This window comes from Brevundimonas sp. Leaf168, from assembly GCF_001423685.1.
Lineage (GTDB): Bacteria > Pseudomonadota > Alphaproteobacteria > Caulobacterales > Caulobacteraceae > Brevundimonas > Brevundimonas vesicularis_C.
Map to the genome: position 1 here is coordinate 1 of NZ_LMOY01000012.1, position 111,399 is coordinate 111,399.

Annotated in this window: 110 protein-coding genes and 4 tRNA genes (1 of these 114 only partly in view); 74 read left to right on the top strand and 40 right to left on the bottom strand. The window is 65.5% G+C overall.

The genetic code is table 11. The features are described from left to right. Positions 1–780, bottom strand: a 780-nt coding sequence (locus ASF81_RS12420) for a tryptophan halogenase family protein (protein ID WP_156363259.1), incomplete at its 3' end; no start/stop codon positions are given. A gap of 413 nt (positions 781–1,193) precedes the next feature. On the opposite strand from ASF81_RS12420, the gene ASF81_RS12425 reads away from it, so the two are divergent. Next, positions 1,194–1,523: a hypothetical protein gene (locus ASF81_RS12425; protein WP_055809025.1), complete on the top strand. Its 330-nt coding sequence runs from the start codon at positions 1,194–1,196 to the stop codon at positions 1,521–1,523. Here ASF81_RS12425 and ASF81_RS12430 read toward each other — a convergent pair. The 7 genes from ASF81_RS12430 to ASF81_RS15100 all read right to left on the bottom strand — a co-directional run bounded on the left by ASF81_RS12430 (position 1,520) and on the right by ASF81_RS15100 (position 5,902). Further along, complete coding sequence (locus ASF81_RS12430; protein WP_156363261.1) at positions 1,520–1,750, bottom strand: hypothetical protein; 231 nt, start codon at positions 1,748–1,750, stop codon at positions 1,520–1,522. The genes ASF81_RS12425 and ASF81_RS12430 overlap by 4 nt on opposite strands. Positions 1,751–1,754: 4 nt before the next feature. After that, positions 1,755–2,231 carry a hypothetical protein gene (locus tag ASF81_RS12435; RefSeq protein ID WP_055809029.1) on the bottom strand — a complete coding sequence of 159 codons (477 nt, stop codon included), beginning with the start codon at positions 2,229–2,231 and terminating at the stop codon, positions 1,755–1,757. A gap of 1 nt (position 2,232) precedes the next feature. Further along, complete coding sequence (locus ASF81_RS12440; RefSeq protein ID WP_055809030.1) at positions 2,233–2,592, bottom strand: Gp49 family protein; 360 nt, start codon at positions 2,590–2,592, stop codon at positions 2,233–2,235. A 60-nt stretch (positions 2,593–2,652) separates the two neighbouring features. Continuing rightward, a complete protein-coding gene (locus ASF81_RS15295; protein ID WP_055809033.1) occupies positions 2,653–3,036 on the bottom strand; it encodes a M15 family metallopeptidase in 384 nt (127 codons plus the stop codon). Further along, positions 3,033–3,407 (bottom strand): hypothetical protein, encoded by a 375-nt coding sequence (locus ASF81_RS15300; protein WP_055809035.1) that lies wholly within the window; start codon positions 3,405–3,407, stop codon positions 3,033–3,035. The genes ASF81_RS15295 and ASF81_RS15300 overlap by 4 nt, the downstream gene beginning before the upstream one ends. A 266-nt stretch (positions 3,408–3,673) precedes the next feature. Continuing rightward, positions 3,674–5,245, bottom strand: a complete 1,572-nt coding sequence (locus tag ASF81_RS12455) for a hypothetical protein (RefSeq protein ID WP_055809037.1) — start codon at positions 5,243–5,245, stop codon at positions 3,674–3,676. 276 nt (positions 5,246–5,521) lie between these two features. Then, the gene (locus ASF81_RS15100; RefSeq protein ID WP_156363263.1) at positions 5,522–5,902 is read right to left on the bottom strand and encodes a hypothetical protein; all 381 of its coding nucleotides are present in this window, start codon (positions 5,900–5,902) and stop codon (positions 5,522–5,524) included. On the opposite strand from ASF81_RS15100, the gene ASF81_RS12470 reads away from it, so the two are divergent. Together ASF81_RS12470 and ASF81_RS12475 are read left to right on the top strand one after the other, a co-directional pair. Further along, entirely contained in the window at positions 5,901–6,125 is a 225-nt protein-coding gene (locus ASF81_RS12470; protein WP_055809045.1) for a hypothetical protein, read from the top strand. The genes ASF81_RS15100 and ASF81_RS12470 overlap by 2 nt on opposite strands. Positions 6,126–6,199: 74 nt before the next feature. After that, positions 6,200–7,606, top strand: coding sequence for a hypothetical protein (locus ASF81_RS12475; protein ID WP_055809048.1), 1,407 nt, complete (start codon positions 6,200–6,202; stop codon positions 7,604–7,606). 179 nt (positions 7,607–7,785) lie between these two features. Here the strand turns inward: ASF81_RS12475 and ASF81_RS12480 are convergent. Further along, positions 7,786–7,861, bottom strand: a tRNA-Lys gene (locus ASF81_RS12480). A gap of 154 nt (positions 7,862–8,015) precedes the next feature. On the opposite strand from ASF81_RS12480, the gene ASF81_RS12485 reads away from it, so the two are divergent. Both ASF81_RS12485 and ASF81_RS12490 read left to right on the top strand, forming a co-directional pair. Next, complete coding sequence (locus ASF81_RS12485) at positions 8,016–9,428, top strand: amino acid permease (RefSeq protein ID WP_055809050.1); 1,413 nt, start codon at positions 8,016–8,018, stop codon at positions 9,426–9,428. Beyond that, a complete protein-coding gene (locus ASF81_RS12490) occupies positions 9,428–9,781 on the top strand; it encodes an Hpt domain-containing protein (protein WP_055809052.1) in 354 nt (117 codons plus the stop codon). Before ASF81_RS12485 ends, ASF81_RS12490 begins: the two co-directional genes overlap by 1 nt. 214 nt (positions 9,782–9,995) lie before the next feature. Here ASF81_RS12490 and ASF81_RS12495 read toward each other — a convergent pair whose 3' ends face one another. Then, entirely contained in the window at positions 9,996–10,328 is a 333-nt protein-coding gene (locus tag ASF81_RS12495) for a chorismate mutase (protein ID WP_055809054.1), read from the bottom strand. A 41-nt stretch (positions 10,329–10,369) separates the two neighbouring features. Then, positions 10,370–11,185 (bottom strand): ferredoxin--NADP reductase, encoded by an 816-nt coding sequence (locus ASF81_RS12500; RefSeq protein ID WP_055809056.1) that lies wholly within the window; start codon positions 11,183–11,185, stop codon positions 10,370–10,372. Between the two features lie 108 nt (positions 11,186–11,293). On the opposite strand from ASF81_RS12500, the gene ASF81_RS12505 reads away from it, so the two are divergent. From ASF81_RS12505 to egtB, 6 genes are all read left to right on the top strand, one after another. Further along, on the top strand, positions 11,294–13,543 hold the full coding sequence (locus tag ASF81_RS12505; RefSeq protein ID WP_055809058.1) for a S9 family peptidase: 2,250 nt from the start codon (positions 11,294–11,296) through the stop codon (positions 13,541–13,543). Continuing rightward, positions 13,477–14,964: an amidase gene (locus ASF81_RS12510; RefSeq protein WP_200932966.1), complete on the top strand. Its 1,488-nt coding sequence runs from the start codon at positions 13,477–13,479 to the stop codon at positions 14,962–14,964. The genes ASF81_RS12505 and ASF81_RS12510 overlap by 67 nt, the downstream gene beginning before the upstream one ends. A 78-nt stretch (positions 14,965–15,042) precedes the next feature. Further along, positions 15,043–15,321 carry a SemiSWEET family sugar transporter gene (locus tag ASF81_RS12515; protein WP_017506193.1) on the top strand — a complete coding sequence of 93 codons (279 nt, stop codon included), beginning with the start codon at positions 15,043–15,045 and terminating at the stop codon, positions 15,319–15,321. Positions 15,322–15,583: 262 nt separating this feature from the next. Further along, the gene (locus tag ASF81_RS12520) at positions 15,584–15,889 is read left to right on the top strand and encodes an SCP2 sterol-binding domain-containing protein (protein ID WP_017506191.1); all 306 of its coding nucleotides are present in this window, start codon (positions 15,584–15,586) and stop codon (positions 15,887–15,889) included. Positions 15,890–15,994: 105 nt separating this feature from the next. Further along, positions 15,995–17,206, top strand: coding sequence for an acyl-CoA dehydrogenase family protein (locus ASF81_RS12525; protein WP_017506190.1), 1,212 nt, complete (start codon positions 15,995–15,997; stop codon positions 17,204–17,206). 102 nt (positions 17,207–17,308) lie between these two features. Then, entirely contained in the window at positions 17,309–19,468 is a 2,160-nt protein-coding gene (gene egtB, locus ASF81_RS12530; RefSeq protein WP_055809293.1) for an ergothioneine biosynthesis protein EgtB, read from the top strand. An 85-nt stretch (positions 19,469–19,553) separates the two neighbouring features. Here egtB and ASF81_RS12535 read toward each other — a convergent pair whose 3' ends face one another. Further along, complete coding sequence (locus ASF81_RS12535) at positions 19,554–19,775, bottom strand: general stress protein (RefSeq protein WP_039243609.1); 222 nt, start codon at positions 19,773–19,775, stop codon at positions 19,554–19,556. Positions 19,776–19,891: 116 nt separating this feature from the next. Beyond that, entirely contained in the window at positions 19,892–20,053 is a 162-nt protein-coding gene (locus tag ASF81_RS15305) for a hypothetical protein (protein ID WP_017506186.1), read from the bottom strand. Between the two features lie 103 nt (positions 20,054–20,156). On the opposite strand from ASF81_RS15305, the gene ASF81_RS12540 reads away from it, so the two are divergent. Continuing rightward, entirely contained in the window at positions 20,157–20,450 is a 294-nt protein-coding gene (locus ASF81_RS12540; RefSeq protein WP_052689558.1) for a hypothetical protein, read from the top strand. 18 nt (positions 20,451–20,468) lie between these two features. Here the strand turns inward: ASF81_RS12540 and ASF81_RS12545 are convergent, their stop codons facing one another. Then, positions 20,469–21,170, bottom strand: a complete 702-nt coding sequence (locus tag ASF81_RS12545; RefSeq protein ID WP_055809061.1) for an MBL fold metallo-hydrolase — start codon at positions 21,168–21,170, stop codon at positions 20,469–20,471. A gap of 190 nt (positions 21,171–21,360) precedes the next feature. Here ASF81_RS12545 and tig point away from each other — a divergent pair, with 190 nt between their 5' ends. The 4 genes from tig to ASF81_RS12565 all read left to right on the top strand — a co-directional run bounded on the left by tig (position 21,361) and on the right by ASF81_RS12565 (position 24,852). Further along, positions 21,361–22,707, top strand: coding sequence for a trigger factor (tig, locus tag ASF81_RS12550; protein ID WP_082503575.1), 1,347 nt, complete (start codon positions 21,361–21,363; stop codon positions 22,705–22,707). 104 nt (positions 22,708–22,811) lie between these two features. Next, positions 22,812–23,717, top strand: coding sequence for a hypothetical protein (locus ASF81_RS12555; RefSeq protein WP_055809066.1), 906 nt, complete (start codon positions 22,812–22,814; stop codon positions 23,715–23,717). Positions 23,718–23,810: 93 nt separating this feature from the next. Further along, entirely contained in the window at positions 23,811–24,458 is a 648-nt protein-coding gene (locus ASF81_RS12560; protein ID WP_017506180.1) for an ATP-dependent Clp protease proteolytic subunit, read from the top strand. Positions 24,459–24,531: 73 nt separating this feature from the next. After that, positions 24,532–24,852, top strand: coding sequence for a hypothetical protein (locus ASF81_RS12565; protein ID WP_055755230.1), 321 nt, complete (start codon positions 24,532–24,534; stop codon positions 24,850–24,852). A gap of 3 nt (positions 24,853–24,855) precedes the next feature. Here the strand turns inward: ASF81_RS12565 and ASF81_RS12570 are convergent, their stop codons facing one another. Next, positions 24,856–25,503 (bottom strand): HAD-IB family hydrolase, encoded by a 648-nt coding sequence (locus ASF81_RS12570; RefSeq protein WP_055755231.1) that lies wholly within the window; start codon positions 25,501–25,503, stop codon positions 24,856–24,858. Positions 25,504–25,697: 194 nt separating this feature from the next. Between ASF81_RS12570 and clpX the strand changes: the two genes are divergently transcribed. Then, the gene (gene clpX / locus ASF81_RS12575; RefSeq protein ID WP_055755232.1) at positions 25,698–26,966 is read left to right on the top strand and encodes an ATP-dependent Clp protease ATP-binding subunit ClpX; all 1,269 of its coding nucleotides are present in this window, start codon (positions 25,698–25,700) and stop codon (positions 26,964–26,966) included. A 331-nt stretch (positions 26,967–27,297) separates the two neighbouring features. On the opposite strand, the gene ASF81_RS15105 is transcribed toward clpX, so the two are convergent. Both ASF81_RS15105 and ASF81_RS15565 read right to left on the bottom strand, forming a co-directional pair. Next, the gene (locus ASF81_RS15105) at positions 27,298–27,438 is read right to left on the bottom strand and encodes a hypothetical protein (RefSeq protein ID WP_156363265.1); all 141 of its coding nucleotides are present in this window, start codon (positions 27,436–27,438) and stop codon (positions 27,298–27,300) included. After that, the gene (locus tag ASF81_RS15565) at positions 27,435–27,563 is read right to left on the bottom strand and encodes a hypothetical protein (protein ID WP_255353885.1); all 129 of its coding nucleotides are present in this window, start codon (positions 27,561–27,563) and stop codon (positions 27,435–27,437) included. The genes ASF81_RS15105 and ASF81_RS15565 overlap by 4 nt, the downstream gene beginning before the upstream one ends. 280 nt (positions 27,564–27,843) lie before the next feature. On the opposite strand from ASF81_RS15565, the gene lon reads away from it, so the two are divergent. The 3 genes from lon to ASF81_RS12595 all read left to right on the top strand — a co-directional run bounded on the left by lon (position 27,844) and on the right by ASF81_RS12595 (position 30,732). After that, the gene (gene lon, locus ASF81_RS12585; RefSeq protein WP_055809071.1) at positions 27,844–30,240 is read left to right on the top strand and encodes an endopeptidase La; all 2,397 of its coding nucleotides are present in this window, start codon (positions 27,844–27,846) and stop codon (positions 30,238–30,240) included. 105 nt (positions 30,241–30,345) lie between these two features. After that, a complete protein-coding gene (locus ASF81_RS12590) occupies positions 30,346–30,621 on the top strand; it encodes an HU family DNA-binding protein (protein ID WP_055809073.1) in 276 nt (91 codons plus the stop codon). Positions 30,622–30,655: 34 nt separating this feature from the next. Then, positions 30,656–30,732 (top strand) — tRNA-Val (locus tag ASF81_RS12595). 58 nt (positions 30,733–30,790) lie between these two features. Here the strand turns inward: ASF81_RS12595 and ASF81_RS12600 are convergent. Further along, complete coding sequence (locus ASF81_RS12600; protein ID WP_055809076.1) at positions 30,791–34,084, bottom strand: autotransporter outer membrane beta-barrel domain-containing protein; 3,294 nt, start codon at positions 34,082–34,084, stop codon at positions 30,791–30,793. Between the two features lie 311 nt (positions 34,085–34,395). Between ASF81_RS12600 and ASF81_RS12605 the strand changes: the two genes are divergently transcribed. Then, positions 34,396–35,646: a glycosyltransferase gene (locus tag ASF81_RS12605; protein ID WP_082503564.1), complete on the top strand. Its 1,251-nt coding sequence runs from the start codon at positions 34,396–34,398 to the stop codon at positions 35,644–35,646. An 84-nt stretch (positions 35,647–35,730) separates the two neighbouring features. Here ASF81_RS12605 and ASF81_RS12610 read toward each other — a convergent pair. The 3 genes from ASF81_RS12610 to ASF81_RS12620 all read right to left on the bottom strand — a co-directional run bounded on the left by ASF81_RS12610 (position 35,731) and on the right by ASF81_RS12620 (position 37,692). Continuing rightward, positions 35,731–35,807, bottom strand: a tRNA-Asp gene (locus ASF81_RS12610). An 80-nt stretch (positions 35,808–35,887) separates the two neighbouring features. Beyond that, positions 35,888–35,964: transfer RNA gene (locus ASF81_RS12615), tRNA-Asp, on the bottom strand. A gap of 96 nt (positions 35,965–36,060) precedes the next feature. Beyond that, the gene (locus tag ASF81_RS12620; RefSeq protein WP_055809078.1) at positions 36,061–37,692 is read right to left on the bottom strand and encodes an AbgT family transporter; all 1,632 of its coding nucleotides are present in this window, start codon (positions 37,690–37,692) and stop codon (positions 36,061–36,063) included. 205 nt (positions 37,693–37,897) lie between these two features. On the opposite strand from ASF81_RS12620, the gene ASF81_RS12625 reads away from it, so the two are divergent. The 26 genes from ASF81_RS12625 (at position 37,898) to ASF81_RS12750 (ending at position 61,436) form a co-directional block, all read left to right on the top strand. Continuing rightward, positions 37,898–38,275, top strand: a complete 378-nt coding sequence (locus tag ASF81_RS12625) for an NADH-quinone oxidoreductase subunit A (RefSeq protein WP_017503999.1) — start codon at positions 37,898–37,900, stop codon at positions 38,273–38,275. After that, positions 38,245–38,874: an NADH-quinone oxidoreductase subunit B family protein gene (locus ASF81_RS12630; protein ID WP_156363267.1), complete on the top strand. Its 630-nt coding sequence runs from the start codon at positions 38,245–38,247 to the stop codon at positions 38,872–38,874. The genes ASF81_RS12625 and ASF81_RS12630 overlap by 31 nt, the downstream gene beginning before the upstream one ends. Next, a complete protein-coding gene (locus ASF81_RS12635) occupies positions 38,871–39,500 on the top strand; it encodes an NADH-quinone oxidoreductase subunit C (RefSeq protein WP_055809080.1) in 630 nt (209 codons plus the stop codon). The genes ASF81_RS12630 and ASF81_RS12635 overlap by 4 nt, the downstream gene beginning before the upstream one ends. Positions 39,501–39,586: 86 nt before the next feature. Beyond that, entirely contained in the window at positions 39,587–40,765 is a 1,179-nt protein-coding gene (locus ASF81_RS12640; RefSeq protein WP_088582886.1) for an NADH-quinone oxidoreductase subunit D, read from the top strand. Next, positions 40,762–41,439, top strand: coding sequence for an NADH-quinone oxidoreductase subunit NuoE (gene nuoE, locus ASF81_RS12645; protein WP_055809081.1), 678 nt, complete (start codon positions 40,762–40,764; stop codon positions 41,437–41,439). Before ASF81_RS12640 ends, nuoE begins: the two co-directional genes overlap by 4 nt. Beyond that, on the top strand, positions 41,439–41,702 hold the full coding sequence (locus ASF81_RS12650) for a hypothetical protein (protein WP_017503994.1): 264 nt from the start codon (positions 41,439–41,441) through the stop codon (positions 41,700–41,702). The genes nuoE and ASF81_RS12650 overlap by 1 nt, the downstream gene beginning before the upstream one ends. 5 nt (positions 41,703–41,707) lie before the next feature. Further along, on the top strand, positions 41,708–43,021 hold the full coding sequence (gene nuoF, locus ASF81_RS12655; protein WP_055809082.1) for an NADH-quinone oxidoreductase subunit NuoF: 1,314 nt from the start codon (positions 41,708–41,710) through the stop codon (positions 43,019–43,021). A 2-nt stretch (positions 43,022–43,023) separates the two neighbouring features. After that, positions 43,024–43,410, top strand: coding sequence for a hypothetical protein (locus ASF81_RS12660; protein ID WP_055809083.1), 387 nt, complete (start codon positions 43,024–43,026; stop codon positions 43,408–43,410). Beyond that, positions 43,410–45,455 carry an NADH-quinone oxidoreductase subunit NuoG gene (gene nuoG / locus ASF81_RS12665; RefSeq protein WP_055809086.1) on the top strand — a complete coding sequence of 682 codons (2,046 nt, stop codon included), beginning with the start codon at positions 43,410–43,412 and terminating at the stop codon, positions 45,453–45,455. The genes ASF81_RS12660 and nuoG overlap by 1 nt, the downstream gene beginning before the upstream one ends. Before the next feature lie 3 nt (positions 45,456–45,458). Then, complete coding sequence (gene nuoH / locus ASF81_RS12670) at positions 45,459–46,532, top strand: NADH-quinone oxidoreductase subunit NuoH (RefSeq protein ID WP_039247406.1); 1,074 nt, start codon at positions 45,459–45,461, stop codon at positions 46,530–46,532. After that, positions 46,532–46,711: a hypothetical protein gene (locus tag ASF81_RS12675; RefSeq protein ID WP_045811223.1), complete on the top strand. Its 180-nt coding sequence runs from the start codon at positions 46,532–46,534 to the stop codon at positions 46,709–46,711. Before nuoH ends, ASF81_RS12675 begins: the two co-directional genes overlap by 1 nt. Next, positions 46,711–47,202 carry an NADH-quinone oxidoreductase subunit NuoI gene (gene nuoI, locus ASF81_RS12680; protein ID WP_017503987.1) on the top strand — a complete coding sequence of 164 codons (492 nt, stop codon included), beginning with the start codon at positions 46,711–46,713 and terminating at the stop codon, positions 47,200–47,202. The genes ASF81_RS12675 and nuoI overlap by 1 nt, the downstream gene beginning before the upstream one ends. A 73-nt stretch (positions 47,203–47,275) precedes the next feature. Further along, positions 47,276–47,902: an NADH-quinone oxidoreductase subunit J gene (locus tag ASF81_RS12685; protein WP_017503986.1), complete on the top strand. Its 627-nt coding sequence runs from the start codon at positions 47,276–47,278 to the stop codon at positions 47,900–47,902. Then, positions 47,902–48,207 carry an NADH-quinone oxidoreductase subunit NuoK gene (gene nuoK, locus ASF81_RS12690; RefSeq protein ID WP_039247409.1) on the top strand — a complete coding sequence of 102 codons (306 nt, stop codon included), beginning with the start codon at positions 47,902–47,904 and terminating at the stop codon, positions 48,205–48,207. Before ASF81_RS12685 ends, nuoK begins: the two co-directional genes overlap by 1 nt. Positions 48,208–48,209: 2 nt before the next feature. Beyond that, positions 48,210–50,297 (top strand): NADH-quinone oxidoreductase subunit L, encoded by a 2,088-nt coding sequence (nuoL, locus tag ASF81_RS12695; RefSeq protein WP_039247410.1) that lies wholly within the window; start codon positions 48,210–48,212, stop codon positions 50,295–50,297. 4 nt (positions 50,298–50,301) lie between these two features. Then, a complete protein-coding gene (locus ASF81_RS12700) occupies positions 50,302–51,786 on the top strand; it encodes an NADH-quinone oxidoreductase subunit M (protein WP_055809088.1) in 1,485 nt (494 codons plus the stop codon). 9 nt (positions 51,787–51,795) lie between these two features. Beyond that, positions 51,796–53,238 carry an NADH-quinone oxidoreductase subunit NuoN gene (gene nuoN, locus ASF81_RS12705; protein ID WP_055809090.1) on the top strand — a complete coding sequence of 481 codons (1,443 nt, stop codon included), beginning with the start codon at positions 51,796–51,798 and terminating at the stop codon, positions 53,236–53,238. A 4-nt stretch (positions 53,239–53,242) separates the two neighbouring features. Next, a complete protein-coding gene (locus ASF81_RS12710) occupies positions 53,243–53,992 on the top strand; it encodes a biotin--[acetyl-CoA-carboxylase] ligase (RefSeq protein WP_082503565.1) in 750 nt (249 codons plus the stop codon). Next, positions 53,989–54,768, top strand: coding sequence for a type III pantothenate kinase (locus ASF81_RS12715; RefSeq protein WP_055809093.1), 780 nt, complete (start codon positions 53,989–53,991; stop codon positions 54,766–54,768). Before ASF81_RS12710 ends, ASF81_RS12715 begins: the two co-directional genes overlap by 4 nt. After that, the gene (locus ASF81_RS12720) at positions 54,769–56,442 is read left to right on the top strand and encodes a ribonuclease J (RefSeq protein ID WP_055753498.1); all 1,674 of its coding nucleotides are present in this window, start codon (positions 54,769–54,771) and stop codon (positions 56,440–56,442) included. A gap of 56 nt (positions 56,443–56,498) precedes the next feature. After that, positions 56,499–57,407 carry a hypothetical protein gene (locus ASF81_RS12725; RefSeq protein WP_055809094.1) on the top strand — a complete coding sequence of 303 codons (909 nt, stop codon included), beginning with the start codon at positions 56,499–56,501 and terminating at the stop codon, positions 57,405–57,407. A gap of 40 nt (positions 57,408–57,447) precedes the next feature. Then, a complete protein-coding gene (locus ASF81_RS12730) occupies positions 57,448–57,786 on the top strand; it encodes a DUF3088 family protein (RefSeq protein WP_055809302.1) in 339 nt (112 codons plus the stop codon). A gap of 9 nt (positions 57,787–57,795) precedes the next feature. Then, positions 57,796–58,062 (top strand): DUF1467 family protein, encoded by a 267-nt coding sequence (locus tag ASF81_RS12735; protein ID WP_055753501.1) that lies wholly within the window; start codon positions 57,796–57,798, stop codon positions 58,060–58,062. 77 nt (positions 58,063–58,139) lie between these two features. Continuing rightward, positions 58,140–59,456 (top strand): proline--tRNA ligase, encoded by a 1,317-nt coding sequence (gene proS, locus ASF81_RS12740; protein ID WP_055809095.1) that lies wholly within the window; start codon positions 58,140–58,142, stop codon positions 59,454–59,456. Next, positions 59,453–60,739: a lipoprotein-releasing ABC transporter permease subunit gene (locus ASF81_RS12745; protein WP_082465008.1), complete on the top strand. Its 1,287-nt coding sequence runs from the start codon at positions 59,453–59,455 to the stop codon at positions 60,737–60,739. Before proS ends, ASF81_RS12745 begins: the two co-directional genes overlap by 4 nt. Continuing rightward, positions 60,732–61,436: an ABC transporter ATP-binding protein gene (locus ASF81_RS12750; RefSeq protein ID WP_055809096.1), complete on the top strand. Its 705-nt coding sequence runs from the start codon at positions 60,732–60,734 to the stop codon at positions 61,434–61,436. Before ASF81_RS12745 ends, ASF81_RS12750 begins: the two co-directional genes overlap by 8 nt. A gap of 14 nt (positions 61,437–61,450) precedes the next feature. Here the strand turns inward: ASF81_RS12750 and msrA are convergent, their stop codons facing one another. After that, a complete protein-coding gene (gene msrA / locus ASF81_RS12755; RefSeq protein ID WP_055809098.1) occupies positions 61,451–62,074 on the bottom strand; it encodes a peptide-methionine (S)-S-oxide reductase MsrA in 624 nt (207 codons plus the stop codon). 386 nt (positions 62,075–62,460) lie between these two features. Here msrA and dnaE point away from each other — a divergent pair, with 386 nt between their 5' ends. The 18 genes from dnaE (at position 62,461) to ASF81_RS12845 (ending at position 82,698) form a co-directional block, all read left to right on the top strand. Further along, on the top strand, positions 62,461–65,925 hold the full coding sequence (gene dnaE, locus ASF81_RS12760) for a DNA polymerase III subunit alpha (protein ID WP_082503566.1): 3,465 nt from the start codon (positions 62,461–62,463) through the stop codon (positions 65,923–65,925). 87 nt (positions 65,926–66,012) lie between these two features. Beyond that, positions 66,013–66,609, top strand: a complete 597-nt coding sequence (locus tag ASF81_RS12765) for a DUF4142 domain-containing protein (RefSeq protein ID WP_055809100.1) — start codon at positions 66,013–66,015, stop codon at positions 66,607–66,609. 226 nt (positions 66,610–66,835) lie between these two features. Beyond that, the gene (rpsB, locus tag ASF81_RS12770; RefSeq protein ID WP_055809103.1) at positions 66,836–67,699 is read left to right on the top strand and encodes a 30S ribosomal protein S2; all 864 of its coding nucleotides are present in this window, start codon (positions 66,836–66,838) and stop codon (positions 67,697–67,699) included. 110 nt (positions 67,700–67,809) lie between these two features. Continuing rightward, positions 67,810–68,751 carry a translation elongation factor Ts gene (gene tsf, locus ASF81_RS12775; protein ID WP_055753506.1) on the top strand — a complete coding sequence of 314 codons (942 nt, stop codon included), beginning with the start codon at positions 67,810–67,812 and terminating at the stop codon, positions 68,749–68,751. Between the two features lie 127 nt (positions 68,752–68,878). Continuing rightward, positions 68,879–69,613: a UMP kinase gene (gene pyrH, locus ASF81_RS12780; protein ID WP_045811327.1), complete on the top strand. Its 735-nt coding sequence runs from the start codon at positions 68,879–68,881 to the stop codon at positions 69,611–69,613. 39 nt (positions 69,614–69,652) lie between these two features. Next, positions 69,653–70,210: a ribosome recycling factor gene (gene frr / locus ASF81_RS12785; RefSeq protein WP_055809105.1), complete on the top strand. Its 558-nt coding sequence runs from the start codon at positions 69,653–69,655 to the stop codon at positions 70,208–70,210. A gap of 37 nt (positions 70,211–70,247) precedes the next feature. After that, on the top strand, positions 70,248–71,021 hold the full coding sequence (uppS, locus tag ASF81_RS12790) for a polyprenyl diphosphate synthase (protein ID WP_055809106.1): 774 nt from the start codon (positions 70,248–70,250) through the stop codon (positions 71,019–71,021). Further along, complete coding sequence (locus ASF81_RS12795) at positions 71,021–71,839, top strand: phosphatidate cytidylyltransferase (protein ID WP_055809107.1); 819 nt, start codon at positions 71,021–71,023, stop codon at positions 71,837–71,839. Before uppS ends, ASF81_RS12795 begins: the two co-directional genes overlap by 1 nt. Continuing rightward, a complete protein-coding gene (dxr, locus tag ASF81_RS12800) occupies positions 71,836–73,032 on the top strand; it encodes a 1-deoxy-D-xylulose-5-phosphate reductoisomerase (protein WP_055809109.1) in 1,197 nt (398 codons plus the stop codon). Before ASF81_RS12795 ends, dxr begins: the two co-directional genes overlap by 4 nt. 27 nt (positions 73,033–73,059) lie before the next feature. Continuing rightward, positions 73,060–74,277 (top strand): RIP metalloprotease, encoded by a 1,218-nt coding sequence (locus ASF81_RS12805; protein WP_055809111.1) that lies wholly within the window; start codon positions 73,060–73,062, stop codon positions 74,275–74,277. A 29-nt stretch (positions 74,278–74,306) separates the two neighbouring features. Further along, entirely contained in the window at positions 74,307–76,763 is a 2,457-nt protein-coding gene (bamA, locus tag ASF81_RS12810) for an outer membrane protein assembly factor BamA (protein WP_082503567.1), read from the top strand. Positions 76,764–76,795: 32 nt separating this feature from the next. Next, positions 76,796–77,401: an OmpH family outer membrane protein gene (locus tag ASF81_RS12815; RefSeq protein WP_055809114.1), complete on the top strand. Its 606-nt coding sequence runs from the start codon at positions 76,796–76,798 to the stop codon at positions 77,399–77,401. Positions 77,402–77,408: 7 nt separating this feature from the next. After that, a complete protein-coding gene (gene lpxD / locus ASF81_RS12820; protein WP_055809116.1) occupies positions 77,409–78,422 on the top strand; it encodes a UDP-3-O-(3-hydroxymyristoyl)glucosamine N-acyltransferase in 1,014 nt (337 codons plus the stop codon). Next, positions 78,419–78,913 (top strand): 3-hydroxyacyl-ACP dehydratase FabZ, encoded by a 495-nt coding sequence (gene fabZ / locus ASF81_RS12825; protein WP_055809118.1) that lies wholly within the window; start codon positions 78,419–78,421, stop codon positions 78,911–78,913. The genes lpxD and fabZ overlap by 4 nt, the downstream gene beginning before the upstream one ends. Further along, positions 78,913–79,701: an acyl-ACP--UDP-N-acetylglucosamine O-acyltransferase gene (lpxA, locus tag ASF81_RS12830; RefSeq protein ID WP_055809120.1), complete on the top strand. Its 789-nt coding sequence runs from the start codon at positions 78,913–78,915 to the stop codon at positions 79,699–79,701. The genes fabZ and lpxA overlap by 1 nt, the downstream gene beginning before the upstream one ends. Then, a complete protein-coding gene (locus ASF81_RS12835) occupies positions 79,698–80,537 on the top strand; it encodes an LpxI family protein (protein ID WP_055809312.1) in 840 nt (279 codons plus the stop codon). Before lpxA ends, ASF81_RS12835 begins: the two co-directional genes overlap by 4 nt. Beyond that, positions 80,534–81,703: a lipid-A-disaccharide synthase gene (lpxB, locus tag ASF81_RS12840; protein ID WP_055809122.1), complete on the top strand. Its 1,170-nt coding sequence runs from the start codon at positions 80,534–80,536 to the stop codon at positions 81,701–81,703. The genes ASF81_RS12835 and lpxB overlap by 4 nt, the downstream gene beginning before the upstream one ends. Positions 81,704–81,705: 2 nt before the next feature. After that, on the top strand, positions 81,706–82,698 hold the full coding sequence (locus ASF81_RS12845; protein ID WP_055809124.1) for an FUSC family protein: 993 nt from the start codon (positions 81,706–81,708) through the stop codon (positions 82,696–82,698). A 56-nt stretch (positions 82,699–82,754) separates the two neighbouring features. Here ASF81_RS12845 and gltA read toward each other — a convergent pair whose 3' ends face one another. Beyond that, the gene (gene gltA, locus ASF81_RS12850) at positions 82,755–84,056 is read right to left on the bottom strand and encodes a citrate synthase (protein WP_045811199.1); all 1,302 of its coding nucleotides are present in this window, start codon (positions 84,054–84,056) and stop codon (positions 82,755–82,757) included. Positions 84,057–84,122: 66 nt separating this feature from the next. Beyond that, positions 84,123–85,538 carry a glutamate--tRNA ligase gene (gene gltX, locus ASF81_RS12855; RefSeq protein ID WP_055809126.1) on the bottom strand — a complete coding sequence of 472 codons (1,416 nt, stop codon included), beginning with the start codon at positions 85,536–85,538 and terminating at the stop codon, positions 84,123–84,125. A gap of 67 nt (positions 85,539–85,605) precedes the next feature. Here gltX and ASF81_RS12860 point away from each other — a divergent pair, with 67 nt between their 5' ends. Next, the gene (locus tag ASF81_RS12860; RefSeq protein ID WP_082503569.1) at positions 85,606–87,723 is read left to right on the top strand and encodes a ComEC/Rec2 family competence protein; all 2,118 of its coding nucleotides are present in this window, start codon (positions 85,606–85,608) and stop codon (positions 87,721–87,723) included. Here ASF81_RS12860 and lexA read toward each other — a convergent pair. The 4 genes from lexA to ASF81_RS12880 all read right to left on the bottom strand — a co-directional run bounded on the left by lexA (position 87,704) and on the right by ASF81_RS12880 (position 90,942). Then, positions 87,704–88,402 carry a transcriptional repressor LexA gene (gene lexA, locus ASF81_RS12865; RefSeq protein ID WP_039247444.1) on the bottom strand — a complete coding sequence of 233 codons (699 nt, stop codon included), beginning with the start codon at positions 88,400–88,402 and terminating at the stop codon, positions 87,704–87,706. The two genes, ASF81_RS12860 and lexA, sit on opposite strands and share 20 nt — an antisense overlap. Positions 88,403–88,520: 118 nt before the next feature. Next, positions 88,521–89,315: an indole-3-glycerol phosphate synthase TrpC gene (trpC, locus tag ASF81_RS12870; protein ID WP_055809131.1), complete on the bottom strand. Its 795-nt coding sequence runs from the start codon at positions 89,313–89,315 to the stop codon at positions 88,521–88,523. Beyond that, positions 89,312–90,349: an anthranilate phosphoribosyltransferase gene (trpD, locus tag ASF81_RS12875; RefSeq protein WP_055809133.1), complete on the bottom strand. Its 1,038-nt coding sequence runs from the start codon at positions 90,347–90,349 to the stop codon at positions 89,312–89,314. The genes trpC and trpD overlap by 4 nt, the downstream gene beginning before the upstream one ends. Before the next feature lie 2 nt (positions 90,350–90,351). Further along, positions 90,352–90,942, bottom strand: coding sequence for an aminodeoxychorismate/anthranilate synthase component II (locus ASF81_RS12880; RefSeq protein ID WP_055809135.1), 591 nt, complete (start codon positions 90,940–90,942; stop codon positions 90,352–90,354). A gap of 88 nt (positions 90,943–91,030) precedes the next feature. Between ASF81_RS12880 and ASF81_RS12885 the strand changes: the two genes are divergently transcribed. Then, a complete protein-coding gene (locus tag ASF81_RS12885) occupies positions 91,031–91,234 on the top strand; it encodes a hypothetical protein (RefSeq protein WP_055809137.1) in 204 nt (67 codons plus the stop codon). Here the strand turns inward: ASF81_RS12885 and trpE are convergent. Together trpE and ASF81_RS12895 are read right to left on the bottom strand one after the other, a co-directional pair. Further along, positions 91,231–92,748: an anthranilate synthase component I gene (gene trpE / locus ASF81_RS12890; RefSeq protein WP_055809139.1), complete on the bottom strand. Its 1,518-nt coding sequence runs from the start codon at positions 92,746–92,748 to the stop codon at positions 91,231–91,233. The genes ASF81_RS12885 and trpE overlap by 4 nt on opposite strands. Then, positions 92,745–94,652: a peptidylprolyl isomerase gene (locus ASF81_RS12895; protein WP_055809141.1), complete on the bottom strand. Its 1,908-nt coding sequence runs from the start codon at positions 94,650–94,652 to the stop codon at positions 92,745–92,747. Before ASF81_RS12895 ends, trpE begins: the two co-directional genes overlap by 4 nt. Before the next feature lie 140 nt (positions 94,653–94,792). Between ASF81_RS12895 and tpiA the strand changes: the two genes are divergently transcribed. From tpiA to ASF81_RS15310, 4 genes are all read left to right on the top strand, one after another. After that, positions 94,793–95,545, top strand: a complete 753-nt coding sequence (gene tpiA, locus ASF81_RS12900; RefSeq protein WP_055809143.1) for a triose-phosphate isomerase — start codon at positions 94,793–94,795, stop codon at positions 95,543–95,545. Between the two features lie 64 nt (positions 95,546–95,609). Then, positions 95,610–96,041, top strand: coding sequence for a preprotein translocase subunit SecG (gene secG / locus ASF81_RS12905; protein ID WP_055809145.1), 432 nt, complete (start codon positions 95,610–95,612; stop codon positions 96,039–96,041). A gap of 122 nt (positions 96,042–96,163) precedes the next feature. Further along, on the top strand, positions 96,164–97,816 hold the full coding sequence (locus ASF81_RS12910; RefSeq protein ID WP_055809148.1) for a CTP synthase: 1,653 nt from the start codon (positions 96,164–96,166) through the stop codon (positions 97,814–97,816). A gap of 98 nt (positions 97,817–97,914) precedes the next feature. After that, the gene (locus tag ASF81_RS15310) at positions 97,915–98,079 is read left to right on the top strand and encodes a hypothetical protein (RefSeq protein ID WP_200932967.1); all 165 of its coding nucleotides are present in this window, start codon (positions 97,915–97,917) and stop codon (positions 98,077–98,079) included. 1 nt (position 98,080) lies between these two features. Here the strand turns inward: ASF81_RS15310 and ASF81_RS12915 are convergent, their stop codons facing one another. The 5 genes from ASF81_RS12915 to ASF81_RS12935 form a co-directional block, all read right to left on the bottom strand. Next, positions 98,081–99,433, bottom strand: a complete 1,353-nt coding sequence (locus tag ASF81_RS12915; RefSeq protein ID WP_055809150.1) for a hypothetical protein — start codon at positions 99,431–99,433, stop codon at positions 98,081–98,083. Positions 99,434–99,490: 57 nt separating this feature from the next. Next, positions 99,491–99,817, bottom strand: a complete 327-nt coding sequence (locus ASF81_RS12920; protein ID WP_055809153.1) for a hypothetical protein — start codon at positions 99,815–99,817, stop codon at positions 99,491–99,493. A 39-nt stretch (positions 99,818–99,856) separates the two neighbouring features. Continuing rightward, complete coding sequence (locus tag ASF81_RS12925) at positions 99,857–100,411, bottom strand: GNAT family N-acetyltransferase (RefSeq protein WP_055809314.1); 555 nt, start codon at positions 100,409–100,411, stop codon at positions 99,857–99,859. Positions 100,412–100,419: 8 nt separating this feature from the next. Continuing rightward, positions 100,420–102,639, bottom strand: a complete 2,220-nt coding sequence (locus tag ASF81_RS12930; RefSeq protein ID WP_055809158.1) for a S9 family peptidase — start codon at positions 102,637–102,639, stop codon at positions 100,420–100,422. 79 nt (positions 102,640–102,718) lie between these two features. Continuing rightward, positions 102,719–104,503, bottom strand: a complete 1,785-nt coding sequence (locus tag ASF81_RS12935) for an acyl-CoA dehydrogenase (protein WP_055809159.1) — start codon at positions 104,501–104,503, stop codon at positions 102,719–102,721. 134 nt (positions 104,504–104,637) lie between these two features. Here ASF81_RS12935 and ASF81_RS12940 point away from each other — a divergent pair, with 134 nt between their 5' ends. Both ASF81_RS12940 and ASF81_RS12945 read left to right on the top strand, forming a co-directional pair. Next, positions 104,638–105,189 (top strand): cytochrome b, encoded by a 552-nt coding sequence (locus tag ASF81_RS12940; RefSeq protein WP_055809163.1) that lies wholly within the window; start codon positions 104,638–104,640, stop codon positions 105,187–105,189. Then, the gene (locus tag ASF81_RS12945; RefSeq protein WP_055809165.1) at positions 105,186–106,103 is read left to right on the top strand and encodes an L-threonylcarbamoyladenylate synthase; all 918 of its coding nucleotides are present in this window, start codon (positions 105,186–105,188) and stop codon (positions 106,101–106,103) included. The genes ASF81_RS12940 and ASF81_RS12945 overlap by 4 nt, the downstream gene beginning before the upstream one ends. Here ASF81_RS12945 and ASF81_RS12950 read toward each other — a convergent pair. The 5 genes from ASF81_RS12950 to ASF81_RS12970 all read right to left on the bottom strand — a co-directional run bounded on the left by ASF81_RS12950 (position 106,100) and on the right by ASF81_RS12970 (position 110,670). Next, positions 106,100–107,167, bottom strand: coding sequence for a patatin-like phospholipase family protein (locus ASF81_RS12950; RefSeq protein WP_082503570.1), 1,068 nt, complete (start codon positions 107,165–107,167; stop codon positions 106,100–106,102). The two genes, ASF81_RS12945 and ASF81_RS12950, sit on opposite strands and share 4 nt — an antisense overlap. Before the next feature lie 18 nt (positions 107,168–107,185). Beyond that, on the bottom strand, positions 107,186–108,028 hold the full coding sequence (locus tag ASF81_RS12955; protein ID WP_055809168.1) for a 3-hydroxybutyrate dehydrogenase: 843 nt from the start codon (positions 108,026–108,028) through the stop codon (positions 107,186–107,188). Between the two features lie 53 nt (positions 108,029–108,081). Continuing rightward, positions 108,082–108,852 (bottom strand): peroxide stress protein YaaA, encoded by a 771-nt coding sequence (yaaA, locus tag ASF81_RS12960; protein ID WP_055809171.1) that lies wholly within the window; start codon positions 108,850–108,852, stop codon positions 108,082–108,084. Between the two features lie 75 nt (positions 108,853–108,927). Beyond that, complete coding sequence (locus ASF81_RS12965) at positions 108,928–109,665, bottom strand: arginyltransferase (protein ID WP_055809174.1); 738 nt, start codon at positions 109,663–109,665, stop codon at positions 108,928–108,930. Positions 109,666–109,779: 114 nt separating this feature from the next. Then, positions 109,780–110,670 carry a flagellar motor protein MotB gene (locus tag ASF81_RS12970; protein WP_055753623.1) on the bottom strand — a complete coding sequence of 297 codons (891 nt, stop codon included), beginning with the start codon at positions 110,668–110,670 and terminating at the stop codon, positions 109,780–109,782. Positions 110,671–110,786: 116 nt separating this feature from the next. Here ASF81_RS12970 and ASF81_RS12975 point away from each other — a divergent pair, with 116 nt between their 5' ends. Continuing rightward, a protein-coding gene (locus tag ASF81_RS12975) for an NAD(P)-dependent oxidoreductase (protein ID WP_055809177.1) crosses the window boundary here: on the top strand, positions 110,787–111,399 show its 5' portion. The gene runs 248 nt beyond the window's last position; 613 of the gene's 861 nt are visible here — the first part of the coding sequence; its start codon is at positions 110,787–110,789; its stop codon lies off the right edge, out of view.

A 111,399-nucleotide genomic window follows, 5' to 3' on the forward strand; every position in this document is an offset into this window, starting at 1 on the left:
GGTATAGGGCGTCGGATCGCCGACCCGGGTGCAGGGCATGGCCACCGCACGGTCGGCCGGCAGCCAGTGGGTCCAGTCCTCGTAACCTGTCTTCAGCGCCCCTTCGATCAGCAGGCCGCGGAAGCCCGAACAGTCGATGAAGAAGTCCGCCCCAAGTTCGCGTCCGTCATCCAGTCGCACCGACTGGATAAAGCCGTCGCCGTCGCGCAGGCGCACGTCGGCGATCTTGCCCTCATGCCGCACCACGCCATTCGCCTCGGCGCGCTGACGCAGGAACCTGGCGTACAGGCCGGCGTCGAAATGGAAGGCGTAGGTCATCTGCGAGGCGGCGCCGCGCGGGTCGGCGTCAGGCCGGGTGAACCGGCCCATGCGCGCCGCCATGGTCGTGACGGAATAGGCGTCCAGGTCGTCGTCCAGCCCCGCCTTGTTCAGCCTCAGCCAATATTGGTGGAAGGAGGCGGCGTCGATGCGCGTGCCATAGGTTCCGAACGGGTGGAAATAGCTCCGGCCCTTCTGGAACCAGTCGTTGAACTGGATGCCCAGCTTGTAGGTGGCTTGAGTGGCGCGGACGAATTCGTTCTCGTCGATGCCCAGCAACTGGTTGAACAGCAGGATCGGCGGAATGGTCGCCTCGCCGACGCCAACCGTGCCGATAACCTCCGACTCGACCAACTCGACCTTCACAGTGCCGCGCGTGACATGCGCCAGTGCGGCGGCCGCCATCCAGCCGGCCGTGCCGCCCCCAACGATCAGAATACGCTTCAGCGGAGCAGGAGTCATCGGGCGTAACCGGTGAAGAGGGGAATGCTTGAGCAGATCGGCGGCTGCCTTTGTGATCAGTCGCGCGAACTGCAGGGCTTGTCGATCCTGGTTCTCTGACGGTGCGATACAAACCGGCGAAAAACGCGATCTAGCCTCGCAGTAAAGCCAGCCAGCCGTGTATCCATACATTCTGGAGAAAGACGATGGTGGGTGATGTAGGGTTCGAACCTACGACCCGCTGATTGAGAGAACCCGGCGCTTTTTGTCCTCGCCCCTGTCTGCAAGGCTTTCGCCGCAAAACGCCATGGGCGCGTGAGGGCTGTTGCGGGCGCTTTCGGTCGATCAAGTCACACGACGAATGTTCCCCTTGCGTTCACGTCCGCCCCGGCGCTACACCGCGCGCCGTCGGTGGCGCGATCAAGGGCCGGATCATGGGCAGGGACAACTGGACGCCGGAGCGCCTGACGCCGCGCGACGTGGTGGTGGATCGTCAGATCGTGGTCGCGGCCCGATGCTCGGGCTGTCTCTATACGGTGGAGCTGAACGTCTGGACCGTCGGCGCGCGCCTGGCGGACGATCCGTTTCAGATCATGCGCTTTCGCTGCCGCCGCTGCGGCGCCTACGCCACGTCGCTGGAGGTCGGCCGGCGCAACAACGTCCAGGGCGAAAAGCTGTTCACCATCCTGCTCAGGCCCCGCTTCTGGGACCAGGGCCATGACGAGAACCAGCAGGCGGCGCTCACGCGCCTGGCGCGGCGCTAGTCGCCAGCAGGGCAGGCCGCCCCATGGAAGGTGGCCAGTCGGTCCAGCTGGTCGGCGTTGGCGCCGAAGGCGGTCAGAATGCGGATGGCGGCGGCCCGCGCCTCGGGCGTCATGGTCCCCAGCACGGCGGCGGGAAATCCGGCCGGCCGGCGCGCGCACCGGACCAGCTCGGACGGCGGCTTGGGCGCCGGCGCCGTCACCACGCTGACGACCGGCGCGGGCGGCACGGCGTCAGCAGCCGTCCCCAGGCAACCCGCCAAGGTCGTTGAGAGCGCAAGCGAAGCCAAGCCCCACGCGATCGTTTTCGACTGCCGCATTCTCGGCCTCCATGTTGGCGACGGCGTCGGCCGCGCGTTTCGACATCGCGGCCGCCAGGGCCGCATCGGTCAGGTCCTTGCCCCGCTGCGCCTCGAAGGCGTCGATCAAGGCGTCCAGAGACCCCTGCTGGGTCTGGTCGTAATAGGCCTTCAGCACCACGACGCGGCCCAGGCAGCGCCGGCCCCAGTCGTCCTGGTCCGATCCCTGCGGCTGAAACGGCTCGCCCGCCGTGTCGCAGATCCGGTCCGCCTGGGTCAGCAACTGGGCGCGATCATCCTTGGCCTTTTCCAGCCAGAAATAGATCGCCGCCGCCCCGACCAGCACGACCAGCAGCGTCAGGAACTTTCGGTATTTCTTCAGGGCGGCGAGGAAGGACAGGGCGGCGGGCATCTCAGGCGGCCTCCGCCAGGCGCTTACGCAGGGCGAACCCTTCGAAGGCCCACAGCTTCCGGATCGCCTGCTCGCGGGCGAACTTGCGACCCAGCTCGGCATTGAAGTTCGCGGGCGAGGCGCAGGCGCTCTCGCCTGTGACCGTGAACCCGGACTTGGTGACCAGAACGCAAAGCGTCAGGCAGGCCAAGGCGTCCTCAGTCGTCTCGGAGTTCGCGTCGCCATGAGACGTAGTGACCGCCTCATTAGCGCGGATGTAGTGCTCGCTGGCGATGGAGCCTTCGAGATCTTCGAGCGTGACGCGAGGCGCGACCGCGACCTTTGCGGCTTCTGCGTCGGAGACTTTCAGAGCGTCTTCCATTTCATATTCCTCAGACTGTGCCGGGAAAGCGCCCAGCTCGCATGCCGCCTTGGGCGGTGATCAGGGGAACCTTTTCCGGTCCAGCTCGAAGTGCGGGCCGTCCTTCAGCGTCTTCCAGTCGCCGCCCCACACGATGGGCGTCCCCAGCTCCAGGGCGGCCTGTTTGAAGGCGGCGGCGATCTGCGGATAAAGCGGCCAGTCCCAGCGCACCTTGCCGCCGACGAGCGCGACCACGTCCACGGCGTGGCCGGTCAGGTGGCGGCTGTTCATCGTCTGCGTCGCCTTGGCGGCGAACAGCTCCTTTTGCCGGGCGACGGAGCGCAGGCCCTCGGTGATCTTGAAGTCGATCGGCGTCAGCTGGATCGCGCGCTCGACCACAGCGACCAACTCGGGCCGCACGCCGGTCAGCCGCGCGCGACTGGCTTTGGACAGGTTGAAGGTCACCCGCCTTCTCCTTCGGTTTTCAGGGGTTCGGCCGCCCGACGTCGGAACGGCAAGAAATCGGGCAGGGAGCGCAGCCCGCCGGACGCCCCGGCGATGGCCGCCTCGCGCAGCGGGGGCCAGGCCTTGAAGGCCAGGGTGCCGATCACGAAGCCGACAGCGTCGGTCAGCGGGTCCGCCCAGCCGAACACATGGCCGATGGCCGGCGCCAGGAAGGCGGCGCACAGCACCCCGACGGTCCATTGCGCCAGCCGGTCCTGCCAGCTCAGGCCCTTCTCCCACATCTGCGCCACCACGGCGCCCAGCGCGCCGGCCGCCAGCGGCTCAAGCCAGTGGCGCAGGCCGTCCCACAGCTCGACCAAGGCCGGCTTCATCGGGCGGCCCCGCAGGGCGGGTTCTGGAAGGGGCGCGTCTCATCCATGCGCCGATCATGTCGGCGCCGGGTGGGGGAGGGGACGAAGGGTTGCGTCCTCTCTGGGTTCGGATTAATTCTCGCCTAGGTGAGGGTCGCGGTTAGGATCCGCAAGCTCGTTTGATCCCAGCCACCCACGGGTGGTGTTTCTCAAGCTGTTCGACTGGCGCAGGTACCCGCCGGGAGGCGAAAAACAGGGAGCCGGTGGAAACCCGGCCCCTCACCGTTTTAGACCCATCCTGCCTTGTGAAGCGATCGCGCGATCTCCGCGCACGTCTCGGCGAATGGGAACTCCTCGCGCGGCAGCTTCCGGCTTCTATGCATGCGGATGAAGGATCCGGTCACATAGCCGTTGACCGTATAGCGACGCAGCCAACCCCCCAGCACCCGCTCAACCGTCTCCGCATCCTGCGCGGGCGCCGCCAGTAGGTCGTCAAAGGTCGGCATCTCGGCGAACCGCCACACGTTCGGGCAGTGGGAGAACCATATGTCCCCCATCAACACCGCCTTGCGACCCAGGCATGCCGCCTCGATGCAGGCCGTGCCGGTCTGCGATGCTGTGAAGGCTGCCTTGGTCATGAGCTCCAGTTGGAGCATGTCCATGTCGATCAGGCCAACATTGGGCAGCGAACGGATGGCTCGGTAAAGGTAGGCGGATCGACCCCTCGCACCGCCCATGTTGGGCGAAAACTGCGAGTAGTGCTCCTTCACATAGATCGGCACGTGGAGCGGCACCTTGGACCGGAGCGCCGCGATCGCGTCGTACACATTGTACCAGACGCCGCCGTCCGGGTTGCTTGTCTTCTCAGGCTCATAGTGCAGCGGGAAATAGACGAAGGGCTCATCCAGATCCGGCGTCAGCGCCAGTTGCTCGTATTCGAAACGCTGGAGCGACAGGAGGTCCAGCTTGTAGGCCAGCCATGCCTCGCTCTCTGATTGATCCATATCGACGCGGAAGCGAACGCTCGGGTTGTCTTCGAGGATGTCCGTGGAGATCACCCGGTAGGAAGCGGCCGCCCGTGGCGGATTGTGCAGATCGACGGCCAGCCCTTGGCGTCGGTAGTGGCCGAACCGACCAAAGGCCGCCTCGGGCGCTTCGGACTCCGCGTCCTTCGCCTTCTGGGCCTTCATGTACGAGGGTTCGATCGTGCCGTAGTCGGCGCCCTGGAACTTGGACACGTAGGCCTTCAGGTCGCCCAGGCGGTCGTTCTTCACGTCCTGATCAGTCTCGGTTTCGAGGAAGCCGTCCTCGAAGTCCGTTGCGAGATACGTTAGGTCGGTCTGCGGCACCTCGCGCAGGTGGAGCGTCTTGACCTCCAGCATCCTACACACCCCGAACAGCACCATGGCGGCTGGCACGTGGGGGCTGTGGGCGCTGATCACCAGGTGCGGCTTCTTGGCCTTTACCTTGGCGTAGAAGTGGAAAAACAGCGCATAGAACAGAGCCTCACGGTCGGTGTACCGAAACACCCCGATGATGTCGTTCCGGTCCATCATCTTGATGGACTGATCTTTGAGACGGCGGAACGGCTCGGAGTTGAGCATATCGGCTGGAGGGGCGTGCTTGCCGGGGGGCATCAGGAACGGCGCGCCCTTGTTGAACCGCCAGTAGTCGTAGAGTTCGCACTTGGGCCAGCGCTTCTGCACGTCGAGAAGTTCGGCCGCATACCCCATCCACATCACGGGCCGAACGCCATAGGGCTTCAGTGCACGTGACAACTGGAGCAGGGTTCCCCGCTTCACGTCGATGAAGATGGCGCGCTTCTTGGGCGCGATCGGGGCAACCGTGGCGTCTGACATGATCCCCGGTTAGCTGAACCTCCACAGGGTCGCAATCGTGCCTAGGCGTTGTCTGACCAAGATATCTCATACCAGCAGTTGTTGGCGGCTTGGTACTGCAGCGTCAGCCGCTTATTCGGGTGGCTTAACACTCGGGTGGCGGGGAGAAGGATGTTAGCTGTTGCGGCAATCGTCGGGACGCGCGAGGACGCTGAAGAGCGCAGCACGAGTATGTCTCCGTCGACAAAGGTGCCAGCGATGCTCGTAACGGTCTGGCTCGCAGCTCCCCCAAAAGTTTCAATGGCAGTGTAGGTCCCGGTCGGCGATAGCGCGCCACCAGAAGCCATCGTGGCGACGCTCAGAGTGCCGATATTCAGGAACGTCGGCCGAACGCGCTGGGCATAGATATCCCGCACGCGAAGGCTCGTTGATGTCATAAGACAGCGTGATCGCAGGGGTCCAATGACCCGCCTGACCCAAGCGCCACTTGGTGGTCGGAACCCCACCAACGCCTGTACCGAAGGCGAGGCCCGTCTCACCGCTCGACGCGTTCTCCGCGAAGGCGTCGATAAATGCGCGAATGCCGGGCGTGCTGCCGCCCGTCGTGTGATGGGAACCCTGATCGGCTGGGCGCACGCCGCCCTGCTGTTCGTCCTGAGCCGAAAGGCCCTGCTTCATGACTGACGTCTTCATCGCCGAAGTCCGCCGCTCCCTGCGCGCCGCCCTGTTCCAGAAGCTGCGGCCCTACGGCCTGTCCCAGGACGACGTGACCCAGCTGGTCGCGGCCGCGACGACCAGCGCCATGGCCGTCGCGGACTTCCCGCCCTGGCTGACGCCGCCGCCCTGGCCGCCCCGGTGGCCCAGGCGCTCCGCGCCGTCGCGCCGGACAACGCCGCCCTGACAACCTACGACACGGGGCTTGATCGCCTGCCCGCGAAGATCCGTCGTCTGAGCGAACCGCCCGAGGTCTGAACCATGGCCAAGAAACCCGCCAAACCCACCCGCCGCCAGCGCCCGCACGGCGTCCTGCCCGCCGGCTTCACCTGGCGCGCCGATGCTCAAGGACGGGGCCGCCCCCGCTGGATCCCGTCGCCCACCCGCCGCGCCGAGGGCTGGAAGCCGGTCGATCTGGCGACGATGTCCGGCCGGACCAAGACCTGGCTGTCCAAGGGCGACGCCATCGCGCGCTGCGAGGCGATCAACGCCGCCGTCCTGGCCTGGACGGTGCGCGGCGACCTGGTCCCGTCGAACATGGGCGCCTTCGCCCCGGCCGGATCGCTGGACGCCTCGGCCCCGTCGCCGTCCCAGATCGCGGACCGCCGCAGCATCGGCGCCCTGGCCGACGCCTGGCTGGCCAGCCCGGCCTTCACCCTGCCCAAGGCGCAGGGGGGTCTGTCGGACGCGACCAAGGGCGACTATCGCCGCAAGCTCAACCGCCTGTTTGAAGCCATCGTCGAGGATGACGCGGCGATCAAGGTCCAGGCCCTGCGCAACTTGCCGATCGACACCCTGGCCGCGCCCGAGGAGGAGGGCGACGACTTCCCCCTGGAGCAGGCCTACCAATGGCTGATCCAGAACGCCGGCCACAACGTGGCCCACGGCGTGCTTCAGGTCGCCTCGATCTGGCTGTCCTGGTGCTGGGAGAAGAAGCGGATCAAGGCGCTCAGCGCCAATCCCGTGCGCCTGATCGACCGCGCCACGCCCGAGGGGCGCATCCGCGTCGGCCGGGTCGAGGAAATCTCCGCCCTGGTCGCGGCGGCCGACGCCATGCCCGGTCACGCCTTCATCGCCGACGCCCTGTTGCTGGCGCTGGATCTCGGCTGGAGCTTGACAGACATCCTCAAGCTGGACTGGCGGCGCGTGGTCCGCTCGGCCGACGGTCAATGGCGCGTCACCCGCAACGCGCGCCAGAAGACCGGCGTCACCGGAACCGGCATCCCCTTCATGGCCATCGGCGCGGCCCGCCTGGATCGGATGGTGGCGCGCAACGCCGCCCAGGCCGTGACCGGCGTCTGGCTGATCGGCAAGAACCCGGCGGCGATCAAGCCGATGACGGGTCGCGTCTTCAACAACTACTGGAACGCGGTGCGCGACCGCGCGGCGGCCGACGCGCCGGGCCTCAAGGTCGGCGACGGCCTGGACGGATCGGAACACGCCGGGCCGTTCAACTTCATGGACGCGCGCGACACCTTCATCACCCTGGCGCGCGAGGCGGGCCTGTCGGTCGAGGAAACCTGTTCGCGGTCCCAGCACCAACCGACCCGCGTCCACGCCGTCTGGCAGAAACACTATGGCGTCATCACCCCGCTGACCGCCGCCGCCGGCGCCCGCAAGATGGACCTCCACCTGACCGGAACCGGCTGGACCAAGGCCCTGACCTGACGCCCGACGACACCCGCGAAACGACGAAAGGCCCCGGCATCCACCGGGGCCTTTTTCATGTCGTCCGACGCCGTCGCCGCGCGGTCCAAGTCACACGTGTGACTTTCACAAAGTCACAAATCCGGTCCGCCGCGACGGTCCTGGGTGCGTCTAACGTGTTGAATAATGGGGAAAGACGATGGTGGGTGATGTAGGGTTCGAACCTACGACCCGCTGATTAAGAGTCAGCTGCTCTACCAACTGAGCTAATCACCCGACCGATCGTCTGCGTCTTCGGGGGCGAGGCCTTGCCGAAGGGCGCTCCTACTACCCAGAGGTTCGGGGGTTGGCAAGCGCTTTCGCAAACTTTCTGCGACGGAGTATGGTCCCCGTGGAATCAGTCGCGGCAAGCGGCGGGGGAGCAAACATCATGGCCTTCTGGAACCGGCGTCGATCAATCGACACCATGATGGCGCCGCACGACGGACCGCGGCTGAAGCCGACGTTGAGTTGGCCGCACCTGCTGGCCTTGGGCGTTGGCGCCATCGTCGGCACCGGCATCCTGACGCTGATCGGCGTGGGCGCCGGGCTGGCGGGGCCGGCCGTGTTGATCAGCTTCGGCCTTGCGGGCCTGGTCTGCGCCTGCGCGGCCCTGGCCTATGCCGAACTGTCGACCATGATGCCGACGGCGGGCAGCGCCTACACCTATTCCTATGCGGTGCTGGGTGAGTTGATCGCCTGGATCGTGGGATGGAGCCTGATCCTGGAATATTCGCTGGTCGTCAGCGCCGTGGCGGTGGGCTGGTCCGGCTATGCGGTCGGTTTCCTGAGCGGGCTGGGGATCGATCTGCCGACGGCGCTGGTCGCCGGGCCGCATGGGGGGGGCATCATCAACCTGCCGGCCGTGGCCATCATTGGGGTGGTGACGGGCCTGCTGCTCTTGGGCACCAAGGAGAGCGCGACGCTGAACGCGGTGCTGGTCCTGATCAAGATCGCGGCGCTGGTGGTCTTCGTCGCTATCGCCCTGCCGGCGTTCAAGCCCGAGCATTTCACGCCCTTCATGCCCAACGGCTTCGGCGCGCCCTTCGTCCAGACCGGGGTGATGGCCGCGGCGGCGATCATCTTCTTCGCCTTCTATGGTTTCGACGCGATCTCGACGGCGGCGGAGGAAACCAAGAAGCCTGAGCGTGACCTGGCCATCGGCATCGTCGGCTCCATGCTCATCTGCACGGCGCTATATCTGGTCGTCGCGGCGGCAGCCATCGGCGCGCGGCCGGTCGCAACCTTCGCCAGCAGCCCCGAGCCGCTGGCCCTGATTCTGCGTCAGATGGGGCAGGGGACGGCGGCCCAGTGGATCGCCGCTGCGGCGGTGATCGCGCTTCCGACCGTCCTGCTGGCCTTCCTTTTCGGGCAAAGCCGCATCTTCCTGGGCATGGCGCGCGATGGCCTGCTGCCGCGTCGCCTGGCCAAGGTATCGAGCCGGGGCGTGCCGGCGGTGGTGACGGTGTTCACCGCCATCGTCGTGGCGATTCTGGCGGGGTTGTTGCCGCTGGACGAACTGGCGTCGCTGGCCAACGCCGGGACGCTGGCGGCCTTCTGCTCGGTCGGGGTTTGCCTGATCGTGCTGCGCATCCGCGAGCCGGGTCGCAAGCGGGTGTTCAAGGCGCCGCTATGGCCGGTCGTTGGAGCGGTCAGCGTGATCGGATGTATCGTCTTCTTCCTGAGCCTGAAGCCGGTGACGCAGATCGGTTTCGTGGTCTGGAACGTGGTCGGCGTGGCGATCTATCTGCTGTGGTCCTCGCGGAACTCCCGCCTTGCCAAGGGTGAGGAGACGGCGGCCTGATGGCGTTGCGTGATCTGACGGGCGCCGTCGATTTCGCCGTGCTGAACGGCATGACGGGCGGGGACGACGCCGTCAATGAGGAGGTGTTGGGCCTGTTCGTCAATCAGGCCGGCCTGTGGTCCGTCATGCTGGATCCCAAGGTCGAGGGCTGGCGCGACGGGGTCCATACGATCCGAGGCGCGGCGGCGGGCATCGGCGCGCGAGACCTGGCGGCGATCTGCGCCGAGGCGGAAGCGGTGGATCAGAAGCTGGCCGCGCCGGCGGTTGAGCGGGTGCGCGATGCTCTGCAAGCGGCGCTGGCCGATGTCGCGGCCTATCGGCACGAACTGATGCTGCGCGGTCTCAAGGGCTGAGGCGAAGCGGATGAAATTGCACTGCACTCCGAAAACGCGTGCAAAATACAAGAAAGTGCAATTTCGGCAGGCGAGGCGCGTCGCGATGTCAAAGACCGGACGCCCATTATACGGCGCCCTGAAAGAGCGGCGGGGTGGTTGACGCTGCTGCGATCTAATCGGTTCAAACTAGGCCGAACTTTTTTCGCGGATAGGATGGCAGGCGTGCGCCGTCCTAGCTGCGAGTCCGGTCGTAGGTGGCGAACTCGTGGGCGATGCAGCGGTCGATGAGCAGGCGCCAGACGGGTTCGGCGATGTCGGGCGACAGGTTGTGGGCCTCGGCCGAGACCAGCACCTTGGCGACCACGTCGTCGATGCGGGCCTGGTCGAAGACGGCGTCGCGGTCGGGCTTGATGCGGGCGGCGGCGTCCATGTAGCGCTGGCGCTCGGCCAGCAGGGCGACCAGAGCGCGGTCCAGGGCGTCGACGCCCTGACGGACTTCGGCCATCGACTGGCATTCGGCGGGATCGACGCGCGCATCGACGGCGACAAGAGCAGGCTTTGACATGGGCGTCGGGTTAGCGGGTCAGGCGGCCCAAGCCAAGGCCGTCAACCAACGAAGGCCCGCTCCAGCACATAGTCCGCCGGTTCGGCGTTGGAGCCTTCCTTCAGGCCATAGGTCTCCAGCAGTTCGCCGGCTTCCTTGATCATGGCCATGGAGCCGCACAGCATGGCGCGGTCGCGGGCGGGGTCGAACCCTTCGGGCAGGCCCAGGTCCCGGAAGAAGTCGCCGGACTTGATGCGGTCGGTAATCCGGCCCGGCGTCTCGAACGCTTCGCGGGTGACCGTCGGATAGTAGGTCAGCTGGGCCTTGGCCTCGTCGCCGATCAGGGGGTCGTCGTGAATTTCCCGCGTGAAGAAGTCGCGATAGGCCAGGTCGGCGACGCTGCGAACCGTGTGGATCACATAGACATGGCCGAAGCGGGAATAGGTCTCTGGATCGCGCGCGACGCTGAGCCAGGGCGCCAGACCCGTTCCCGTGCCGATCAGGAACAGGCGCTCGCCGCCGGTCAAGGCGTCTAGCACCAGCGTGCCCGTCGGCTTCTTGCCCATCAGGACGGTGTCGCCGGGCTGGATTTTCTGCAGGCGCGAGGTCAGGGGGCCGTCGGCGACCTTGATCGAGAAGAACTCCAGCTCCTCGGCCCAGCAAGGGCTGGCGATGGAATAGGCGCGCAAAACAGGCTTTCCGCCGTCTTCGCCGGGCAGGCCGATCATCACAAACTCGCCCGAGCGGAAGCGGAAGTCCTCGGGCCGTTTGACGCCGAAGCTGAACAGGCTGTCGGTCCAGTGGCGCACCCACAGAACCTCCAGCTCGTTAAACGGACTGGCTTTCACGGGGGCGGGGGAGAGGGCGGCGTCTGTCATCGTGCGTCTCTCTAATCTGAGAACCCCTCGCAGGGAAGGACAAGCCTTTCACACGGCGACGACATTTCCTCGTGACGGCTTGCAGAAGCACCGCTAGCGTCCCAACCCATGCGCACCCTTCTTCTCGCCTCGACCATCCTCCTGTCCGCCAGTTCGGCGCTTGCGCAGGAGACGCCCTCCAACATCCTGACGCCCGAGCGGGTGTTTTCCAGCCCCAGCCTGAACGGGCCGGTGGCCAAGGGGGTCAGCCTGTCGCCTGACGGCCAGTTGGTCGCCTTCCTGCGCTCGCGCGAGGACAATGTGGATGTGCAGGACCTGTGGGCCGCGCCGACGGGTGAGGGCGAACCCTACAAGCTGATCGACGCACGGGCGCTGGTTCCCGACGCCGGCGAACTGTCGGAGGCCGAAAAGGCCCGGCGCGAGCGGATGCGGATCAGTGCGCGCGGCGTGGTCGAATATTCTTGGGATCAGCAGGGCCGCTACATCCTGGCGCCGCTGGAAGGCGACATCTTCCTGGCGAACCGGGCGGACGGCAAGGTGCGCCGCCTGACCGAGACGCCCGCCGACGAGATCGACGCCAAGGTATCGCCCAAGGGCAGCTATGTCTCCTATGTCCGCGACCAGAACCTGATCGTCTATGACTTGGCCAGCGGCAAGGAGACGCCGATCACCGACGACGGCGCGGGTCTGATCACCTGGGCTACGGCCGAGTTCATCGCCCAGGAGGAGATGGATCGCGACACCGGCTACTGGTGGAGCCCCGACGAGCGCTACATCGCCATGACGCGTGTGGACGAAAGCCCGGTCGATATCGTGCCGCGCTTCGAGATCACCGGCGGCGGCGCGACGATGGTGGAGCAGCGCTATCCTCGCGCAGGCCGACCCAATGCGGTGGTCGAACTGTATGTGCGCGACCTGCAGGGCGGGGGCCGGGTCAAGGTGGACCTGGGATCCAATACCGACGTCTATCTGGCGCGGGTGAACTGGTCCGGCGACGGCAAGACACTGTATGTCCAACGCCAGTCTCGCGACCAGAAGACTTTGGATCTGCTGAGCGTCGATCCGACGACCGGCGCGTCACGCGTGATCCTGAGCCAGAAGGCGCAGGCCTGGGTCGATCTGAACGACGACTTCCGCGTCATGTCTGACGGCCGGTTCATCTGGTCCAATGAGGATTCGGGCTGGCGGCACCTGTATCTGTACGACCGTAACGGGCGACGGCTGCGGGCCATCACGCGCGGCGACTATCCGGTCAAACATCTGGACGGCGTCAACGAACAGACCGGCGATGTCTATTTCACCGCCTCGATGCGCGACGGCAAGGAGCTGCCGATCGAGCAGCAGATGTTCCGCGCCAACCTGAACCGCACGGTCGATCCGGTCGCGGTGACGCCGGGCGGCGGCTGGTGGACGGTGTCGGTTAACGGGCCGGCGACGGCCTATGTCGGCAACTATTCGGACCCGGCGACCCCGACGCAGTCGGCGCTGTACCGCATCGACGGCACGCGCGTGCGCTGGATCCAAGAGAACAAGCTCGACGCCAGCCATCCGTTCGCCCCTTACGTCTCGCGCCTGCGCACGCCTGAGTTCGGCACGATGCAGAGCCATGGTCAGACCCTGGTGTGGCGCATGACCACGCCGCCGGACTTCGATCCGTCCAAGAAGTATCCGGTGGTGATGCAGGTCTACGGCGGCCCCGGCACCGGGGCAGGCGTGCAGAAGAGCTGGCAGCCGCTGACCAACCAACTGCTGACCGAGGCGGGCTACATCGTCTTCCGCGTCGACAATCGCGGCGAGGGTGACCGGTCGCAGGCGTTCGAGACCAGCATCTATCGCCGTCTGGGCATTCCGGCGGTCGAGGATCAGGCCCAGGCCGCGCAATGGCTGAAGACCCTGCCTTACGTCGATGCCGACCATATCGCGGTGATGGGCTGGAGCTTCGGCGGCTTCCTCAGCCTGCTGACCCTGACCGACAAGGACGCCAGCCTAGCCTCGGCCCTGGCGGGCGCGGCGCCGACGGAATGGAGCCTGTACGACACCCACTATACCGAACGGTACATGTCCACGCCCCAGGCCAATCCGGAGGGCTATGCCGCCACCGACGTCCTGCCGCGGCTGGATGACATGACGGGGCGGCTGCTGCTGCTGCATGGGATGGCCGACGACAACGTCATCTTCGGCAATGCGACGCGCGTCATCGACGCCTTGCAGGCCAAGAGCGTGCCGTTCGAGATGATGCTCTATCCCGGCCAGCGGCACGGTGTCCGCGGCGATCCGAGGCAACTGCAACAATGGCGCACCTATCTCGACTTCCTGGACCGCACGATCGGCAAGCGGGCCGAACCCAAGGCCGACTGATTCTGGCGGCTGCGGTCGCGCTGGCCCTTGCGGGCTGCGCGACCGGGCAGGGCGCCTATCCGCCTGCATCCGCCGTGGTCGCGGCGGGGCGGGCCAACGACAGCGCCCATTCGGTGCTGGTCTGGACCGCGACATCGCCGTCTCGGGGCGTGTCGGGGATTTCCGGCATGCCGATTCTGCTGAAGGATAATATCGAGACGGCGGACATGCTGACCACCGCCGGATCGTTGGCGCTGGCGAACAATGCGCCGGGACGGGACGCGCCGCTGGTCGGGCGACTGCGCGCCGCAGGAGCCGTGATCGTCGGCAAGACCAATCTGTCGGAATGGGCCAATATCCGGTCGTCGGACTCGATGAGCGGCTGGAGCGCCGTCGGTGGCCAGACGCTGAACCCCTATGATCCCGCGCGCACGCCCTGTGGATCGTCGTCCGGCAGCGGGGCGGCGGTGGCGCTGGGGCTGACGCCCGTCGCCATCGGAACGGAGACGGACGGGTCGATCACCTGCCCGGCGTCGGTCAACGGCGTGGTCGGGTTCAAACCGACTGTGGGCCTGGTCTCGCGCACCTACATCGTGCCGATCAGCCATTCGCAGGACACCGCCGGGCCGATGGCGACGACCGTCAGGGATGCGGCCAGGGTGCTGACGGTCATCGCCGGGTCCGATCCGGCCGATCCGGCGACGGTCGAGGCCGATGCGCGCAAGATCGACTACGCCGCCGGGCTGGACGCCAACTCGTTGCGCGGCGCGCGGATCGGGGTGATGCGGTTCCTGAAAGGCTACACGCCCGAAACGCAGGCGGTGTTCGAGCAGAACCTGAAGGCCTTGCGCGACGCCGGCGCCGTGCTGGTCGATCTGCCCGAGGGACCGGACGGCCGGGTCATAGGCGCGGCCGAGTTCAAGGTGCTGCTCTATGAGCTGAAGCACGATCTGAACGCCTATCTGGCCTCGACGGACCCGGAGCAGGTCCGCACCCGCACCCTGGCCGACGTCATCGCCTTCAACGCCGCCGAACCGCGCGAGACGGTGCTGTTCGGTCAGGACATCTTCGAGCGCGCCCAGGCGATGGGCGATTTGACGGACGCTGACTATCTGGAGGCGCGCGCAACCTCGCTCAGACTGGCGGGGCCGGAGGGCATCGATCGACTGATGAGGGAGAATGGCGTGATCGCCCTGATCGCGCCCACCACGTCGCGCGCCTGGACCAACGATCCCAAGGACGACGACGATATGCAGGGATCGGCCAGCCGACTGGCCGCCGTCGCCGGCTATCCGCACCTGACCGTGCCGATGGGCTTTGATCGGGGAATGCCCGTGGGAATCAGCTTCCTTGGCGGGAAGTGGGACGATGCGCGCATCCTTTCGCTGGGTTACGCCTTCGAACAGATGACCCAGGCCAGACGGCCGCCGCCTGGCGTTTGACGCTGACATCCTTTGGGGCGGCCGCTGAGAGTGCGGCATGTGCAAATTTAGCCTCAACGTCATATCGACGATCGCAGCATGAGCGATCTGATCGCCAATATCGTCGGCTCGGCGGCTGCGATCTGCTCGATCACCAGCTTCGCGCCTCAGGCGGTCAAGATTTGGAAGGAGCGCGACGCGTCATCGGTCAGCTTGAAGACCTATTCCCTGACCGTGACCTGTTTCGTGCTTTGGGTCGTCTATGGGATCATGACGAAGGCCTGGCCTGTCACGGTCGCCAACGCATGCGCCCTGGTGATGGCGTCCGGCGTGCTGGTGATGAAGTGGCGATTCCGCGACGGCGATCCCGACAAATAAAGGTTTGATCCTGATCAAGGCGCGCTGGCGCGATAGGGCTCAGAAGGGCGGCAGAGGAGATTTCCAATGCCGCAATCCGCTGTTCCCTTCGTCGCCGCTATCGTGACGGCGTTCGCCTTCTTCATCGTCGCGCTAGGCGCAGCCAGCCTGTATTCCAGCTCCGCTGACGAGAAGTGACCGAGCTTTCCCCGACGTGATCTTGGCGCCCCCGCCGATGCGGGCTAACCCATAGTTCACAACGTCCAACAGGGAGACGCCCCCAATGCCCGATCTCGCACAAGTCACCGAACACATCCGCGGCGCCGTCGGCGACAACTCCGGCCTCGGCAAGACCGTCAAGCTCGACCTCGGCGACGAGGGCAAGATCTACATCGATGGCGCCTCCACGCCCAATACGGTCACCAACGAAGACAAGCCCGCCGACGCCACCGTCTCGATGAAGTGGGATGACTTCATGGCCCTGTCGGAAGGCAAGCTGGACCCGATGATGGCCTTCATGCAGGGCAAGCTGAAGATCGCCGGCGACATGATGATCGCCCAGAAACTGGCTCCGCTGCTGAAACGCTGATGCCGGTCTGAACGACCAGTTATGGCGGCGCGGCTCCCGACCAGGGGCCGCGCCGTTTTCGTATCGAGCGTCCGGCAGAGGCGCGAACGGGAAAGAGGAAACGACATGGACTTCAAACACTCCGACCGCGCCCTGGATTGGCACGCCCGCGTCCGTCGCTTCCTGGACGAGCAGGTCATCCCGCGCGAAGCCGAATATTTCGCCCAGGTGCGCGAGGATTCGAACCGTCAGCCGCCGGTCATGGAGACGATGAAGGCGGCCGCGAAGGAAGCCGGACTGTGGAACATGTTCCTGCCCGGCGAACACGGGGCGGGTCTGACCAATCTGGAATACGCGCCGCTGGCCGAGATGATGGGGCGGCATCTGTGGTCGGCCGAGGTGTTCAACTGCAACGCCCCCGACACCGGCAATATGGAGGTGCTCCATATGTACGGGAACGCCGAGCAGCAAGCCCGCTGGCTGAAGCCCCTGATGGCCGGCGAAATCCGTTCGGCCTTCCTGATGACCGAGCCTGAGGTCGCCTCATCCGACGCGACCAACATCCAGACCCGGATCGAGCGAGATGGCGATCACTATGTCATCAATGGCCGCAAGTGGTGGTCGACCAATATGGGCCATCCCAATCTGGCCGTGACAATCGTCATGGGCAAGACCGACCCTGACGCCGCATCCCACGCCCAGCAGTCGCAGATCATCGTGCCGGCCGACACGCCTGGCTTCCGCGTCGAGCGGATGCTGTCGGTGTTCGGCTATGACGAAAAGCCGATCGGCCATGCCGAGGTCGTGCTGGAGAACGTCCGCGTGCCGGTCGAGAACTTGATCGCGGGCGAGGGCAGGGGCTTCGAGATCGCTCAGGGGCGGCTTGGCCCGGGCCGTATTCACCACTGCATGCGCACGATCGGTGCGGCCGAGCGGGCGCTGGAGCTGATGGTGACGCGGCTGCTGAACCGGACGGCGTTCAAGAAACAATTGGCCGAGCATTCGGTCTGGGAACAGCGCGTCGCGGAGGCGCGCACCAACATCGAGATGTGCCGCCTGCTGGTGCTGAAGGCCGCCTGGATGATGGATCAGGCGGGAGCCAAGAACGCCCGCTCCGAAATCGCCCAGATTAAGGTCGCCGCGCCGAAGATGGCTTTGCAGATCATCGACGACGCCATTCAGGCGTTCGGCGGCGCCGGTGTCTCGGGCGACACGCCTTTGGCCGAGCTTTACGCGGGTGTCCGCACCTTGCGCATCGCCGACGGCCCGGACGAAGTCCATAATCGCACCATCGCGCGGTTGGAATACGCCAAACATGGCGGCCGCCCGATGCGCTGATATGTGATCCCAAACGCCAAGTGCTTGGGAACCTTGGCCTTGTTGGTGCGTTTGTTCGGCACTGACAAGGCGCTGGGGCTGGTGTCGGACGGGACAGCTGACATGAATGCGCGCTCCGAGCCCGACCCGCGGGTTGCGTCAGACGTGGCGCGGTTCAAGTCTGTTCGCGCGCGCATGATCGCTCTGGCTGAAGGTTTGTCTGCCGAGGATCTGTCACCTCAGTCGATGGCGGATTGCAGCCCAGGGAAATGGCATCTGGCGCACACCAGCTGGTTTTTCGAGGCGATGATCCTGTCGTCCGATCCCGGATACCAGCCCGTCGATCCGCGTTTTCAGCAGCTGTTCAACTCCTACTATGAGGCTTTGGGCGAGCGGGTCAGGCGGGACCAGCGCGGGCTGATGACTCGCCCCTCCGTCGATGAGGTCCTGGCCTATCGCCGAGAGATCGACCGCCGGATGGTCGCCTGGCTGGCGCAGGGCGAGACCAGCGGCCATCAACGCTATCTGTTCGAGCTGGGTCTGCACCACGACCAGCAGCATCAAGAGCTTTTCCTGATGGATGTGCTGAACCTGATGTCGCGCTCTCCGCTCGACCCCGCCGCCTATGAGATCGAGCCCAGAGCCGAGGCGCTTCAAAACACGCGCGTTGGAACGGTGGCGTTCGACGCCGGTCTGGTGACGATCGGCCACGACCAATCGGGCTTCGCCTTCGACAATGAGGGGCCGGCGCACCGTGTGTGGCTGGAGCCGTTCGCTCTGGCTGCGGATCTGGTGACGAACGGCGACTGGATCGCCTTCATCCAGGATGGCGGCTATTCGCGTTCCGAGCTGTGGCTGTCGGACGGCTGGGCGACGGTCAAGGCCGAGGGCTGGACCGCGCCGCTGTATTGGCGTTTGGCGGATGGCGACTGGACCGTGATGGGTCTGACGGGGCGTAAACCTGTCGATCCTGCTGCGCCGGTTCGCCACATCAGCTTTTATGAGGCCGACGCCTTTGCCCGTTGGGCCGGCAAGCGACTGCCGTCCGAGGCGGAATGGGAACATGCCGCCGCCTTTTCACCTGATGCGTTCTCCAACCTGGCTGGCGAAGTGTGGCAGTGGACGTCCAGCGCCTATGCGCCCTATCCCGGTTTTCAGCCGACGCCGGGCACCGCCGCCGAATACAACGGCAAGTTCATGGCCAATCAGATGGTGCTGCGAGGCGGATCGTTCGCCACGCCGCCGGGCCATGACCGCATCACCTATCGCAACTTCTTCTATCCCCAACAGAGGTGGGCCTTCATGGGTTTGAGACTGGCTGAAGATCGGACCGTGGCGCGAGACGCCGCAGCGGACGACGCCCAAACCGCCGCCTTTCGAAAGGATATGATCGAAGGGCTGTCGCGTGCGCAAAAGGCCGTGCCGCCGAAGTGGTTCTATGACGCGGACGGGTCACGTCTGTTCGAAGACATCACCGTGCTGCCCGAATACTATCCGACCCGGCAGGAAATGGCGCTGTTGCGCGATCGCGCAGCAGAGTTGACGGCCGACTTTGGCCCCGACGCGGTGCTGGTCGAATTCGGATCCGGCGCCAGCGAGAAGACGCGGATTTTGTTAGACGCCGCCACCGACCTCGGCGCCTACGTTCCGCTCGACATCAGCGAGAGTGCTCTGATGGACGCCGCTATTCGCGTCCGTGCTGATTATCCAAACCTGCGCGTGCAGCCAGTTCTGGGCGACTTCGAACATCTGGCCCCGCTGCCCGACGATCTTCCGTCGGGGCGACGGATCGGCTTCTTCCCCGGCTCGACCATCGGCAATCTGCAACCGGATGAGGCCGAGCAATTCCTGGCGGCGGCGCGTCGGATGCTAGGAGAGGGGGCGTTGTTCATTCTGGGCGTCGATCTGGTCAAAGATCCTGCAATCCTGGTCGCCGCCTATGACGACAGCCAAGGCGTCACGGCGGCCTTCAATCGCAACGTTCTGATCCGCGCCAATCACGAGTTGGATGCTGATTTCGATGTGGACGCCTTTGTTCACCGCGCCGTGTGGAACCCGGACGCCTCGCGCATGGAAATGCATCTGCAAGCGATTGCGCCGACGACCGCGCACATCGGAGATCGGACATTCCGCTTCATGACCGGCGAGACGATCCACACCGAAAGCTCGCGCAAGTTCACCCCTGAATCGATCCAGACTATGGCGGCCGCCGCCGGCTGGACGGTTGTCCGCATCGATACCTCTCCGGCGCCGAGCGTCGCCTTGGCGGTCCTGCGCGCCTGAGCCGAATGCGCGGCTGATCGCGGCCAAGAAAAAGGGCGGCGCATCGATCGATGGGCCGCCCTTGTTTTGTATCGAGTTCCGCCGACTATTGCCCGTCGGCGGCGTCCGCGTCTTTCTTGGTTCCGTGCGACGCTTCTCCACCCTTGCGGCCCGCCTGTGCGGCGAGGCTGCGGTCTTGGGAGAAGCTGCGTTTTTCGCTGGGGACGCTTGCGCCCCCTTTGCGCGCGATTTCGCGCTGACGTTCGGGATCCATGGAGGCAAAACCTCGCTTGGAAACGCCGGAGGGGCGTGTGGGTTGGCTGTCCATCGTGTTCCTTTCAGTGCTGCCGTTGCGCTTGCTGAAGTGAACCCAGTGACTCGGTGACGGTTCCGTCGGGAACTCCGTTTTACTGTCGCGATCCTCAAGGGCTCGTGAGTTTGACTTTACCCAGCACCGTAAGGCCGCGAATCACCTTCGCCGCCACCATCCGGTTCCATCGGTGGAACTTCATCGGGCGTGTCTGAAGGCTGTATTTCCGGCTGCTGCGCCGGCTCAGGCTGGATCTCGGGTTGCGGCGTGGTCGGAGTGGGTTCGATATAGGTCATGAGCGGCTCCTTGTGCGATCAACCAACGCACCCTGATCGCCCGCGTTCAAAAAGGAACCATGGGTCGCAACACCGGTTTGTTCAGCGAACCACGGAGATCGAGATGACCAACACCCCAATAAGCGCGACATCACCCGACGACATCGTCCTGGAGGACGATGATCTGACCCAACGTCTGGACCGACAGGCCGACGCAATTCTTGCCCAAGGCGAGGGCCGCAGCTTTGGCAAGACCACGTCGGTCCGTCAGGCCGTCAGAGAAGATGCGGGCCTGGTGCGTGAGAAGATTTCCGGACGCGTCCATCGCGTGCAGGAAGACATTCAGGACAATCCGATGAAGGCCACGCTCTATGCGTTGGGTATCGGCGTCATCATCGGCATGATCCTGCGCCGATAAGCCACACGATCAGCAGGCTCAGGCAGGCCCCGACGGCTCACGCTGGATCGGGGCCTGTCGCATTGCAGCGTCAGACACGAACGGATTGGTCCGTCGCTCTTCGCCAAAGGTGGAGATCGGCCCGTGGCCCGGCACAAAGGTGACGTCGTCGCCCAGCGGCCAGAGCTTTTCGATCACCGAGCGGATCAGTGCGGGCGGGTCGCTCATCGGGAAGTCGGTGCGACCCACCGAACCCTTGAACAGAACGTCGCCGACCTGAGCGAATCGCCCCGCGCGGTTGAAGAAGATGACGTGCCCGGGCGTATGGCCGGGACAGTGGCGCACTTCCCAGGTCGTTTCGCCCAGCGATACCGTGTCGCCATCCTCCAACCACCGATCGGGCGTGAAGGGGCGAGCGTCGGGCAGGCCGTACATCCGGCCGCTTTCCACGATTCGGTCGATCCAGAACTGGTCGGCCTTCTGAGGGCCGGTGATCTGGGCGCCGGTCTTTTCCTGCATTTCTGCTGCGCCGCCCGCGTGATCCAGATGGCCGTGGGTGATCCAGATCTGATCCAGCGTCAGGCCGCGCCGCGTGACCTCGCCCAGGACTGCATCGACCGAACCGCCAGGATCGATCACGGCGGCCTTGTTGGTGGCGGTGCACCAGACGGTCGTGCAGTTCTGTTGAAGCGGGGTGACGGGCGTGACGAAGACGCCGATGGGGGAGGCGGGTTGGCTCATTTGGTCAACATAGCCACGCAAAGGCCGCGAAACCACCGGCTCTGACTACGCCCGCGTTGACCTTTCGGGCCCTTCTCGACATAAGGGCGGGCTTCGAGGCGCCGCTCCACACGGGGCGGCCTTCTTGCTTATCCATTCCGCGCCGGCCGTCTCGATGGCTCATGCGCCCCAGAGCGTCAGAATCCCGACCATGCAAGTCGTCGAAAAGTCGAACGAAGGCCTCAGCCGCGTGATCGCGGTCACCATTCCCGTCGCGGAGCTGAATGAAAAGCTCGAAGCCCGCGTCAAGGAAGTCGCCCCGCAGGTGAAGCTGAAGGGCTTCCGTCCGGGCAAGGTGCCGGTCGCCCACGTCAAGAAGACCTTCGGCCGTGAGTTCATGGGCGAGATCATCAACGCCGAGCTGAACGAAACCAGCCAGAAGGCCCTCGACGAAGCCAAAATCCGTCCGGCTGCGCCGGCCGAGATGAAGCTGACCTCGGACATGGACAAGGTCATCGCCGGTCAGGAAGACCTGGCTTATGAAATGTCGCTGGAAATCATGCCGGACTTCGAGCCGGTCGATCCCAAGACCCTGAAGCTGGAACGCCCGACCTATGAAGCGTCGGACGCCGATCTGGACGAGGCCCTGACGGAACTGGCCGGTCAGGCCAAGACCTACGAAGACAAGAAGGGCAAGACCGTCAAGGCCGCCGAGGGCGACCAGCTGACGATCGACTTCCTGGGCAAGCTGGATGGTGAGCCCTTCGAAGGCGGCGCCGCCGAGGACGCGGACCTGGTGATCGGCTCGGGCCGCTTCATCCCCGGCTTCGAAGAGCAGCTGACGGGCGCCAAGGTCGGCGAAGAGAAGACCATCGAGGTCACCTTCCCCGAGAACTATCAAGCCGCCCATCTGGCCGGCAAGAAGGCCACCTTCGACATCAAGGTGAAGGCCATCAAGGCGGAAGCCGAATCCAAGATCGACGACGAGTTCGCTACCCGCATTGGTCTGGAGTCGCTGGACAAGCTGAAGGAACTGCTGAAGTCCAACCTCGACCAGCAATACGCCGGCGCCGCCCGTTTCAAGCTGAAGCGCGCTCTGCTAGACCAACTGGATGAAGCCCACGACTTCCCGCTGCCGCCGAAGATGGTGGACGCCGAGTTCGACGGCATCTGGCAGCAGGTCGAGGCTGACAAGACCGCTGGTCGTCTGCCGGAAGAAGACGCCGCCAAGTCGGACGAAGATCTGAAGGCTGAATACCGCAAGATCGCCGAACGCCGCGTGCGTCTGGGCTTGGTGCTGGCCGAAATCGGTCGCGCCAACAACGTCCAGGTCACCGACCAGGAACTGAACGCCGCCATCCGGCAGGAAGCCCGCAACTATCCGGGCCAGGAACAGGCCGTCCTGAACTTCTACCGCCAGAACCCCAACGCCGCCGCCCAGATGCGCGCGCCCATCTACGAAGAAAAGGTCGTCGACCTGATCGTGGGCGTCGCCGACGTGACCGACAAGCCGATCACCAAGGAAGAGCTGCTGAAGGAAGACGAGGACGAGGGCTGATTTTCCGCTCGATTACACGACCGTAACTGGCAGTTGTGGCGTCTGGATTGTAAGTCGAATGGGTCCGCAGTGCGGGCCCATTTTGCTTTTCAGGTATGTCTTCAATGTCTTTTTCCGCTGTCGCTCTGGCCGCCCTCATCACCGCAGGCGCGCAGGCGCAGGATCCGGGACAGCCGCCCCCGGCAGATTTGGAGGAGATCACGGTCGAGGGGCAGTCGCCGCGGCAGGCCGCGCGCCAGTTTGTTCAGCGCGTCGCGACCGCGCCCGCCGGTGCGCGGCTTGGACGGTGGAATACGCCGCTGTGCGTCAGCGTCGCCGGATTGAAGGCGCCCTACGGTCAGATGCTTGCCGATCGCATCGGCGAAATCGCTCATGATCTTGAAATTCGAGTGGGCGAGCCTGGCTGCTCGGCCAATGTGCTCATAATCGCCACGGAGGATGGTCCCAGTGTCGCATCTGCGCTGGTGGAAGGTTGGCGTCGTCGTTTCCGTCCTCCGATCGACAACACGAACATGGGTTTGGCGGCGCTGGAACGGTTCAAAACCAGCGATGCGCCAGTGCGATGGTGGCACATTTCCCTGCCAGTCTCAGCAGACACTGGCCAACTGGCGGCCCGTGTCGCCGGTGGAGAACCGCCCTCGATTGGATCGCGGGCCGTCAGCCGCATAAGGTCGCCACTGCGGTACGACCTGAACTCAGCGACCGTCGTCATTGATATGACCAAGGCCAGTGGCGTCCTTTTGCCGGCTCTGATGGACTACGCCGCGATGGTCGTCTTGGCGCAGGTCGATGCCCGCGCCGACTACTCCGATCAGCCCACTGTGCTGAATTTATTTGGTGATCCTCAGAACGTGACCGGCCTCACGGACTGGGACCGCGCCTATCTGCAAGCGCTATATGAAGCGGAGCCCGATCGCGCATCCGCCGCCGCGCAGGAGGCGGCGGTCGTGGAACGACTACAGAAAGGACGTCGTGCAGCGGCGAACCAGCAAGACGCGCAGTCCGATTGAACCCGGCGTCTTGCGCAGGGTGTCATCGAACGCGATATGCAGCATAACCGGCTGACGACGCTGAATCGTCGCCACTGCATCCGAGAAGGCTAAATGCGCGATCCGATCGAACTGATGAACATGAACCTGGTGCCGATGGTGGTGGAGCAATCCAGCCGCGGTGAGCGTTCCTTCGACATTTTCTCGCGCTTGCTGCGTGAGCGAATCATCTTTCTGACGGGACCGTTCGAGGACGGGATGGCGTCGCTGATCTGCGCCCAGCTGCTGTTCCTTGAATCGGAGAACCCCAAGAAGGAAATCAGCATGTATATCAACAGCCCCGGCGGTCAGGTGACCTCGGCGCTCGCGATCTACGACACCATGCAATACATCAAGAGCCCGGTTTCGACCGTGGTGATGGGTATGGCGGCTTCGGCTGGCTCGCTGATTCTGACGGCGGGCGCCGCTGGCCAGCGGATCGCCCTGCCGAATGCGCGGGTCATGGTGCACCAGCCCTCGGGCGGTTTCCGCGGCCAGGCGTCGGACATCGAACTGCATGCCGCCGACATCCGCTACACCAAGCGTCGTCTGAACGAGATCTACGTCCATCACACCGGTCGGACGTATGAGGAGGTCGAGAAGACTTTGGATCGCGACCACTTCATGTCGGCCGAGGAAGCCAAGGCCTGGGGCATCGTTGACCATGTCTACGATCGCCGCGAGCAGGCCGACGCCGATGGCGTGAAGACGCCCGGCAACTAAGACTGCCGTCGAAAGGCGAAAAGGGCGCGCCCGTTGCGGCGCGCCCTTTTCATTTTGTGCTATCGGAACCGCCATGCAGTTCACACGAGATCAAAGCGGCACGGTCGATGTCGATGGCGAAAGCTACGTCTGGGAGCTTCGTCGCCAACCTCAGCCCAAGGGCGGAAATGTCTGGGAGGGCATGGCCGTCTCCCTTCGCCACGCGGACTTCAAGCGTGAAGCCATCGTGCAGTTTCCGCCGCCACTTCGGCCCAACGGCCGACCAGATGTGGAGAAGCAGCGCGTCAATGTCGACGCTGTCCGCACCGCTGTCGCCTCGGCGATCGAGGCCGGCTGGGATCCGGCCTCGCGCGGCAAGGCGATGGTGTTCGACGTGGACGCCGACGGCAACTAAGTTTCAGGGCTTCCGGCGGAAAATTCGGAAACCTGGCTGCTGGGCCATCGCCAGCATCTCGGTGTCGCCCGAGGTGTCGCCGTAGGCGGCGACGAGCGTCATGTCATCGCCATAGGCCGCTTTCAGCCGCCGCACCTTTTCCTCACCGCGACAGTTGGGACCGGCGAAGTCGCCGGTGATTCGGTCATCGGCGTTGAAGACAAACTCAGTGCCCAGCAAGGCCTCGGCCCCCAGTTTGCGGGCGAACGGCGCAACGGTCGTCGTCGGCGACGCGGTCACGATGACGCGATGCGCACCGCGTTGGCCCCAGTCGTTCCACACCTCAAGCGCATCGGGGCGCATGAAGCGGGGCCAGATCTCTTCGGCGAAGGCTGCGGCTTCCGTTTCCAGCGTCTGGCGGCTCACGCCAAGCAGGAATTCCTTTACGGAGGCCGCCTTGATCCGGCCCCGGTCGCGATCCTTGGCGTAGGCGGCCAGCGCCGGAGCCAGCTTGACCAATCCCAAGGCCCAGGCGCCCGGACCGGCGCGCCAGCGCAGGAACTCGGTGAAGCTGTCTCGAATCGTCAGCGTGCCGTCGAAATCGAAGGCGACGATGGCAGGTCCATTCGCCGTGGACTGGCGTATTTCCTGCACAATACCCATGTCAGACATTCGCCTTGATCCCCGTCGACACTGATCCATCCACGCACTGCAACAATCCCTTGCCGCCTTCGGGGTTGTTCCGGAACGTGTGATGGGTGATTGTCATTTTTTGAAGACCTTCGCATCCAGAGTGCTGGAATCAATGTGAGGGAAGCGCGTTTTGGGCCATTTCGGTCCGACCCGCGGGAGTGAGATAAGGGTCTATGACCAAAGCAGCCGGCACCGACGCCAAAAGCACCCTCTACTGCTCGTTCTGCGGAAAGAGCCAGCACGAGGTCCGCAAGCTCATCGCGGGCCCGACCGTCTTCATCTGCGATGAATGCGTCGAACTGTGCATGGACATCATCCGCGAAGAGCACAAGATCGGCTTCAAGAAGACGACCGACGGCGTGCCCACGCCCAAGGAAATCCGCGACGTGCTGGACGACTATGTCATCGGCCAGGCGCACGCCAAGAAGGTGCTCTCGGTCGCCGTCCACAACCACTACAAGCGCTTGAACCACGCGACGAAGAACAACGACGTCGAACTGGCCAAGTCGAACATCATGCTGATTGGCCCGACCGGCTCGGGCAAGACGCTGCTGGCCCAGACGCTGGCGCGCATCATCGACGTGCCCTTCACCATGGCCGACGCCACGACCCTGACCGAGGCCGGCTATGTGGGCGAGGATGTCGAGAACATCATCCTGAAGCTGCTTCAGGCTTCGGACTACAATGTCGAGCGGGCCCAGCGCGGCATCGTCTACATCGATGAAATCGACAAGATCTCGCGCAAGTCGGACAACCCGTCGATCACCCGCGACGTGTCGGGCGAAGGCGTGCAGCAGGCCCTGCTGAAGATCATGGAAGGCACCGTCGCCTCCGTGCCGCCGCAAGGCGGTCGCAAGCATCCGCAGCAGGAGTTCCTGCAGGTCGACACCGCCAACATCCTGTTCATCGTCGGCGGCGCCTTCGCTGGCCTGGAGAAAGTCATCTCTGCGCGTGGAGCCGGCGCCTCGATCGGCTTCGGCGCTCAGGTCAAGGAGATCGACGAACGTCGCACCGGCGACATTCTGAAGGGTGTTGAGCCTGACGATCTGATGCGGTTCGGCCTGATCCCCGAGTTCATCGGTCGTCTGCCCGTTCTGGCGACGCTGGAAGATCTGGACGAGACGGCGCTGGTCACCATTCTGACCGAACCGAAAAACGCTCTGGTCAAACAGTACAAGCGCCTGTTCGAGATGGAGAACGTCGAACTGACCTTCACCGACGACGCCCTGATCGCTGTCGCCAAGAAGGCCATCACGCGCAAGACCGGCGCGCGCGGCCTGCGCTCGATCCTGGAAGGCATCCTGCTGGAGACCATGTTTGAACTGCCGACCTTCGAAGGCGTCGAAGAGGTTGTGGTCAACGCCGAGGTCATCGACGGCAAGGCCCAGCCCCTGCTGATCTATTCGGAAGCCTCCAAGAAGAAGGCCGACGGCGCCGCCTGAATCGGCGAAAAGTCCTGAAATGACGAAGGCCGGAGCGAGATCGCTCCGGCCTTTTTGTTGACCTGAGGCGATCAGGCGGGTTTGGCCAGCATCAGGATATGGCGCGGATGGGCGTCGGCCTCCGCTCTGGCGCATCGGACGGCGCTTTTGGCGTCGGTGAAGACGCCTTCGAACAGGCCGTCGCTTGAGGTGATGCGCCAGCGATCGCCGACAGGCTGGATCGTCAGGATTTCAACGGCGGGTGGCTAGGCTAGGGACGTTATCATTGCGTCAGGCGATGTTGGTCGCGGTTCAGGCGGTCGGCCTCGGCCTGAAGTCGGGCGGCGAGACGTTAGGCCGAGATGCGATCGGGCAGGGGACGGGTGCAGGCGTTGTTGAGCGCCACGGCCCAACCGCTGGCGCGAGGCACGACCCGATAGCGTCTGGGATGGGCGGCGCGTGTCACGCCGCCCTCGATATGGCCCTGCATCATCGCGCGCGGCCCTTGCGGATCGGGGCGCCGAACAGGGCGCCGATGAAGGTCATCGCCATCTGAAGGGTTGTCGGCGCCGGGGCTGGACGCTTCAGAGTCTCGGCCAGCAGGTGGGAACGGCTCATGGTCATCTCCTTGGATCCGCAGAAGACGCCCGATCCCCGTAAAGCGGCCATGTCGAAAGCGCCGCCGGGCGTAATGCGGACCTAAAGCCGCGCGACCGGCGGTCTCGTCGCCACGCAGATGTGGGCCGTTCCGCGGTCACGCTTGAACCGCGGGTCTTTCAAACCACATACTCATCCGAACGCCGTCGGAATCGACGGGCCGCCATGCGCTGGTCGGGCCTCTTGCCCGGCGGACCCTGGCGGCGGGCCGGAGATGATCAATGGCCCAGGAGTACGCATCATGACTGAACCAAAAATCCTGCCCGTCCTGCCGCTGAGAGACATCGTCGTCTTCCCGCACATGGTCGTGCCGCTCTTCGTCGGACGCGAAAAGTCGGTGAAGGCGCTGGACGAGATCATGAAGGGCGAAAAGCAGATCCTGCTGGCGACACAGAAGAACAGTGTCGACGACGATCCGTCGCCTGACGCCATCTATCCCATCGGAGTGCTGGCCTCGGTGCTGCAACTGTTGAAACTGCCCGACGGCACGGTCAAGGTGCTGGTCGAGGGCAAGGGCCGCGCGCGCCTGACCCGCTTCACCGACCGTGAGGAGTATTTCGAGGCCGAGGCCGTCGAGATCGAGGACGAAGCCGGCGACGCCTCGCAGGCCGAAGCCATGCTGCGCGCCGTGGTCGAGCAGTTCGAAAACTATGTGAAGCTGAACAAGAAGGTTCCGCCCGAGGCCCTCAGCTCCATCCCCCAGATCACCGACGCCTCCAAGCTGGCCGACTCGGTCGCGGCCCATCTGTCGGTCAAGATCGCCGACAAGCAGGGCCTGCTGGAAACCTTCGACGTGCCCAAGCGGCTGGAGAAGGTCTACGGGCTGATGGAGGGCGAGATTTCGGTCCTTCAGGTCGAGAAGAAAATCCGCTCGCGCGTGAAGCGCCAGATGGAGAAGACCCAGCGCGAATATTATCTGAACGAGCAGATGAAGGCGATCCAGCGCGAGCTGGGCGAGACCGACGATGCGCGCGACGAGATCATGGATCTGGAAAAGCGCATCCGGAAGACGCGCCTTTCCAAGGAGGCGCGCACCAAGGCCGAGGCCGAGGTCAAGAAGCTGCGCAATATGAGCCCGATGTCGGCGGAATCGACGGTCGTGCGCAACTATCTCGATTGGCTGCTGTCCGTGCCTTGGGGCAAGGCCAAGCAGAAGCCGATCGATCTGGCCAAGGCCGAGGACATCCTGGAAGAGGATCACTTCGGCCTGGAGAAGGTCAAGGAACGGATCATCGAGTATCTGGCGGTCCAGGCCCGCACCGGCAGCCTGAAGGGTCCGATCCTGTGCTTGGTCGGCCCTCCCGGTGTCGGCAAGACCTCGCTGGCCAAGTCCATCGCCAAGGCGACAGGTCGTGAATACGTCCGCATGTCGCTGGGTGGCGTGCGCGACGAGAGCGAGATCCGGGGTCACCGCCGGACCTATATCGGCTCCATGCCCGGCAAGATCATCCAGTCGATGAAGAAGGCCAAGACGACCAACGCCTTCGTCCTGCTGGACGAGATCGACAAGCTGGGATCGGACTGGCGCGGCGATCCGTCGTCGGCCCTGCTGGAGGTGCTGGATCCGGCGCAGAACTCGACCTTCGGCGACCACTATTTGGAGGTGGACTACGACCTGTCCCAGGTGATGTTCGTGACGACCGCGAACAGCCTGAACATGCCGCAGCCGCTGATGGACCGTATGGAGATCATTCGGGTGTCGGGCTACACCGAAAACGAGAAAGTCGAGATCGCTAAGCGCCACGTCCTGCCCAAGCAGTTGGCGGACCACGGTCTGAAGGACGGCGAACTGATCGTGCCGGAAGACACGATCCGCGACCTGATCCGCTATTACACCCGCGAGGCCGGCGTGCGGTCGCTGGAGCGCGCTTTGGGCGGTCTTGCGCGCAAGGCCGTGCGGGAGATGGCCAAGACGGGCGCCAAGTCGATCACGGTCGATGAGGCCAAGTTGGCCGACTATGCGGGCGTCAAGAAGTTCCGCTATGGCGAGACGGACGAGGAGGATCAGGTTGGCATCGTCACCGGTCTGGCCTGGACCGAGTTTGGCGGCGACATCCTGACCATCGAGGCGATCAAGATGCCGGGCCGCGGGCGCATGACCGTGACCGGCAATCTGAAGGACGTGATGAAGGAGTCGATCTCGGCTGCCGCGTCCTACGTTCGCTCGCGGGCCCTGGCCTTCGGCGTCAAGCCGCCGGTTTTCGAGAAGACCGACATCCACGTCCACGTGCCGGATGGCGCCACGCCCAAGGACGGCCCGTCCGCCGGCGTGGCCATGACGGTGGCGATGGTCTCTGTCCTGACCGGCATCCCGATCCGTAAGGATATCGCCATGACCGGCGAGATCACTTTGCGCGGCCGGGTCACCGCCATCGGCGGTCTGAAGGAGAAGCTGCTCGCGGCCCTGCGCTCCGGCGTCAAGACGGTGCTGATCCCGCAGGAGAACGAGAGGGATCTCGCTGACGTGCCGGACAATGTGAAGTCGGCGCTGGAGATCGTGCCGATCTCCACGGCGGACGAGGCGCTGAAGTGGGCGCTTGTCGGCACCCTGACGCCGGTGGAGTGGGACGAGGCGGCCGAACCCTTGCCAGCTCCGGTCGCTGCTCCGGAAGGGCCGGCGGCGGCGGTCAGCCACTAACGCCGAGTTGAACAGCGAGCGCCGCCGGTGACCCCACCGGCGGCGTTTTCGTTTTTGACGCAACCGCCGATCTGTCCTTTAGTGATTCGTTCTGGAGGGGCACGGATGACCAAGGCGGAATTGATCGGCCGAATGGCCAATGCGGCGAACATCAGCCGCGACCAGGCGAAAACGGCGCTGGAGGCGTTTACCGACGGCGTAACCGAGTCGCTGACGCGGGGTGCGGACGTGAAGCTGATCGGCTTCGGCAGTTTCGTCGCCGTGGACCGCAAGGCCGGCGTCGCGCGCAATCCGCAGACCGGCGCGGCGGTCGCACGCCCGGCCTCGCGCACCGCGCGCTTTCGCCCGGGCGAAGGTTTGAAAAGCGCCTTGAACGGTTGAGGCGCGACGGGCATAAGCCCGTCTCTGCCCTTGGGGGCGGCTAGCTCAGCTGGTCAGAGCATCTCGTTTACACCGAGAGGGTCGGCGGTTCGAACCCGTCGCCGCCTACCAAACAAAAAGGCCGCCGGATCGCTCCGGCGGCCTTTCGTTTGTCTGGATCGGGCTGCGATCAGAAGCGGAAGCTGGCCCGCAGCAGCAGCGAGTAGCGGACGTAGTCTTCCAGCAGCTCGGCGTCGCCAGTCAGCGACAGCATGCCCAGCTCGTTGCCGAAGTTCAGGCGGAAGCCCAGAATCGGCCCGCCGCCTTCGATGGCGTCCGGCGACAGGATGAAGTCCGGGCCGCCGCTGGCGAAGCGCGCGATGGTTTCGCCGGCGTCGACCGAGATGTTCTGACGATAGCCGACGCGCAGTTCCGGACGGATCCAGCCGTTGCGGCCGAAGCCATAGCCGACGTTCATCGCCGCCACGGCCGAGAAGATGTGGCTGTCGCGCGAATCGATGTCGAGATCGAAGCCGTCGCCGCCGCCCTTCTCGCTGCGCGAGCCTTCCGACAGGCTGAAATATTCACCGTAGATTTCGGGGCGGATGTTCAGGCGGCCGAAGTTGCGCTCATACGAGGCGCCGCCGGCGACCGCCGCCGTCCAGCCATGCCAGTCGGACTTGTTGTTCAGATAGACGCCGGTGGCGACCAGCGAGCGATCGGCGCTGAAGGAGGCGTAGCCCCCCGCCGCACGGGCCCAGGTCGTCCAGTATTGACCCTGAGCGCGCCAGTAGAGGCCCAACTCCAGCAGATTGGCGGACAGGACCTCTTCGGCTTCGGCCTCGGGGTCCTTGATGTCGGACGAAGTGAAGGCGGCCGAGATCCCGATGGCGCCCAGGCTGGTGCCCTTTTCGACGCCGCCGGCGACGCCGAAGCCTTCGGACCGGAAACCGTAGGAGTCGGTCTTGTCCTTGTCGGCGTAGAAGTTGATCTCCTGGACCCAGGCGCTGGTTTCACCCGGCGCAGCGGCGGCGTTGCGCCCGGTCAGCGCGCGGGTGACCGCGTCCACGCCGGCCGACAGCGACATCAGCGGTCCGCCGGAGTGGTCGGGCAGCATCTGCTCGTAGGCGTCAATGAAGCCGTCGCGCGACGTCTGCGACAGGAACAGGTTGCGCAGGGCCTCATTGGACCCCAGCGCGCCATAGACGGCGTCGTAGGCGGACGCCTCGACCGGGATCAACCCGGCCTCGGAGGCCGTACGGCGACGCGCGTCGACATAGACGGTGTTGCCGGCCACGCCGCCCTGCACGACGTAAAGATAGGGCGAGTTGTCCGACAGCAGGGTCTGGTTGATCTGACCCACATTCAGCGTGCCGGCCGTGATGACGTTGAACCGCTCAGGCTGATCGATCAGCGACGAGAAGCGGACGCCCAGAGTGGAGCCTGTCGCCAGGGTCGCATTGCCGCTGACATTGAAGCCGCCGGCGCGGTCGTTGGCGGGGTCAAGATTGACCAGCAATGTCCCTTCGGCGCCGATGTTCAGGTTGGAGATCGCCGTGGCGCCCGTCTGGGTGGCGGCCAGGGTGCCCTTCGACACGTTGATGTCCAGCAGGCCGTCGCTGTTGGCGATGGCGCCGGTCACAACCGCGCCGCCGCTGATGTTCAGCCGGTCGGCGCCGGCGCCGAAATCGATGTCGCCGTTGACGACGCCGTTCTCAATATTGAGGGTGTCGGCGCCCGATCCCAGCTTGATCGCGCCGACAATGGCCGGTTCGTTCGCGTCCGGCACGCCGTCCTTGTCCGTATCCGTCGCCGTGCTGCCGGCAGTGGCGGGAATGCCGTACTGACGCAGAGTGACGCCGGTCGTGTTGGCCGAGACGTCGATGGCGGTCACCATGCCAGTCACCGGATTTGTATCGTCGGTGTTAGGGGTGAGCGAGCCGATGATCGAACCGGCGTTGTTCAGCTGGGTCAGGCTGCCGGACTGGTCACGAATAACGGTGGCCGAACCCTGATTGCCGCCGAAAGAGGCGACGAGATTGCCGGTGTTTGTCAGGGAGCCGACGTTGGCGCCCGCACCGATCAGGATGCCGGTCGCGCTTTGGGCCTGCTTGCCCGAGGCGACGGCCTGAATGGCGCCCGAGTTGTTGACCGTCGGAGCGGTGACGCCCGAGCCGATCCAGAGCCCCGTGGCGTTGGCGTCGACGGCGGTCGATGAGATGCCGCCTTCGTTGCGCACGCCGCCGACAACGTTGACGGCCTGGCCGCCGGTCACGCCGAGTTGCACGGCGCGGGACTCCACGCCGGAGTAAAGGCCAGATCCGATGATCGTACCGCGGTTGATCAGGCCATAGGCCGCATCGCCTGTACCGACGGCGCCGAGGGTCACCGCCTGTGTCGTCGAACCGATCAGCAGAGCAGGCGCGCCGCCCAGCGATGTGATGGAGGCGGCTGTCTCGCTGGCGTCCGGGATGCCGTCGCCGTCACGGTCCGGATCGTCGCGGTTCTTGATGCCGTCGCCGTCATCGTCCTCGTCGCCGTTCTTGACGCCGTCCTTGTCGTCATCGCCCTCGATGCCGGCCTCGGAATAGGCGAGCGCCTTGTCCAGCAGCACGCCGCCGGCGACATTGGCGCCGACGCGCACGGCCGGTCCGCCTTGCAGCAGATCGTCTGCGTCGAGTTCGTCCAGGAACAGGGTCGTCGCGTTGTCGAAGGTGCCGGTCGTCGGACGGGCGGGCGGCGGGGTGGTGTAGCGATAGCCCGTGGCGACCACGGAGGAGTGGATCTTGAGCGCGCCGCCGACGTCACCTTCGATGGAAACGCCCGTTGCATTGGCGCCGAGGGCCGAGATGGAACCGGCAAGATCGACATTGCCGGAAATCGGCCCCGTGGTGCGGATGGCGGCGCTGTCGTTGCCGGTCACACGAACCGTGCCCAAGCTCTGAAGCTTGCCGTTAAGGGCGGATTCGACGGACAGGCCGTAGGAGTTGTTGCCCTCGACCGCGATCGCGCCCGTGCCCTCGACCAGGATGTTGCCAGTGAAGGGCGAGGCGCCGGTGACCCGCACGCCGTAGCGGCCGGTTCCGGTGGCGAACGGGCCGTCAAGATCGCCGTCGCCGTCAGTGTCTTTTATGTCCGCTGTTTCCAGCGTGTCGTTGACAGTGATGGAGCCGCCGACGATCACCGACCCGGTGTTGCCGCCATTGACCAGAAGACCCGTCGAGCCGTCGGCCGACTTGTCCATGGTGATCGAGCTGCCGCTATCCAGATCGACCGTGTTGTTGCTGTTCAGGGTAACGGCCGCGCCCGAGGCGACGGCGACGCTGCCGCCGCTGGCGATCCGGATGTTATCGGCGGCTGTGCCCGTCGCATTGGACGTCTGGATCGGTGTTGTCCGGGCGTTCGAGATGACGATCTCGGCCTGGGATCCTGTGGCGACCATCAAGGGGGCGATCGCCACGGCGGTCGCGAGCAAAATACGCATTCGGTAGAAACCCCTGGTGGTCACGCGTCACGTTACGGGAGACCCCATAGCAGGGTCCGCGCCAGCGTTCCAAGTTTATCGAATTTGAGGCGAATGCAAGGCCGTGATGGTCTTGAGCCAATCCTGTAAGGCGACCCGCGTTCGCTCGTCGATGCCCGATAGGCCGAATGCGGAGGAAATCGCGACGGCGCGCACTTGAGCTTTGCCGCGCCGGGGGTTACGGGCGTCGAACGGTCCAAAGGCCGCGTCCCGTGGACGCATCCATCGAACCCCTTCGGCGTTCGACAGCCCAGACCAGGCGAGAACACTCCATGAGCATGACAGACCTCGACGTCCAGGAAAGCGAACTCCGACTGATTCCGGGGCTGGACGTGGAAGTCGCCGAAACGCTGCGGGCCCTAAAGGCGGCGGCGATGGACGAGCGACCTCGCCTGGTGGACACCACAATGCTCTATGCGCCGCGCTCAGGCGGGGTGAAGCGCTATATCCTGTCCAAGAAGGCATGGATCGAGGCCAATCGGCCGGGGATCAGTCACTCGCTGATCGTGCCCGGCGCGCGGCACAAGGCGCGGGCCGACGGCATCGTGCAATTGCGGGCGACCAAGCTGCCGTTCGGGGACGGCTACCGCTGGCCCAGTTCTGTGAAGCGCTGGAGCGCTTGGGTGGCGGCGATGAAGCCGTCCATCATCGAGGCCGGGGACCCTTACACGCCGGGGCAGGGGGCTTTGGAGGCCGGTCAGCGGGTCGGATGCCCGGTCGTCGGCTTCTGCCACTCTGATCCGGCGGGGCTGGCGGCGCTGCATTTCGGCGAATGGGCCAAGAAGCCGGTTGAGAAGCGCTGGGCGAAGCTGTTTTCACAGTTTGATCGGGTCGTGTCGCCCAGCCGCTTTATCGCGCGGCGCCTGGAAGAGGCCGGTGTGAACAACATCGTCATTCGGCCTCTGGGCGTGGAGATCGACACCTTCCGTCCGGAACGCCGTGACCGGCAGTGGCTGCTGAAACAGCTGGGTTTGGGCGACGACGCGCGTCTGCTGTGCTTCGCAGGTCGTCCGGCCAAGGAAAAGAATGTCGATGTGCTGATCGAGGCGGTCCAGAAGCTGGGCCCCCCCTATCATCTGGTGCTGGTCGGCGCAGGCGCGGGAATGCCGGAGGAAGATCGCGTCATCTCCATGCCCTATGAAAGCGATCCCAAGGCGGTCGCCAAGATCATCGCCAGCTGCGACGCCTTCGTTCACGCCAATGACAAGGAGCCGTTCGGGCTGATCGTACTGGAGGCCATGGCCTGCGGACGGCCCGTGGTCGGGGTCAATGCGGGCGGCGTCGCCGAGACGGTCGATGAGAGCGTGGGGCAACTGGCCGCCAGCGCGGATGCCGACGACTATGCCCAAGCGGTCGAGGCCCTGTTCGCACGCGATATCGAAGCGATCGGCCGCGCGGCGCGCGAAAAGGCGGTCAGCCAATTCGCCTGGAACCGCGTCTTCGAAGACCTCTGCATGGTCTATGGCGAGTTGACGGGCGAAACGGCGTTCGTGAACCCGGATAGTGCGCTGCCGCTGCACTGAGCGGCCAGGGCTGTGGCGTTCGAATGGCGCGTTTCCGAAAACGGGAGCGCGCCACTTCTTTTATATCGATGTCTTGAAAAGAAGTGGCGCGAGTGACGGGGCTCGAACCCGCGACCTCCGGCGTGACAGGCCGGCACTCTAACCAACTGAGCTACACCCGCGTATCAGGTCGAAACTTTTGAGCTGTTTCGAAAGCTTTTTGGGAAGGCGGTGTGCGCCACTCTTCTATTTCTAGAAAGAGTGGCGCGAGTGACGGGGCTCGAACCCGCGACCTCCGGCGTGACAGGCCGGCACTCTAACCAACTGAGCTACACCCGCGTTTCCCGGCCGAAGCGGCTGTGCGCCCCGGCGAGGGGCGTCGTTTAGGCGGGCTGACACATCGCGTCAAGCGACCTTTTCGGAGAAACGCGCCCCTCAACGCGATGGGGCTGTGGACGGTGTGACCATCGCTGCCTGGGGCGGGCTGTGCGGCCCCGCTACGCCGCCGTCGGCAGGCTCATGGGCCGCCACGGCGGGAGGCGGCGGCTCATAGTGGACGCCGACGCCCGGCCCCAGCGGCAGGTCGAAAGCGACCCAGGCCGCCACCATGGCCAGACCGGCGACCAGGAAGGCCCCGGCGTAGGGCAGCATGGTCGCCATCAGCGATCCCAAACCGAATCGTGGATCCCAACGCTGGGCGAAGGTCAGGATCAGCGGGAAGTAGCTCATCAGCGGCGTGGCGATGTTGGTGACGGAATCACCCATGCGATAAGCGGCGGTCGTCATCTCCGGTGAAATGCCCAGCAGCATAAACATCGGCACCACGATGGGCGCCAGGGCCGACCATTTCGCCGAGGCCGAGCCGATGAACAGGTCAAAGAAACACGAGACAAAGACCACGCAGATCAGCAGCAGAGGGGCGGGCAGGGCCAGGGTCTTCAGTCCGGCCGCCGCATTGACCGCCAGGATCGGCCCCAGGCCCGACCAGTTGAACATGGCCACGAAGTGGGCGGCAAAGAAGGCCAGCACGATATAGGGCGCCAACTGGGCGATGCCGTCGCGCATCATCGTGACCATGTCGCGGTGCGACTGGATCGTGCCGGCTCCGGCCCCATAGGCCCCGCCGGTGACGAAGAAGGTGATGGCGAAGAAGGCGACCAGGGACTTGTAGAGCGGATTGAACTTTTGCTCCGGGTCCACCTCGGGATCGACGAACGGCGAGCCCGGTATGAAGGTCAGCAGGGCCCAGAGCGCGATCATGCCCAGAAGCGCCAGGCCGGCGAACTTCAGGCCGCGCTTCTCGGCGGCGGTCAGGGGCTGTTTTTCCGAAGCGTTCGGTGCGGCGACCCCCTCTGACGGCTTCCAGACGCCGAGGCGCGGCTCGATCACCCGGTCGGTCAGAAACCAGACGATGGGGGTGAAGACGAAGACGACGCCGACGATGAAGAACCAGTTGCCGGCGATGTTCACGGAATAGGATGGATCGATCAGGCGGGCGGCCGGCTCAGTGATGCCCAGGATCAAGGCGTCGCTGGCGCCAGGGAACAGGTTGCCGGCGTATCCGCCCGACACGGCGGCGAAGCCTGCGGCCAGACCTGCCAGCGGATGGCGGCCCGCAGCGGCGAAGATGACGGCCGCCAGCGGGATGACCACGACATAGGAGGCGTCCGACGCGTGATGGGACACCATGCCGGTGATCACGACGACGGGCGTCAGTATGGAACGCGGGGCGTTCAGCAGGGCGCCGCGAATGGCGGTGGCGAACATCCCTGTGCGTTCGGCGACCGAAGCGCCATAGATGATGGTGATGACGATGCCGAGGGGCGGGAAGTCCGCCAGCGTGCGCGGCATGCCGATGATCAACTGTTCTAGATTTTCTGCAGACAACAGGCTCTTGGCGACCAGTTGATCGCCGGTGACCGGATTGACGGCCGACCAGCCCAGGCCGGTGCCGACCATGCTGAGGACGATCAGACCGCCGATCAGCCACAAGAACAGGAAGACAGGATCGGGAAGTCGATTACCGATCCGCTCGACAGCGTTCAGGGCGCGGCTGGCTAGGCTCATTCGGATGACTTTCGGTTACGCGATCGGCTCGCCAATAGGCCTTTGCAGCCCTGCGACGCGCAAGCGTCGGCCCTGCGACATATGGCGCGCAAAGTTGCGAGCCGTTCTCAATGAAAATCCAATGTCCGCAGGGGTTTGAACGGCGGCGGTCTTGGGTCTAAGAAGCGCCGAATCCCGCCTCTCCCCGGCGGACGAGGTTCTTCGAATGAACGCATTCCTTCTCGAATATCTTCCGGTCCTAGTCTTCGCCGGCGTAGCCGCCTTCATCGGCATTCTTTTCATCGTGCTGCCGCTGCTGCTGGCGCCGAAGAGCCCCGATAGTGAGAAGCTGTCGGCCTATGAGTGCGGCTTCAACGCCTTCGACGATGCCCGGATGAAGTTCGACATCCGCTTCTATCTGGTGTCGATCCTGTTCATCATCTTCGACCTGGAAGTCGCCTTCCTGTTCCCGTGGGCGGTGTCGATGTTCGATCTGTCGCACGCCGGCATGGTCTTCGCCTTCTGGTCGATGATGGTCTTCCTGGGCGTGCTGACCATCGGCTTCATCTACGAATGGAAGAAGGGAGCCCTGGAATGGGAGTAGTCGCCGCTTCCAAGCCCGCAGGTCTGGTGTCTGCACCGGGCGCGCCGCTGGTTCCGGCCGGCGCCGGCGCGCGTTCGACCGTCGAGGGTTATGACCCCAAGGTCCACGACAAGTTCTTCGAGGCCGTGAACATGGAACTCGGCGAGCGCGGCTATCTGGTCGCCGCCGCCGACGACGTCATCAACTGGGCCCGCACGGGCTCGCTGATGTGGATGACCTTCGGCCTGGCCTGTTGCGCGGTCGAGATGATCCAGATGTCGATGCCGCGCTTCGACGTCGAGCGCTTCGGCATGGCGCCGCGCGCCAGCCCGCGTCAGTCGGACCTGATGATCGTCGCCGGCACCCTGACCAACAAGATGGCCCCGGCCATCCGCAAGGTCTACGACCAGATGCCCGATCCGCGCTACGTCGTGTCGATGGGCAGCTGCGCCAACGGCGGCGGCTACTACCACTATAGTTACAGCGTCGTGCGCGGTTGCGACCGCGTGGTGCCGGTGGACGTCTATGTGCCCGGCTGTCCGCCGACGGCTGAGGCGCTGCTTTACGGCCTGCTGCAACTGCAGAAGAAGATCCGTCGCACGGGGACCATCGACCGATGACCTCTCTGGCTGTTCAAGCGCAACACGAAGCCGCCCTGACGCCGCTGGGCGCCGAGATGGTCGGCGCCTTGGGCGTCGAGGCTCAGGTGGCGTTCGGCGAACTGACGCTGGTCGCGCCGCGCGAGCGGATCGTCGAGGTGTTGACGGCGCTGCGCGATCAATTCGGCTTCCAGCAGCTGCTCGACCTGTGCGGTGTGGACTATCCGGATCGCAAGGAGCGGTTCGAGGTCGTCTATCACCTGCTGTCGATGACGCGGAACGCGCGCCTGCGGGTCAAGGTCTCGACTGACGAGACCCAGCCGGTGCCGTCGGTCATCTCGGCCTATCCGGCCGCCAACTGGTTCGAGCGTGAAGCCTACGACATGTACGGCATGCTGTTCTCGGGTCACCCGGACATGCGTCGCCTGCTGACGGACTATGGCTTCGAAGGCCATCCGCTGCGCAAGGACTTCCCGATGACGGGCTATGTCGAGGTGCGCTACGACGAGGAACAGCGACGCGTGGTCTATGAGCCGGTCAAGCTGACCCAAGAATTCCGCACCTTCGATTTCCTGTCGCCCTGGGAGGGCGCCGAATACCCCGCGCCGGTCCTCCCCGGCGACGAGAAGGCGGGAGGCCAGGCGTAATGGCTGACGGAAACCCCACCCTGCCGCCGCTGGGCGTCGATGTGTTCGAGGACGACCTCGACACCCGCACCGCCCACGCGCGCGAGATGGAAGACCGCAAGTTCACCATCAACTTCGGTCCGCAACACCCGGCCGCGCACGGCGTGCTGCGCCTAGTGCTGGAGCTGGACGGCGAGATCGTCGAGCGCGTCGATCCGCACATCGGCCTGCTGCACCGCGGCACCGAAAAGCTGATGGAGGCCCGCACGTACCTTCAGAACGTGCCGTATCTGGACCGGTTGGACTACGTCTCGCCGATGAACCAGGAGCACGCCTTCTGCCTGGCCATTGAGAAGCTGCTGGGCATCGAGGTTCCTTACCGGGCGCAGCTGATCCGCGTTCTGTATTCGGAAATCGGCCGCATCCTGTCGCACATGCTGAACGTGACGACCCAGGCCATGGACGTCGGCGCCCTGACGCCGCCGCTGTGGGGCTTTGAGGAACGCGAAAAGCTGATGGTGTTCTACGAGCGCGCTTGCGGCGCCCGTCTGCACGCCAACTACTTCCGTCCCGGCGGAGTCCACCAGGACCTGCCGATGGACCTGATCGACGACATCGGCCGCTGGTGCCACGAGTTCCCGCCGGCGCTGAAGGACATCGAAAGCCTGGTCACCGAGAACCGCATCTTCAAACAGCGCAACGTCGACATCGGCGTGGTGTCCAAGCAGCAGGCCCTGGAATGGGGCTTCACCGGCGTGATGCTGCGGGGCTCGAACATCGCCTGGGACCTGCGCAAGTCGCAGCCCTATGAGTGCTATGCCGAGCTCGACTTCGATGTGGTGGTCGGCAAGAATGGCGACTGCTGGGACCGCTATCTGGTGCGCATCGAGGAGATGAAGCAGTCGGTGCGGATCATGGAGCAGTGCATCCACAAGCTGCGCAACTGCCCCGGCGAGCCGGTGATGGTCGAGGACAACAAGATCGTCCCGCCGCGCCGTGGCGAGATGAAGCGCTCGATGGAATCGCTGATCCACCATTTCAAGCTCTACACCGAAGGCTTCAAGACGCCCGAGGGCGAGGTCTATGCCTCGGTCGAGGCGCCCAAGGGCGAGTTCGGCATCTATCTGGTGTCGGACGGCACCAACAAACCCTATCGCGTGAAGATCTCGGCGCCGGGCTTCCGCTCGCTGCAGGCGATGGACTGGATGAACCGCGGCCACCAGCTGGCCGACGTGTCCGCCATCCTGGGCTCGCTCGACATCGTTTTCGGAGAAGTGGACCGATGAGCGTTCGTCGTCTCGCCAAGGAACAGCCCGCCTCGTTCGCCTTCTCGGCTGATACGACGGCCAAGGCCGAATGGTGGATCAAGAAATATCCGGAAGGGCGTCGTCAATCGGCGGTGATCCCGATCCTGTGGCTGGTGCAAAAGCAGGAAGGCTGGGTGTCCGAACCCGCCATCCGCGCCATCGCCGAGCTGTTGGACATGGCCTATATCCGGGTGCTGGAGGTCGCGACCTTCTACACCATGTTCATGCTGGAGCCGGTCGGCAAGACGGCGCTGATCCAGGTGTGCGGCACCACGCCGTGCATGCTGCGCGGCGCCAATGAGCTGATGCGCGTCTGCAAGGAGAAGATCGGTCCCAAGGATCATCTGTCCGCCGACGGCCGCTTCACCTGGCAGGAAGTCGAGTGCCTGGGCGCCTGTTCCAACGCGCCGATGGCCCAGATCAACGACTACTATTTCGAGGATCTGACGCCCGAGACGATCGGCCGGATCATCGACGACTTCGCCGCCGGCAAGGCGCCCGAGCCGGGCTCCTACATCGGTCGCACCAATGCGGCGCCGGAAGGCGGGCCAAAGACACTGCTCGATGCGACGCTGTATGACGGCTCGGCCGCCAAGCCGATCAAGAAGCTGCCGAACAGCGACCCCGCGCCGGTCGAGAAGGCCCCGGCCTGATGTCGCCGCCGGATCTGAACACCGAGGAGGGCCGCGCAGCCTACCGCAAGGAACTGCGCAACGTCGGGCGTCCGCTGCGCGCGGGCGGCCTGGCTATGGTCGTCGGCGCGGCCGTTCTGATCCTGATCTCGCGTCAGGGCGCAGTCGGGCCGTGGGCGGTCAATCTCTCCTACTTCATGCTGGCGGCGGGCTGGGTGATGGTCATCGCGGCCATCTGGATGCGCACGCGCCACCACAAGCGCCGTCTGGCGGAAGGACTCTGAGGGCCATGGTCGGCATTCTCGAAGACAAGGATCGCATCTTCACCAACCTGTACGGCTTCCACGACTGGACGCTGGACGGGGCGAAGAACCGCGGCGCCTGGAACGCCACCAAGGACATGCTGGACCTTGGGCGCGACTGGATCATCAACAACGTCAAGGCCTCGGGTCTGCGCGGCCGGGGCGGCGCGGGCTTCTCGACCGGCCTGAAATGGTCGTTCATGCCCAAGGAGGTGAAGGATCGTCCTCACTACCTGGTCATCAACGCCGACGAATCCGAGCCCGCGACCTGCAAGGACCGGGAGATCATGCGCCATGATCCGCACCTGCTGATCGAAGGCGCGCTGATCGCCAGCTTCGCGATGCAGGCCCATGCCTGTTACATCTATCTGCGCGGCGAATACGTGCTGGAGCGCGAGCGGATGGAAGCCGCCGTCAAGCAGGCCTATGAGGCCAAGCTGATCGGCGACGGCAACGTCCACGGCTGGGACTTCCACGTCTATATCCACCACGGCGCGGGCGCCTATATCTGCGGCGAAGAGACGGCTCTGCTGGAATCGTTGGAAGGCAAGAAGGGTCAACCGCGTCTGAAGCCGCCGTTCCCGGCCGGCGCGGGTCTCTACGGCTGCCCGACCACGGTGAACAACGTCGAGTCGATCGCCGTCGTCGGCACGATCCTGCGTCGCGGCGCCGACTGGTTCGCCGGCTTCGGCCGTCCGAACAACACCGGCACCAAACTGATGTCGCTGTCCGGCCACGTGAACACCCCCTGCGTGGTCGAAGAGGCCATGTCGATCCCGCTGCGTCAGCTGATCGAGGATCACGGCGGCGGCGTGCGTGGCGGCTGGAGCAATCTGAAGGCCATCATCCCCGGCGGCGCGTCCTGCCCGGTCATCACGCGCGAACAGGCCGAGACGGTCCTGATGGACTTCGATTCCATGCGCGAGGTTCGCTCTTCGCTGGGCACCGCCGGCGTGACGGTGATGGACGAGTCCACCGACATCGTGAAGGCGATCGCCCGCATCAGCTACTTCTTCAAACACGAGAGCTGCGGTCAATGCACGCCGTGCCGCGAAGGCACCGGCTGGATGTGGCGCGTGCTGGAGCGGATGGCCGTGGGTGAGGCCGATCCGTCGGAAATCGACCTGCTGCTGGACGTCGCCGGACAGGTCGAGGGACACACCATCTGCGCCCTGGGCGACGCCGCCGCTTGGCCGGTTCAGGGCCTGATCCGTCACTTCCGTCACGAGATCGAAGAGCGGATCGCCAACTTCCGCAGCCGCCGTGCGAACTTCGCCGGCCACGCGATCGCGGCGGAGTAGAGATGCGCCTCGCCGTCGCCCTGTTGCTGACGCTTCCGATCCTCGCCGCTTGCGGTGAGGGGGAAAAGGCTACGCCTGAAGCGTCGACCGCGCCCGCGACGGCGGCTCCTGCTGAAGTGGCTCCTGCCGCGACAGCGGCTCCGGCGAACCTCGAGACGGCTTGCCGCGACGTGGTGAACCGCATGTATGGCCAGGAAGGCGACGCGGTCGCCTTCACCGCCACCGGCGAACGCACGGCCCAGGTGTCGTGGCGCGCGCCGGTCGATGGCGGCAGGCTGGAATTCGAATGCCGGGCGCAAGCCGACGGCGCGGGCCTGTTCCGCGACGGTCAGCCGATGTCCGTGGATGTACAAATGGCGGCTCCCGCCGCCAAGCAAGAGGCCCGCTGATGCCTATCGCCAAGGTCAACGGCGTCGAAACCGAGTTCGAGCCCGGCATGACCGTGCTCCAGGTCGCCGAACGCGCCGGACAAGAAATCCCGCGCTTCTGCTATCACGAGCGCCTGTCCATCGCCGGCAACTGCCGCATGTGCCTGGTCGAGGTGAAGCCTGGACCGCCGAAGCCGCAGGCTTCGTGCGCGCTTCCGGCCGCCGACGGCCAGGAAATCTTCACCGACACGCCGATGGTCAAGAAGGCCCGCGAAGGGGTGATGGAGTTCCTGCTCATCAACCACCCGCTGGATTGCCCGATCTGCGACCAGGGCGGCGAGTGTGACCTGCAGGACCAGTCGGTCGGCTACGGCCGCGACGGCTCGCGCTATTCGGAGAACAAGCGCGCGGTCGAAGAAAAGGCGATGGGTCCGACCATCAAGACGTTCATGACGCGCTGCATCCAGTGCACGCGCTGCGTCCGCTTCATCACCGAAGTCGCCGGGGTGCCGGACATCGGCATGATCTCGCGCGGCGAGGACGCCGAGATCACGACCTATCTGGAGAAGTCGGTCGCCTCGGAGCTGTCGGGCAATGTCAACGACCTGTGCCCGGTCGGCGCCCTCACGCACCGTCCGTGGCAGTACCACTATCGTCCGTGGGAACTGAAGAAGACCGAGACCATCGACGTCATGGACGCCCTGGGCTCGAACATCCGCGCCGACTACCGCGGGTCCGAGGTGATGCGCGTGCTGCCGCGCGTCAACGAAGGCATCAACGAGGAGTGGCTGTCGGACAAGAGCCGCTACGTCGTCGACGGCCTGACCGCGCGTCGTCTGGACCGTCCGTGGATCCGCGAGAACGGCAAGCTGCGCGCCGCGTCATGGAACGAGGCGCTGGACGCTGTCGCCGCCAAGCTGAAGGGCGCGCCGGCCGACCGCATCGGCGTGATCGCCGGCGATCTGCAGGACGCCGAGTCGATGAAGGCGACGCTGGACCTGTTCCGCGCGCTCGGCTCCAACAACACCGACTGCCGCCAGGACGGCGCCGCCGTGGGTTACGGCCCGCGCGAGGGATGGCTGTTCAACTCCGGCCTGGAAGGCATTGAAAAGGCTGACGCCGTTCTGATCGTCGGCGCCAATCCGCGCACCGAGGCGCCGCTGCTGAACGCCCGCCTGCGTAAGGCCTGGCTGAAGGGCGACATGGAGATCGGTCTGATTGGCGAACAGACCGACCTGACGTTCGACTACGCCTATTTGGGCGCAGGCACGCAGACCCTGGCCAAGCTGCCGAAGTCGGCGCTGGACTTCCTGACCAAGGCCGAGCGTCCGGCGATCATCGTCGGCTCCGGCGCGTTGGGCGGGGAGGGCGGCCCGGCCGTCCTGAACGCGCTCGGCGCCCTGGCCAAGAAGGTCGGCGTCGTCGCTGAAGGCTGGAACGGCTTCAACGTCCTGCATCATGCCGCGTCACGCGTCGCCGGTCTGGACATGGGCTTCGTGCCGGCTGAGGGCGGCCTGACCGTCGCCGAAATGCTGAAGCCAGATGCGCTGGACGTGCTGTTCCTGTTGGGCGCCGACGAGATCGATCCGACCGGTTCGAACGCCTTCCGCGTCTATCTGGGCAGCCATGGCGACCGCGGCGCGCACGGCGCGGACGTGATCCTGCCGGGCGCGGCCTACACCGAGAAGGCCGGCCTTTACGTCAACACCGAGGGCCGGGTGCAGATGGCCGAACGTGTCGTCTTCCCCAAGGGCGAGGCCAAGGAAGACTGGGCCATCATCCGCGCCCTGTCGGCGCGCGTCGATCAGACCCTGCCTTACGACACGCTGGAGCAACTGCGCGCCAAGCTGATGGGCGATCATCCGACCTTCGGCCGGATCGACTATCTGCCCGCGCCGGCGACGTTCGACGTGGCGGCCCTGGGCGCCAAGGGCGATCTGGGCGACCGCGCCTTCGTCTCGGCGGTGGCCGACCCGTATCTTTCCAATCCGATAGCGCGCGCCAGCGCGACGATGGCCGAGCTGTCCGCCCTGCGGACCCAGCCGGTCGCAATGGCGGCGGAGTAAGCCATGGACCCCGTTTCCTTCTGGGCCACGCCTCTGGGCTGGACGCTGATTACGGTCGGCCAGGTCCTGCTGATCACGGTCGGCGTGCTGATCGCCGTCGCCTTCCTGCTGCTGGCCGACCGCAAGGTCTGGGCGGGCGTGCAGATGCGCAAGGGTCCGAACGTCGTCGGTCCCTTCGGCCTGCTTCAATCCTTCGCGGACATGATCAAGTTCGTGCTGAAGGAGGTCGTGATCCCGGCCGGTGCGGACAAGGCGGTCTTCATCATCGCCCCGATCATCACCGTCATCCTGGCCTTCATGGCCTGGGCGGTCATTCCGTTCGCGCCCGGCTGGGTGGTGTCGGACCTGAACGTCGGCATCCTGTACATCTTCGCGGTTTCGTCGCTGGGCGTTTACGGCATCATCATGGGCGGCTGGGCTTCGAACTCGAAGTATCCGTTCCTGGGCTCGCTGCGTTCGGCGGCGCAGATGGTGTCCTATGAAGTCTCGCTGGGCCTGATCATCATCAATGTGATCCTGCTGGCCGGCACCATGAACCTGTCGGCGATCGTCGACAGCCAGAAGGGCATGTTCTGGAACTGGTACGGCTTCGGCGGCGGCGCGGACACCTGGCCCCTGGTGGTGATCCTGTTCCCGATGTCGATCATCTTCTTCATCTCGGCCCTGGCCGAAACCAACCGCCCGCCGTTCGACCTGCCCGAGGCCGAGTCCGAACTGGTCGCCGGTTATCAGGTCGAATACAGCTCGACGCCGTATCTGCTGTTCATGATGGGCGAGTACGTCAACATCGTCTTCATGTCCGCGATGATCAGCCTGCTGTTCTTCGGCGGCTGGAACCCCGGCGTGCCGCAGGCGTGGATGGATGGGCTGCCGGCCTGGATCGCCTATACGATCTATCTGCTGACATTCATGGCCAAGACGGTCTTCTGGTTCATCATGATCTCGATGGTGAAGGCCTTCGTGCCGCGCTATCGCTATGACCAACTGATGCGTCTGGGCTGGAAGATTTTCCTGCCGACGTCGCTGGTCGCGGTCGTGATCGTTTCCGCTTGGCGCGTCTTCGTGGTGGGGTCGTGATGCGCGGCCCTATCATCGGCCTCGGTCTTGTGGCGATGACCGCCGCCTGCGCGCCCGACCCGTCGCGCATGCCCGAGTCGAGCTATCAATGGCAGCAACGCCAGGATCGCATTGAACAGGACTGGCGCGCCAGCCAGACCGCCCCCAAGACGACGCCCGCCCCCAAGGATAAGCCCTGATGTTCACCCGTATCGTCCAAGCGACCAAGGGCGCGATGATGCTGGACGTCATCGGCGCCATCGGTCTGTCGCTGAAATATATGGCCCGTCCCAAGATGACGGTGAACTATCCCTTCGAGCGCAATCCGCAGTCGCCGCGCTTCCGTGGCGAGCACGCGTTGCGTCGCTATGCGAACGGCGAGGAACGCTGCATCGCCTGCAAGCTGTGCGAAGCCATCTGCCCCGCCCAGGCCATCACCATCGAGGCCGAGCCGCGCGCCGATGGCAGCCGCCGCACGACCCGCTACGACATCGACATGGTCAAGTGCATCTATTGTGGCCTGTGCCAGGAGGCCTGCCCGGTGGACGCCATCGTGGAAGGGCCGAACTCGGAGTTCGCCGTCGAGACGCGCGAGGAGCTGCTCTACGACAAGCAACGCCTGCTCGATAACGGCGACCGCTGGGAACGGCAGATCGCCAAGAATCTGGAACTCGACGCGCCTTACCGCTAAGGCGCATCTCGCTAAACGGGTCGGCGATTCCTGAACGGGGTCGCGGCCGATACGAAAGGGGCTTCGTCCCGACATGCTGCAAGGCATAGCCTTCTATCTGCTGGCGGCGGTCGCCACGGTTTCCGGCCTTCTGGTCGTGACCGCGCGCAACCCGGTGCACAGCGTGCTGTGGTTGATCCTGGCCTTCTTCTCGTCGGCGGGTCTGTTCGTCCTGCTGGGCGCCGAGTTCCTGGCGATGCTGCTGGTCGTCGTTTACGTCGGCGCGGTCGCGGTGCTGTTCCTGTTCGTCGTCATGATGCTGGACGTGGACTTCCTGAAGCTGCGCGAAGGCTACGCGCGCTATCTGCCGCTGGGCGCCATCATCGCCGCCGTGCTGCTAGTCGAGATGATCATCGTCTCGGTCGCCGTGGTTCAGGGCGGCGCCGCTGCGGGCCTGCCGGCACCGGGCGCGCCGGACGCCAGCGTGACGAATGTCGAGGCGATCGGCCGCGTGCTCTATACAGACTATGTCTACTTCTTCCAGGCGGCCGGGATCGTGCTGCTGATCGCGATGATCGGCGCCATCACCCTGACGCTGCGCCACAAGCCGCACATCAAACGCCAGAACCCCGGCGACCAGGTCAACCGCGATCGTCGCAAGTCGGTCGAGATCAAGTCCGCCGCCACGGGCGAAGGCGTCAGCGCCGAGGAGCTTCTCTGATGATCGGTCTGACCCACTATCTGACGGTCGCTGCGATCCTGTTCACCATCGGGGTGTTCGGCATCTTCGTGAACCGCAAGAACGTCATCATCATCCTGATGTCGATCGAGCTGATCCTCCTGGCGGTGAACATCAACTTCGTCGCCTTCTCGGCCTATCTGAACGAGATCAGCGGGCAGATCATGGCGATGTTCGTCCTGACCGTCGCCGCAGCTGAGGCCGCCGTCGGCCTGGCGATCCTGGTGACCTTCTTCCGTAACCGCGGCGACATCGCCGTGGACGACGCCTCCGTGATGAAGGGCTGAGCGTGACCTTCCATACCCTCGTCATTCTCGGGATCTTCGCCCCGCTGCTGGGCGCGGCCATCGCCGGCTTCTTCGGACGTCGGATCGGCAACATCCCGTCGCAGGCCGTCACGACCGGCCTGTTGTTCTTCTCGTGCGCCGTCGCCTGGACGGTGTTCGGCCAATGGACCTGGGGCCATATGGAGCCCTTCACCATCCGTCTGGCGCCCTTCATCAATGTGGGCGACTTCCAGTCGGCCTGGTCGATCCGCATCGACGCCCTGTCGGCGACCATGCTGATCGTGGTCACCAGCGTGTCCTCGCTGGTTCACCTGTATTCCTGGGGCTACATGGCCGAGGACGACAGCCGGCCGCGCTTCTTCGCCTATCTGTCGCTGTTCACCTTCATGATGCTGGCGCTGGTGACGGCGGCCGACTTCATGCAGATCTTCTTCGGCTGGGAAGGCGTGGGTCTGGCGTCCTATCTGCTGATCGGCTTCTGGTTCAAGAAGCCGACGGCCAGCGCCGCCGCCATCAAGGCCTTCGTCGTCAACCGCGTCGGCGACTTCGGTTTCGTGCTGGGGATCATGACGATCTTCTGGATGTACGGCACCATCAACTTCGCCGAGCTGTTCCCGCTGATCGCCACCAAGGCCGGCACGACGTGGGAGTTCCTGGGCGTCCAGTGGTCCGCGCTGGATCTGGCCGGCTTCCTGCTGTTCATCGGCGCCATGGGCAAGTCGGCCCAGTTCTTCCTGCACACCTGGTTGCCGGACGCGATGGAAGGCCCGACCCCCGTTTCGGCGCTGATTCACGCCGCGACCATGGTCACCGCCGGCGTCTACATGGTCTGTCTGCTGAGCCCGATCTATGAATATGCGCCGGGCGCGTCGCAGATCATCGCCATCATCGGCGCCATCACGGCCCTGTTCGCCGCCACGGTCGGCCTGACCCAGAACGACATCAAGCGGGTCATCGCCTATTCGACCTGTTCGCAGCTGGGCTACATGTTCTTCGCGGCGGGCGTCGGCGCCTATCAGGCGGCCATGTTCCACCTGTTCACGCACGCCTTCTTCAAGGCGCTGCTGTTCCTGGGCGCTGGCTCGGTGATCCACGGCATGCACCACGAGCAGGACATGCGGAAGATGGGCGGCCTGTGGAAGCTGCTGCCGGTCACCTATGCGGTGATGACCATCGGCACCATCGCCATCACCGGCCTGGGCATCCCTGGCGTCGGCGGCTTCGCCGGCTTCTACTCCAAGGACTCGATCATCGAGAGCGCCTATGCCTCGGCGGCCTCGGGTCACTCGGCCATCGGCCTGTTCGCCTTCTTCGTCGGTATCATCGCCGCCGGTCTGACGGCCTACTATTCGTGGCGCCTGGTGTTCATGACCTTCCACAACAAGCCGGTGTGGAAGGAAGAGGGCGACGCCCATCATGCTGACGACCACGCCTCGCACGCCCAGTTGGAAACCCACTCCGAGCCGGTCGGCGATCATCACGATGATCATGCGCATGACGATCACGGTCATCATGGCCCGCTGAAGCCGCATGAGAGCCCGCTTGTCATGCTGATCCCGCTGATCCTGCTGTCGGTCGGCGCCGTCGCGGCCGGCTTCGTCTTCGCGCCGCACTTCATCGGCCACCACGAGGGCGAGTTCTGGCGCGGCGCGATCTTCACCGGCGCGAACAACCACGTCCTGCACGAAAGCCACGACGTCCCGACCTGGGTGAAATGGTCGCCGCTGATCCTGACGCTGATCGGCACCGCCTTCGCCTATTGGATCTACGTCGCTCGCGAGGGCATGGGCCGTCGCATGGCCGAGCGGAACGGCGTCATCTACCGCTTCCTCTACAACAAGTGGTACTTCGACGAGCTGTACGACTTCGTCTTCGTGCGCGGCTTCCGCGCCATCGGGAACTTCTTCTGGAAGATCTGCGACGTGAAGATCATCGACGGCCTGGGCCCGAACGGCGCCGCCTGGGTGTCGCTGAAATCCGCCGCTCGACTGGGCAAGATCCAGTCCGGCTATGTCTATCACTACGCCTTCGTGATGCTGCTCGGGGTAGCTGGTCTGCTCACCTTCGCCATCCTCGCGTGGGGAGCCTGATCTCGTGCCCTACATCCTGAGCCTCGTTACATTCCTGCCCCTCGTCGGGGCCCTGGCGATCTTCGTCGCCCGGTTGACGTCCAAGTCGGCCGACGCGACCGCGCCGGCCGCCCGCTGGATCGCGTTGATCACCACCCTGGTCACTCTGGCGGTGTCGGTCGTGCTGGTCGCCGGTTTTGACCCCGCAAACACCGGCTATCAGTTCGTGGAGCTGGTTCCGTGGTTCGCGGGCGCCAGCTATCACCTGGGCGTCGACGGCATCTCGATCCTGTTCGTGCTGCTGACGGCCTTCCTGATGCCGATCTGCATCCTGGCTAGCTGGAAGTCGGTCGAGACGCGCGTCGTTGAATACATGATCGCTTTCCTGGTGCTGGAGACGCTGGTCATCGGGGTGTTCACCTCGCTGGACCTGTTCCTCTTTTACATCTTCTTCGAAGGCACCCTGGTGCCTATGTTCCTGATCATCGGCATCTGGGGCGGTCAGAACCGCATCTATGCGGCCTACAAGTTCTTCCTCTACACCCTGCTGGGATCCGTCCTGATGCTGCTGGCCATGCTGTGGATGGCGCACGAAGCGGGCACCACCAGCATTCCCGAACTGAAGCGTTTCGCCTTCGATCCGGCTGTCCAGCCGATCCTGTGGCTGGCCTTCTTCGCTTCGTTCGCGGTCAAGATGCCGATGTGGCCGGTCCACACCTGGTTGCCCGACGCCCACGTCCAGGCGCCGACGGCCGGTTCGGTCATCCTGGCCGGCATCCTGCTGAAGCTGGGCGGATACGGCTTCATCCTGTTCAACGTGCCGATGTTCCCGATGGCGTCGGAGATGTTCCGGCCGCTGATCTTCACCCTGTCGGTGATCGCCATCGTCTATACGTCGCTGGTCGCCTGGCGTCAGACGGACATCAAGAAGTTGATCGCCTATTCGTCCGTGGCCCACATGGGCTTTGTGACCCTGGGCATCTTCGCCGGCAACGACATCGGCATGCAGGGCGCCATCTTCCAGATGATCAGCCACGGGCTGATCTCGGGCGCGCTGTTCCTGTGCGTTGGCGTCGTCTACGACCGGATGCACACTCGCGAGATCGCCTTTTACGGCGGCCTGACGTCCAAGATGCCGTGGTACGCCGCCATCTTCCTGATGTTCACCATGGCCAACGTCGGCCTGCCGGGCACCTCGGGCTTCATCGGCGAAGTGCTGACCATGACGGGGGCCTACAACGCCTCGACCTGGGCGGCGCTGGTCGCGGCCTCGGGCGTCATCTTCTCGGCGGTCTATGCCCTGACCCTGTACCGCGCGGTCATGTTCGGCGAGATCACCAATCCGAAGCTTGAGACCATCACCGACATCGACAAGCGCGAGCTGCTGCTGTTCGTGCCCCTGATCGTCGGCACCATCTGGCTGGGGGTCCATCCGGCCTCTGTCCTCGATTACACCGGGCCTGCCGTCGAGGCCCTGACCAGCGCGTATCGCGCCGCGATCGGCGGGTGAGACTTACAGATGCCTGATCTATTCTCCGCCCTGCATCACGCCGCCTCGGAAGTCACCCTCGCGGTCGGCGCCCTGGTCCTGCTGATGGTCGGCGCCTTCATGGGCGACAAGAGCGCCCGTCTGGTCTCGATCCTGTCGGTCCTGCTGCTGATCGCCGCGTCGGTCATCTCGATCGTCGGACCGTGGGGCGTCGCCTTCAACGGCGCCTATGTCGCCGATCCGCTGGCCATCTACGCCAAGAGCCTGATCTATCTGTCGGCCGCCGTTGCGGTCGTGCTGGGTGACGGCTGGATGAAGCGCACGCGCATCGCCAAGTTCGAATATCCGGTCCTGATCGTGCTGGCCTCGGCCGGCATGGGGATGATGGCGTCCTCGGGCGACCTGATCTCCATGTACGTCGGGATCGAGCTGCACTCGCTGGCCCTGTATGTTCTGGCCGCCTTCCACCGCAACGACGTCAAGGCGTCGGAAGCGGGCCTGAAGTATTTCGTCCTGGGCGCGCTGTCGTCGGGCCTGCTGCTGTATGGCGCCAGCCTGATCTACGGCTTCGCCGGATCGATGCGGTTCGAAGACATCGCCGCCGTCGCCGCCGACAATCCCGGCCCGGGCCTGGTCTTCGGCCTGGTCTTCCTAATCTGCGGCCTGGCGTTCAAGGTTTCGGCCGCGCCGTTCCACATGTGGACGCCCGACGTCTATGAAGGCGCGCCGACGCCGGTCGTGGCCCTGTTCGCTACGGCGCCCAAGGTCGCGGCCATGGTGCTGATCGCCCGCGCGCTGGAAAACGGTTTCGGCGACGCTCACGCGCAGTGGTCGCAGGTCCTGATCGCCATCTCGCTGATCAGCTTCGTCGTCGGCGCCTTTGGTGGTCTGGCGCAGAAGGACATCCAGCGCCTGCTGGCCTATTCGTCGATCGCCAACATCGGTTACGCCCTGCTGGGCATTGCGGCGGGCACGGCCGAGGGCTTGCAGGCCATGCTGATGTTCATGACGCTGTATGTCATCGATCAGTTGGGCTTCTTCGCCATCCTGCTAAGCCTGTCCAAGTCGGGCCGTCCGATCCGCCGCATCGCCGATCTGGCTGGCTTGAAGAAGGACCGGCCGCTGACGGCTGTGGCCCTGACCATCCTGTCGCTATCGGTCCTGGGCATGCCGCCGTTCTCGGGCTTCTGGGGCAAATATTATGTGTTCGGCGCCGCCGCCGATGCAGGACTGTGGCCCGTCGCGGCCGCCGGTCTGGTCGCCTCGGTCGTCGCCGCCTTCTACTATCTGCGCATCCTCAAGCTGATGTGGTTTGATGCGCCGGTGGATGACATCGCCACAGACGCCGCCCCAGTCGAGGCGAAGTGGATCGGCTGGGCCTGCGCCGCCTTCGCCTTCCCGTTGGTCATCGTCGGTCTGACGTGGCTGGAGCCGCTGACCAAGGCTGCGAGCGCCGGCTTCGGGAACGGGTAGGGCGTTGGCGCCCGTCCCTCTGGTCATCCTCGACGAGATCGACTCGACCAACGCCGAGGCGCGCCGTCTTGCCGAGGCCGGAGAGGCGGGCCCGCGCTGGATCGTGGCGCGCCGCCAGACCGCCGGCCGCGGTCGGCGGGGTCGCAAGTGGGACACCGATCAGGGCAATCTGGCCGCCACCCTTCTGATCACTACGCCCAAGTCGGCGGCGGAGGCGGCCCAAGCCACCTTCATCGCGGCCCTGGCCGTCGCGGATCTGCTCGACGTCTTCGTCTCGCCCGCACTCGTTTCGATCAAATGGCCCAACGACGTCCTGCTGGACGGGGTCAAGGTGTCGGGCATCCTGGTCGAATCCGGCCGGCACGCGAACGGCGACCTCTGGCTGGCGGTCGGCATCGGCGTGAACCTCGCCCATGCACCCGAGGGCACCGAACGGGGGGCGACCTCGGTTGCCGAGCGTCTGCGCGCCGACCTGGCCTATGTCCCGCCGATCGAGGCCGCCGCCGAAATCCTGGCCGAGACTTTCGCCGTCTGGTGGGGGCGCTGGCAGACGATGGGCTTCGAGCCCGTGCTCGACGCCTGGACCAGTCGTCTGACGGGCCTGAACGGACCGTGCGTCGCGCGTCTGGACAATGAGACGCTGGAAGGATTGGCCGAGGGCGTGGAGCCAGATGGCGCCCTGCGCCTGCGTCTGGCCGACGGCTCCGTGCGTTTGATTTCCGCCGGCGACGTCTTCTTCGGGAAAGCCGCCTGATGCTTCTCGCCATCGAGCAGGGCAACACCAATACGCTGTTCGCGGTCCACGACGGCACGGATTGGATCGCCCAGTGGCGCGCCGCGACCGAGGCCAGCCGTACAGCCGACGAGTACGCCGTCTGGCTGAATCAGTTGATGGTGATGAAGGGGCTGAAGTTCGACGCGCTCGGCGGCTGCATCATCTCCAGCGTCGTGCCGCAATCGATCTTCAATCTGCGCAACCTGGCGCGGCGCTATCTGAACATCGAACCCCTGGTCATCGGCGAGAACGCCGAGCTGGGCATCGAGGTGCGGATCGCCAAGCCCAGCGAGGCGGGCGCCGATCGTCTGGTGAATGCTGTGGGCGCCTCGCTGACGTATCCCGGCGACCTTCTGCTGATCGACAGCGGCACGGCGACGACCTTCGACATCGTTTCGGGCGACGGCGCATTCGAGGGCGGTCTGATCGCGCCCGGCATCAATCTGTCGCTTCAGGCCCTGCATGAAGCTGCCGCCAAACTGCCGCGCATCGCCATTCAAAAACCCGAACACGTCATCGGCAAGGGCACGGTCGAGGCCATGCAGTCCGGCGTTTTCTGGGGCTATATCTCGTTGATCGAAGGCCTGGTCGGGCGCATCAAGGCGGAGTGGGGCAAGCCCATGACGGTCGTCGGCACCGGCGGGGTCGCCAGCCTGTTCGAAGGCGCGACCGACAGCATCGATCACTTCGATCCCGACCTGACTATTCGCGGCCTCCTCGAAATCTGGCGTCGTAACGCCCATTTGACTGATTGAATGAAAAAGCAAACCCAAGACGAACTCGTTTTCCTGCCGCTCGGCGGCTCGGACGAGGTCGGTATGAACCTGAACGCCTATGGCTTCGGCCCAGAGGCGAACCGTGAATGGCTGATCGTCGATGTCGGCGTCACCTTCGGCGACCTGTCCACGCCCGGCGTGGATGTGATCGTGCCGGATCCCACCTTCCTGGAGGGTGAGAACATCAAGGGCATCGTGCTGACCCACGCGCACGAAGATCACATCGGCGCCCTGGGCTGGCTGTGGCCGCGCATCAAGGCGCCGATCTACGCCACGCCCTTCACCGCCTATCTGATCCGCGACAAGCTGCGCGAGCGTGGCATTCTGGACGAGGTCGAACTGATCGAGGTGCCGCTGGGCGGGACCGTCGATATCGGCACGTTCGGCGTGACCTTCGTCAACATGACCCACTCGATCGCCGAGCCGAGCGGCCTGGCCATCGATACGCCGCTGGGAATGGTGTTCCACACCGGCGACTGGAAGATCGACGACCAGCCTGTGATCGGCACCAAGACCGACGCCCCCGTCATCCGCGCCCTGGGCGACGAAGGCGTGCTGGCCATGGTCTGCGATTCGACCAATGTCTTCGTGCCGGGCGTCGCCGGGTCCGAAGGCGATGTCGCCGTCGCCATCTCCAAGCTGATCGCCAGCCTGAAGGGGCGCGTCGCGGTCGGCTGTTTCGCGTCCAACGTCGCCCGTATGGACAGCGTGATCCGCGCGGCCGAGGCCTGCGGGCGTCGCGTGGCCCTGGCCGGCCGGTCGATGCACCGGATCACGGCGGCGGCCAAACACGTCGGCATGCTGAAGGACGTGAAACCCTTCCTATCGGACGAGGAGGCCCGCGTCTGGCCCGCCGATCAGATTCTGTATCTGTGCACCGGCAGCCAGGGTGAGGCGAGGGCGGCGCTGTCGCGCGTCGCTGACGGCACCCACCCGGTCGTGAAACTGGGTCTGGGCGACCACTGCATCTTCTCGTCGCGCCAGATCCCCGGCAACGAACTGGCGATCGGCAATCTGCAGGACCGCCTCGCGGATCGCGGTGTGCGTCTCTATACCGAGAAGGATCACCCGGGCATCCACGTCTCGGGCCACCCCTGCCGTGACGAGCTGAAGCAGATGTACGAATGGGCTCGGCCGCAGATCGCGGTGCCGACCCACGGCGTGCGTCGCTTTCTTCTGGAACACGCCAACCTGGCCAAGGATATGGGCGTTCCCGAAACGGTGACGCCGCGCAACGGCGACATGGTCCGCCTGGCCCCTGGCCCAGCCAAAATCATCGACGAGGTGCCGAACGGCCGCCTCTATGTCGACGGCGGCATGCTGGTGACCGAGCAAGGCGAGGCCTTGAAGGAACGTCGTCACGCCTCGACCAACGGCGTGCTGATCGTCAGCTTCGCCCTGGACAAGCGCGGTCGCATCGCCAGCGACATCGACATCCGCAGCGTTGGCCTGCCAGGCGATACCGCCACGCCGCTCGGCGATGCGCTGGACAAGCTGGCAGAGCGCGTCGAACAGGTGGTCAAGGGCCTGAAGGGCGATGCTCTGGACGATGAAATGGTCATCGAACAGGCTGTCGCCCGCGTGCTGAAAAAGGCCAGCCAGCAAATCTGGGATCGTCGTCCCATCGTCGAGACGGTCGTCCTGCGCGTCTGATGCAACCTTGACCGTTTGGGCGCATTGGTCATGCGCCTGAACGGTCGGGGAAACGCATGTCGAAAAAGCCTGCCCGTGCGCGCCGCCTGCTGGAGCGGATTCGGCACGCCCGTCATCCGCTGCGCGGTTGGCGGCGGTGGGCGGTGATTGCGGGGCAGGGGCTAGTCGGCTTCGTCGCCCTGTTCGCCGTGGTCAATCTGGTGCTCAGCCTGTCGACCTTCCGGGGCGAAGACCCTTTGGCGCGGACGGTTCACGAACTGCGCGTGCTGTGGTTCAGCCCGCCCGACGGCCAACCGATGTCGCCGATCGCCTTTCCGACCGTATATGGCCGCGATCTGGGACCAGCGCCCGACACCGCCGCCATCCATGCCTATCTGGAGCGCGAGGCGGAGGACGGCGTCTTTCTGCTCGACCACGTCATGGTCGATCGCATCCTGAAGCTGAACGGCCGGATCGATGCGCGCAGCGTGCCGTCGGGCGTCTATGTCGGCGCCCATGCCCTGGGACCGGACGGTATGCCTATGGTGCCGGTGACCAAATTCATGGCGCAATATCTGCTGTTTCCGCGCCATGCCTATATTCTGGTCGTGCCTGAGAACGGGCCGGCCATCGCCTTCTCCGCCAGTCAGAACGCCAAGTTCGGCATCGACATTCATCCCGAACGACTGTCGGCCGAGATCGCGTCGTTCGATCCGAACGCCTATGACTTTCCCAGTTCGGGCGAGGCGCTGCACGAGATGACCCGCATCACCAATGACCGGGCGCGCGTCGCGACGGCCGTCGAAACGCTGAAGGGCGCCCAGGCTCGCCTGGCTCAGGAAGGCCTGACCTACGGCCTTCTGGCGCCGAACTCGAACACGGCGGTCGGTTGCGTGCTGCAAGGCGCCGGGGCGATCACGCAGCAGGCGCGCTCTTCGATCCTTCTTGCGCTACGGGCGCCGGGGTTTGGCGCATCGTGCGAATAGCGGTCGCGCCGACGACCTCAACTCGGATATATCCATGCCGATGACCGAGCGACTCTTCCTGCTGAACCCCGACTGGCACGACGATCAGGGCGGTCCGTGGTTCTGCCCGCCCGGCGCCTATATCGAGGGTGTCCTGGCCTTCTATCCTCAGCTTCGCGATGCGCTGGACGTCGTCTATCTGGACCATCCGCGCCCACGCCAGCCGGTCATCGACCAGGTCGGCGAGACGCATCAGAGCTGCCCCATCCTGATCCTGGACGGCGAACTGGATTGGCCCGAGGCCGAGGTCAGCGAAACGACCGGCCGGCGGTTTCTTCAGGATCACGCCATCGCTCCCTATCTGGCGGCCCGCTACGGCGTCGGCCGGCCCCATCCCTAGAGGTCCGTCATGCCCATCGGCGTCTTCACCATGGTCGGCATCTACATCATCGCCTGGTGGACGGTCCTGTTCGCCGTGCTGCCGCTGGGCACGGCGAGCGAGACGCACGAGCCGCCGACCGATGGCTCACAATGGGGCGCGCCCAAGACGCCCAATCTGAAGAAGAAGTTCCTGACCACCACCTGGGTCTCAGCCTTGGTCTGGGTGTTCGTGATGGTGCTGATCTTCACGGGCTGGCTGCCCCTGCCGAACTTCGCCAGCGGCCCGGCCGTCTAAACGACGCATCGGCCTAGCTTTCGCCCCGTCCGAGCGGCTAAAGCCTTGTTCCGTCTCTACGCCTAGGATTCCCGACCATGCGCCTGTCGCGCTTTTTCCTGCCCACGCTGAAGGAAGCTCCTTCGGACGCCCAGATCGTCTCGCACCAGCTGATGCTGCGCGCCGGCATGATCAAGCAGGAGGCCGCCGGCATCTACGCCTGGCTGCCGCTGGGTTTGAAAGTTCTGCGCAAGATCGAGCAGATCGTGCGCGAGGAGCAGATGCGGGCCGGGGCGGTCGAACTGTTGATGCCGACGCTGCAACTGGCCGACCTGTGGCGCGAGAGCGGCCGCTATGATGCCTACGGTCCCGAGATGCTGCGGATCACCGACCGGCATGAGCGCGAGCTGCTGTACGGACCGACCAACGAGGAGATGATCACCGACATCTTCCGGGCCTATGTGAAGTCCTACAAGTCGCTGCCGCTGAACCTGTTTCACATCCAGTGGAAGTTCCGCGACGAGCGCCGTCCGCGCTTTGGCGTGATGCGCGGCCGCGAGTTCCTGATGAAGGACGCCTATTCCTTCGACGTGGACGAGGCCGCGGCCCGCGTCGCCTACAATCGCATGTTCGTCGCCTATCTGAACACCTTCGCCCGCATGGGCCTGAAGGCCGTGCCGATGCGCGCCGACACCGGCCCCATCGGCGGCGATCTGAGCCACGAGTTCATCGTCCTGGCCGAAACTGGCGAGAGCGAGGTCTTCTGCGACCGCAAGCTGGTCGAGATGCCCGCGCCCGGCGACGACTTCAGCCCCGAAGCCGTCCAGGTCGTCTTCGACGAACGCACCGCCCTCTACGCCGCCACCGAAGAGATGCACGATCCGTCGCAGTTCGAGGCCAAGACCGCCGAGGGCGACCGCCTGTCGGCGCGCGGCATCGAGGTCGGCCACATCTTCTACTTCGGCACGAAATACTCCGCCCCGATGAAGGCCAAGGTCGCCGGGCCTGACGGGCAGGACGCCGAGGTCCACATGGGCAGCTATGGCGTCGGCGTGTCGCGCCTGCTGGGCGCCATCATCGAAGCGAGCCACGACGCCGGCGGCATCATCTGGCCCGATGCGGTCGCGCCTTTCGACGTGGTCGTGATCAATCTGCGCGCCAATGACGAGGCCGTCTCGGCCGCCTGCGAAGACGCGGTGGCCCGGCTTGAAAAGCTCGGCAAGGACGTCCTGTACGACGACACCGACGAACGTCCCGGCGGCAAGTTCGCAACTGCCGACCTGATCGGCGTGCCGTGGCAGCTGACCATCGGTCCGAAGGGATTGGCGGACGGCGTGGTCGAACTGAAACGTCGCGCCACTGGCGAGAAGGTCTCCGTAACGCTCGCCGAAGCTATCGAAAGGCTGACCGCTTGAGCCTGCCGTCTCGTCCATCCGGCGCCTTCTCCTCGTGGGAGATCGGCCTGGCCCTGCGCTACCTGCGCGCCAAGCGCAAGGAAGGCGGCGTCGCCACCATCGCGGTGATCAGCTTCATCGGCATCATGCTGGCCGTCGCCGTCCTGATCAGCGTGATGAGCATCATGTCCGGCTTCCGCAGCGAACTGCTGGGCCGCATGCTGGCGTTCAACGGCCACATGTATGTGCAGGGGCAGGTCCTGACCTCGCCGGATCGCGAAGCCGCCCTTAAGCGCATCCAGGCCGTGCCGGGCGTCGCCAGCGCAAGTCCGCTGAACGAGGCGCAAAGCCTGATCCGCGTCGGCAGCTATACGACCGGCGCCATCGCCAAGGGCATCCGCCCTGAGGATCTGGCCAAGACCCAGTATGTCTTCGACAGCTTAAGCCCGCAGGAACGCGCCAGCTTCGGCAAGGGCCCTTATGGCGGCGACCGCATTCTGGTCGGCGCGGCCTTGGCCAACTCCATGGGCCTGCGCGTCGGCGATCCTGTGACCCTGTATTCGCCGACCGGGGCCGACAGCGCCTTCGGCAATCTCGGCGGACTTGAGAAGACCTATTTCGTCGGCGGCCTGTTCCGCTCGGGCGCCGCCGACTATGACCGCGCCTTCATCTTCATGCCTCTGGAGCAGCAGCAGCTCTTCTTCGGCAAGGAAGGGGTCTGGGACGCGATCGAGATCAAGGTCGACGATCCCGATCAGGTCGGCGCCCTGACCGCCGCCATCCGCGACGCGGCCGGTCCCGGCTCGGTCGTCAGCGACTGGCGCGAGCGGCTCGCCGCCTTCTATGGTGCGCTGAAGGTCGAACGCGTGGCCATGAGCATCATCCTGGGCCTCGTCGTCGCCATCGCCGCCATGAACATCATCTCCGGCATCGTCATGCTGGTGAAGAACAAGGGCCGCGACATCGCCATCCTTCGCACCATCGGCGCCAGCCCCTCGGCGATCCTGCGCGTCTTCTTCATGGCCGGCGCCATGATCGGGGTCGCGGGCACCATCGCGGGGCTGATCCTGGGTCTGCTGTTCTGCTGGAACATCGGCTCGATCCAGCATTTCCTGGAGTTCGTGCTGCAGACCAAGCTGTTCGATTCCGACGTCTATATGCTGGACGCCATCCCGGCCCTGGTCGATCCGGTGGACGTGACCTGGGTGGCCTTCTGGTCCCTGTTGATGAGCTGTATCGCCAGCCTGCCGCCGTCCTGGAACGCGTCTCGCATCGATCCCGTGGAGGCGCTTCGCTATGAGTAAGGCTCCCATCCTTTCGGTGCGCGGCCTGACCCGTACCTATGACACCGCCCAAGGCGGTCTGACCGTGCTGAAGGGCGTGGATCTGGACGTCTATCCCGGCGAACTGGTCGGACTGATCGGACCGTCGGGCTCGGGCAAGTCGTCGCTGCTGCACGCCGCCGGCCTGTTGGAGAAGCCCACCAGCGGCACGGTCGCCATCGACGGCGAACAGGTCGGTGATCTCGACGAGCGCGCCCGCACGCGTCTGCGCCTGGGCCGGATCGGCTTCGTCTATCAGTTCCACCACCTGCTGCCCGAGTTCGATGCGCGCGACAATGTCGCCCTGCCGATGCGGATCGCCGGGGTGGCCCAGGACGAGGCGCGCAAACGCGCCGAGGTCACGCTGACGGCCCTGGGGCTAGGCGAACGCCTGACGCACCAGCCGGCTCAGCTGTCGGGCGGCGAACAGCAGCGCGTCGCCATCGGTCGCGCGCTGGCCAACGGCCCACGCCTGCTGCTGGCCGACGAGCCGACAGGCAATCTGGATCCGACCACCAGCCAATCCGTTTTCGAATCCCTGCGCGACCTGGCCAAGACCACGGGCGTCGCCGCCCTGATCGCCACCCACAATATGGAGTTGGCCGGCCATATGGACCGCGTCTTCGCCCTGAAGGACGGTCATCTGGAACAGCGCGAGGCCCAGAGCCACGCCTACTGAGCCACGCCTATCGATCAGCTGACGGCGGCGTCGCCCCAGATCGCTCGCAGGCGTTCGGGGCGGCGGCATCCGATCCGGTAAGCCTGATAGCTGGCGGCGTGGCGCTTGGCGTAGTTCTGGTGCTCCTCACCCGCTGGCCAGAACCGCTGGGCGCCGACAACCGGCGTGGTGAAGCTCTTTCTCAACACCCGCATCGCCGCATCGCGCGAGGCGACGGCGTCCGTGCGTTGGGCCGCTGTCGCAAAGACGGCGGATCGATAGGACGGCCCCTGGTCGCAGAACTGACCGTTAGGATCCGTCGGGTCGATGGTGCGCCAATAGCGATCGACCAGTGTGCGATAGCTGACCACACGCGGATCGAAGGTCACCTGCACCGCCTCCATATGGCCGGTGCCGCCGCGCACCACCTGCTCATAGGTCGGGTTGGCGGTATGGCCGCCGACGAAGCCCGATACGGCCGAGCGTACCCCCGGCACGTCATCGAATGCTTTTTCTTCCGACCAGAAGCAGCCGCCTGCGAAGATCGCGGTCTGAAAAGCCGTCTGCGCTTCGGCCTGACGGGTCAGAGGCGCGCCGATCGCCAGCGCAGCGACAGTCAAGGTTGCAACGGCGGCGAGGGCGTTCGTGCGAAGGGACATGGTCTCATCTCCTGTTGCATTGACTACGACGGCGACGCGCAAACGGTTTCACGGAGAACGACTTGACTGGAACAAAACGCCAACATAGAACATTAGCAGAACATATCGGATGTCTCGGAGCCAAGGTCATGCCGCGTTTGATGAGGGATATGCTGTCGCTGGCGTCATGCGGCGGTTTCGTCTGGATGGTCTGGACCGTGGCGATCAGCGTCACCGCCTGAGATCAGACGAATTAGACACTTTAGACGGTGTTTTTTTCGAGGACTGTCTGAAGCCAGCGATCCACAGCCGATCCGTCAGGCGACCGGTTTGCGATGGCCGCGCGCCGCCCGATATGAGACTCAGGGTAGAGTAGGGCTCTTCAACGGGCCAGGGTCGAAGAAGGCGTGAACGAGCCGGTGAACAGTCAGGGTTTTGTCCATCTGCGGGTCCGCTCGGCCTATTCGCTGCTGGAAGGCGCGATCAAGGCGGCTAAGGTCGGCAAGCTGGCGGCCGACGCCGGAATGCCGGCGGTCGGGGTGGCGGACCGGGCCAATCTGTTCGGCGCGCTGGAGTTCAGCCAGACCGCGAAGGATGCAGGCGTTCAGCCGCTCGTGGCCTGCGCCCTGCCGGTCTTCGGCATCGGCGGCCAGATCAACGCTCGCTGGGCCAAGGTTCCGACCGTGGTTCTGCTGGCCCAGGATACGGCCGGGTGGCTGAACCTGTGCGCGTTGTCGTCATCCGCCTATCTGGACGCCGGAGAAATGGCCGAGCCGGGCGTGGCCTGGGAGCAGGTCGTCGCCCGCTCCGAAGGCCTGATCCTGCTGTCCGGAGGCCCGGACGGCCCGGTCGATCCGCTGTTCGCCCAAGGCAAGAAGGCCGATGGCGCCGCTGCTCTGGCGGCGATGAAGGCGGCGTTCGGCGACCGCTTCTACGTCGAGCTGCAACGCCACGGGTTGGAGGACGAAAAGCGCGCCGAGCCGGGGCTGGTCGAATGGGCATATGCCAACGATGTGCCGCTGGTCGCCACCAACGACGTCTATTACGCGAAGGCGGCGCAGGCTAAATCCCACGACGCCCTGCTGTGCATCGCCGATGGCGCCTTCACCGGCCAGGAGGATCGCCGCCGCATCACCGGCGAACACTGGTTCAAGCCCGCCGCCGTCATGCGCGAGCTGTTCGCCGACCTGCCCGAGGCTTGCGACAATACCATCGACATCGCGCGTCGCTGCGCCTTCCTGGTCAATACTCACGCGCCCATCCTGCCGCGCTTCGATACCGGCGCCGGGCGCTCCGAGGCCGATGAACTGGCCCACCAGGCGCGCGAGGGGCTGAAGGTCCGCCTGACCGAGGTCACGCCGGCCGTGCCGGAAGAGGAATACTGGACCCGTCTGGAATGGGAGGTCGGGATCATCCAGCAGATGGGCTTCCCCGGCTACTTCCTCATCGTGTCGGACTTCATCAAATGGGCCAAGACCCACGGCATTCCGGTGGGGCCGGGGCGGGGCTCCGGCGCCGGCTCGCTGGTCGCCTGGTCCCTGACCATCACCGATCTGGACCCACTGCGGTTCGGCCTGCTGTTCGAGCGATTCCTGAACCCCGAACGCGTCTCCATGCCCGACTTCGACATCGACTTCTGCCAGGAGCGGCGCGAAGAGGTGATCGACTATGTGCAGGACCGCTACGGCAAGGACCGGGTGGCCCAGATCATCACCTTCGGCACCTTGCAGGCGCGGGCCGTGTTGCGCGACGTGGGCCGGGTGCTGCAGATGCCGCTGGGTCAGGTCGACCGGCTCTGCAAGATGGTGCCGAACAACCCGGCCGCGCCCGTCACCCTGGCCCAGGCCATCGACATCGAGCCGCGCCTGAAGGAGGCGAGGGACGCCGAGCCGGCGGTGAAGACCCTGCTGGAAACCGCGCTGGAGCTGGAGGGGCTATACCGCAACGCCTCGACCCACGCCGCGGGCATCGTCATCGGCGACCGGCCTCTGACGGAACTGGTGCCGCTGTATCAGGATCCGCGCTCCACTATTCCAGCGTCCCAGTTCAACATGAAATGGGTCGAGCCAGCGGGGCTGGTGAAGTTCGACTTCCTGGGCCTCAAGACGCTGACGGTGCTGGATCGGGCGCGCGGCTATCTCGAACGGCGCGGCGCAGCCAAGGACTGGAACAGCCTGCCGCTGGACGATGCGCGCACGTATGAGCTGATGGCCTCTGGCCAGACGGTTGGGGTGTTCCAGCTGGAATCCCAGGGCATGCGCGACACCCTGCGCAAGATGCGCTGCGGCTCCATCGAAGAGATCACCGCTCTCATTTCGCTCTACCGGCCGGGGCCGATGGAGATGATCGACACCTATATCGACCGTAAGTTCGGGCGCGCCGAGGTCGACTATCTGCACCCCAGCCTGAAAGAGGTGCTGACCGAGACCTACGGCGTCATCATCTACCAGGAACAGGTGATGAAGATCGCCCAGATCCTGGCGGGCTACAGCCTGGGCGAGGCCGACCTGCTGCGCCGGGCCATGGGCAAGAAGAAGAAGGAGGAGATGGATTTCCAGCGCCTCCGCTTCGTCAAGGGCGCCGCCGAAAAGGCCGTGCCGGAGGCGCAATCCGGCTCCATCTTCGACCTGGTGGCCAAGTTCGCCGGATACGGCTTCAACAAGTCGCACGCCGCCGCCTACGCCCTGATCTCGTTCCAGACGGGTTGGCTGAAGGCCAATCAGCCGGTCGAGTTCTTCGCGGCCTCCATGAGCCTGGACTTGTCGAACACAGACAAGCTGGCGGTCTTCTATCAGGACGCCAAACGGTTCGACGTGCCGGTCCTGGCGCCCGACATCAATCGCTCGTCGGCCGACTTCGACGTGGCCTGGGACGACGACAAGGGGGCGGTGCTCTACGCCCTGGGCGCGATCCGAAACGTGGGTCTCGAGGCGATGAAACACGTCATCGAGGTGCGCGAGACGGGCGGCCGCTTCGCCGACATTTTCGACTTCCTCGAGCGCGTCGATCCGCGCAGCGTGAACAAGCGCGCACTGGAAGGTCTGGCCAAGGCCGGCGCCTTCGACAGCATCCACCCCAACCGCCGTCAGTTGCTGGAACAGGCCGACGTTCTGATGGCCTATTGCCAGAGCGTGGCGGCCGAACGCGCCTCGTCTCAGGTGTCATTGTTTGGCGGCGACCAGGCCCATGCCGCTCGGCCGCGTCTGAAGAGCGTCGAACCCTGGGTCGGGCCGGAGAGGCTGGATCACGAACTGTCGGCGGTCGGCTTCTATCTGTCGGGCCACCCGCTGGACGAGATGACCTCGGCTCTGAAGCGCAAGCGCGTCACCTTCGTCGCCGAAGCCATACCGCTGGCGGAATCCGGCCACGAAGCCTTCCAGATGGCCGGCGTCGTGCGCCGCAAGCAGGAGCGGGCCAGCGCGCGGACGGGCGAGAAGTTCGCCTTCGTGACCTTCTCGGATCCGACCGGCGAGTTCGAATGCCTGTTCCCGCCCGAACAACTGCGCAAATGCCGCGAGGTGCTGGAGCCCGGCGCCTCGGTGATGGTGCGGGTGCGCGCCAAGTCGTCGGAGGGGGAGGTGCGCTTCTTCGGCGACGACGCCTCGCAAATGGACAATCTGCTGGACGACGCCAACATCGGCCTTCGTATCCATGTCTCGGCTCGCAGCGCTGACGCCGAGGCGCTAAAGGCGCGGCTGGAACGCGCGCGATCGGGCGCGATCGGCAAGGGGGGCGAGGTGTCGCTGATGATCGCGGGTCTCGAGCAAGGGCGCGAGGTCGAGGTCAAGATTCCCGGCCGTTATCGTTTGGACGGGGCCCTGCGCGGCGCGCTGAAGTCAGCGCCGGGCGTCGTTATGCTGGAGGACGCCTAAGCCCTCTCAGATATGGTCAAGCTTTTGATTTTTCGGAACCTCACGGACGCGTGATGGGTTTGGTCAGTCCATAGGGAGACTGTTGCAATGAAATATCTCGCCATCGCCAGCGTCGCCTCGCTGGCCCTTCTCGCCGCCTGCAACCAGGGTGGCGACAGCGCCGCCCAGAACACCGGCGAAGCGGTCAACGCCACCCAGGACGCCACGTCCGGAGTCGTCGGCCAGACCTCGGCCATGACCATGGGCGCCAACACCGTCGACGGTTTCGTCACCGGCCTAGGCACCGGCAACATGTATGAGCTGGAAGCCGCCAAGATCGCCGCCGCCAAGTCCAAGAATGCGGACGTGAAGGCCCTGGCCGCCATGATCACCAAGGATCACACCGCCGCCGGCGAGAAGCTGGCCGCCGCTCAGGCGACCGCCGCGCCCAACGTCGCCATCCCCACGACGTTGGACGAACGCCGCAAGGGCCTGATCGACAATCTGAACGCCGCCACGCCGGACGACTTCGACAAGGTCTATCTGGACCAACAAGTCGCCGCCCACAACGAGACGCTGACGCTGCTGAACGGCTTTGCCGACAACACCGAAGCGCCGGCTCTGGCCACCCTGGCGCGCGAGCTTGTGACGCCCGTCACTGCACACCGCGACCGCGCCCGGACCCTGCTGGACGCGATGAAGTAAAAGCAGCCGTTGCATTGCTGACCAAAGGCGGTCCCGAAAGGGGCCGCCTTTTCCGCATTTGCAGGGCTGCGCTTGCTATTGCGGCCCATCCGGCCTACATGGCCCCCGCATTTCGCAACGCGGGAGAGGCGCGCTTCGGGGAGACATCCCGATCCGCACCATTCCGAGGGTCTTCAGGCCTTTAATCCCCCGCGCCACGTTTGATCGGAAAAAGGACTGAACGATCATGGCTCTGCCTGAATTCTCGATGCGCACCCTGCTTGAAGCCGGCGCCCACTTCGGCCACCAGACGCACCGCTGGAACCCGAAGATGGACCGCTACATCTTCGGCTCGCGCTCGAACATCCACATCATCGACCTGTCGCAGACGATGCCGCTGTTCCACCAGGCTCTGGTGGCCGTGCGCGAAGTCGCCGCCAAGGGCGGTCGCGTTCTGTTCGTCGGCACCAAGCGCCAAGCCGCAGAGCCGGTCGCCGAAGCCGCCAAGCGCTGCGCCCAGTACTACATGAACAACCGTTGGCTCGGCGGCACGCTGACCAACTGGCGCACCGTGTCGGGCTCGATCGCTCGTCTGCGTGAGCTGGAAGGCATTCTGGAAAACGGCGGCGAAGGCCGCGTCAAGAAAGAGCTGCTGAACCTGCAGCGCGAGAAGGACAAGCTTGAGCTGTCGCTGGGCGGCATCAAGGACATGGGTTCGATCCCGGACATCATGTTCGTGATCGACACCAACAAGGAAGCGATCGCGATCCAGGAAGCCCGCAAGCTGAACATCCCGATCATCGCCATCCTGGACACCAACTCGGATCCGGACGGCATCACCTATCCGGTCCCCGGCAACGACGACGCCGCCCGCGCCATCCAGACCTACTGCGATCTGATCGCCGACGCCGTCCTGGACGGCCTGGCCGCCGGCGCTTCGGCCTCGGGCATCGACCTGGGCGCTTCGGAAGCTCCGGTCGAGCCGATGCTGCGTGAAGCCTCGGCCCCCAAGGCTGAAGCCGAAGCCGCGCCGGCCGGCACGGAAGGCGCCGCTGCCGAACTGGAAGCCGCTGCTGAGCCGGATGTCGAAACCGAGAAGGCCGAGGGCTGATCGCCCGCCGGGCGGCGTTCGCGTTCTTGAGCGCCGCCTGACGAACTGACACACGGCCGGGCTAAATCAGTCCGGCCGTTCCCACATACGAAATCCCCAAGGAGAAGAACATGGCCGAGATCACTGCCGCCCTCGTGAAGGAGCTTCGCGAGCGTTCGGGCGTCGGCATGATGGACTGCAAGAAGGCGCTGGTCGAAAACGACGGCAACATCGAAGCAGCAATCGACTGGCTGCGCGCCAAGGGCCTGTCCAAGGCCGCTAAGAAGGCCGACCGCGTCGCCGCCGAAGGTCTGGTCGCCGTCGCGTCGAAGGAAGACGGCAAGGGCGAAGTCGCCGCCGCCATCGAGTTCAACGCCGAAACCGACTTCGTCGCCCGCAACGAGCTGTTCCAGAACGCCGCCAAGTCGTTCGCCCAGCTGGGTCTGGAGCACCATTCTGTCGAGGCCCTGCACGGCGCCGAACTGGAAGCCGGCAAGACGGTCCAGGACGAAGTGACCAACATGATCGCCACCATCGGCGAGAACATGCAACTGCGCCGCGCCGCCCGCCTGTCGGTGTCGGAAGGCGTCGTCTCGACCTACGTCCACAACGCGGTTTCGCCGGGCGTCGGCCGCATCGGCGTGCTGGTCGCGCTGGAAGGCGAGGGCGACAAGACCGCGCTTCGCGAACTGGGCCGCAAGATCGCCATGCACGTTGCCGCCACCGCGCCGCTATCGCTGAACACCGACGACCTGGACCCCGCCGCCATCGAGAAGGAACGCACCGTTCTGACCGAAAAGGCCAAGGAAGAAGGTCGCCCGGAAGCCATGATCGCCAAGATCGTGGAAGGTCAGATCAACAAGTTCCAGAAGGACGTGGTGCTGTCCAAGCAGCCGTTCGTCATGGATCCGGACGTGACCATCGAACAACTGGTCGCCAACTCGGCCAAGGAACTGGGCTCCTCCAACCTTCACCTGGCCGGCTTCGTCCGCCTGGCGCTGGGTGAAGGCGTCGAGAAGGTCGAAGGCCCCGACTTCGCGTCGGAAGTCGCCTCCATGATGGGCGGCAACTAAAAAACATTCCCCTCATTCGTGAGGGTTTTGTATCAGAAGGGCGCGTTCGGCTTTGATGGCCGGCGCGCCTTTCGTCTATAAGAAGCCGCCTGATTCAATGGCGCCGCAGTCAAACGGACCTTCCCGCATGCCCGACGCCCCCTCGACCTTCCGCTACAAACGCGTCCTGCTGAAGGTATCGGGCGAGGTGCTGATGGGCGACCAGTCGTTCGGCGTCGATATGAAGACGGTCGATGCTGTAGCCAAGGCCGTCGCGGACGTCGCGGCCGAGGGCGTGGAAATCTGTCTGGTCATCGGCGGCGGCAACATCTTCCGCGGTCTGTCGAAGGCGGCGGCCGGCATGGAGCGCGCCCAGGCCGACTATATGGGCATGCTTGCGACGATCATGAACGCTTTGGCCATGCAGTCGGCGCTGGAGAAGATCGGCGTCTCGACCCGCGTGCAGAGCGCCATTCCAATGGCGGCCATCGCCGAACCCTACATCCGCCGTCGCGCCTTGCGTCATCTGGAAAAGGGCCGGGTCGTGATCTTCGCCGCCGGCGTGGGCGCACCGTTCTTCACCACGGACTCGGGCGCAGCGTTGCGTGCGGCGGAGATGGGCTGTGACGCCCTGCTGAAGGGCACTAGCGTGGACGGGGTCTATACCGCCGACCCGAAGAAGGATCCTGACGCGACGCGGTATGAGACGCTGTCCTATCAGGATGTGCTGGCCAAGGATCTGCGCGTGATGGACGCCTCGGCCATCGCCATGATGCGCGACACGGGCATACCGATCGTGGTCTTCTCCATTCGGGAAGACAATTCGCTGCGCCGGACCCTGACTGGCGAAGGCACGTTCACGGTCATTCAGGACGTCGCCTGAACGTTCGCCTGACCAGGAAAGACAAGAGAGACCAAGACCATGGCAAAGCCTGACCTCAAGACCTATCGCGACCGCATGGATCGCTCCGTCGCCGCTCTGAAGGAAGAGTTCAGCGGTCTGCGCACCGGTCGCGCCAACGCCGGCCTGCTGGAGCCCGTACGGGTCGAAGCCTACGGCTCGGCCTCGCCCCTGACCGCCGTCGCCGCGATCAGCGTGCCCGAGCCGCGCATGATCAGCGTCAGCGTCTGGGACAAGGGCATGGTGGTCGCCGTCGAAAAGGCGATCCGCAACGCCAATCTGGGCCTGAACCCGATCGTGGACGGCCAGACCCTGCGCATTCCGGTGCCGCCTCTGACCGAGGAACGCCGCAAGGACCTGGTCAAGCTGGCCGGCAAATACGCCGAGCAGCAGAAGATCTCGGTTCGCAACGTTCGCCGCGACGCCAACGACGACCTGAAGAAGGCCGAGAAGGCCGGCGAGATCAGCCAGGACGAGCAAAAGAAGATGGAGACCGAGGTCCAGAAGGACACCGACGCGGCCATCAAGCGCATCGACGAGACCTTGAAGACCAAGGAACAAGAGATCATGCAGGTCTGAGGCGAAACGGCTGGGTCCGGAAGGGATCGCACGACAGATGACGGCAGACCGCGCCGCGCCTTCAGGCCAAAGCCCAGACAAGCAGGGTCAGGACGGCCCGCGCCACGTCGCCATCATCATGGACGGCAATGGACGCTGGGCGAAGGCGCGCGGCCTGCCGCGGGCCCTGGGCCACCGCGAAGGCGTCCAGGCGCTGAAGCGTACGATCCAGGCGGCGCCGGATCTGGGCATCGATTGCCTGACGGTGTTCGGCTTCTCGACCGAGAACTGGAGCCGGCCCGAGGACGAAGTGTCGGACCTGATGGGACTGGTGCGGTCCTACGTCGCTAGCGATCTGGCCCGGCTGACCAAGGCCGGCGTCCGGCTGAAGATCCTGGGGCGACGCCAGGGACTGCCGGCCGATATCGCCGCCATCATCGAACGGGCCGAGGCCCAGACCGCCCATAACGACAGATTCCTGTTGCAGGTCGCCTTCAACTACGGCGGTCGCGCGGATCTGGTGGACGCGGCGCGTGGCCATATGGAGCGAGTGCTGGCGGGCGAGACGGTCGAGCCTTTCAACGAGGCGATCCTGACGGCCGGGCTGGCCACGGCGGGCTCGCCGCCGCTGGATTTGATCGTGCGCACGTCGGGCGAGCAGCGGCTGTCGAACTTCCTGTTGTGGGAGGCGGCCTACGCCGAGCTCGTGTTCCAGGACATTCTGTGGCCCGACTATGGCCCCAAGGCCTTGGCTGAGGCGATCTCGGCCTTTGGTCAGCGCGACCGCCGTTTCGGCGGACGCGTGATCGCGCCTGAGCGCGCGACGGCCTGATGGCGGTCAAGGGTCGGGATATCGCCCTCAGGGCTGCGTCCGCCGTCGTGCTGGCGCCCGCCGCGGTCGCTGCGACGTGGGGCGGCGGCGTGTGGTTTCTGGCGCTGATGATCGCGGCCAGCGTCGTCCTGGCGTTCGAATGGGCGGCGATGAGTGCGCCGCATGCGCGCCGCGTCATGGGCGGCGCGGTCAGCTTCGGCGTCGTGGCGGCGGTGATCAGCGCCCATTTCGGGGCCATGTCCGTCGCCTTCATCATGCTGGTGTTCGGCGCGGTCGCGGCCGGAGTCTATGCCCGCAGCCGAGGGCAGGAGGCGCTGGATGCCGCCTACGGCGTACTCTATCTCGGCTGGCCTTCGGTCCTGTTGATCTGGCTGCGCGACGTCGACAGTTTGATCGGGCTGCACTGGACCGTGCTGGTCTTCGCCGTCGCCTGGTCGGCCGACATCGTGGCCTATCTGGCGGGATCCACCTTCGGCGGACCCAAGCTGTGGCCGCGCTTCTCGCCGAACAAGACCTGGTCCGGGTTCATCGGCGGCGTTGCGGCCGGCGCGGTTGCGGGCGCCGTCATGACGGCCTGGGTCAATATGGGGGCCTTGAGCGTCGTCTGGGGGGCAGTGCTGGGCTTTGCCGCGGCCTTGGCGACCATGGCGGGCGACCTGTGGGAATCGGCGCTGAAGCGACGGTTCGGGGTCAAGGATGCGGGCAACACCATTCCGGGCCACGGCGGCCTGCTGGACCGCGTCGATGGCCTGATGTTCGCGGTCGTCGTCGTCGCGGCGGGCCGACTGATCGTCCTTATGCTGGAGCGTGGGGCGTGATCCGGCGTCGCATCACCGTGCTTGGCGCAACCGGATCGGTCGGCGCCTCCACACTGGACCTGATGGCTCAAGCCGAGGCGACGGGCACAGGCGCGTTTGAGGTCGAGGTCCTCACGGGCGGCGCCAATATCGCCAAACTGGCCGAACAGGCCAGGCGCTGGCGGCCTAAGCTGGCCGTGACCGCCGATCCGGCGCGATTGGACGACCTGCGCGACGCCTTGTCCGGCACGGATGTCTCTGTCGCCGCCGGCGACGCCGCGATCGTCGAGGCGGCGACGCGACCCGCCGACTGGATCATGGCGTCCATCGTCGGAGCGGCGGGTTTGAAGTCCGCGTGGGCGGCCGCGGGAACGGGTGCGACCCTGGCGCTGGCCAACAAGGAAAGCCTGGTCTGCTGCGGGCCCGCCCTGATCGAACGGGTCAGTCGGGCAGGGGGGCGCTTGATCCCCGTCGATTCCGAGCACTCCGCCATCTTCCAGGTGTTTCCGGCCGAAGCGCCTGAGCGGGTAGCCAAGCTGATCCTCACCGCATCGGGCGGGCCTTTTCGCAATACGCCGCGCGAACAGATGGTCGCCATTACGCCGGAACAGGCCGTCGCCCACCCCAACTGGAGCATGGGCGCCAAGATTTCAGTCGATAGCGCCACCATGGCCAACAAGGGCCTGGAGATGATCGAGGCGGCCTATCTGTTCGATATGCCGCAGGATCGGATCGACGTCGTGGTGCACCCCGAATCGATCATCCACAGCCTTGTGGAATATGTGGATGGTTCGACCCTCGCTCAGATGGGGCCGCCGGATATGCGTACGCCGATCGCCTGCGCCCTGGCCTGGCCGGATCGGATAGCGTGGCCGGCGCCCAAGCTGAATCTGGCTGCTCTGGGTCGGTTGACGTTCGAAGCGCCCGATCTGACGCGCTTTCCCGCCCTCGATCTGGCGCGTCAGGCCCTGAAGGCGGGCGGCGCGACGCCCGCCGTGTTCAACGCCGCCAACGAGGTCGCCGCCTTCGCCTTCCTTGACCGCAAGCTGGCGTTTCTCAATATTGCCGCAGTCGTCGCCGAAACCCTTGAGCGTGCGACGAAAGCGGGGATGGCTTTCGGTTCTGGAGACGCCTGCGGCGCGGCCCTTTCGGTCGACGCCGAGACGCGTCGAATGGCCGAGAGCGTCATCGCTGGCCTTGCGAATGCGGCCTGACAGCAGGCCAGGGGAGACGATTTTCGAATGCTGGGCGTCCTGGGTCAGGTCCTGATCTCCATCGCCTCGTTCCTGCTGGTGCTGACCTTCATCGTCACCATTCACGAACTGGGTCACTTCCTCGTCGCGCGCGCCTTTGGCGTGAAGGTGGACCGGTTCGCGGTCGGCTTCGGCAAGGCCGTGGCCAGCCGCACCGATCGTCACGGCATCGAATGGCGTCTCGGCTGGCTGCCGCTGGGCGGCTATGTGAAGTTTTCGGGCGATCTGGATGCGTCCAGCGTGCCTGATCGGGCCGGATTGGATGAACTGCGCGGCCGCGTGGTTGCCGAGCGCGGGCCCGGCGCCGAGCGTGATTATTTCCACTTCAAGCCGGTGTGGCAGCGCGCCCTGATCGTCGCGGCCGGGCCCATCGCGAACTTCATCCTGGCCATCACCATCTTCGCCGTCGTCTTCATGGCCGTCGGCGTGTCTCTGCGCCCCGCGCGTGTTGCTCAGGTCCAGGCGGGATCGCCAGCCGCCGCCGCCGGTTTCCAGGTCGGCGACCTGATCACCGAGGTGAACGGCAAGGCCATCAAGGACGGAAGCGCTGTCACCCGCACCGTCATGCTATCGACCGGCGATCCCGTACGTTTCACGGTCGAGCGCGCCGGGCGTCCGGTCGAACTGGTCGCGACGCCGGAACGCCGCGAGGAAAACGACCCCATCGCCGGACGGGTCAAGGTCGGTCGCATCGGCCTGGGGCTGGGCTCGTCGGCCGGCGATGTCCGCCACGTCCGCTATGACCCCGTCGAGGCTGTCGCCGAGGGAGCGCGCCAAACGGCCGACGTCATCGGCTCGACCCTGACCTACCTCGGACGCCTGGCGACGGGCCGCGAGTCGGGCGATCAGTTCAGCGGTCCGCTGGGCATGGCCAAGGCGACGGGCTCGCTGACGACGGCTGCGGTTGAGGCCAATCCAGCGCCGGGCGCCATGGCGATCAACCTTATCCTGACGCTGACAACCTTGGCCGCCATACTTTCGATCGGAATCGGCTTTCTAAATCTGCTACCCATTCCGGTCCTCGACGGCGGGCATCTGCTTTTCTACGGCTATGAGGCTGTGGCGAAACAGCCTGTGTCGGCGCGGTTCCAGGAGATGGGCTATCGTGCAGGCCTTGCGCTTTTGGCGGGATTTATGTTGTTCGCAACGTGGAACGACCTACAGAAGCTCAATATCTTCCAATTCCTCGGCGGGCTCGTCTCGTGAGCCGACGCCAGCCCCCGACGGTTTCCCGAATGAATGACATGACCTCTCGCGCCGCCGTTCGACTGAGCGCTCGCTCCAGCCTGCTGGCTCTGGCGGTCGCCGCCGGGCTGGGCGCACCCGCGCTGGCCCAGACCGCGCCGGCCCAAGCCGCGCCGGCGACGACGCCTGCTGCGCCGGCTCAAACGCCAGTCCAGACGGCCCCGGCGAGCGCCGCCGAACCGCGCGTCGAGATCGCTGCGCCGCAGACGATCACGATCAACCGCATCATCGTTCAGGGCGCGCAGCGGATCGACCAGACGACGGTCCTATCCTATCTGCCGATCCGTCCCGGTGATGCGGTCGACGCCTCGGTGCTGGACGTCGCGGTGCGCACCCTGTCGCGCACGGGCCTGTTCGCCGATGTGCAACTGGGCATCCAGAACGGCGACCTGATCGTCCAGATTGTCGAGAACCCGATCATCAACCAGGTGGTGTTCGAGGGAAACAAGGCGCTGTCGAAGGACAAGCTGACCAAGGAAGTGAACCTGGCGCCGCGCGGCATCTATACCCGCGCCAAGGTTCAGGAGGACGTCGGCGCCATCGTCGAGCTGTATCGCCTCCAGGGCCGCATCTCTGCGACCGTGACGCCCAAGCTGGTCCAGCTGGAACAGAACCGCGTCGATGTGATCTTCGAGATCAACGAAGGCCCACAGACCGGCATCAGCGCCATCAACGTGCTGGGCAACGAGGCGTTTTCGGATCGCGACGTGCGCGGCGTAATGGTCACCGAGAAGTCGACCTGGTGGAAGTTCTTCTCAAACAACGACAACTACGACCCCAACCGCCTGGAATACGATCAGGAGCAGCTGCGGAAGTTCTACACCAACCGCGGCTATTACGACTTCCGCGTGGTGTCCTCGGTCGCCGAACTGCAGCCAGACGATCAAGCGTTCCAGCTGACCCTGACGCTGAACGAAGGCGACAAGTATAACTTCGGTGAGATCAAGGTCGTCACCCAGAACGACCGGCTGAACGCCGACTTCCTGAAGGCTCTGGTGCCGATCCGGGAAGGCCAGCTGTACGAGAGCGACAAGATCGAACAGGCTGTCGACGCCCTGACGTTCGCGGCCGGTTCGGCCGGTTACGCCTTCGTCGAGATCAATCCGACCTACAAGGCCAATCCCGAGACGGACACGGTCGATGTGACCTTCAACGTGTCCGAGGGCCAGCGGGTCTACATCGATCGCATCAATGTGGTCGGCAACACCCGCACGATCGACCCGGTGATCCGCCGCGAACTGCTGCTGACCGAGGGCGACGCCTTCAACCGCGCCCTAATGGAGCGCTCGCGCAACAATCTGCGGTCCCTGGGCTTCTTCAAGGACGTGACGGTCGAGGAGACGCGCGGCAGCGCGCCGGACCGTTCGGTCATCAACGTCAACGTCCAGGAACAGCCGACCGGCGAACTGTCCGTCGGCGCGGGCTTCAGCTCTGTCGACTCCTTCACGGTTAATTTGGGCATCTCGGAGCGGAACTTCCGCGGGCGCGGTCAGAACGTGGTCGCCCGTCTGGAGTGGGGCTCGCTGCGGCAGCAGGTCGACTTCCGCTTCACGGAGCCGAAGTTCCTCGGTCGCGATTTGCGGGCTGGCTTCGACCTGTTCCACTCGCGCTACGACCTGAGCCAGTATTCGTCATACGACTATCGTTCGACCGGCGCGGGCCTGCGTCTGTCCTATCCTCTGAACGGCAATATGCTGCTCAGCACGCGCTATTTTCTGAAGTCTGACGAAATCATCGTGCCGACGGGCTTTTGCTCGGGCGTGGGGCAGGGATCCTCGGCGCTGTGCGATCAGATCGGCAGCTTCATCAACTCGTCGGCGGGCTACACGCTGCAGGTCAACTACACCAACGATCCGATCCGTCCGACACGCGGCTGGGCCGGGTCGCTGCGTCAGGACCTCGCGGGTCTGGGCGGCGACGTGAACTATGTGAAGACCGAGGCCGATGCGAGTTGGTACTACGGCTTTACGCCGAACTGGATCGTCAGCGTTCAGGGTTCCACCGGCTACGTCAGCGGCTGGAACGGCGATCCGATCCGCATCAACGACCGCTTCTTTAAGGGCGGCAACAGCTTCCGCGGCTTCGAGACGGCCGGTATGGGGCCGCGCGATCTGAATACGACCGATGCCCTAGGCGGCAACTTCTACGCCATAGGCACGGTCGAGCTCACCGTGCCGAATTATCTGCCCGAGCAATACGGCATCAAGACCTCGCTGTTCGCCGATGTCGGTACGCTGGGCGTTCTGGATGACCGCTACAAGCTGACGTCCACCGGAACGGTGAACACCAACATCGCCGATGAGCTGTCGCTGCGCGCGTCGGCTGGCGTCAGCATTCACTGGAAGTCGCCGATGGGTCCGATCCGCTTCGACATCTCCAAGGTCCTTTCCAAGGAAGATTACGACAAGACGGAATCCTTCCGCTTCTCGACCTCTACTCAGTTCTAATCGCGGCTTTTTCGACCGCACGAGGAAACACCATGAAAGCTCTGATCATTGCGGCGACCGCCGCTGCTTCGCTCATCGCCACCGCCGCCTCGGCGCAACAGGCCGGCGCGCCTGCCAATCCGGGCCCGGTCATCCCCGGCGTCTGCGTCTATTACAACGCGCGTCTGCTGGCCCAGTCGTCGGCCGGTCAGGCCGTCGAAGCCCGCATGCAACAACTGGCCCAAGAAGTTCAGGGCGAACTGCAGCCCTACGCCACGGCCATCCAAACGGACGCGCAACAACTGCAAGCCTCTGGTTCGAGCCTGCCGGCCGACCAACTGCAACAGCGCCGTCAGGCTCTGCAGCAGCGCGCGCAAGAGGCGCAACAGCTGGAAGCCACCCGTGAAAACGAGCTGCGCTACACCTTGGGCATGCAGCGTCAGGCCATCACCGAGGCCGTCTCGCCGATCCTGACCGCCCTGTATCAGGAGAAGGGCTGCGGCCTGCTGCTGGACCGCGAGAGCGTCTTCATGATGAACCCGGCCATGGACGTGACCGATCTGGCGATCCAGCGCCTGAACACGGCCCTGCCGACCTTGAGCTTCAACCGTATGGCCGTGCCGGCTCAAACGCAGGCTCAACCGGCCGCCGCCAACTAAGTCGTCGATGCCCGATCCTCGCTTCTTCGAAACCCTGTCTCCCCTTAGCATCGCCGATCTGGCGGCGCAGATCGGCGGCGGGGTCGAGCGGGGCGGGGATCGCACGATCGCCTCCGTCGCGCCCTTGTCTTCTGCGGACGGGGGCGCGGTCGCGTTTTTGGGTGACCGCAAGTTCGCCGCCGCGCTGGCGACGACCCGGGCCGGCTGCGTCATCGTGCCGGCTGAGGCCAAGGACGCCGCGCCGTCGTCCGCCGCCGTCATCGTCTCGCGCACGCCTCAAGCCTCTTGGGCCAAGGCGTCGCTGGCGCTTCATCGCCCTATCCTTCTGGACAAAGCGATCAGCCGCGAAGAGGCGGCCGAGGACGACAGCGTGATGGTCGAACCCGGCGCGATCCTTGGGCAGGGCGTCCGCATCGGTCGCGGGTCCCGCATCGGCGCCAACAGCGTCATCGCGCCCGGCGTGCAGATCGGCCGCGATTGCGTGATCGGGGCCAACGTCAGCGTGGCCTTCGCGCTGATCGGCGACCGGGTGAAGCTGTATGCCGGCGCCCGGATCGGCGAAGCGGGCTTCGGCGCCACGGGCACGGCGGCGGGGGTCATGGATATTCCCCAACTGGGCCGCGTCATCCTTCAGGACGGCGTGACGGTGGGCGCCAACTCCTGCATCGACCGCGGCGCCTATGACGACACCGTCATCGGCGAGAACACCAAGATCGATAATCTGGTCATGGTGGGCCACAACTGCGTCATCGGCCGCAACTGCCTGCTGGTCGCCAATACCGGCATCTCGGGATCGGTGACCGTGGGCGACAATGTCATCTTCGGCGGCAAGGCGGGGATCGGCGACCACATCACGATCGGAGAGGGCGCGCGCGTCGCGGCAGGCGCAGGTGTGCTGGCCGATGTTCCCGCCGGCGAGACCTGGTCTGGTTATCCGGCGCGTCCGATCCGACAGTTCTTGCGCGAGACGGTCTGGCTCGCCAAACAGGCCTCATCGAAGAAGGCTCCGAAGGAATCATAGGGATGAGCGACACGACTGCCGTCGAAGGCAAGATCGATTACGCCGAGGTGATGCGGCGGCTGCCGCACCGTTATCCCTTTCTGCTGGTGGACAAGGCCGAAGACTTCATGCCCGCGACGTCGATCGTCGGCATCAAGAACGTGACCCACAACGAGCCCTTCTTCCCCGGTCACTTCCCGATCGATCCGGTCATGCCCGGCGTGCTGATCGTCGAGGCCATGGCCCAGACCGGCGCCCTGCTGATGTCCAAGACGCTGGACGTCGCCGTGGCCGACAAGGTCATCATGTTCATGTCGATCGACGGGGTTCGGTTCAGAAAGCCCGCGCGCCCGGGCGACCAACTGCGCATGGAGGTCAAGGTGATCCGCGCGCGGGGCGACGCCTACAAGTTCCGGGGCGAGACCTTCATCGACGGCAAGCTGGCGGCCGAAGCCGAGTTCATGGCGATGGTCGTGACTGTGCCTGTTCCGGCGCCTGGGCCGGCGGCCTGATGACCGTTCACCCCACGGCTCTGATCGACGCGACGGCGACTCTGGGCGAGGGGGTCGAGGTCGGCCCCTGGTGCACGGTCGGGCCGAATGTTGTGCTGGGCGACAATGTGCGTCTGGTCAGCCATGTCGTGGTGCAGCAGGACACGACGGTCGGGGCCGGGACGGTCATCCATCCCTTCGCCGTCATTGGCGGCGATCCCCAGCACAATGGCTACAAGGGCGAAACGGTTCGGTTGGAGATCGGCGAGAACAACCTGATCCGCGAGCACTGCACCTTCAATCGGGGCACGCCGCAGGGGACGGGCGTGACGGTCGTGGGTTCGAACAATCTGTTCATGACCGGCGCCCATGTCGGTCACGACAGCGTCGTCGGTGACAATGTGGTCATGGCCAACAACGCGACCCTGGGCGGTCATGCTCAGGTCGGGGACAAGGTGTTTTTGGGTGGACTGTGCGCGGTGCACCAGAACGGCCGCGTGGGGCAAGGCGCGATCATCGGCGGTCTGGCGGCGGTGACGCGCGATGTCATCCCCTATGGCTCGGCCTGGGGCAATCATGCGCGGCTGCGTGGGCTGAATCTGATCGGCCTCAAGCGCAAGGGCTACGGCAAGGATCAGGTGCGGCGTCTGCTTGCAGCCTATCGCGATCTGTTCGAGGGCGAGGGCGAGTTCGCCGGTCGGATCGATGGCGTGGCGGAACGCTATGCCGACCTGCCCGAGATCATGGAGATCATCGCCTTCATCCGCGACGGCGGGCGGCGTCCGCTGTGCCTGCCGAACGCGGAATGAGCGTGGCTGGAAAGCTGGGTCTGATCGCGGGCGGCGGTGATCTGCCGGCGGCCGTCGCGGCGCGTTGCGACGCGCTAGGGCGGCCGGTTTTCGTGATCCGACTGTCCGGGTTTGCCGATGAACATCTGGCGCACTGGCCCGGCGCCGAATTCGGCATGGCGCAGATCGGTGCGATCCTGAAGGCGCTGAAGACCGAGCGCTGCACGACCGTCTGTCTGGCGGGCATAGTCAACCGGCCGGATTTCAAGACGCTCAAGCCTGATTTCAAAGGGGCGACCCTGTTGCCGGGCATCGTCGCCGCCGCCTCCAAGGGCGATGACGCCCTGCTGCGCAAGATCCTGTCGGTGTTCGAGGCCGAAGGCTTCGCCGTCGAGGGCGCCGACGACATTCTGGGCGGCGACACGCTTGGCGCAGGCGCGCTGGGCGCCGTCTCGCCGACCGAGGAGCAGCTAGACGATCTGAAGAAGGCGCTGCATGTCGCCGAAAAATCAGGCGAACTGGACATCGGTCAGGGCGCCGTGGTCTGTGACGGCCTTGTCCTTGCGGTTGAGGCGCAGGAAGGCACGGACGCGATGCTGACCCGCGTCGCTGGCCTGTCCGCCGATTTACGTGGAGCGGTTGATAGCCCCAGGGGCGCGCTCGGCAAGGCGCCAAAGCCCATTCAGGATCTGCGCGTCGATATGCCCGTGATCGGGCCGCGCACGGTCGAAATGGCGGCGGCGGCGGGTCTGGCGGGCATCGGCGGGGTGGCCGGACGTTTGATCCTGATTGATCGCGCGGCCATCGTCGAGACGGCGAACCGTCTGGGCCTGTTCATCTGGGGCGAGGATCGGTGAGCCGTCCGCTAAAGATCATGTTGGTGGCGGCAGAGGCTTCTGGCGATGCGCTGGGCGCCGGTCTGGCCAAGGCGTTGAAGGTGCGGTTGGGGGACGATGTGGCCTTTGTCGGCGTCGGTGGGCCCAAGATGGCGGCCGAGGGCGTTGCCAGCCCATTCGATATCGCCGAACTGTCGATCCTGGGCTGGATCGAGGGCTTGCGCGCCTATGGCAAGGTCAAGCGGCGCGTCGAGCAGACGGCGGCGCTGGCCGAGCGGGAAAAGCCCGACGCCGTGGTGCTGATCGACAGTTGGGGCTTCACGATCCGTGTGGCCAAGGCGATCCGGGCCGCGCGCCCGGACCTGCCGCTGATCAAGTACGTCGGGCCTCAGGTCTGGGCCTCGCGGCCGGGCCGGGCGAAGACCTTGGCAGGCGCCGTCGATCATCTTCTGGCCCTCTACGGCTTTGATGCGCCCTGGTTCGAGCGCGAGGGCCTGCCGACAACCGTGGTCGGATCGTCGGCGCTCCACGTGAATGTCGATGCTGCGGACGGTGCAGCGTTCCGCGCGCGTCGTGGGATCGCCGCCGATGCGCAGCTTCTCCTGGTGCTGCCCGGCAGCCGGCCCAGCGAGATTACCCGAATGGCCCCCGTCTATGAGGCGACAGTCAGAAAACTGAAGACCACGAATCCTGGTCTGGAAGTCGCCGTGGTCGCCGCGGGGACGGTGGCTCACGATGTTGCCGGCCGCGTCGCCGCCTGGCCCTTCCGCGTTCATCTGGTCGACGAAGCCGAAAAGTATGACGCCATGCGCGCCGCGACCGTCGCCCTGGCCACCAGCGGCACCGTGTCGACCGAACTGGCGCTGGCGGGCGCGCCGATGGTCATCGCCTACAAGATCGACGGGCTCAGCTATCAGCTGATGAAGCGGTTCGTGACCGCCAAACACATCACACTGTTCAATGTCGCGGCTGACGACCGGATCGCGCCCGAGTTCATTCAGCACGAGGCGACCCCGGCCATCCTGACGGCGGCGGTTGGGCGGCTGCTGGCCGACCCGGCCCTGGCGGCCGAACAGGCGCGTCGCCAAACGGCGGCATTGGACCTGATGGGACGCGGAGGACCGGACCCATCCGAACTGGCTGCCGACGCGGTGCTGAAGGTCATCGCCGAGAAGTCGGCGAGCTGACGATGGCGCGGGCGCTCAGTCCGCGACGTGCGGCCGAGGTCCGCGCCGCGCTTCAGATGGCGGTGGGCGCGATGGCTGCGCTCTATCTCGCGACCTGGCTGAACCTGCCGCACCCGTACTGGAGCGTGATTTCTGCCATCGTCGTCATTCAGGCGAGCGTCGGTGGCGGCGTCCTGACCGTTGCGCGCGACCGGGCCATCGGCACGGCGACCGGAGCGCTGGCAGGGGCGGTCTTCGCCTTCCTTCGCCCGCCGGGCCTGGAAAGCATGGCCCTGAGCATCGCTGTTTCCGCGGGGCTGCTGGCCTTCTTTGCAACCGGGCGGTCATGGCTGAAGGTCGCGCCCGTGACGGCGACCATCGTCATCGCCGGTGGGACGGGTGCGGAAGGGCCGGCGTCCCTGGCGCTGGATCGGGTGATGGAAATCCTGGTCGGCAGCGGCGTCGGGGTTCTCGCGATCCTGGCCCTGTTTCCGCGCCATGCCAGGCAATCCTTCAAGCTTCAGGCGCGCGAGGCGGCGGGCGAAGCGGCGGGGCTGCTGGCTTTGGTGTCAAAGGCCGTCCCGGAGGATGCGTCCGAGATTTCGCGCCGTCATGCCGATCTGAAGCGGCGGCTGGATGCGTTGGGTCAGTCCGCCAAGAACGTCATCGATCTGCCCGGCCCGCAACGTGAGACGGCGGATCGGGCTGCGCTCGTGCGCGCCTTCTGGCGCGTGCGCAGCGACATCGTCATCTTGGGGCGCGGTTTCCAGGCTGAGGGCGCGGGCGCACGGCTGGATCCCTGGTCGCAGGACGCGGAGCGGGCGGTGGAGCAACTCAAGGCTCTGTCTCAGGGCAAGGCCGCCCAGCCCATGGGCGCGATCGACCAAAGCCTGGCCCTGTCCATGGCCGTCGAGAGCGACGACGTGGCTCTGGGGGCTGCTGCGATCGGCGTGGCCCATATGCACCGGGATCTGGACGACTTGGCTGCCCGGTTTGCGGATCTGAAGCTGGTCTGACGACAAAGAAAAACGCCGGGGATGTCTCCCCGGCGTTCTGCATTCTAGTCTTCGTCTCAGCCGCGCTGTTCGATCGGCACGTAATCGCGCTGGGTCGGGCCCGTGTAGAGCTGACGCGGGCGACCGATCTTCTGCGACGGATCGGCCATCATTTCCTGCCACTGCGAGATCCAGCCCACGGTGCGGGCCAGGGCGAACAGGACGGTGAACATGGTGGTTGGGAAGCCCATCGCCGACAAGGTGATGCCCGAATAGAAGTCGACGTTCGGGAACAGCTTGCGCGAGGTGAAGTATTCGTCCGACAGGGCGACCTTCTCCAACTCCTTGGCGACCAGGAACAGCGGATCGTTTTCGCGGCCCGTGGCGGCCAGCACTTCATAGGCCGACTGCTGCATGACCTTCGCGCGCGGGTCGTAGTTCTTGTACACGCGGTGGCCGAAGCCCATCAGCTTGTACTTGCGGTCCTTCACGCCCTGGATGAACTCCGGGATCTTGTCCGGGGTGCCGATTTCCTTGAGCATCGTCAGCGCCTCTTCGTTGGCGCCGCCGTGCGACGGGCCCCACAGGCAGGCGATGCCGGCGGCGATACAGGCGAACGGATTGGCGCCCGACGAACCGGCCAGACGCACGGTCGAGGTCGAGGCGTTCTGTTCGTGGTCGGCGTGCAGGGTGAAGATGCGGTCCATGGCGCGAACCAGGGCCGGATCGACATGATAGTCCTCGGCCGGAACGGCGAAGCACATGCGCAGGAAGTTTTCGGCGTAGGACAGGTCGTTGCGCGGCGACACGAACGGCTGGCCGATGTGGTATTTATAGGCGCGGGCCGCGATCGTGGGCATCTTGGCGATCAGGCGAATGGCCGAAATGTCGCGCTGGATCGGATCGTGGATGTCCAGGCTGTCGTGATAGAAGGCCGACAGGGCGCCGACGGTGCCGACCATGATGGCCATCGGGTGGGCGTCGCGGCGGAAGCCTTCGAAAAAGCGATCGAACTGGCTGTGCAGCATCGTGTGGGTGGTGATGCTGTTTTCGAACTTCTCGTACTGGGCGGCGGTCGGCAGTTCGCCGTGCAGCAGTAGGTGGCAGACCTCGACGAAGTTCGACTTCGACGCCAGCTGGTCGATCGGATAACCGCGGTGCAGCAGCACGCCGGCGTCGCCGTCGATATAGGTCAGAGCCGATTCACAGGCCGCCGTCGAGGTGAAGCCGGGATCGAAGGTGAAGGCGCCCGTTCCCGCATAGAGTTTGCGGATGTCGATGACGTCCGGGCCGGTGGAGCCCGAAAGGACCGGCAACTCGATCGTCTTGTCCTCGAAGGACAGGGTCGCCGAGCCGGCGGGTTTGGCTTGTTCAGTCATGAATGCCCCTTTGCATCACACGTCCAGGCGCGGGGAGGCGTCGGCCGCTTTTTGGTTTGTGGGTGATCACTTAGTCTGTTGCAGCGCATCATCCAAGCGCCCGAGACTTTCGTCGCGCCCAAGAGCCGACAAAGTTCGTGCAATATCAGGTGATGTTGACCCTGCGGTAAGCGCTGCGCGCATGGGCGGGCCGATTTTTCCAAACCCGACGCCCTCGGATTCCGCAAAGGCCTCGAGCTCGGCTTCCAGCGCAAAGACATCCCAGGATTGGAACAGGGACAGCCGCTCGCGCAGGCGGGCTAGGCGATCCAGCGTCTCACCGGACAGCAGCGCCTTCGCCTTATCGTCCAGGGTCAGCGGGCGCGATTTAAGTACGAAGACCGTTTGGTCGGCCAGATCGAGGATCGTCTTGGCGCGATCCTTGACGAAAGGCATGGCGCGCTGAAGCCGGGCTTCGTCCGCCTCCGCCAGGGCGTGGCCCTTTTGCAGATGCGCATCCAGCGTCAGCTTGGCGAGCCGCTCGTCGTCGGCGAGACGCAGCCAGTGCGAGTTGACGTGGGCCAGCTTGTCAAAGTCCAAACGGGCCGGCGCCTTGCCGATGCCGGCGAGATCGAACCACTCGATGGCCTGGGCGTCGCTGAACAGTTCGTCGTCGCCGTGCGACCAGCCCAGGCGGGCCAGATAGTTGCGCATGGCCTCGGGCACGTAGCCCATCTCGGCGTATTCATGCACCGCCTGCGCGCCGTGACGCTTCGACAGCTTGGCGCCGTCCGGTCCGTGGATCAGGGGGATGTGGGCGAAGGTCGGACGCGTCCAACCCAATGCATCGTAGATCAGGCTCTGCCGCGCGGCGTTATTCAGATGGTCGTCGCCGCGAATGACGTGGGTCACCCCCATGTCGTGGTCGTCCACGACGACGGCGAGATTATAGGTCGGCGCGCCGTCCGAACGCAGCAGCACCAGATCGTCCAGGTCGTCGGTCGACCAGTTCACGTCGCCCTGGACCTCATCGGCTACCGTGACCGTCGTCGCCTTTGGCCGGCGGAAGCGCACGACGTGCGGCAGGGCCAGATCGTCGACGGTCGGCTCGCGGTCGCGCCAGGGCGATTCGAAAGTGCGCTTTTCCGCCTTGGCCTCGTCACGCAGACGACCGGTCTCCTCGGCCGAGGTGAAGTCGCGGTAGGCGTGGCCGGCTTCGAGCAGTTGATCGACCACCTCGCGGTGGCGGTCGGCGCGGCTGAACTGGAACACCGGCTCGTCGTCGGCGAACAGCTCCAGCCAGCTCAGGCCGTCGAAAATGGCCTTCACCGCCTCGTCCGTCGAGCGTTCGCGGTCGGTATCCTCGACACGGATCAGGAAACGCCCAGCGTGTCTCTTGGCATACAGCCAGTTGAACAAAGCGGTTCTCGCCCCGCCGATATGCAGATAGCCTGTCGGCGAGGGGGCGAAGCGGGTGACGACAGTCGAAGAAGGTGAGGTCATGGGGGAGGGGTCCGTAAGCGAGGCCCTTATACGCCCCGATGCGGCAAAACCTACCCCCGCTCCGCGATTGCGCGCCTGGCTGCATGCCGAAGTCGCCGCCCAGACCCTGAGATGGCGGCTATGGGCGCCGGTCGCATTCGGCGCGGGCGGCGGCATCTATTTCGCCCTGCGAGCCGAGCCGGTCTTGTGGCCCTTGTTGCTGGGTGCCGTCTTAACCTTTGTGCTGTGGGTTGTGGCGCGTCGGCGCGCCGGGTCGCGACGTCTGACCTGGCTGCTGTTGATGGTGGCCTGCGCGTCAGGCGGGCTGGCGGCGGCCAAGGTGCGCACCGAAGCCGTCGCCGCGCCGATCGCGCCCGCCCTCAGCGAACCGACCGTGATCGAAGCCTGGGTTGTCGATGTCGACAGCCCGGGGCAGCGAGGCGCGCGGGTCGTGATCGCGCCGGTCTGGATTCGCGGACTGACGCCCGAACAGACGCCGGTGCGCTTGCGGGCGACGGTGCGGGGCGAGCCGCCGCGGCCCGGCGAAGCGATCCGCTTGTTCGCCATTCTGAATCCGCCGCCTGCGCCGGCCAGCCCCGGCGCCTACGATTTCGGGCGCAACGCCTTCTTTCAGGGGATGGGCGGCGTTGCGTTCGCCTTGAGCGACACGCGTACGGCCGATCTGACGCCGCCGCCGTGGCGACTTCGACTTGAAATGGCGGTCAACGGCGCCCGCTTCGCACTGGCCGAGAGGATCGTGGCAAGACTCGGCGAACGGACCGGCGGGATCGCCGCCGCCATGACGACCAGCCACGAAACCTGGATCAGTCAGGAGGACATGGATGTGATGCGCGATTCCGGCCTGGCGCACATCCTGTCGGTGTCAGGGCTGCATATGGCGATCGTCGGCGGTTTCGTCTTCTTCGCCGTGCGGCTGGGCGTGGCGGCCTGGCCCTGGTTGGCCTTGCGGGTTCACGGCAAGAAGGTCGCGGCCTTGGCGGGCCTGACGGCGGTCGGGGTCTATCTGGTGGTGTCGGGCGCGCCGCCCCCGGCCGAGCGGGCCGCCATCACCGCCTCCATCGCCTTTCTGGCCATCCTGCTGGATCGACAGGCGGTGACCATGCATGGCCTGGCTGTGGCGGCCTTCATCGTTTTGGCCATACAGCCTGAAGCCATCGTCACGCCGGGTTTCCAGATGTCGTTCGCGGCGACTGCGGCCTTGGTCGCCCTGGTCGAGGCTTGGCCGAAGCGCCCGCGCGAAATATCCGCGCCCTGGCCGATCCTGGCAGTCCAACGGCTGGGCGGGTGGCTGACGGCGGCTGTGGCGGCCAGCGTCGTCGCAGGATTGGCGACGGGACCTTTCGCCATGCAACATTTCAACCGCACCGCCATGTACGGACTGCTGGCCAATCTCGGCACGTCGCCGGTGGCGGACTTCATCCTGATGCCCGCGCTGGCTTTGGGCGCAGCGCTTGAGCCTCTGGGGCTGGGGGGACCGTTCCTGGCGGTCGCGGGATGGGGCGTGGATCTGATGCTGGCGATCGGCGCCTGGACGGCGGGGCTGCCTGGCGCGGTCAGAACGGTCGCCAGCGCGCCAAATTATGTTCTGCCTGTCGCCTTTCTGGGCGTATTGTTCGTCTGTCTGTGGCAGGGCCGCCTGCGCTGGTTGGGACTGCCCTTTGCAGCCGCTGTGCTGATCTGGCCGCGTGAACCGACGCCAGACCTTTGGATTGGCGATGGCGGGACGACCGCCGCCTTTCACCGTGATCGGGCGGCGGTCGTCGTGCGGCCTGGCGTGCGCGAATTTGCAGTCGATCTCTGGTCACGAAGACGGGGGCTGACCATGACCGACCGGTCGGAGACGGGCTGGGCCTGCGACCGTTTCTCCTGTCGACCCGAAGCCGATGAGGCCGGGGCCGTAGCAATCTGGTGGGGGCGGAAGTCGCCGAGCTCCGATCAGATGGAGATGTTATGCCGCGCAGCGCCCGTCGTCAGCGTCCGTGCCGTCGTCACCTCAATTCCAAGCGCCTGTCAGGATCGCCTTGTTTTGGACGGCGTGGACTTTGCGCGCGGCGGGGCGGTGGAGTTGTGGCGCGTTCGTTCGCGTGAGCCGAATCGATGGCGCGCGGTGTGGACGGCCGATGTTCGCGGCGACCGCCCCTGGACGCGTCAGTCCGTTCCGGAGGTCAGTGATACCGGCGCATGAGGCCGACCAGCTTGCCCTGGACCGCAACCTGATCCGAGCCGTAAATCTTGGTTTCATAGTTGCGGTTTGCAGGTTCCAGCGCGATCGAGGCGCCCTTCTTGCGAAGGCGCTTCAACGTCGCCTGCTCGCCTTCCACCAGAGCCACCACGATTTCACCGGAGGCGGCGTTGTCGGTCGATTTGATCACCACCATGTCGCCGTTCAGGATGCCCGCCTCGATCATGGAGTCACCTTCGATCTCCAGCAGGTAGTGCTCGCCCGAGCCCAGCATGGACTCCGGAACCGGATACCGGGCCGTTTCATGCTCGATCGCATCAATCGGTGTGCCGGCGGCGATCTTGCCCATCAGCGGCAACTCGCGGGTGTCGTTGGCCGCCATCGGGGCCGCAGGTCGGACACCCCCGCCGCCCTCGATGACGTCGGGTTTGAACCCGGCGCGACCGCGCGGCGCGCCGGCCGTCGCCTGTTCGGGCAGTTTCGTGACTTCCAGCGCGCGGGCGCGGTGAGCGAGACGGCGGATGAAGCCGCGTTCCTCCAGCGCCGTGATCAGCCGGTGAATGCCGGACTTGGAGGCCAGATCGAGCGCCTCCTTCATCTCGTCGAACGAAGGGGAGACGCCGGTCTCCTGGATGCGTTCGTGGATGAACATCAGCAGTTCGTGCTGTTTGCGCGTGAGCATCGCCAGGCCCTCATGCGCCCGCCGACGAATCGGAACGGGCCGTGAACATTTGTCGATGTTCTGTAAGTGTTCCTTGCTAATGTCAACTTAACGGCGAGGCTTGCCGCCGCGTCTCGGCTCAAACGGCCAGCAACTGACGGGTGGCCGCCTCGACATCGGCCTGCCGCATCAGGCTCTCGCCGACCAGGATCGCTTGGGCATGGGCAGCCGAGACGCGCGCCACGTCGTCGGGCGTGAAGATGCCGCTCTCCGCGACCAGAAGAGCACGCACGGGGCTAAGCATCGACAGCCGCTCCGTGGTTTCCAGATCGACCTCAAACGTGCGCAGCGAACGATTATTGACCCCCACCAGATCGCCGCCAAGCGCACAAGCGCGCGCCATTTCTTCCTCGTCGTGGGTCTCTATGAGCGCATCCATGCCGAACCGTTCGGCTTCCGACAGCAGCTCGGCGGCCAACCGGTCATCGACCATGGCCAAGATGATCAGGATGCAGTCGGCGCCCAAGGCGCGGCTTTCGGCGACCTGCCAGGGATCGACAAGGAAATCCTTGCGCAGGCAGGGCAGGGCGACGGCCTCGCGGGCCTGGCCCAGATAGGCGTCGTCGCCCTGGAAGCTGGGGCCATCGGTCAGCACCGACAGACAGGCCGCACCGCCGGCCTCATAGGCGCGGGCCAGGGCCGGCGGATCGAAATCGGGCCGGATCAGGCCCTTGGACGGGCTGGCCTTCTTGATCTCGGCGATCAGGGCGGGACGACCGGTTTCCTCTCCGACCCGCTCCAGGGCGGCGCGAAAGCCGCGCGGGGCCGATGCGGCGCGGGCCAGGGCTTCGATCGCCTCCTGTGAGGTCGCAGCCTTGCGGGCGGCGACGTCCTCGCGCTTGTAGCCGGCGATACGGTCCAGAACGTCGGTCATGCGGGCTCTTCGCTTTCCAGCGGCGTGGAGGTGATGCGGGCCAGGCGATCCAACGCTTCGGCGGCTCGACCGTCGTCGATGGCGGCAGCGGCGAGTGCGGCGCCCTCGGCCAGATCGGCCGCGCGGTCTGACACCACGAGGGCGGCGGCGGCGTTAAGCAGCACGATGTCGCGGTAAGGGCCGGCTGCGCCTGCCAGAAGCGCGCGCAGGGCGACGGCGTTCTCCTCGGCGTCGCCGCCACGGATGTCTGCGATGGAGGCGCGCGGCAGGCCGGCGTCCTCGGGCGTGATCTGAAAGCGGCGAACCGCGCCGTCCTTCCATTCGGCGACGTCCGTAGGGCCGGAAGTCGCCAGTTCGTCCAAACCCTGGCCGTGAACGGTCCAGGCGCGGGTCGCGCCAAGCCGGCCCAGCACCTCGGCCAGCGGCTCCAGCAGGCGCGGATCATAGACGCCCATGACCTGTCGTCTTGCAGACGCCGGGTTCGAAAGCGGTCCCAACAGGTTGAAGACGGTGCGAAAACCGATCTCGGCACGCACCGGCCCGACATGACGCATCGCTCCGTGATAGGCGGGCGCGAACAGGAAGCAGATACCGGCCTCATCCAACGCCTTCTTCTGCTGCGCCTGCGACGCCATCAGGTTTACGCCCAGGATCGACAAGACGTCGGAAGATCCTGATTTCGATGACATCGCCCGATTGCCATGCTTGGCGACCTTCAGCCCCGCGCCGGCGAGAACCAGGGCGGCGGCGGTGGAGATATTGTAGGTGTGCTGACCGTCGCCCCCGGTGCCGCAGGTGTCGATCACCTCATACGGATGATCCAGCGTCAGGGCGGCTTCACGCATGGCGCCCGCGAAGGCGGCGATCTCGTCCACGGTCTCGCCGCGCATCCGCATGGCGGTGACGGCGGCTGCGACCTGGGAAGGCGTGGGCTCGCCCCGCAGGCAGGCGGCGAAGAAGTCGTGCGCCTGCTGGGACGTCAGGGGATGGCCCTCGACCAGCCGGGCGAGGATCGGCTTGAAACCGTCGCCCATGGTCAGGCGGCCGCGAGGCGCTTTACGCCGGCGATATCAAGGAAGTTGGCCAGCATGTCGTGACCGTGCTCGGTGGCGATGGATTCCGGGTGGAACTGAACGCCGTGGATCGGGCGCGTACGGTGCTGCAGACCCATGATCTCCCCGTCGGCGGTCCAGGCGGTGACCTCCAGGTCTTCGGGCAGGGTTTCGCGCTTGACCGCCAGCGAATGATAGCGTGTGGCGGTGAAGGGTGAGGGTAGGCCGGCGAAGACGCTCTGGCCCTCATGCAGGATCGGCGAGGTCTTGCCGTGCATCAGGGTCTTGGCGCGGATGACGTCGCCGCCGAACGCCTGGCCGATGGCTTGATGACCCAGACATACGCCCAGGATCGGCATCGACGCTGGCGCTGTCGTGATCAACGGCAGGCAGATGCCCGCCTGATCCGGCGCGCAAGGGCCGGGCGACAGCAGAACGGCGGCGGGGTTCAGCGCCCACGCCTCGTCCACCGACAGGTCGTCGTTGCGCACCACATGCGTCGGCGCGCCCAACTCCGCGAGGTAGTGGACGAGATTGTAGGTGAAGCTGTCGTAGTTATCGACGACGAGGATCATGGCTTGGCTTCTAGGCTCGACGCGCGTCCGCGCCAAGCGGGCGCGGCCTTAAAGCGCATTTTAACTCGACGGGGCTAGGACTGGGCGGGTGAAACTCGCCGCTGAAAAAGACATCGCCGCCAAGATTGCCGCCGCCAAGGCGAAGCTGGTCGTGGTCGAAACCAGGCCCAACCCCGTCGCCGCGCTTGGCGCAGCCGCGCTCGCGGCGACTGCGGCAGTTTTGATGGCGGGCGTCGTCATCATCGGGCCGGGCGTGCAGTTCAACGACCCGGCAATGACGATTTCGCGCTAGCGATTGCCGGTCCGAAAGCGCCAGGCGTCTTCCGCCGCGCGCATCGGCGCGCGCGCCTTGTGCTGGGTCTCGGCGTACTCGGCCGCAGGGTCGCTGTCGGCGACGACGCCGGCCCCGGCCTGAACGAAGATCCGATCGTCGGCGAAAAGGGCGGTGCGGAGGGTGATGCAGATGTCCGCCTCGCCGCCAGCCGAAATATAGCCGACGCCGCCGCCATAACCGACGCCGCGCTTTTCGCTTTCCAGTTCGTCGATGATCTCCATCGCGCGCACCTTGGGCGCGCCCGACAGGGTCCCGGCGGGCAGGGCGGCCAGCAGCGTGTCCACCGCATCCAGCCTGGGGTCAGCCTTGCCGCGCACGTTGGAAACGATGTGCATGACCTGGCTGTAGCGTTCGACGACGAAGCTCTCGGTGACCTCGACCGAGCCAGGCGCCGCGACGCGCCCGACATCGTTGCGGCCCAGGTCCAGCAGCATCAGATGCTCGGCCAGCTCTTTCGGATCAGCCAAAAGTTCGACTTCCAGCGCCTTGTCCGCCTCTGGCGTCGCGCCGCGCATGCGGGTGCCGGCCAGCGGCCGGATCGTGACCTCGCCGTCCTTCAGCCGAACCAGGATCTCGGGGCTGGAGCCGGCGAGCTGGAAACCTTCGAAGTTCAGATAGAACAGATAGGGCGAGGGGTTCTGGCGACGCAGCGAGCGATAGAAGGCGAAGGGATCGTCCGTCCACGGGGCTGAGAACCGATGGCTGAGCACGACCTGGAAAATGTCGCCGGCGCCGATATAGTCCTTGGCTTTGGCGACCATCTCGCCGAAGGCCGGCTCGTCCACCGGCGAGGTGAAGACGGGAGCCGGCGTTTGCTGCGGGGTGGCGCGGATGGGCAGAGGCTCGCGCAAGGCCGTCTCGAACGCGTCCAGCCGCGCCGTCGCGGCGTCGAACGCCTCTTGCGCGGCGATGCCGGCGTCGGGATAGGCGGCCGACACCAGAACGATCTCGTGACGGACCGAATCGAAGATGGCCACCAGCGACGGCCGCGTCAGCACGGCGTCGGGCAGATCGAGCGGATCAGGATTCGGCGCGCCCAGCGGCTCCAGCAGTCGCACCATGTCGTAGCCGAAGACGCCGAACAGGCCGGCGGCCATCGGCGGCAGTCCCGCCGGCAGATCGAACTTCGACGCCGCGATCAGCGCGCGCAGGGATTGCAGCGCTGGCAGGTGTTCGGCTGTAAACCGACCTTCGCCTATGGCTGAGCCGCGCGACAGTTCCGCCGCGTTGGAGCGACAACGCCAGACCACATCGGGATCCAGCGTGAGGATGGAATAGCGTCCCTTGACGGCACCGCCCTCGACCGACTCCAGTAGACAGGCGTACGGCCGATCGCGCCCCAGCTTCAGATAGGCCGAGACCGGGGTTTCCAGGTCGTCGATAATCCGGCGAACCAGGACCTGCGGCCGACCAGCCGAAAGGCCGGCCGCGAAGGCGTCGAGCGTGATGTCGCGCGAAGCGTCGTCGGTCATTGCGCCGGTGCGGCGGGCGTTGCGCCACCCGACAGACCCAGGGCCGACAGCGCCTGGGCCGGGTCGTTCTTGGCCTTGGAGCGCTGAGCGCCCGCCGAGACCGACGATTCGACCATCGCCTGCACCAACTCCTGGGTCAGGCGCGGGCGGACCTGCTCGGCCAGCGGACCGGCTACGGCCGGATTGGCGGCGCGGACGTTGTCGACGCGGCCGACCACATAGGCGGTCTGCGACGCCGGCTGCGAGAAGGCCTGGCCCTTGGACTGGCCGAAGAGACCCTGAAGCACGCCCTGACCCAGGGCTTCCTGGGTTTGCTGATTGCGGATGACGCCGGTGCGCACGGTCAGCGGCGCATTGACCGAGCGGGCGACCGCGGCGATGTCCTCGCCATTGCGCACGCGGGTCGTCAGCTCTTCGGCCTTGGCCGACAGGCGACGCATGGTCTCCCGCTGGATCCATTGGGCGGCCAGGGGCTCACGCACCTCTGCCAGGGTCGGCAGGGCCGACGGGCGGATGTCGTTGACGCGCACGGCGAAATACTGGCCCTGACCGGCGTCGATGACGTCGCTTTCGCCGCCCTTGGTCAGGCTCCAGGCCGTCTCGAAGATTTGCGGCGGGGCGTTCAGCGCCTGACCGTTCGGCAGCTTGCCGTCCTTGGTGAAGGGCGGCAGATCGACGACGCGACCGCCGGCCTCACGCGCCGCGTCAGCCAGGTTCTTACCGGCCGTGCGGGCGGCTTCGTACTTCTCGACCTTGGCGTAGGTCTGGGTCTTCACGTCTTCGGCGCGCAGTTCCTGGATCAGCTCCTCACGAGCGCTGTCCAGCGTGGCGGGCGCGGCGGGTTGAACGGCCGTGACCTTGGCGACCGCGAAGCCGACACCGGCCTGAACCGGGTTGGACACCTGATTGGCTTGCAGGCCGAAGACGGCGGCTGCGGTCGCCGCGTCGCCGATGGCCGAGCGAGGGGTCTCGTTGAAGGCGGCTGGCGTGATGTTGTTGGCGCGACCGACGTCGGCGGGCGATTGGCCCGCGCGCAGAGCGGCGGCGATCTTCTGGGCCGTCTCGCGGTTCGGCGCGGTCAGGGTGACGAACGAGCGCGTCTCGGGCTTGCTCAACGTATCCTTCTTAAACTCGAAGCGCTCGCGGATGCGGTCTTCCGAGATCGGCGCATTGGCCGAAGCCTCAGGCGTAAACAGAACCACCGACACCATGCGGAACTCGGGCGCGCGCAGACGGTCGGCGTTCTCCTGGATGAAGGCGTTCAACTGGGCGTCAGTCGGGGCGGGGATCTGACCGGCCATCGCGGGGGTAACCTCGAACCAACGACCGTCGCGGCTTTCGAAGGCGGAACCGGCCAGCAGCGCGCCATAGATGCGCGGCACGCGCGCGCCGGCGAAGACGGCGGCGCCGAAATGTTCCGTCGCGTATTGGTCGCGCAGGTCCTGCTCCAGCATGGCGGGCGTCAGGTTCTGCTGCGCAAGCGCCGCCTCATAGGCCTGCTGGTCGAACTGTCCGGTGACCGAGTTGAAGAAGGCCGGGATCTGGCGGATCTGCTTGACGATCAGTTCCTTGCCCGGGCGGATGCCCGCCTTGTAGGCCCAATTCAGGAAGCCCAGCTGCTGCGTCTGCTCGGTCAGGAAGCGGACGTGAATGTTTTCCGCAACCAGCTCCTGGTTCGTCAGGGGACGGCCGACCTGCTGCTGCAGCCGTTCACGCACCTGATCGAAAGCCGTGCGGAACTCGACTTCGTTCATCGAGCGGTCGCCCGCGTCGATGACGTGTTTCGGTCCAAGGTTGGAGAAGACGTCCATCCGCGCGCCGACGATCACGAAGCTGATCGCGATCAGGACAAGCAGGGCGGCCGCCCATTTGGATCGAGAGAAGGCGCGGAAGGCGGTGAGCATTCGAAAACCCGGGACTGGCCGATATTGGCGTCAATCGTCGCGTATAGTCGGGGCGGGGCCGCCGCTGCAAGGATGGCTTCGTGTCCGGATTGCGGCGGCGCCTCTTGGCTTGACGGTTTTCGCCTTCTAGACAGGCGGCCATGAAACAATCCGTGAAGATGATCGTCGGCAATTGGAAGATGAATGGCGTCTCGGCCGCCTTGGCGCAGGCTGAGGCCATAAGGGACGCTGTCGGAACGATGGGGCAGGGATGCCGTGTGGTGCTGTGCCCGCCGGCGACACTGATCGACCGCATGCAGTCCGCCCTGACGGGCAGTGGCGTGGCCGTGGGCGGTCAGGATTGCCATGAGAAGCCCGCCGGCGCCTTCACCGGCTCGGTGTCGGCCGAAATGCTGGCCGACGCCGGCGCGACCGTGGTGATTCTTGGGCATTCCGAACGCCGCTCCGCTTTCGGCGAGACCGATGCGGACGTCGCCGCCAAGGTCGAGGCCGCCGTCGCCGCCGGACTGGAACCCATCGTGTGCATCGGTGAAACTCTGCAGCAGCGCGAGGCAGGCGACGCTATCGCCGTCGTGTCGGGTCAGGTCGCGGGCTCGCTGCCGTCAAGCCTGGCCGAGCGCGACTTCGCGGTGGCCTATGAACCGGTCTGGGCCATCGGAACGGGCCTGACCCCGACGCTGGATCAGATCGCCGAGGTCCATGCCGCCGTGCGCGCCGCCATCGTCGCAAAGCTGGGAGAAGGCGCTCGCACCGCGCCCATTCTGTATGGCGGTTCAGTCAAACCGGAGAATGCGCGCGACATTCTGGCCACGGCGGAAGTCGGCGGGGCCTTGGTCGGCGGCGCGTCCTTGAAGGCCGAGGACTTCACGCCGATCGTCAACGCCGCCGCGTGACGTTTGCCCCTGGCGCGCTTCGATGATAGAGGCCGCCGCTTGATCGGCGCAGATCCGCGCCCACATGAATGACGCCATGCTCCAGACCATCCTGCTCGTCGCCATCATCATCGTCGCCATCGCGCTGACGGGCATTGTCCTGCTTCAGAAGTCCGAGGGCGGCGCCTTGGGCATGGGCGGCGGTCCGTCGGGCTTCATGACCGCGCGCGGCGCAGGCAATCTTCTGACCGTCACCACCTGGTGGCTGGCCGCCGCGCTGTTCGCCCTGACGATCATTCTGACGGTCGTCGGCAATATGGACCGCGCCTCGGTGTCCGGCATCGACGCCGACGCTGTGGGTTCGTTGGCCACGACGCCGCAGACCCCGACGCAGCAACCCGCCCAGCAGCAGCCCGCTGCGCCGGCCAAACCGGCGACGCCCTCGCTGGATGATCTGGAAGCCAGCCTGCCGTCGGCCTCCACCGCTCCGGCGCCGGCTCAACAGCCCGCCCAATAGGGCTCCGACAGAGACCCGAGTTTCCGAAGGCGCGCCGCAGGGCGCGCTTTCTTCTTTTGATCAACAGTTCGATTCGACGGCGGCATGACCGAGCCGCGAATCATGGAGTAAGGTGTCCCCCCATGGCTCGCTATGTGTTCATCACCGGCGGCGTGGTTTCCTCGTTAGGAAAAGGCCTCGCCTCCGCCGCTCTCGGCGCTCTTTTGCAGGCGCGCGGCTACAAGGTCCGCCTGCGCAAGCTCGACCCCTATCTGAATGTCGATCCGGGCACGATGAGCCCGTATCAGCACGGCGAGGTCTTCGTGACCGACGACGGCGCCGAGACCGACCTGGACCTGGGCCACTATGAGCGGTTCACCGGCGTATCGGCGGCCAAGTCCGACAACATCACGACCGGCCGGATCTATTCGACCATTCTGGAGAAAGAGCGTCGCGGCGACTATCTGGGCGCCACCGTCCAGGTCATTCCGCACGTGACCGACCAGATCAAGTCCTTCTGCCTGACGCCCGCCCTGACCGACGCGGGCGAAGACGTCGACTTCGTGCTGGTCGAGATCGGCGGCACGGTCGGCGACATTGAGGGCCTGCCCTTCTTTGAGGCGATCCGCCAGTTGGGGCAGGACCTGCCGCGCGGCCAGAGTTGCTTTGTCCATCTGACGCTGCTGCCGTTCATTAAGACGGCCGGCGAGATGAAGACCAAGCCGACCCAGCACTCGGTCAAGGAACTGCGCTCCATCGGCATTCAGCCGGACATCCTGCTGTGCCGCTGCGAGCAGCCGATCCCGGCTGAGGAAAAGCGCAAGATCGGCCAGTTCTGCAACGTGCGCGAAAGCGGCGTCATCCAGGCGATGGACTCCGCCGACATCTATGCCGTGCCGCTGGACTATCACCGCGAGGGTCTGGACCGCGAAGTCCTGGCGCACTTCGGCATAAGCGACGCGCCCGAGCCGGATCTGACCGGCTGGCAGGAGATCGCACGTCGCCGCCTGCAGCCCGACGGCGAGGTCACCATCGCCGTGGTCGGCAAATACACCGTCCTCAAGGACGCCTATAAGTCCCTGATCGAGGCCCTGCATCACGGCGGCGTGGCCAACAACGTTAAGGTCAACATCGACTGGGTCGAGGCCGACACCTTCGAAGGCGATCCCGAGGCCTGCGAGGAGCGGCTGCAAGGCGCGCACGCCGTCCTGGTGCCGGGCGGCTTCGGCGAGCGCGGCTCGGAAGGCAAGATCGAGGCGGCCCGCTTCGCCCGTGAACGCAACATCCCTTACTTCGGCATCTGCTTCGGCATGCAGATGGCGGTGATCGAGGCGGCGCGGAACCTGGCCGGCTATCCCAAGGCCTCGTCCACCGAATTCGGCCCGACCGCCGAGCCGGTCGTCGGCCTGATGACGGAATGGACCCAAGGCAACCAACGCGTCCTGCGTCAGCAGGGCGGCGACCTGGGCGGCACCATGCGGCTGGGCGCCTATGATTCGACTCTGACAGCCGGGTCCAAGATCGCTGAGATCTACGGCTCGACCGCGATCAGCGAACGTCACCGCCACCGCTACGAGGTCAACATCAACTATCGCGAGGCGATCGAGCAGAAGGGCGGGCTGGTCTTCGCCGGTCTCTCGCCTGACGGCGTTCTGCCTGAGACGGTTGAACGCCCAGACCACCCCTGGTTCATCGGCGTTCAGTATCACCCCGAGCTGAAGAGCCGTCCGTTTGCGCCGCACCCTCTGTTCGCCAGCTTCATCGGCGCGGCGGTGGTGCAAAGCCGCCTGGTCTGACGGAACGCGGTTCTCACAGACTCCATCGGGTCCGCGTTTTGCAGTAGACTGTCCGGAACGGATCGAATTGGCACGATCCGAATGCGGCGGGACCGTCGATGATCGGCGAGTTGCTTTATCATCTGCATCGGCATGTGCGCCTGGTGCTGATCGCCGGAGCGCTGATGCTCGTGCTCGGCGTGGTCCTGGTCGGCTATGAAGCGCTGCGGCTTCTGGACCAGCCGCCGGGCCGCCCGGCCGAAGCCGGGCAGGCCTTGAGCTAGATCAGTCGATCTTCAGCCGCACGAAGAGCATCGCCCCGTCGGGATCGCCGCCATACAGAGGCTCCAACGCCGTCGGCACGCGATTCATGGCATAGAGACCGCCGAGGCCGAACCGGACGTGTTCGGCGATCCGCCAGTCGCGGACAATACCGACCGACGCCTTGCCCACCGTATAGAGCGGGCCGTGACCGCCGCCGACGCCGGGAACCAGTTCATCCGTCTCGATCCGCTCGGCACGGGCGAAGACCGTCCAGCGGTCGTTGGGATGGACCGCCGTTTCCAGCAACCAGCCGTCCTTTGATTCGCCGTGATCGTTGGTCTTTCGGCCCCAGGCCAGGGTCGAGGACCACCAGCCGTCATCGCCCAGACGGCGGGTGTGGATGGCGCTGGCCGACCATTTCGTTTCGTTCTCGTCGGGCTCCAGCTGTTCCGGCGCGGAGACATCGGCGTAGGACGCCTGCAGCGACCAGTTGCCGGTCGGGTTCCAAGCAGCCCGCACCGACCAACTGTCCAGCCGTGGCGAATCGATGCCCCAGCGCTCCTCGTCCGGCTCGCGTCCCTTGAAGGCCGACGTCTCGATCTTGAAGCGGTCGCGCGCCCAGCCCAGAGTGGTCACGCCGAAGACGATGTGGGTCGAGTCGAGCCAGTGGTGGGTGATCGGCGCCTCGGGACTGTCCATCGCGCTCATGCGGTGCATGAAGGCCGGCGGGCCGAAGGCAGGTTCGCCGGGCAGGCCAATGTAGCCATAGACGCTGTCCTTGTCGGACAGTCGTTTCGAATAGCTGGCCGACAGCTCCATGAAGAGATCGTGCGGATGCTGTCGATCGACCAGCGGATTGACCCCGTCCGCCGTCTCGCCCGCCGCGAGAAGCAGCGGATAGCCGGATTTGCCCATCAACGGGTCCGGGCTGAGCATTGCGCGCAAGTTCAGCTTTGAACCGTCGTCGAAGTCACGCCGCGCTGAGGTCATCAGCATGCCGGCGACGAAGGTCTTGTCGCCGCCGCGCGGTCCGGACTGGGTGTCATAGACCAGGTTCAGCATGGCGTGGGTCATCACCATCCAGTCGCCACGGACGGTGTGGATGCCGCCGTGCTCGCCCGCATCGGGTTGCCAGGCGGTGCCTGAGGCGTCGCGGTTGATGGGCCAGGGTCCATACGGGCTGGTCATCGTGTGACCCATGCTGGCGTGATCGGTCATCGGTTCGGCGGATGACATGGGCATGTCGTGACCCGCGTGCGGATCGGCAGTGGGCTTGCTCGACGCATGGTGAGAGTGATCCTGCGCCGCCGCGGCCTGAGCTAGGGCGAGCAGGGAAGCGCCGGCGCAGGCGCCGACGAGAGTACGGATAGCCATTCAAGGCCTCCTCTGATGATCGTGACGGAGTGCGCCTTGCGAGAGGCGCAAGGTGTGTCAGACGATCAGCAGGCGGGGTGGTCCGGGTTCGGGCGCCAGCAGTTGACCGGCCGGCAAGGCGGCCGGAACCGCGGCGATGCGCGACGGCGCCAGGGTTGGACCGGAAACCGGCGCGGGGTCCAGCGTCGGTGCCGCGACGCAGGCGACGCAGCAGACCATCGCCTTCATGGCCTTTGGCGCATGGCTCGGCGTCTGATTGGGATAAGACTGACCCGTCTCATGGCAGGGCGCAGCGGTCGCCGGCGACGCCGAGGCGCCGACCGCGCCGAGCGCCAGCACCGACAGGGCACCGATCAGCAACAACAGGGATTGAACGATCTTCACGGCGTCAGGATAGGCGTCGGGTGATGACGCCGCAATGCGTCAGCGCAGCGGCTTTTTGTCGACAAGCGGCAGGCCCGCCGCGTCGGGCGCTGTGGCGCCGCCATTGCCCAGCGCGCGCTGCATGAACACCACGTCGCGCCAGTCGTCGTGCTTCCAGCCGGCCGCCTTGAACACGCCGGCGTCGGTGAAGCCCCGCGTGCGGTGCAGGGCGATTGAGCCGACGTTCTCCGCATCACCGATGACCGCGACCATCTGACGAAGACCCATCACTTCGCAGCGGGCGATCAGCGCATCGAGCAGGGCGCCCGCGACGCCGCGCCCCCTGGCCCAAGGCGCGACGTAGATCGAGTCCTCGACCATGTAGCGATAGGCCTGACGCGTACGAAACGGCCCGGCATAGGCGTATCCGGCGACTCCGCCGTCGATCTCGACCACAAGGCGCGGCAGACCGAGGGCTTCGACGGCGGCGAACCGCGAGGCCATTTCGACCTCGTCGGGCGCCTCCAGCTCGAAAGTGCCGCGCCCGTTGGCGACGCTTTCGGCATAGATGGCCGTGATCGCCGCAATGTCGTCGGGACGGGCGTCGCGAACCATCAGCGCGCTCACGCGGGCTCCCAGCCCTTGTCGATAGCCCAGACGGCGAAGGCGTAGTCGTGGGCGACTTCCTTCAGATAGTCGAACCGTCCGGCCGCGCCGCCGTGACCGGCCTCCATGTTGATCTTCAGCAGCACCGGCTTGCCCGAGGTGGTGGCGGGTCGCAGCTTGGCCACCCACTTCTCCGGCTCCCAGTAGGTGACGCGCGGATCGGACAGGCCCCCCGTCGCCAGCACCGCCGGATAGGCTTTCGGCTCGACCTGATCGTAGGGGCTGTAGCTCATCATGTAATCGTAGGCGGCCGGGTCCTCGATCGGATTGCCCCACTCGGGCCATTCGGGCGGCGTCAGCGGCAGGGAGGTGTCCGACATGGTGTTGATCACGTCCACGAACGGCACCTGACCGATGATCCCGGCCCAAAGGTCGGGCCGCATATTGTTGACCGCGCCCATCAGCAGACCGCCCGCCGATCCGCCCTGGGCCACGATTTTTCCGGCCGTGGCGTAGTTCTTGTCGATCAGGTGTTCGGCGGAAGCGATGAAGTCGGTGAAGGTGTTCTTCTTCGTCATCTTCCGGGCGTCGAGGAACCAGCCCCAACCCTTGTCGGACCCGCCACGAATATGGGCTATGGCGTAGATCCAGCCGCGGTCCACCAGCGACAGTCGGTTGGTCGAGAAACTGGCCGGCATGGGGATGCCGTAGGACCCGTATCCGTAGAGCAGCAGGGGCGCCGAACCGTCGACGGGCGTCGATTTGCGACGCAGCACCGTCACCGGCACCAGCTGACCATCGGCTGCCGGGGCGTTCAGCCGTTCGACCACATAATCTTCGATATTGTGACCGGACGGAATCTGCTGCGTCTTGCGCAGGGTCCGCTCGCGCGACGCCATGTCGTAGTCGAACGTTTGCGTCGGCGTGGACGGCGAGTTGTAGGTGTAGCGGGTGGTCGTCGTCTCGTATTCGGAGGCGCCGGCCAGCGACAGGGCGAAGGCCGGTTCGTCCACCGCGATCTCATGCTCGGCGCCGGCCCGGTCGCGGATGATGATGCGCGTATTGGCGTCTGCACGTTCCTGACGCGCCAGATGGGCGTTGGTCAGGTCCAGACCTTCGATGAAGCGGCCCGGCGTGTGCGGCACCAGATCGGTCCAGTTCGCCTTGGCCGGCGTCGCGGTCGGAGCCTGGACGATCTTGAAATCGATGGCCTCGTCCGCATTCGTGCGGATCACCCAGCGGTCGCCCCAGTGATCGACGTCATAGCGGGTCGCGACCACGCGCGGCTCCAGCACGACGGGTTCGGCCGTCGGCGTGGCGGCGGGAATGTAGCGCGCCTCCGACGTTTCCTGGTTCTGGATGCCGATGACGATGAACTGGTCGTCGGCCGTGCGGCCCACGCCGATGAACATGCCGTCGTCGTCTTCCTCATAGACCAGGGTGGTCTCGCCGCCGCGCGCCGGGCGACGGAAGATCTTGTCCGGACGGCCGTTATCGTCGCGGTTGGTCCAGAAGATCCACTGGCTGTCCGGCGAGAAAACGAAGTCGCCGGTGGCGCTGTCGATCACCTCGGGCAGCACCTCGCCGGTGGCCAGATCCTTGACGTAAATCTTGTGGACCTCGGAACCCTGGGCGTCCTCGGCATAGGCGAACAGGATATGATCCGGGCTGTGGCTTGCGGCCGACACTTCCGAATAGGCCTTGCCCTTGGCCAGTTCGTTGGCGTCAAGCAGCAGCTGAGGTGTGGGGGCCATGACGAAGTTTTTCGTCACCGGCTGACCATCGACCATCCAGGTGCCCTGACGCTCGACGCGCATGTAGCGGGGGTGCTGATCGCCGGTCTGGTATTCGACATAGTAGTTCCAGCCGCCGTCCGGCGCGGGAACCGAGCTGTCGTCTTCCTTGATGCGGCCGCGCATCTCCGCGAACATCGTCTCCTGCAAGGGCAGGGTGGAGGCCATCATGGCCTCGCGGTAGGCGTTCTCGGCGGTCAGGTGCTCCTTGACCTCGGCCTTGATCAGGGTCGGATCGCGCAGGACCGCCTGCCAATTGTCGTCCTTCATCCACTGATAGTCGTCGGTCCGGGTGCGGCCCAGTTGTTCGATGACGACAGGGATTTTCTTGGCGACGGGCGGCTGAGGCATGGGGGATCCGGTGGACTGACGGGCGAGCGCGGGGGAGGCCGAGACGGCGAGGGCGGTCGCCGCCGTGGACATGATCAGTTGCCGACGATTCATCGGACGCTCCCTGCTTGTTTGAAGGGCGGACCTTGAAGGTCCGGCCCCCTCTACGTCAAACGGAGAAACGCCGAGCCGATCATCCGGCCAGCGCGTCCACCGTCATCCGCCGCAGCAGGTCGCCGCCCTGACCCACGGCAGCCAGTCGGCTGGAGACGTGGCCCAGCACATTGGCGGCATAGACTTCGTAGAGGTCCAGCTTGCCCTGCAGCCAAACCGGATCGCCGTCGTTGGCGTCCAGCTTCGCCTTGGCGGCAAGCGCGCCTTTGGCCAGCATCCAGCCGCCGGCCACATCACCCAGCAGTTTCAGATAGGCGTCGGCCGCCGCCAGCACATCCGCCGCGGCGTTCGGATCGGCCTTCTGATCCAGCAGCCACAGGGTCGCGTCCTCGACCGCCTCGATGGCGGTGGCGAACCGTTCGACCGGCTTGCCGCTGTAGAGCTTGCCGAGATCGACCAGCGTCGCCTTCATGTCCGCGATCAGCGCCTTGGCTGCATCGCCGCCGTCCATCGACAGTTTGCGACCGACCAGATCCATGGCCTGAATGCCGTTGGTGCCTTCGTAGATCGGGGCGATGCGGGCGTCGCGATAGTATTGCGCCGCGCCGGTCTCCTCGATGAAGCCCATGCCGCCATGGATCTGGACGCCCATCGAGGCGACCTCGCAGCCGATATCGGTGGACCAGGCCTTGGCGATCGGGGTGAACAGGTCCTCGCGTCCCTTCCAGCGGCGGCGTTCCTCCTCGGTCCCGGCGTGGCGGGCCAGATCGGCGGCCACGCCGGTCGACAGGCAAACGGCGCGCGCCGCCGAAATCTTGGCCTTCATGACGCTGAGCATGCGGCGCACGTCGGGATGGTCAAAGATCGGGGCGTTGGCCTCGCCGGTCCAGACCGAGCGACCCTGACGGCGGTCCAAGGCATAGGCGAGGGCGTGCTGATAGGCGCGTTCGGCGATGCCGACGCCTTCGACGCCGACGGCCAGGCGCGCCGCGTTCATCATCACGAACATATGGGCCAGGCCCTGGTTCGGCTGACCGACCAACTCCGCGGTCGCCCCTTCATAGCTCATGACGCAGGTCGGAGAGGCGTGGATGCCCAGCTTGTGCTCGACGCCGACCGGGCGGAAGGCGTTGCGGTCGCCCAGCGTGCCGTCTTCCTTCACCGCAAACTTCGACGCCAGGAACAGGCTGATGCCCTTGGGGCCCTTGGGCGCGTCCGGCAGGCGGGCCAGCACCAGATGGACGATGTTGTCGGTCGCGTCGTGGTCGCCCCAGGTGATGTAAATCTTCTGCCCGTTCAGCGCATATGTCCCGTCGCCGTTCGGCGTCGCTGTGGTGATCAGCGAACCAAGGTCCGATCCGGCGCCCGGCTCGGTCAGCACCATGGCGCCGGTCCATTCACCGCTGACCAGCTTGGTCAGATATTTGGCCTTCTGCTCTTCCGTTCCGACCTGCTCCAGCGCCTCGATCGAGGCCAGCGACAGCATGGGGCACAGGCCGAACGCCATGTTGGCGGCATGGACGGTCTCATAAGCCGCCAGTTCCAGCGCCTTGGGCAGGGCCTGTCCGCCGGCTTCGGTCGAGGCCGACAGCCCGGTCCAGCCGCCGGCCGCGAACTGGCGATAGGCGTCGGCGAAGCCAGGCGCGGCGGTGACGGCGCCGTTGGCGTAGGTCGAGCCCTTCTGATCCCCAATCCGGTTTAGCGGCGCCAGCACCTCTTCGGAGAACTGTCCCGCCGCCTCCAGAACGGCGCCGGCGACATCGGCGTCATAGTCGGGAAAGGCGCCGGTTGCGGCCACGTCGGCCATGCCGGCGACGGATTCCAGAGTGAAGGCCAGGTCTCGAACGGGCGCGCGATAGGTCATGGGTTTCCTCAATCGTCTTTGCGGCCTAAGTGCCGCGTCGGGGCCTGTCGCTGCAAGCGTCTTGGCGACGCGCCCCGTCTCAGTGCAAAGTGGCTGAATGCATGGTGACGCCGTGCCGTCGCGGAAGGGAAGACATGGGCGAGCCCCGCAATCGATATTCGGTCGTTTCCCTGATGATGCATTGGGGCATCGCCGCCGCCGTTCTGGCGCAGGTGCTGCTGATCACGGCGCATGAGAATACAGAAGGTCCGATTTCGGGCCAGTTCGTCATGCTGCACAAGTCGCTGGGTCTGACGATCCTGGTGCTGACCCTTGCGCGGATCGGATGGCGCCTGGCGCACCCGGCGATTCCTTTGCCGTCGGCCTTGCCGCGCTGGCAGAAGGTGGCGGCGCGCGCGACGCACGTCCTATTCTATCTGGCTCTGATCGTCATTCCGATGACCGGTTGGCTCGCATCATCGGCGGGCGGGCGCGCGATCGAGTGGTTCGGCCTCTTCTCCTGGCCCCTCTTGCCCGTCAGCGGCGGGCGTGAAGCGGCGCGCGGCCTGATGGGGCTGCACGAACTGGCGGTGAAGGGGCTCTATCTCTTGATCGCCCTGCATGTGATCGCGGCGCTCAAGCATCAGTTCATTGATCGGGACAATGTGCTGCACCGGATGATCCCGATCATCCCGCGCCGACCGTGAACCAAACGCCGCTGCAAGCCGCACAGGCGCTGGCGAACGGCGATCTGATCCTGCTGCCGACCGAGACCGTTTATGGACTGGGCGCCGACGCGAGCAGTGCCGAGGCGGTCGCCGCCATCTTCGCCGCGAAAGGGCGACCGAAGTTCAATCCGCTGATTTCTCATGTCGTCGATGCCGATGCGGCGGCCCAGATTGGGGAGTTGGGTCCGCTCGGACTTGCCTTGGCGGACGCCTTCTGGCCCGGGCCCTTCACCCTGATCACGCCAATCTTGGACATGCGCAGCGTCTGCGATTTGGCGCGCGCCGGATTGGACAGCGTCGCGATCCGCGTTCCGGCGCATCCGGTGGCGAGGGAAGTATTGGCGGCGTTCGGCGGCCCGGTCGTGGCCCCCTCGGCCAATCGTTCCGGTCGACCGAGCCCGACGACCTTCCCCGATGCTGTCGAGGAGACGGGCTTTGCGGTCTCAGCGGCTGTCGATGGCGGACCCTGCCAGGTCGGTCTGGAAAGCACGGTCGTGTCAGTGCTGGGAGGAAGGGTCGCCTTGCTTCGTCCCGGCGCCATCACCCGGTCCGAGATCGAGGCGGTCGTCGGCGCCATTGAAGAGGGCTCAGAAGGGCATCGTTCGCCCGGGCGACTGACCCTGCACTATGCACCGGATGCTCCGGTTCGCATCGAGGCCGGCGCGGCGCGTGACGGCGAAATCCTGCTCGGCTTTGGCCCCGAAGCCGGCGAGCCACGCTGGAGCCTGAGCCCGTCGGGCGACCTGCGCGAAGCCGCCGCCAATCTGTTCCGACTGCTGCGCGAGGCCGACCGCACACGGCCGACGGGTATCGCCGTGTCGCCGATTCCGACGACGGGACTGGGTGAAGCCATCAACGACCGTCTGCGACGCGCCGCAGGCTTCGTCGGTTAGCCGAAGCGGGCCTGAAGATCGACGCTGGACTGGCGTCCGACGCTGCTCACGCACGCGTTCAACCAATCGTCAGCGGCCGCACGTCCCCGCGCCTTCAGATCGTTGAGGAAACCCCATTCGGTGTTGAACTTGGATCGTAGCGACAGGTCCGAAAGCCAGCCGTCCGCCTCAATGGCGTGCAGTCGGACGTGCCGATAAGGTCCGGCGCCGCCGCCTTTCAACTGCCCGTGTTCGATTAGTTCACCCGCCAGGGCGATGGCGCGCAGTTCTGCGACCAGCGGCGCGTTGAAGACGATCTCGTTCAGCCGATCGACGATGTCGCCTGCGCTTTTCGGCGTCTCGTCGCGCACCATCGGATTGAGTGTGATCAGCAGGACGTCGTCCGGCGTGTCGTCTCCGGTCAACGGCCACAGCGGCGGATTGGTCAGATAGCCGCCGTCCCAATAGGGCTCCCCATCGATCTCCACGGCTTGAAACAGATGGGGGAGGCAGGCCGACGCCATCAGGACATCCGCGTTGATCTCATTCGTCTGGAAAATGCGCGCTTTCGCTTGGCGCACAGCGGTGGCGGCGACGAAAAGCCGGATGTCCGAGGCCTGGACGGCGCGGAAATCGACCGAGGCCTGCAAAACCCGTTTCAGAGGATTATGGTTCAGTGGATTGAATTCATAAGGACTCATCGACATCGCCAGCGTCTCGCCCGCGCGCCAGAATGGGTTGTCCTTGATCCAGTCGGGCGTCCGCGTCGCAGTCCAGATCGCGCTGTCGCCGAAGACGTTGCGACCGCCGGACTGGTTGACCTCTCGCCAGAGCTTGTCCAACGCGGCGCGGCCATCTCCTGACGCCAGGCCTGAAACCAAGGCCGCGCCGTTCATCGCTCCCGCTGAGACGCCGGACACCGCGCGAATATCCAGACGATCGTCTTCCAACAGACGATCCAGCACGCCCCATTGGAAGGCGCCGTGTGCGCCGCCGCCCTGAAGCGCAAGGCAGATGGGCCGTCGGGCAGGAGCGGCGGGAACTGAGCCCGCCGCCTCGGCGGTCTTGCGCTTGAAAATCGCCATGACCGCCGCCTTCCTTTGCTACTGCGCGGTCCAGCCGCCGTCGATGGAGAAGCTGGCCCCGTTGGCCGAGGCGCCGAGGTCGCTGACCAGGTAAAGGAAGATGCCGGTCAACTCCTCCGTCGTGACGAACCGCTTTGTCGGCTGGGCCGCCAGGATCACGTCCGTCAGCACCTGCTCCTCGGTCATGTTTCTCGTACGGGCCTGATCCGCGATCTGCTTGGTCACGATCGGCGTCTCGACAAAGCCGGGGCAGATGGCGTTGCAGGTGATGTTGTCGCGCGCCAGTTCCAGCGCTGCGGTTTTGGTGAAGCCGATTACGCCGTGCTTTGCCGCGACATAGGCGGACTTGAACGGACTGGCCACCAGACCGTGCGCAGAGGCCATGTTGACAATCCGGCCGCGCCCCTGCGCCTTCATGATCGGGATCGCCGCGCGCGTGGCGTAAAAGGCCGACGACAGGTTGATGGCGATGATCTTTTCCCACTGATCGGTGGGGAAGCTCTCGACGGATTCGACGTGCTGGATGCCGGCGTTGTTGACCAGAATGTCCAGGCGTCCCAGTTCGCGTTCAGCGAAGGCGATCATGTCGGCGATTTCGTCACCGCGCGTCATGTCCGCCGGATGATAGAGGACGCGAACGCCGGATGAGGCCTCCAGATCGGCGCGGGTGCGCTCGATCTCCGCGGGGTCGCCCAGGCCGTTCAGAACGACTTCACCGCCGCCTGCCGCCACGGCGCGCGCGAGAGCCAGCCCGATGCCGGAGGTCGAGCCCGTGATGACCGCGACCTGCCCTTTCAGATCGCCGATACCGCGAGCCGCCCTACTGTCAGCGCCCGTGGAGTCCTTAGGCTCTTGCGACATGAATCCGCCCCTTCGTTTGTTTTGGCGAGATTAGCGGGAGGTCGATGTCGGGATCAAGAATTTCCCGATCTGATGAATATCCACTCGGCGTCGGTCGAGGCGGCCTTGTCGAACGCATAACCGTCGCGGTCGAAAGCCTTCAGGTCGGCGACCCGTTCCACGCGTTCGTCGATCGCGAACCGCGCCATCGCCCCGCGCGCCTTCTTGGCGAAGAAGGAGATGATACGGCTCTCGCCATTCTTCTCTTCCCGGAACTGGGGCGTGACGACAGGCAGTTTCAGAGCCTTTGCATCGACGGCCCCGAAATATTCCTGGCTGGCCAAGTTTACCAGCGTCGGATCCGGCTGGCCTTCGGCGTCTTCGTTCAGTTGTTTAGAAATCCGGTCGCCCCAGAAGTCGTACAGGCTGGCTCCGCGACGCGTCTTCAGCCGCGTGCCCATCTCCAGCCGATAGGGTTGAATCCGGTCCAACGGACGCAGCAGGCCATAAAAGCCGGACAGAATGCGCAAATGATCCTGGGCGAACGCCAAACCATCGGCGTTCAGTTCGCGCGCTTTCAAACCCTCATACACATCGCCAGCGAAGGCGAAGGCCGCCTGAACGCCGTCTGTGGATTCAGGATCGAAAGCCTTGAAGCGCGCGGCGTTCAGGGTCGCCAGATCGTCGGAAATCCCCATCAGACGACGCAGATCCGCCTTGGTCTGGCGCTTGGCGGTCTTGGACAGGCTGGCTGTATCTTCGACGAACCGGCGGTCGCTGCCGGGTATGGCCGCATCGGCTTGGGTGAAATCGAGGCGCTTGGCCGGGGAAAGAACAATCAGCAAGACGCGGCTCCGTAATGTCGCCGCCCACATAGGATGCTTCGATGACGATTTGAACCGGCTGCGGCGAAGGGCGCCTCAGGCGTCGCGGCGTGACCAGCCGAGCTTGCCGAGGGTTTCCATCGGGCGGAAGTCGGCCTTGTAATCCATCTTGGCCGAGCCTTGGACCCAATAACCGAGATAGACGAATGGCAGGCCGACGATGGCGGCCTGGCGCACATGATCCAGGATGGCGAACCGGCCCAGGCTGCGCCGCTCCATCGTCGGATCATAGAAGCTGTAGACCATCGACAGCCCGTCTTTCAGCAGATCCGTAAGGGTTACGGCGACCAGATCGCCCGGTCCGCCATCGGTGGAGGGCAGACGGTATTCGATCAGATGGGTTCGCACGGCCGTATCCTCGACCATGGCGACGTAATCCAGCCAGCCCATGTCGCTCATGCCGCCGGTCGGATGGCGCGTGGTCAGGTAGCGGCGCAGAAGCTGGAACTGTTCGGTCGTCGCCTCCGCTTCGACCAGGTCGCGCGACAGGTCGGCGTTGCGGGCCAGCACCTTGCGCTGCGAACGGGTGAAGGCGAACTCCGGCACCGGCAGCCGCACCGAAACGCAGGCGTCACAGGCCTCGCATGCCGGGCGATAGGCGATGTTCTGGCTGCGGCGAAAACCGGCCAGCGTCAGTTCGTCATTGACGTGCACGCCGTCCGAGAAGGGGAGGTTGGCGAAGACCTTCCGCTCCGTCTTGCCCGGCAGATAGGGGCAGGGCGCGACCGAGGTCATGAAGAAGCGAAGCTGTCGGGTCGGTACGTGCTGGGTCACGGCCTCAGGTCCGCATCCGATCTTGCCAATATTGCGACGACACAACGCTCATCGCGCGATTTGGCGTCATCCGTGCTACGGCTGCAAGCCTGTTCGCGTTGCAGCCGAGCCGCGTCACAGCGAGGTGTCCGACGGCAGGACCGGCGCCTCTCGCAACAGCACGATGGCGATGCGGCGGTTGCCGGCCAGGGTCGGATCGTCCGGATAGAGCGGGTCTGACCCCGCCTTGCCCGCCACCGAATAGACCCGGTCGGGATCGACGCCCGAACCTTGCAGCACCAGACGCGAGCCGTTGGCGCGCTCGGACGACAGGGTCCAGTCCGCAGGGGCGCTGGCGCGGCTGGAGCCGGGCGCCGCGCTGGTGTGTCCGGTGATTGAGATGCGGTTCGGCAACTGGTTGATCACCTTGGCCACGGCGCGCAGCAGCACCTGGGCGCGGGCATTCGGGCGCGCAGAGTTGTTGTCGAACATCGACCGGCCTTCCTGATCGACCAGCTGGATGCGCAGCCCCTCGGGCGTCTGGTCCACGATCAGCTGTTTCGACAGTTCGGCCAGTTCCGGCATCGACTGCATGGCCTGCCGCAGTGATTCGGCGGCGCTGGCGAACTCGGCGGCCTCGCGCTTCTGGATCTCGGCCTGGAGAGCCGAGTCGCTGGCGGACGACAGGCTGGAGCCCGTCTGATCGGTCGCGGGCGCCTCGGGCGCCAGTTCTTCCAGAACCGACTGCGAGCCGGCGCTCTTGACGCCATCGTCGCCCAGCGATGTGCCGCCCAGAATGCCGCCGGAACCCGACGTCGTCTCGGACACGCTGGCGGGCGCGAAATATTCGGCGATGCCGCGCTTCTGCTCCGGGTCGGTGGTGTTGATCAGCCACATCAGCAGGAAGAAGGCCATCATGGCGGTCACGAAGTCCGCATAGGCCACCTTCCACGCACCGCCGTGGTGGCCTCCGCCGGAGACCTTCTTGACCTTCTTGATGAGGATCGGACGATCGCTCACGGACATGGACGCGTACCCTGACGAATGGTGTCCCATTGTGGGCTGGCCAAGGTTAACCGGGCGTTGACCTTGAACCCCGGCGCGGCGCGGCCTAGTCCGACGGCAGGATCAAGGAGCCTGTCATGAAGATCGCATTCGCCGGCCTGGGCGTCATGGGCGCCCCGATGGCCCGTCATCTGATCGAGGCGGGCCACGACGTGACCGGCTTCAATCGTACTGCGTCAAAGGCCGAGGCCTGGGCAGAGGCGACGGGCGGCAAGGCGGCGGCGACGGTGGCTGAGGCGGCGCGGGGCGTCGACCTGTTCATCCTGTGCGTCGGCAATGACGAGGACGTGCGCGCCGTCGTGACAGAGGCCTTGCCGCATCTGTCGAAGGCCGCCGTGATCGTCGATCACACCACGACATCGGCCAAGGTGGCGCGCGAAATGGCCGAACTGGCGAACGGGCAGGGCAGGTCGTTCATCGACGCGCCGGTGTCGGGCGGCCAGGCTGGCGCCGAAAACGGACAACTCAGCGTCATGGCCGGCGGGGACGCCGCCGCCCTGTCGAGGGTCGAGCCCGTGCTGAAGGCCTATTCCAAGGCCATCAAACATATGGGACCGGCCGGGTCAGGCCAGCTGACGAAGATGGTCAACCAGATCGCCATCGCCGGCGTCGTCCAAGGCTTGGCCGAGGCCGTCCACTTCGCCCAGGTCGCGGGACTGGACACCGACGCCGCCTATGAGGCCGTGTCCA

What these genes read in the sequence shown, in the direction of transcription:
- ASF81_RS12425 (WP_055809025.1), top strand. Translation starts at nt 1,194, where the DNA reads ATGGGCAGGGACAACTGGACGCCGGAGCGCCTGACGCCGCGCGACGTG.
- ASF81_RS12435 (WP_055809029.1), bottom strand. Translation starts at nt 2,231, where the DNA reads ATGCCCGCCGCCCTGTCCTTCCTCGCCGCCCTGAAGAAATACCGAAAG.
- ASF81_RS12440 (WP_055809030.1), bottom strand. Translation starts at nt 2,592, where the DNA reads ATGGAAGACGCTCTGAAAGTCTCCGACGCAGAAGCCGCAAAGGTCGCG.
- ASF81_RS15300 (WP_055809035.1), bottom strand. Translation starts at nt 3,407, where the DNA reads ATGAAGCCGGCCTTGGTCGAGCTGTGGGACGGCCTGCGCCACTGGCTT.
- ASF81_RS12455 (WP_055809037.1), bottom strand. Translation starts at nt 5,245, where the DNA reads ATGTCAGACGCCACGGTTGCCCCGATCGCGCCCAAGAAGCGCGCCATC.
- ASF81_RS12470 (WP_055809045.1), top strand. Translation starts at nt 5,901, where the DNA reads ATGACTGACGTCTTCATCGCCGAAGTCCGCCGCTCCCTGCGCGCCGCC.
- ASF81_RS15100 (WP_156363263.1), bottom strand. Translation starts at nt 5,902, where the DNA reads ATGAAGCAGGGCCTTTCGGCTCAGGACGAACAGCAGGGCGGCGTGCGC.
- ASF81_RS12475 (WP_055809048.1), top strand. Translation starts at nt 6,200, where the DNA reads ATGGCCAAGAAACCCGCCAAACCCACCCGCCGCCAGCGCCCGCACGGC.
- ASF81_RS12485 (WP_055809050.1), top strand. Translation starts at nt 8,016, where the DNA reads ATGGCCTTCTGGAACCGGCGTCGATCAATCGACACCATGATGGCGCCG.
- ASF81_RS12490 (WP_055809052.1), top strand. Translation starts at nt 9,428, where the DNA reads ATGGCGTTGCGTGATCTGACGGGCGCCGTCGATTTCGCCGTGCTGAAC.
- ASF81_RS12495 (WP_055809054.1), bottom strand. Translation starts at nt 10,328, where the DNA reads ATGTCAAAGCCTGCTCTTGTCGCCGTCGATGCGCGCGTCGATCCCGCC.
- ASF81_RS12500 (WP_055809056.1), bottom strand. Translation starts at nt 11,185, where the DNA reads ATGACAGACGCCGCCCTCTCCCCCGCCCCCGTGAAAGCCAGTCCGTTT.
- ASF81_RS12505 (WP_055809058.1), top strand. Translation starts at nt 11,294, where the DNA reads ATGCGCACCCTTCTTCTCGCCTCGACCATCCTCCTGTCCGCCAGTTCG.
- ASF81_RS12510 (WP_200932966.1), top strand. Translation starts at nt 13,477, where the DNA reads ATGGCGCACCTATCTCGACTTCCTGGACCGCACGATCGGCAAGCGGGC.
- ASF81_RS12515 (WP_017506193.1), top strand. Translation starts at nt 15,043, where the DNA reads ATGAGCGATCTGATCGCCAATATCGTCGGCTCGGCGGCTGCGATCTGC.
- ASF81_RS12520 (WP_017506191.1), top strand. Translation starts at nt 15,584, where the DNA reads ATGCCCGATCTCGCACAAGTCACCGAACACATCCGCGGCGCCGTCGGC.
- ASF81_RS12525 (WP_017506190.1), top strand. Translation starts at nt 15,995, where the DNA reads ATGGACTTCAAACACTCCGACCGCGCCCTGGATTGGCACGCCCGCGTC.
- egtB (WP_055809293.1), top strand. Translation starts at nt 17,309, where the DNA reads ATGAATGCGCGCTCCGAGCCCGACCCGCGGGTTGCGTCAGACGTGGCG.
- ASF81_RS12535 (WP_039243609.1), bottom strand. Translation starts at nt 19,775, where the DNA reads ATGGACAGCCAACCCACACGCCCCTCCGGCGTTTCCAAGCGAGGTTTT.
- ASF81_RS15305 (WP_017506186.1), bottom strand. Translation starts at nt 20,053, where the DNA reads ATGACCTATATCGAACCCACTCCGACCACGCCGCAACCCGAGATCCAG.
- ASF81_RS12540 (WP_052689558.1), top strand. Translation starts at nt 20,157, where the DNA reads ATGACCAACACCCCAATAAGCGCGACATCACCCGACGACATCGTCCTG.
- ASF81_RS12545 (WP_055809061.1), bottom strand. Translation starts at nt 21,170, where the DNA reads ATGAGCCAACCCGCCTCCCCCATCGGCGTCTTCGTCACGCCCGTCACC.
- tig (WP_082503575.1), top strand. Translation starts at nt 21,361, where the DNA reads ATGCAAGTCGTCGAAAAGTCGAACGAAGGCCTCAGCCGCGTGATCGCG.
- ASF81_RS12555 (WP_055809066.1), top strand. Translation starts at nt 22,812, where the DNA reads ATGTCTTTTTCCGCTGTCGCTCTGGCCGCCCTCATCACCGCAGGCGCG.
- ASF81_RS12560 (WP_017506180.1), top strand. Translation starts at nt 23,811, where the DNA reads ATGCGCGATCCGATCGAACTGATGAACATGAACCTGGTGCCGATGGTG.
- ASF81_RS12565 (WP_055755230.1), top strand. Translation starts at nt 24,532, where the DNA reads ATGCAGTTCACACGAGATCAAAGCGGCACGGTCGATGTCGATGGCGAA.
- ASF81_RS12570 (WP_055755231.1), bottom strand. Translation starts at nt 25,503, where the DNA reads ATGTCTGACATGGGTATTGTGCAGGAAATACGCCAGTCCACGGCGAAT.
- clpX (WP_055755232.1), top strand. Translation starts at nt 25,698, where the DNA reads ATGACCAAAGCAGCCGGCACCGACGCCAAAAGCACCCTCTACTGCTCG.
- ASF81_RS15105 (WP_156363265.1), bottom strand. Translation starts at nt 27,438, where the DNA reads ATGATGCAGGGCCATATCGAGGGCGGCGTGACACGCGCCGCCCATCCC.
- ASF81_RS15565 (WP_255353885.1), bottom strand. Translation starts at nt 27,563, where the DNA reads ATGAGCCGTTCCCACCTGCTGGCCGAGACTCTGAAGCGTCCAGCCCCG.
- lon (WP_055809071.1), top strand. Translation starts at nt 27,844, where the DNA reads ATGACTGAACCAAAAATCCTGCCCGTCCTGCCGCTGAGAGACATCGTC.
- ASF81_RS12590 (WP_055809073.1), top strand. Translation starts at nt 30,346, where the DNA reads ATGACCAAGGCGGAATTGATCGGCCGAATGGCCAATGCGGCGAACATC.
- ASF81_RS12600 (WP_055809076.1), bottom strand. Translation starts at nt 34,084, where the DNA reads ATGCGTATTTTGCTCGCGACCGCCGTGGCGATCGCCCCCTTGATGGTC.
- ASF81_RS12605 (WP_082503564.1), top strand. Translation starts at nt 34,396, where the DNA reads ATGAGCATGACAGACCTCGACGTCCAGGAAAGCGAACTCCGACTGATT.
- ASF81_RS12620 (WP_055809078.1), bottom strand. Translation starts at nt 37,692, where the DNA reads ATGAGCCTAGCCAGCCGCGCCCTGAACGCTGTCGAGCGGATCGGTAAT.
- ASF81_RS12625 (WP_017503999.1), top strand. Translation starts at nt 37,898, where the DNA reads ATGAACGCATTCCTTCTCGAATATCTTCCGGTCCTAGTCTTCGCCGGC.
- ASF81_RS12630 (WP_156363267.1), top strand. Translation starts at nt 38,245, where the DNA reads ATGGAAGAAGGGAGCCCTGGAATGGGAGTAGTCGCCGCTTCCAAGCCC.
- ASF81_RS12635 (WP_055809080.1), top strand. Translation starts at nt 38,871, where the DNA reads ATGACCTCTCTGGCTGTTCAAGCGCAACACGAAGCCGCCCTGACGCCG.
- ASF81_RS12640 (WP_088582886.1), top strand. Translation starts at nt 39,587, where the DNA reads ATGGAAGACCGCAAGTTCACCATCAACTTCGGTCCGCAACACCCGGCC.
- nuoE (WP_055809081.1), top strand. Translation starts at nt 40,762, where the DNA reads ATGAGCGTTCGTCGTCTCGCCAAGGAACAGCCCGCCTCGTTCGCCTTC.
- ASF81_RS12650 (WP_017503994.1), top strand. Translation starts at nt 41,439, where the DNA reads ATGTCGCCGCCGGATCTGAACACCGAGGAGGGCCGCGCAGCCTACCGC.
- nuoF (WP_055809082.1), top strand. Translation starts at nt 41,708, where the DNA reads ATGGTCGGCATTCTCGAAGACAAGGATCGCATCTTCACCAACCTGTAC.
- ASF81_RS12660 (WP_055809083.1), top strand. Translation starts at nt 43,024, where the DNA reads ATGCGCCTCGCCGTCGCCCTGTTGCTGACGCTTCCGATCCTCGCCGCT.
- nuoG (WP_055809086.1), top strand. Translation starts at nt 43,410, where the DNA reads ATGCCTATCGCCAAGGTCAACGGCGTCGAAACCGAGTTCGAGCCCGGC.
- nuoH (WP_039247406.1), top strand. Translation starts at nt 45,459, where the DNA reads ATGGACCCCGTTTCCTTCTGGGCCACGCCTCTGGGCTGGACGCTGATT.
- ASF81_RS12675 (WP_045811223.1), top strand. Translation starts at nt 46,532, where the DNA reads ATGCGCGGCCCTATCATCGGCCTCGGTCTTGTGGCGATGACCGCCGCC.
- nuoI (WP_017503987.1), top strand. Translation starts at nt 46,711, where the DNA reads ATGTTCACCCGTATCGTCCAAGCGACCAAGGGCGCGATGATGCTGGAC.
- ASF81_RS12685 (WP_017503986.1), top strand. Translation starts at nt 47,276, where the DNA reads ATGCTGCAAGGCATAGCCTTCTATCTGCTGGCGGCGGTCGCCACGGTT.
- nuoK (WP_039247409.1), top strand. Translation starts at nt 47,902, where the DNA reads ATGATCGGTCTGACCCACTATCTGACGGTCGCTGCGATCCTGTTCACC.
- nuoN (WP_055809090.1), top strand. Translation starts at nt 51,796, where the DNA reads ATGCCTGATCTATTCTCCGCCCTGCATCACGCCGCCTCGGAAGTCACC.
- ASF81_RS12720 (WP_055753498.1), top strand. Translation starts at nt 54,769, where the DNA reads ATGAAAAAGCAAACCCAAGACGAACTCGTTTTCCTGCCGCTCGGCGGC.
- ASF81_RS12725 (WP_055809094.1), top strand. Translation starts at nt 56,499, where the DNA reads ATGTCGAAAAAGCCTGCCCGTGCGCGCCGCCTGCTGGAGCGGATTCGG.
- ASF81_RS12730 (WP_055809302.1), top strand. Translation starts at nt 57,448, where the DNA reads ATGACCGAGCGACTCTTCCTGCTGAACCCCGACTGGCACGACGATCAG.
- ASF81_RS12735 (WP_055753501.1), top strand. Translation starts at nt 57,796, where the DNA reads ATGCCCATCGGCGTCTTCACCATGGTCGGCATCTACATCATCGCCTGG.
- proS (WP_055809095.1), top strand. Translation starts at nt 58,140, where the DNA reads ATGCGCCTGTCGCGCTTTTTCCTGCCCACGCTGAAGGAAGCTCCTTCG.
- ASF81_RS12750 (WP_055809096.1), top strand. Translation starts at nt 60,732, where the DNA reads ATGAGTAAGGCTCCCATCCTTTCGGTGCGCGGCCTGACCCGTACCTAT.
- msrA (WP_055809098.1), bottom strand. Translation starts at nt 62,074, where the DNA reads ATGTCCCTTCGCACGAACGCCCTCGCCGCCGTTGCAACCTTGACTGTC.
- ASF81_RS12765 (WP_055809100.1), top strand. Translation starts at nt 66,013, where the DNA reads ATGAAATATCTCGCCATCGCCAGCGTCGCCTCGCTGGCCCTTCTCGCC.
- rpsB (WP_055809103.1), top strand. Translation starts at nt 66,836, where the DNA reads ATGGCTCTGCCTGAATTCTCGATGCGCACCCTGCTTGAAGCCGGCGCC.
- tsf (WP_055753506.1), top strand. Translation starts at nt 67,810, where the DNA reads ATGGCCGAGATCACTGCCGCCCTCGTGAAGGAGCTTCGCGAGCGTTCG.
- pyrH (WP_045811327.1), top strand. Translation starts at nt 68,879, where the DNA reads ATGCCCGACGCCCCCTCGACCTTCCGCTACAAACGCGTCCTGCTGAAG.
- frr (WP_055809105.1), top strand. Translation starts at nt 69,653, where the DNA reads ATGGCAAAGCCTGACCTCAAGACCTATCGCGACCGCATGGATCGCTCC.
- uppS (WP_055809106.1), top strand. Translation starts at nt 70,248, where the DNA reads ATGACGGCAGACCGCGCCGCGCCTTCAGGCCAAAGCCCAGACAAGCAG.
- ASF81_RS12795 (WP_055809107.1), top strand. Translation starts at nt 71,021, where the DNA reads ATGGCGGTCAAGGGTCGGGATATCGCCCTCAGGGCTGCGTCCGCCGTC.
- ASF81_RS12805 (WP_055809111.1), top strand. Translation starts at nt 73,060, where the DNA reads ATGCTGGGCGTCCTGGGTCAGGTCCTGATCTCCATCGCCTCGTTCCTG.
- bamA (WP_082503567.1), top strand. Translation starts at nt 74,307, where the DNA reads ATGAATGACATGACCTCTCGCGCCGCCGTTCGACTGAGCGCTCGCTCC.
- ASF81_RS12815 (WP_055809114.1), top strand. Translation starts at nt 76,796, where the DNA reads ATGAAAGCTCTGATCATTGCGGCGACCGCCGCTGCTTCGCTCATCGCC.
- lpxD (WP_055809116.1), top strand. Translation starts at nt 77,409, where the DNA reads ATGCCCGATCCTCGCTTCTTCGAAACCCTGTCTCCCCTTAGCATCGCC.
- lpxA (WP_055809120.1), top strand. Translation starts at nt 78,913, where the DNA reads ATGACCGTTCACCCCACGGCTCTGATCGACGCGACGGCGACTCTGGGC.
- ASF81_RS12835 (WP_055809312.1), top strand. Translation starts at nt 79,698, where the DNA reads ATGAGCGTGGCTGGAAAGCTGGGTCTGATCGCGGGCGGCGGTGATCTG.
- ASF81_RS12845 (WP_055809124.1), top strand. Translation starts at nt 81,706, where the DNA reads ATGGCGCGGGCGCTCAGTCCGCGACGTGCGGCCGAGGTCCGCGCCGCG.
- gltA (WP_045811199.1), bottom strand. Translation starts at nt 84,056, where the DNA reads ATGACTGAACAAGCCAAACCCGCCGGCTCGGCGACCCTGTCCTTCGAG.
- gltX (WP_055809126.1), bottom strand. Translation starts at nt 85,538, where the DNA reads ATGACCTCACCTTCTTCGACTGTCGTCACCCGCTTCGCCCCCTCGCCG.
- lexA (WP_039247444.1), bottom strand. Translation starts at nt 88,402, where the DNA reads ATGCTCACGCGCAAACAGCACGAACTGCTGATGTTCATCCACGAACGC.
- trpC (WP_055809131.1), bottom strand. Translation starts at nt 89,315, where the DNA reads ATGACCGACGTTCTGGACCGTATCGCCGGCTACAAGCGCGAGGACGTC.
- trpD (WP_055809133.1), bottom strand. Translation starts at nt 90,349, where the DNA reads ATGGGCGACGGTTTCAAGCCGATCCTCGCCCGGCTGGTCGAGGGCCAT.
- ASF81_RS12880 (WP_055809135.1), bottom strand. Translation starts at nt 90,942, where the DNA reads ATGATCCTCGTCGTCGATAACTACGACAGCTTCACCTACAATCTCGTC.
- trpE (WP_055809139.1), bottom strand. Translation starts at nt 92,748, where the DNA reads ATGACCGACGACGCTTCGCGCGACATCACGCTCGACGCCTTCGCGGCC.
- ASF81_RS12895 (WP_055809141.1), bottom strand. Translation starts at nt 94,652, where the DNA reads ATGCTCACCGCCTTCCGCGCCTTCTCTCGATCCAAATGGGCGGCCGCC.
- tpiA (WP_055809143.1), top strand. Translation starts at nt 94,793, where the DNA reads ATGAAACAATCCGTGAAGATGATCGTCGGCAATTGGAAGATGAATGGC.
- secG (WP_055809145.1), top strand. Translation starts at nt 95,610, where the DNA reads ATGAATGACGCCATGCTCCAGACCATCCTGCTCGTCGCCATCATCATC.
- ASF81_RS12910 (WP_055809148.1), top strand. Translation starts at nt 96,164, where the DNA reads ATGGCTCGCTATGTGTTCATCACCGGCGGCGTGGTTTCCTCGTTAGGA.
- ASF81_RS15310 (WP_200932967.1), top strand. Translation starts at nt 97,915, where the DNA reads ATGATCGGCGAGTTGCTTTATCATCTGCATCGGCATGTGCGCCTGGTG.
- ASF81_RS12915 (WP_055809150.1), bottom strand. Translation starts at nt 99,433, where the DNA reads ATGGCTATCCGTACTCTCGTCGGCGCCTGCGCCGGCGCTTCCCTGCTC.
- ASF81_RS12925 (WP_055809314.1), bottom strand. Translation starts at nt 100,411, where the DNA reads ATGGTTCGCGACGCCCGTCCCGACGACATTGCGGCGATCACGGCCATC.
- ASF81_RS12930 (WP_055809158.1), bottom strand. Translation starts at nt 102,639, where the DNA reads ATGAATCGTCGGCAACTGATCATGTCCACGGCGGCGACCGCCCTCGCC.
- ASF81_RS12935 (WP_055809159.1), bottom strand. Translation starts at nt 104,503, where the DNA reads ATGACCTATCGCGCGCCCGTTCGAGACCTGGCCTTCACTCTGGAATCC.
- ASF81_RS12940 (WP_055809163.1), top strand. Translation starts at nt 104,638, where the DNA reads ATGGGCGAGCCCCGCAATCGATATTCGGTCGTTTCCCTGATGATGCAT.
- ASF81_RS12950 (WP_082503570.1), bottom strand. Translation starts at nt 107,167, where the DNA reads ATGGCGATTTTCAAGCGCAAGACCGCCGAGGCGGCGGGCTCAGTTCCC.
- ASF81_RS12955 (WP_055809168.1), bottom strand. Translation starts at nt 108,028, where the DNA reads ATGTCGCAAGAGCCTAAGGACTCCACGGGCGCTGACAGTAGGGCGGCT.
- ASF81_RS12970 (WP_055753623.1), bottom strand. Translation starts at nt 110,670, where the DNA reads ATGTCCGTGAGCGATCGTCCGATCCTCATCAAGAAGGTCAAGAAGGTC.